The organism is Sphingobacterium sp. UBA3549, assembly GCF_002376635.1.
GTDB lineage: Bacteria > Bacteroidota > Bacteroidia > Sphingobacteriales > Sphingobacteriaceae > Sphingobacterium.
In genome coordinates, this window is the sequence record NZ_DFOE01000034.1 from 176241 (window position 1) to 258586 (window position 82346).

Consider the following 82346-nt stretch of genomic DNA (forward strand, 5'->3'; position numbering starts at 1 on the left):
TTCAGCTGATCGGCTTTATTGAGCAGTGATGTTAATTTATAGCCTTCTGGATTTTCCTTTGGAGTGTCCATGTAACGCTCTCCATACATCACTTCATAAAATTTCCAGTCGATGACTGGACCTCCTGCTACTGCAGCCTTGAAGATCTCGTTGTGGTGCAGCATGAAGGAAGTGGTCATGAATCCACCGAAGCTCCAGCCAAAAATACCCATCCGTTGTTGGTCAACAAAAGATTTTGATTTCAGGAATTCAATTCCTTTCATTTGATCGGCCATTTCATTTTGGCCGAGGTTGCGATGGGTAGCGGTGTAAAAATCCCGACCTCTGTAATTGGTGCCGCGATTGTCCATCGTGAAGACGATATAACCTTGCTGGGCCATATACATGTCGAAGTAGCCTGCTCCGCCTAACCATTTGTTAGACACCAACTGTGAGTGTGATCCGCCATATAAATAGTACATGACCGGGTATTTCTTGGCAGGATCGAAATCGTTGGGGTAAATGATACGTCCTGTCAAAGGGTATTTTCCATCTGCAGAAGTTAATTGTACAAATTCGATTTTAGGATCATTTATTTTCCCCGTAAAAGGGTTTTCGGCATTGACTAAGGTTGTTTCTTTAGCAGATTTGATGTTCTTGATCTGAACTTTATTAGGTGTTTTTAAATTGCTGTATTGATCGTAGATATACTTGCCGTCGTCACTTAAGGCAGCATGGTGCATACCAGATTCATGTGTTAACTGAATCGTCTTACCCGATTTTAGATCAACTTCGAATAATTGGCGATCCAAACCATTATTGGTTACGCCGGTATAACTTACTTTGTTGCCATCGGCCGAGAAGTCGAGCAATGTTTCCATGACGATGTCTTTATAGCCTAACTTTTTAATCAAATTACCGTTGGTATTGTATAGGTAAAGCTGATTGTAACCATCCTTATCAGATTGATAAAGGAATTGATCTGGTTTGTTTGGTAAAAATGTTAACGGGTTTTCAGGCTCAACCCAGGTTGTTGCAGTTTCTTCAAATAATGTTTTGATCAAGGAACCGTTTTCAGCATTGTATTTGTTTACTTTAAGGTCATTTTGTCCGCGGTTAAGGAGTCCGACATAGATGTATTTTCCAGAAGGATCCCAGGTAACCATGGTGAGATACTGCTCTGAATGCTCACCGGTTTGAAGGGTCACTTTTTGTCCAGTGGTGATATTGTAAACCACCAAAGAAACTTCTTCTGATTTTTGCCCTGCCATTGGGTATCTTATCCATTTGATGTCCGCAATTCTGGAGCTCCATTGTGGTAAAGGATAATTGGCTACCATAGTTTCATCTTTACGGTAGTAAAGTAGTTTGTCATTCTGATTATTCCACCACATTCCTTTCTTGATACCAAATTCCTGACGGTGTGTGTAATCGCTTCCATTGACAATCCCTTTATTGCTGTCATCTGTTACAGCAGTAATTTTGCCATTCTTGTCAATAACTTCAATGTTGTTTTCGACTAAGTAAGCGATTTTAGAAAAGTCCGAACTTACTTCACGATTCGCACCTTTGTCGTCATTGCCGATAAAGCTTTCAATAGTTTTTGATTGAATGTTGTAAGTTACGGAGTACGTTTTATCTTTTCCTTCAACCTGAAGTAAGAGCGAATTTCCGTCATGCCATTTATATTCAAAAGGAAACATCCGAAGACTGAATGAGTCGTTTGGGATAGCCGCCTTTAAAGCGGTTTCAAGGTCCGTTTTAGATGCCAGAGTTGTCTCGCTCCAATTGTTTGTCGAGCTTTTCGATAATAGATTCTGGTATGATTTATCGAGATAGGAGATGGTGCTGGATTTAGGGATCCACGACGCACCAACGATCGATGTCGGCGCATAGGTGCGGGGGCCAAAGACTGTTTCTTCTAAATTGAGGTTGCGTTGTGCATAGCTGCCTAAGGAGCTTGCCAACAAGAAGAATAGCGCAATTCTTTTCATTAAGCTGTAATATTTTGTGAAAGTTTATTCTCAACGGCATACGTGAACCCGTTCCAACGGTTATTTTGCGCTTTGCTCTACACACTTCGAACTAAGAGGTCTGCTGCGGGCAAAAGATTAATGCACAAAGAACGTAGTATACTCCGTTTTATTTTAACATTTATAGGGCTAAAATTAGGGAAATAGCCCTATAAAACCTAATACAGAATTGTTGCTTTCGTAACTAAAATTGCTTGCTGCAAACCTCTACTTCTTGCTGGTTTGCTACAATTTACGTAACCATATGTTTCGGAATTGAACCAGATCACCATGATCCTGTAGCATGATCGGGCCTGGACCGTGGCTTACTTGTTTGGGCAGCCCTATATACTCTGTAGTACCCTCGATTTGGGTATTGTTTTGCACTAATACCCCATTATGTAGCACGGTTACAGTTCCTTTACAGATTAATATTCCATCTTTACTGAATTGGGGGGCTTTGTAAATAATATCATACACATGCCATTTGTCTGGCGCAATTACCTGTGCCAGTGGTGGACGCTGCTTGTAAAGACTGCCTGCTCCACCGTTCACATAAGTCGGATTGTTGTTGTTGTCCAGTACCTGAATCTCATATAGCCCTTGTAAAAAAATTCCACTATTGCCTCTTCCTTGACCCTCACCTTTGATAACTTCGGGGCTTTTCCATTCCACATGCAGTTGGAAATCGGTGAAATGTTCGTTTGTTTCAATGGCTCCAGCTCCGGGTTTTACTTCGAGTACATTATTATTCACCGTCCAGTTGGCTTGCCCTTTTTCACCTTTCCATTTACTGAGATCCTTGCCGTTAAAAAGGACAATGGCATCGCTCGGTATGCCATGATCGATTGTTATGGTTGGAGGGACAGGACTGTAATATTCCGTGTCAGTGGGTTTCATATTGGTCTGGGCATGTAGCCCTGTCGCGCCAAATAAGAGTGTTAATGCTATCGCTGAGGATAAAAAAGAGTTCATCTGTTGGGTTTTTGGTAATGGTTAAATATACAAATAATCCCTTTTGTATGGAACAATTTCCTTAGGTTTGTACATGGCAACCATTTTACAGACAGTATCACTAAAAGAAGCACGATTCTATGCACCGATAGGTTATTATGAAGAAGAACAGGTGTTAGGTAACGAATTTTTTGTCTCTATTGACGTATGTTTTCCATTTCTGAATTTGGAGACGGAGAATTTGAAAAATACGCTCAATTACGAGGAACTTTACCAAATTACCGCCAGCGTAATGCGACCTAAACGCAAATTGCTTGAATCTGCTGCGTCAGAAATATTGGATCAGATTCGAAATAGGGTATCCCATGCTGTAACGATCGAAGTCGTCATACGAAAATCAAATCCTCCCTTCGGCGGCGATCTTGCCTGCTCACAAGTCAGTCTTAACTATTTCAAGGATTAAAACCAAACTGGATCAGCCGTATGTCGCCTGAAAGATTTAGTTTTAGCAACCGTTATTTGAATGTCTTAAAAGTATACTATGAATATTTTTGATCTGGTCATTGCTGATAAAGAAAAGATCGCTTTGGAAGCGGTTTTCTTACAGGAAGAAAGTCGTCAGAAGCTTTTGCAGCTCATTAAAGAGCATCGTTATATCAAAGAGCTTGCACAATATGGTCTGCCGGTCAGCAATAAGATTTTACTGCATGGTTATTCTGGCTGTGGAAAAACCACAACGGCCAAAGCCCTGGCAACGGCGCTCGACAAACCCATTTATGTGTTGAATTTAAGCAATCTTATTTCGTCTCGTATTGGGGAGACTTCGCAACACTTGAAACAGGTCTTCGACAAAGCGGGGCGCGAAAAGGCCGTTTTGTTTTTAGACGAATTCGACCAGATTGGCAAGGCACGGATTAGTGAAGAAAAGGATGTGGGTGAAATGCGCCGCCTTGTAACTTCCATTATCCAGCTGATCGATTATTTTCCTGCTGAAGCGGTATTGGTTGCTGCTACGAATCATCCCGAGATTTTGGACACCGCCATCATTCGACGTTTTCAGCTTCGTCTGGCGTTTGAGTTACCGACCAACGGACAGTTAGATGCCTATTATGAAAATCTGTTTATGCCTTTTCCACAGTATGCTGAAGTCGTTCCTCGGCGCTATGGGATTTCTTATGCAGAGGCCAAAGATTATATTTACGATGCCGTCAAATCCTTGTTGATTGCTGCGCTAGAAAATCATGAAATTTAACGTTTTTTTTGAATACCTGTGTCGCTGTGCTTTTCTGTGTGAATGGGGAGCCTAAACCGTCATATCGTGTCTTAATGTAGACAAAATGACATTTATTTTTATTGATAAGTGTCATTTTGTCTCTAAACTAGCTGTGGTACGCAAATTGAATAATTCCTCTCAAATAGTTAGAACAAAAAAGCTTAATAATAAAACAAAAAATTAGGAGGACAAAAAAATGGCATTAATTAAATTCCCATCAAAAAGTTTAAATACTGACGCTGTAAATCCGTTTGTAAACACTGTATTTGATAATTTATTCAATGATAATTTTATTTCAGATCGTTTGGTATCTCGTGTCCCGGCGGTAAATATATCAGAAACCGAGAAATCTTTCAAAGTTGAAATGGCTGCGCCCGGATTGGATAAGTCTGATTTTAAGATCAATGTAGACAAAAATCTGATTACAATTTCGGCAGAGAAAAAGGAGGAAACTGTCAGTGAAGAAAAATTATACAGTAAAAAAGAATTCAATTATTCATCGTTCTCGCGCTCGTTTACTTTGCCGGATACGGTAGACTACAGCAGTATTGAGGCTGCGTATGAAGGAGGGATATTGATTTTGACTGTGGGCAAGAAAGAGGATGCAATTATCGCTAAGCGTTTAATTGAAGTGAAGTAATTGAGAAGAGTTGTACAGCATATCCGCTTTTGAGATGACCGAAAGAACGAGAGAAGAAGAATAAAGGAAAATAGTTTTTAGGTTTAGTTTATGTTTTAATCCCTTGGAACCTGATTTGTGTTCCAAGGGATTTTTTCTTTTGTATCAGTTTGCTGGTATTTTTACTATAGATTATTCTGTTTCCTCATATTTTTCAGCTCGAGGAATTTTGGCGAGAAAGGGCTCTAGTTCTGCTGGTAATTTTGTTAATTTCCGTTTTTGAAGGTCTAACCATGCTCCATCGACATGAACTGTGCAGCAGCGGGTTCCGTCAGAACGAAATACCTGATGCATAAATGAAAACCGGCTATTGTTTTTGTTGTATTTCGTCAATTCCACTCTGACTTGTACATATTCGTCCAGATGGATTTCTTTAAAATATAGGAGTTCTTCTCTGAATAGTATAGGGCCGATATGATATTCGGCAAATTTATCGAGAGAAAATCCCATCTTGTGCAGCATATTACTGCGGGCCTGTGCACAAATATCAGCGTAAGCAGAATGGCGCATATGTCTATTTGCATCGATCTGCGCCCAAATGATCTGACCTTCATAAAATATATTTTCCATAATCTCTAGCGATAAGTCTCTTTTTTAATAACAATTTACATATTTTTAAATAAAGCTGTAACATTTTGCATGTTTGCTATACTTATTACCTAAACTAAATTTAATAAAAAGTCGCTAGGTGAACCCATCGGAAATAGAATTTCTTAGATTAATTGATGAGAATAAAGGTATTCTCGTTAAGGTGAGCCGTATGTATATGGATGATCACGATGGGCGGCAGGACCTGTATCAGGAAATCGTATATCAATTGTGGAAATCCTACGGAACATTTAAGCGGGAGAGTAAATTTTCGACATGGATGTATCGTGTTGCTCTTAATACGGCCATGGTATTCTTAAAAAAGGAAAAGAAGCATCAGATTTACGATGCGTTGGACGAACGGCATGACGCTGCGGATGAAGGTTATGACGCTGATAAAGACGAGCAATTAAAAGTTTTCTATCAGGCAGTACAGGAACTCAATGCAATTGAAAAAGCGCTGATCTTTTTGTTTTTAGAGGGCCAAAGTCATCGGGAAATTGCAGAGAATTTGGGTATATCGGAGGTGAATGCCCGGGTGAAATTGAACCGCACAAAAGAGCGAATTCAACAGATCATTAAAAAATATAACTATGAATTTTGATGAGTTAAAGAAATCTTGGCAGGAACAGCCGACAGATGAAGATTTGCAGAATCCAAATCTCAAGTACTACAAGGAGGTGGGCAATATTATGGGCAAGCTGCGCAAGAACATCAAGCGCGAGTTTATTTCATGGTTGTGTTGTATGTGTTTTCTATTTTTGGTGCCTATATTACCCATTTATAAGATCGAAGGTTATGCAGCATTTGCCTATTATTTTTTTATCGTACAGATATCGTTATCGAGTCTTCTATATTACCGGAGGTTTTTTTACTTGGTAAAAAGTACAAAGCAGATCGAACTGTTAGCCTCTAAAGAACATTTGCTCAAAACGTATTACGATTTAAAGTATGCCGTTGAGACGTATCGTATTGCAGCCTATGTGATGATTCCACAAGCATTGTTTCTTTATCTGATCATGATCGCCCAGAACCGAACGAGTGTATGGTTTGATCGATTATATCACTTCAAGGAGACTTTTGCAGCGGATCCTAATTTTATTGTTTGGATGATCCTCTCGGCAATTGTGTCTATTGTTTTGGTTGTTGGTGTGACGGAAATTATGATTCGTTGCTATTATAGTCGTTACCTCATTCAGATCAAAGAGAAGCTGGATCAATTGGAGACGGAATAAAGACTGTCGGAGCTAAAACAGGTAAGGTTTTTGTTTGGTGTATTGGTAATAGTATTTTAAATCTATATGAAATATCAACGTCGTTTCACAGCTGGCTGTGTTTTTTGGGCATGGATATTTCGTATATTGTTATCGAAATCCAAGGTCCGTTATGTTTAATCCGACAAAGAAGTTACAGCGTAGTTCCCAGATCTTAAGTATATTGGCCAAATATGGTTTTAAAGACGCAATCGCTCGGTTGCCATGGAAAGGGTCTAGAGCGTCGGTAGATCATTCCATTGACGTTGATACAGTCAGTGTATATGCCCGTATACGTATGGCGCTTGAGGAGTTAGGTCCGGCTTTTATCAAGCTTGGACAATCTGCTTCGACTCGGGAGGGGCTGCTGCCGAAAGATTTGGTAGATGAACTTAAACGCCTGGAGGATAATGTTCCGCCTTTTGAAGTGGACATTAAATCTTATCTCGCAGAAGAACTGGCGTTGGATATTGACGCGTATTTTCAGGAGATTGTGGCCGAGCCGTTTGCTGCAGCTTCTATCGCTCAGGTGTACAGAGCAACCTTAATAGATGGTACCCAAACGGTGTTAAAGGTGCGACGCCCGGGTATCGATGAGATGATGCGCAGTGATCTGGCACTCATGCGTGATATTGCCAAAATCCTGACCATGTACAATGATGTACTGGAAAACCTTAATCTATCTTTGATTGTCGAATCTTTCTCCATGACTTTGCAGGAGGAGATGTCTTTGGCGATTGAACGACACAATATTGAGCGGTTCGCTAAAAATTTTAAGGGAAATAAAGATATAAAGGTGCCCAGGGTTTACCCCGAACTATCGTCTGATCGCGTGCTTTGCATGGAGTATCTGGATGGTTTTAAAGTTACGGATGTGGCAGAAATCAAGCGGCGGGGAATGGACGTTCAATCGCTTGTTAAGAATGGGATCAATTTGTATCTCGAACAGGTAATTATCCATGGATTCTTCCATGGCGATCCGCATCCAGGAAATATGATGGTAATGCCAGATGGGCGGATTGCCTTTTTGGATTTTGGAAATATGGGTAAATTATTGGGTATAGACCGTAGGCTGCTGGAAGAGTTTATTCAATCGGCAATATCGGAGGATGCTGTCCGGCTTGCTGACGTGATTGAAGATGTAGCTGTCGTTAGTCATATACCAGACCGCAATCAGTTTGAGCGCTCGCTTTATGAGATTTTCGATATGATCGATAATGTATCACTTGGTGATCTTAGCTTAGATTTATTGTTCAATAAATTATGGAAAATTATTGGCGACAATCGCCTGTATTTTCCGGAGTATATTTATCAGTTGATGCGGGGCATCTCCTTGATGGAGGGGATAGGCCGTCAATTATATCCTGATCTCAACATTATGGAAAGTATTAAGCCTTTTGCGCGACGGATTATGATGGAAAGGCTCTCTCCGCAGGCAATGTTCAAAAAAGGAAAATATAAAGTGGAGTCGTTTGTTCGTGATGTGGAGAAACTACCGGAAGATATGCGTGCGCTAGTACGCTTATTCCGGACAGGAAATTTTACCCTCAACCATCGTTTGATCAGCGCCCGATCTTTCAATACGATCCTAAGAAAAGGGGTCAATCGTATCGTCATTGGCATTATGTTTATGTCGCTCAATTTGCTGGGCGGAATGATCATCGTGGCTCGAGTTGAACCGAAATGGTGGGGAATCCCCGTTTTTGCCTGGATATGCTTAGGTTCGGCTTGGGTTTTTGCAGTCTATTTATTTATTGCCATGATTCGGGCAAAGGACAATGATTAGTCGAATCGAATATAGCGTTTTAGTGAAGAGGACTAGTTAGGCATGTTTCTACAGAATAAGATAGGAAATAACAATATGGAAATTAATCTAAATGGGAAAAAGGCTTTGATTGGAGCGAGTTCAACGGGTATAGGTGCCGGGATTGCTCGAGTGCTTGCCTCTTGTGGCGTATCGGTAACTTTAGCCTCCCGAAATGAGCAAAAGCTACAGCATGCCTGTGAAAGTCTAGACAGGTCTAAAGGGCAGGTACATCAATATTTACTCGTGAATTACAACGATCACGAAGCCTATAAAAAACAGATAGCACATTATTTTGAGTCGAATAACGTCGATATTTTAATCAACAATTCGAATGGGCCCCAAGCAGGAACCATAGCACAAAAGCATCTTGCTGATTATCAGGATGCTTTTGAACTCTTGTTTCAAAATCACTGCTACACGACCGGATGTGCGTTGCCCTATATGCAAGCTAACGGATATGGTCGTATTATTAATGTTTCTTCTTCTACGGTAAAGGAGCCGGTTTCTAACTTGGTATTATCCAATACCATCCGTACGGCATTGGTTAGTTGGAGTAAATCGTTGGCGGAGGATGTTGCCAAAGATGGTGTGACAGTAAACAGCATCTTGACAGGATTATTTGATACTGACCGCATACAGTCGCTAACCAATCTGGATGCACAGCGTTTGGGCATATCCTATGATGACGCGCTGCAAATACGCTTAAAACAGGTTCCGGCACAACGTTTGGGTAAACCGGAGGAATATGGCTATCTTGTCGCTTTCCTTTGCTCAACTTACGCAAGCTATCTTACCGGTGCCAATATTCCGCTGGATGGCGGTCTGCTAAAAGGTCTGTAAAAAATGATGGCTATCTGATATCAAATCGGATAGCCACCAAGTTTGTGTGATTTATTATTTTCCAATTAATTTAACACCAATTCGGTGTTTACAATGATGTCAACATCCGAAGCAACAGCTTCTACACCCGAAGGTAGTTTATCGTTGTATTTTAATCCAAAATCGTGGCGGTTAATTGTTGTTTTGGCCGTGAAGCCTGCACGTGTTTTGCCCCAAGGATCAGTAATGATTCCTCCATTTTGAGTGACCTCGAAAGTTACCTTTTTCGTTACGTCACGGATTGTTAGATCCGCTACCATTACATATTTTCCTTTTACTTTTGCATTTTTAAAACTAACAGACTTCAAGGTCATTTTAGGGAATTTTTCTGCAGCAAAGAAATCGTCAGTTTTCAAGTGGTTGTCTCGGGCAGCGACACGTGTATCGATACTGTTGACATCAATAGAAAAATTGATTTTGGCATTGTTAAAACTTGTACCTGTTGCTGTTTCAACTGTACCTTCTACTTTTGTAAATTCACCATCAACAAAGCTGATACCTAAGTGTTTTACATCAAATCTTGCATTTGTATGCGCTGGGTCTGCAGACCATTTTACTTGTGCTACAGCAACATTAATCATTAATACTGCTCCTGCCAAAACTTGGAAAAATCTATTCATCTTGTTTTCTTTTTATTTAGATAACTGAAATATGTTCAAATTGTTTGTTTGAACAAACTTCTGCAAAGTTGGTATAAACTTGTAAAGAAAAAATTGATGTAGGTCAAGAATTTCGATTCGGCTTTAATAGCTGCCTTTTTAGGCGACTAAGAAACTCTTGTGTGACGCCGAGATAGGAAGCTAATTGCATATTTGAAATCCTAGGGTAGATTTTGGGATACCTCTTGATAAAATCAAGATATCTCTCCTGAGCAGTAAATCCGATACTCGAAATGATACGATGTTGGGATGCGATCTGTGCACGCTGTGCCATTATCCTCGAAAGTTTTTCAAAGATTGGATGATCTTTGTAGAGTTTGTCTTTATCTTTTTTTGACAGGGTAAGCACGACAGCGTTTTCTAGCGCCTGGATGTTTTGTAGTGCCGGCTCCTGATAGTTGAAGCTCGCAATATCACCAATCCACCAATCTTCAATCGCAAATTGTAGGATATGTTCTATCCCGTCGGCAGTGATATAGAATGATTTAAATAGACCGCTCACCACATATGCTTCATGATGGCAAACTTCACCGGCGCGTAGAAAATAGTCTTTTTTCTTTATTTTTTTGACTTGATAACGTGAAACGATGTCATTCAGCTCGTCCTCTGTGACATCAATACGTTGTTTTACAAATTCCCTAAATTGTTCCATTTGGCTGTAAAATACAAAATTTTGTAAAGCTAATTTAACATGCGCTAAGATTCCTGTCAATAGCCAATTCAGATTAGGCGTACGATTACACTGAGATTAGCTTCATGCTCGAATAAAATTTTTGTTAAGATCTACATTTCTGTGTAATATTTATCATGTTAGCCCCTTAATTTAGCTAGTTTCATCATTAATTGGTATATTCTATAGAAATTGAAATATTTTGATTACTAAACTAGCACTGTGTCGCATGAAGTTTGTCGCTCCCAACACGCTCGAAAATGATAATGTCTTATTAAGGATCATGGAACCATCGGATTTCGATGCGCTATATCAAGTTGCCAAGGATCCACTGATCTGGGAACAGCATCCCAATAAAGACCGTTGGAAAGAAGATGTTTTCCGCCAATTTTTTGAGTCTGCTTTAGCAAGCAAATCGGCTTATTTAATCTATGACAAGAAGAATGCTGCATGTATTGGCAGTACACGATACTATGGGCTTGACGAGGTTGGAAGATCAATTTTTGTTGGATTTACGTTTTATGCGCGCGCTTATTGGGGGGTGGGCATTAATCCTTTAGTCAAAGAGATGATGTTTGACTTTGCATTCAATTTTGTAGACAGCATTTTTATGCATGTTGGTGCGGATAATTATCGCTCACAGAAGGCCGTGGAACGCTTGGGGGCACTTAAAGTCGCCGAGCGGATGGTGAGTTTTGTAAATGAACCTGAGAGGAAGAATTTTGAATATGTGCTGGAGAAATCTTCTTGGCTGCGCGCCAAGAGATAAGGTGATTATTATCCCTTGACGCCGCTAAGTATGCTCCCTATAATGACTGCTAATACGATCAATGTAATGATGATATAAAGCTTGTCCTTTTCGATTACAAATCCAAATAGTGAACCAATTACCCGTACAATAGGGGTGCAAATCAGTAAAAGGACTCCAAGCTGTATGACTTGGGGGACATTTCGGCTGAATGCGCCAGTAATGATCCCAGTAATTGTAGTGTTGGCGTTTTCCTCACCGACAAAATCCCTGTAATTTGGTACAGTTTCCTGTCCATGAACAATCAGGTAGAGGATGCCGCCGAGGACGAGAATGGAAGAAGCGATGACAACTCCTGTTCGTAAAATTTGTCCGACGAGTAGCGAGATATCTTTGTCTCCCCAATAATGTTTGGAAAATACGTGTTTCATTTTGATTATTTATTTTCCTTCTTCGTATAGATGAAGGTCCTTACACAATTAATTATGCCATTGTGTAACGTATGTTTTTTAAAATTTATGTTGGAATCCATTGAAAATCATCTCTAAGGCCACGAATGTTATGGCGACAGCGAAAATGATCCGTAAAGTCTTTGGATTCATACGTTTTAGGAGCTTAGATCCTGTAATGGCACCACCTAATACCCCTAAAATTACCGGAAATGCAATACCTGGATCCATATAACCTCTTTGCAGATACACGACAGCAGAAGCTGCTGCGGTAACACCGATCATAAAGTTACTCGTTGTTGTACTGACTTTAAATGGAATTTTCATCATGCTATCCATTGCAAGTACTTTAAGGGATCCGGAACCGATCCCCAATAAACCGGAGATAACACCCGCCACACCCATCAATGAAAAGCCTCCCACAATATTGGTTAGCTTGTAGGGAATTAATTTTCCCTCCACTGGATACGTACTGTTTAGCTTTAGTTTTTCAGCTAAAGGGGAACCTCCAGCGTGTGCGTGCTCATTTTTTTTACGCACAGTCATGGCTGCCGAGAAGATTAGTACAAAACCAAAGATTATGGCGATGGTATTCGTCGGCATATAAATAGCGATAACAGCTCCAATGACCGCCCCAATAGTGGTAGCGATTTCTAAAAACATACCTAGCCGGATATTGGTAATGCCTTCCTTGACATAAGCTGTTGCGGCACCGGAAGAAGTGGCTATGGAAGCAAGCAATGCTGCTCCAATGGCATAACGAATATCAACATGAAAAAAGAGTGTCAATAAAGGTATCACAACGACCCCTCCGCCTAAGCCTGTCAGCGATCCTAATAGCCCTGCTACAAACGCACCTAGGAGAAGGATGATTGTAAACGTGAGAATAGTCATAAATATATTATTTGTTTTGATCCTTACAACACAAATTGTTTTAAGGAAGGTAATTTGTTTCAAAATTAAGGGCTTTTTATCGCTTTTTAAACATAAAAGCCGCAAGAGATACAATTGTTACATCGATACTGCCTCAGCAATTGGCATGTGTTGTGGCCTTGTCGCTTAGTGTAGTATCGATGGCGCTCATTGATCGAAGTAAATTGTATACAAGCTATAGACAACACTATTCGGCTATTGTTTGCTGTATCTTTTCTTTTCTATTGAAGATATCATAGATGATCGGAAAAACCAGCAAGGTCAATATAGTTGCTGAGATTAATCCGCCGATGATCACGATTGCCAGCGGTTTTTGTGATTCCGAACCGATACCGGTAGATAGTGCAGCTGGTAAGAGTCCTATAGAAGCCATCAATGCTGTCATAACCACAGGTCTTGTTCGCGATTTTACACCTTTATAGATCGATTGGTCATTCGGTAGTCCATCTTTCTTATTCTGATGGAATTCTGAAATCAGGATTACTCCATTCTGGATACAAATACCAAATAATGCAATCATTCCTACGCCTGCCGATATCCCAAAATTCATACCTGTAACGTGCAAAGCTATAATTCCACCAATCAGAGCAAAGGGAACGTTGGCTAATACGAGCAAAGAGTCTTTGATATTACCAAACAGAATGAACAGTAAGAAGAAGATAACGACCAGACTGATCGGAACCACCTGAGCTAAACGGTGTGTAGCACGTTGCTGATTTTCAAATTGCCCAGTCCAGCCAATGGAATACCCTTCAGGCAGCTTTATTTTACTGACTTTTTGCTGTGCTTCGGCAATGGTGCTTCCTAAGTCACGGTCACGGATGGAAAATTTGATGCCGATATAGCGTTTGATGTTGTCGCGATAGATAAAAGCAGCACCATTATCTTTTTCAATGGTGGCAATACTTTTAAGTGGAATTAATGTGCCATCACCACAGGGAACCATCAGCTGCGCAATATCTTTTTCTGTTTTCCGGTATTCGGGAGCGTAGCGCAGACGAATATTGAACTTACGTTCGCCATCGTACAAGATGGAGGCTGTTTTTCCTCCGAAGGCCATTTCGAGTACCGCCTGTGCATCGGCGGGCAGAACGTTAAACGCTGCCATACGTGTTCGATCCAATACCACGCTCACTTCGGGCTGGCCAATATTGAGAATAATACCTGGCTCTTTAATTCCTTGTATACCTTTTACTTGTGCATAAACTTCTTTTGCAAGACGGTCTAGAGTCGTTAAGTCGTCGCCAAAAATCTTAATTCCGTTTTCAGCTTTGAAACCAGCAACTGCCTCAGCAACATTATCCGAAATAGGTTGTGAATAGTTGTAGGTAATACCTTGATATTGTTTGAGTTTGTGATCCATCTCATCAATCAGCTGATCCATTGTGATTTTGCGCGTCCATTCTTCTTTGGGTTTTAGCGCTACGGCAAACTGAACAAAACCAAACCCGTTAGGATCTGTACCATCGTTGCTCCGTCCAGTTTGGGAGAGCACACCAGTGACCTCAGGGAAGGTTTCCAACGTACTTTTTAATAGTTTGGTTGTTTTAACCGATTCACGTAAAGAAGTACTCATAGGCATCTCAGCAGTAACCCAAAGGGATCCTTCGTTTAATGTTGGTAAAAATTCTGTTCCTAAAAATTTTGCAGAAAACAAGACTACCGCCAATAAAGTAATTGCGAGGATCATGCTCAGACGTTTGTTTCTAAAGGTGAAACCAAATCCTTTAGCAACGACCCTATTCCAGAATTCCACAAAGGGATTGTGGCGCTCGCGCACATTTTTATTGAGCAGAATATGTGATAAAGCAGGAACGAGCGTTAAGGTAAAAAGCAGCGCTCCCAATAAGGCAAAACCTAGGGTAAAGGCTAGTGGCGCAAACATCTTTCCTTCAACTTTCTGGAAGGAGAATATAGGAATCAATGAGGTAATGATAATCAGTTTGGAAAAAAAGATGGCTTTACCCAATCCCGTTCCTGTCTGTTTGATCCAGCCTGCTTTGGCCATCTTGTTGAATTTTTCCATGCCAAGTTTGTGTGCCTTATGATCCAGCATGACAAATATCCCTTCCACCATAACCACGGCACCGTCGATAATAATACCGAAGTCTACCGCGCCTAAAGAAAGCAGGTTGGCACTCATGCCGGCCAGTTTAAGGCATAGAAAGGCAAAAAGTAAGGCGAGAGGTATGATTATGGAAACGATAACCGTGGTGCGCCAGTCTGCCATAAAGAGCAGTACCATCAAGGTGACAAGCACAATACCTTCGATCAAGTTATGCATAACGGTATGTGTTGTAAAATCCATGAGGTTGTCACGGTCATAGAAAGTTTGCATCTTGACGTCTTTGGGGAGGATTTTGTTGTTAAGCTCATCTATTTTCGCTTTTACAGCAGTCAATACCTCTCTTGGATTTTCACCTTTGCGCATTACGATGGTTCCTGCTACTACATCATCATTCTTACCAAAACCGGCTTGGCCGACGCGAGGCATCGCGCTTTCTTTCACTTCAGCCACATTCTTGACGAATACAGGATTTCCCTTTTGATTTATTACGGTGATGTTTTCGATATCATTGATTGAGTTGACTAGACCAATACCTCGTACAACGTAGGATTGACCGCTTTTTTCGATAACATCTCCACCCACATTCAGGTTACTTTTGCTCACGGCATCAAATACCTGTAAAGGTGTCAGGTTAAATTTGTCGAGCTTTATGGGGTCTGTACTGATTTCGTAAACCAAATCTTGTCCGCCAAAAACATTGATATCGGCTACACCGGGGACACCCCGCAGCGCCCGGTCAATGACCCATGTCTGTAAAGTAAGAAGGTCGCGTGAATTGCGTTGATCGCTGTGTAATGTATAGCGGAAAATTTCTCCAGTAGGACCGTAAGGGGGCTGTACATCCGGATCGACATCGTCTGGTAGGCTCACGGATCGCAGGAGGTTATTGACTTGGTTGCGGGCAAAAGTATCGTCGACACCATCATCAAAGATGATTTTGACAATGGAGAGGCCAAACATGGTCGTGCTACGTATACTCGTTTTCTTTTGTACCGGGCTCATGCCCAATTCAATCGGTGTAGTCACAAAACGTTCGACTTCCTCTGCACTCCGACCATTCCATTGGGTAATGATGGTTATCTGTGTATTGGTAACATCCGGAAATGCCTCAATGGGCATACTTTTAAAACTGATAAAACCAGAAATAGCCAAGATAGCCACCCAAATAAAGGTAAAGGCTTTATTTTTTATGGAAAAGGCAATGATATTCTTAATGAATTTGTTCATTCGTGTAAATGCTAAGGCAGATTAATTATTCAGTGCTCTATAGATCAAAAGTTTATTGTTTACAACAACTTTCTCTCCTTCCTGTAGTCCCGTAGACATATAGGTTGTTTCTTCGTTTTGCTTTATCGGCAGGATTTCACGAATCTTGATGTCATTTGGAGATTTGTAAACCAATACGAAATATTTGTTTTGATCAAAAATGACTGCGTCCGAAGGAACAGCTAGCGCCTGGGTGTTGGATCGATGTGCTACTTTAATGGTGGCCTTACTTTCTGGAATAAGTAGTCCATCTTTATTGTCGAGTACCACACGGGCCTGCATAGCATTGGTCTGTGGGTCGATAATCTTAAAAATTTTGTCGATACTACCTTGAAATTTTTTGTCCGGGTAACTCAGCGTTGACACCACGGCAGGCATGCCCATACTAATCTTTTCAATATCTGTTTCGTTGACATTCAGGATGGCCCATACATCTTTTGTATTGGCCACATCGAAGATGTTGTCGCTTCGGTCACTCCGCAGTTGCATATCCTTGTTGATATTTTTTTGTACGATGTATCCATCGATTGGCGATACCACCGAATATATATTGCCGCGTCGGACATTATAGATCTGACTGACTGCTTCAGAGCGGCGGAGCTGCTCTTTGGCTTTCGTTAACTGTCCTTTTGCTTCCAGCATGTCCTTATCTGTACTCAGTTTACCTGTATACATGTCTTCCGCTACACGGTAGTTTTTTTCGGCAAGCAATACATCTGTTTTGGCATCCGAAAGATCTTTCTGTATGCCCGCAACTTCTGTACTTCTGATTGTGGCCAATACCTGACCTTTGTGTACATAATCGCCCAAGGACGCATTCACGGATACCACATTACCGCCAACGAGAGGGAAGATATCGATGTAATTGTTCTGATCAGCAGATATTTTACCAAAGAAATTGAGTTCTTCGCTCACATTTTCTTTTTTAACCGTTGCAAAACTGGTCGATTTTAGCATCGTCTCACTCATTTCGAAACCTTTGCCAACGGCTGTATTATCCGTTTCTTTATGATTTTTGCAAGAGTAGAGTAGCACTACAGCCACTGTGGCTATGAGAAGTTGTTTATTTGACATGAGTTGAGTTGAATATAGATGTTTGCGCCAGGTAGTTTAATTGTTCGGCATTGAGAATAATTTCCTTTTTCATATCATATAGCTTCAGCATGGATATACGGTAGCTATCCATAAAATCAGTGAATTCCACGAGGGAGATGTTACCTTTTCTGAAATTGTTAAATACGCCATCATAGACCACTGCAATGTCGTGGAGGTCGTCAGGTGTAATGGTAAAATACTGATTGTATTGGTTTTCCCAGGACAGGTAATTGGAACGGATCTGTGATTCGAGCTGCTGCCGTTGGACTTCAATATTTTTCTTTGCTTCTTCTTCGGCGTATTTTGCTTTGATTACATTTCCTTTATTTTGTTTCCATAGCGGGAGTGGAATTGCTGCCGTTAAGTTAATTTCATTGCGAAAAGCACCTGAATTTTGACTATAGGCAAGCCCAAGATTGATGTCAGGCGTATTTAACGATTGTTGCCATGTTGTAAATAACTGTGCGCTTTCCGAGGTTTTTAATGCAAATTGATAATCAGCATTGTTTTCCAACGCCAATTGGAAGATTTTTTCCAAAGGCATTGTTGGTTTTATGGCAAGTTCCTGATCTGCTTCTTGATCGGTTAGGTTCGGTAGTACGTCTTCCTGACTGGAGATGAGTACACGTAATTGTTGTTGTAAGTTAATGCTATTGTTGATCGCAGTTGTTTTTTCATTATTGAGATCGATAGCCATTGTTTGAAGGCGAACTTGATCTTTTAATGAAATGTTTCCTTTCTTACCTTGTTCTTTGTATGCCGTTAGTAGACTATTTAGATAGTCAAGCTGAATGTTGATATCTGCCAATTTATGCTGTTCAAAGTAAAGGGAATAGAAAGTTGTACGGAGTTGTGCGCGAAGACTGGCCAGCAGTTGACTGAATTGTAGTTTGGCAAGTTCGACATTCGATTTGGCGAATTCTACTTGATTTTTCTTTTTTCCACCGAGATAGATCAATTGGGATATACTGGCTTCTTTAGAAGGACCGACGTGGAATACCTTTTTATTCTGTGGATCATAGGCGTTAACATTCATTTCCAGCTGTGGCAGCTCCCATATTTTAGCTTGTATGACGTCTGCCTCGGCCTGACTGATGTCATATTGTTGGGCAAGTAGAGAAAGATTGCTCTGTACAAATGCTGCTTCGCATTCTCGAAGCGTCATTTGTTGTCCGGCGATATCGCCTTGCTTTTTTATAAGTGTACTTTCATCCATACGCACATAATCTGTTCGCGGCGGTCTCTGCTGGGCAAATGCTATACCATTGAAAAGCAATAAAAATAAGAGAGGTGTCTTTGTCATTTGTTTCAAAACTGATGAAACAAAATAACTGGTCGAAAATTAAAGACGCCTTAAGAAATGCTTAAAAAAAGCTTAAAAAGGAAGTTTCTATCGATACTGTTTTTACTCGGGAGCTTGTAATTTAAATAGTAATACGAAGGTATGCTTGCCATGCTTTTTATTGGCTTGGTATTCAATTGTCGCATGATGCGATTGCATGATGCGCTGAACAATGCGCAGCCCCAATCCAGATCCTGTTGTCTCACTAGCATTTTCTCCGCGGCTGAATGCATCAAAAATTCGCTTTTGGTCGCTGGTACTCAAGGCGGGCCCCGTATTACTAACAAGCACTTTTAGTTCTTGTGCTGATTCTATCAATGTGACTTTTACCTCCCTGTTGTCTGAATAGAGCGCAGCATTCTTAAATAAATTTACAAAAGCGATTTCAATCAATTGAGCGGAACAAAAAATGCTGAGTTTGGGGTCTTCAGTTCCGCTAATTGAAAAATCCAGTTGAAGGTCGGGGAATACTTTGGCTACTTTTTCATAGGCCATAAATATAATTTCATCGATTCGCTCTTCTTTATACGTCATTTTTAAACGTTCCGAATCAAATTTTGAAAGAAGCATCAGCGAATCTGTGACTTCTGAGAGGTGCAATGTTTCTTTGGATATGTTGCGTAATACCTGCCTCACCTCTTCACTTAACTGGTTCTGATGGTACAGGTTTTCAAGTTGAAAAGACATTCGTGCAAGTGGTGTTCGTAATTCGTGGGAAGCGCTGGAATTAAATTCTTTCTGCGATTCGAAAGCAGTAGAAAGTCGTAATAACATCGTGTTAAATGCTCGGGTTAGTACAGTGATTTCGTCGGTATTTCCTGTGTACTCAACAGGTTTAGTGAGTCTGCTGGCATTAATCTGCGTAATATTGTCTTTTAATTTATCGAGCGGGACCAACAGCCGTTGGATCAGATTATAGCTGAATACCCACACTAAAGCCGCACTCAGGATAAATAGTATCGTGAGGACAAGCGCTAGATGGTCCATTTTTTCATTTCCGGAATAATCCTGTGCTTTTACGATAATATAGTAGGGGGATCCATTAATGCGATAATATTTGGCAAATGTCTCATATTGGTCTTGGTTGTAGAAGATCTGCTTTTCATGATCGAGCCGATTAACAATTGACGCGCTCCAGGTAACGGTTTGGTCCTTGACAGTGCTAAAGACCAATTGTTTGTTTTTGTCGAGAATGATAACATCTTCGTAGAATAAACCATCTTCATCGTCGTGAAAGTAATTTTTATAGGACTGTCTATTGAAATAGGGGTTGCTGGCGATGTAATGAGATATATTATCCAATTTATCGATCAGCCGCTGGCGGAATTGATCTTTACGAAAGTCGAAACTAGCATAATAGATAATTAACATTGCTACTCCAAAAAGGACGGAAAATGCGATGCTGAAACTAATGGCTATTTTCTTCTTCAAATTCATTTGTCTGCCGATAGAAAATAGCCAAATCCAGGTCGTGTATGGATAAGTTTATTCGGATGATTCTTATCAATTTTCTTGCGTAAAAAGTTGATGTATACTTCTATTGTATTCTGTGTTGTCTGAAATTGATTCTGCCACACTTCTTCGGAAATATGCTGCTTTGATAACGTTCGGCCCTTTGCCTGTGCTAAGATAAGTAACAGCTGAAATTCCTTTTGAGTGAGATTAATCTCTTCATTGGCACGTAGTACGCGAGCTTCATCTGGATAAATAACCAGATCATCTATGATTAAGGTTTTTGTATCACTGCTGTCACTGTGTTGTTGCCTGCGTAACAGGGAATAGATTCGCATTAAAAGTTCATCTAAAACGAATGGTTTGACCAGGTAATCGTCGGCTGCCCGAAGAAACGCTTCTTTCTTGTCGTCTATATCATCATAAGCTGAAAGGATAATAATTGGTGTAAAAGCATCATGGCGTCTTATTTTTTTACAGATTTCCAAGCCATTGATTTTTGGAACGTTAATATCCAATAGAAAAAAACCATATTTCTTTTGGTGCGTTTTGGCCAAAAATTCAATTCCATCAAAGGCTTGATCGCAGGAAAAGCCTTGGTTTAATAAAAACGATCGAATCTCCTTCGAGAGTACCTTGTCGTCTTCGAGTAGCAAAATATCTACCATACGTCCATCTATTGTCTTTCGTAAAAATAAACAAATTTTTGCCATCCTATCAAAAAGATATTTCATGATACCTCCATTTAGTAACATAAGAATTACACGAAGAAATATGAAAGGAAAGGAAATCTAAGTAGATTCAATTCGAAATTATAAATAAGTATTATGGAAAGCAGAAGAGAGTTCCTGAGAAAAACTTTGCTATTTTCGGGAGCAGCAGGTATTGCCAGTTTTATGCCTCGTTCAATCCAAAGAGCCTTTGCGATAGATCCTGAGATGGGAAGTACTTTTTTGGATGCCGAGCATATCGTTATCCTTATGCAGGAAAATCGGTCTTTCGATCATACGCTTGGGACGCTTTCAGGAGTTCGTGGTTTCAATGATCCACGGTCAATCCGCTTACCGAACGGTTTGCCCGTATGGTATCAAACGGATAAGAATGGAAAGATCTATGCACCCTTTCGATTAAATCTAACAGAGAGTAAAGTAACTTGGATGGGTTCTCTTCCGCACAGTAGGGCGAGCCAAGTGGATGCCTTTAACCACGGACGCTACGATCAGTGGCTGTTGTCCAAGCAGTCGGGCAATAAGGAATATGCGACTATGCCGTTAACATTGGGGTATTTTACTCGTGAGGATCTACCTTTTCATTATGCTTTGGCGGATGCATTTACCGTGTGTGATCAGAATTTCTGTTCAGGCATGACAAGCACCACGCCGAACCGTTCCTTTTTTTGGACGGGGAAGATTACAGAAATGAAAGATGGCTTGCAAAAGGCAAATATTAGGAACGACGATTTTGCGTACGGTAAAATGACTTGGGAAACTTTCCCGGAATTGCTTGAGAAGGATGGAATTACCTGGCGTTTTTATCAAAATGAGACAAGTTGTGGCGGAGGATTTGCTGGGAAAGAAAGGGCATGGTTGTCAAATTTCGGATGTAATTTACTAGAGTTCTTTCAGGCTTATCACGTTAAATTTAAGGAAAGCTATATCAGAAATCTGGAAAAACAGGTGCGTGATTTACCCGTGCAGATTTCGAACTTGGAAGAAAAGTCTGCTGGCTCTGAGGAACAAGCCGAAAAAATCCGTGCTGATATCCGTAAAAAAAGCGAGGTATTGGAGCGAGCTGAGAAGGAACTCAAAGCATATAATCCGGACAATTATAAAGCGTTAGGTGATTTTGTTAAATCATTGAATGAAAGAGCTTTTACGGTAAACAAGGGCGACAATAATTACAGGTCGCTTGATACCTTGCATTTTAAGTGGAAAGGAAAAAAGGGTACGCTGGAAGTTCCGAAAGGGGACGTTCTTTATCAATTCAGGAAGGATGTTGATACCGGTAGATTGCCAGCCGTATCCTGGCTGGCTGGTCCGCAAAATTTTTCGGATCATCCGAGTGCTCCCTGGTACGGAGCTTGGTATGTATCCGAAGTTTTGGAAATTTTAACGAAAAAACCTGAAATCTGGAAAAAAACAATTTTTATCATTACTTATGATGAAAACGATGGTTATTATGATCACGTAAAGCCATTTGTTGTTCCTGATTTGACTAAAAAAGACACCGGGGCATGCTCTGCTGGTATTGATACGGAGGTGGAAATGGTACGTTTAGAAAATGAGCTGAAGCAGGGGATTGCTAAAAAGCAAGCGCGTGAAGGAGCTGTGGGCTTAGGTTTTCGTGTGCCCATGTATATTGTTTCGCCCTGGTCGCGGGGAGGTAAGGTGTGTTCTCAGGTATTTGATCATACATCTACTTTGCAGTTTTTGGAATACTTTTTCAATAAAAAGCTGAACAAGAATATGCATTTGGAAAACATCAGTGCATGGCGTCGAACGATCTGTGGTAATTTGACTGCAGCCTTTACACCTTTTACAGAGCAAAAAGAACAGATCACTTTCCTAGACCGCAATCAGCACATTGAAACGATCTATAAGGCACAATTTAAGGATAATCCGCGAGCTTTTGTGGCAGTCAATGATCGTGAACTTGCGAAGAGAAAGGTCTGGATCCCAGAATTTGACCGTATACAGGAGCGTGGGATTCGTAAATCCTTAAATTTGCCTTATGCGCATGAAGCAGTTGGCTATGTGGAAGATGGACAGTTTTGTCTCGTGATGACTGTAGACAACAAGCTGTTTGGAAAAAGAACTGCAGGCACGGCTTTCAATGTGTATAGCCCGCTGGCCTATCGTGATGACCAAGGACAAAGCGAAACCTATCGTAACTGGAATTTTGCGGTGAAGGCCGGTGATCGTTTGGAATACCAATGGGACCTAGCAAAGTTTGAAGGAGATCGTTATGCTTTCGAACTGCATGGACCAAATGGTTTTTATCGTAAATTTTCCGGGGAGAAGGGGACAGCAGCAATACAAGCCGCGGTAGCTCCGGAGCTTAAGGCCCTGACACAGGTAGCTACAGGAAAATTACAGCTGAAACTAAAGAACAATAGTGACCAGCGCGTAACAATAGCTGTTGAAACCCTCAACTATAAAAAATATGCCACAACAAAAGAAATCGCCCCGGCCGAGGAAGTTATATTGATCCTGGATAATGAAAAACAAGGTAATTGGTATGATATTGCTATAAAGCTTAATGGAGACAATAATCCAATTATTCAGCTCGCCGGGCGCTTGGAAACAGGGACAGAAAGTACAACTGATCCCTTATTAGCATAAATTATTCTTTCTTCTGCTGCTTAGCGATGTTGCGGAGAACTGTATGTTTGGGTCTTGACCATTTGGGTCTTTCTCCAAGATCGTGATAAATTGCCATTTCTTTTGCGATGGTTTCGGGCTGATTTTTTTTCTCAAACGGCTGCTGTGTAACCAGACCTAATGCTTTAAATAGGTCGAGGTCTTCGTTGCCGTCGGGATTGGGTGTGGTGAGTAGTTTATCGCCCGAGAAAATCGAATTGGCTCCTGCGAAAAAGCACAAAGCTTGTCCCTCCTTACTCATATAGGTGCGCCCTGCCGATAGGCGGACTTGGGTTTTGGGCAATAAAATGCGCGCCGTAGCAACCATGCGTACCATTTCCCAGATGGATGCGGTTTCCATTGCCTCCATTGGTGTACCCATTACAGGCACTAATGCATTGATCGGCACCGATTCGGGCTGCGGAATGAGTGACGCCAGCGTAATCAACATTTTGGCACGATCTGCAATAGTTTCGCCCATTCCAATGATGCCGCCACTACAGACTGTGATATTTGTTTTGCGGACATTTTCGATCGTTTTTAAGCGATCATCGTAACTTCTGGTCGAGATAATTTCTTGATAGTAATCGGAAGAAGAATCGAGATTGTGGTTGTAGGCATACAATCCAGCTTCAGACAAACGTTGTGCCTGGTTTTCGGTCAACATTCCGAGCGTACAACAGACTTCCATGTCAAGTTTGTTTAGGGTACGAACCATATCAAGTACACGGTCAAACTCATGACCATCCTTCACATTGCGCCAGGCGGCTCCCATGCAGATCCGTGAACTACCACGAGCCTTGGCAGCCAAGGCTTGCTCTTTGACCTGATCAACGCTCATCAAGCTCTCTGCCTTAACATGTGTATGGTAACGTGCGGCTTGGGGACAGTAAGCGCAGTCTTCGGGACATCCACCTGTTTTTATTGAAATCAATGTGGATACCTGCACTTTATTGGGGTCATGATATTTTCTATGTGTTGTTGCAGCTTCATATAGAAGCTCCATCAACGGTTTGTTGTATAGCGCGACAACTTCTTCTTGCGTCCATTTTCGTTTTGATTCCATGTTATCCATAAGTTTTGTTATAAAATCGGGTCTAATTCCTTTAGTCATGTTGCGACATCCTATTTAAAGATGTTTTTTTATCTTGGTTACAAAGATTATAGATTAAATTTTAACTTTGATAGTCCGAAATAAACATAATGAGTAGTCCGGTTGTTATAGCTTTTCATTCTATTATTAAGATTGACCGTCGCAAGGATGACGCTGTCTATCTACAGATCGTGTATCAGTTTATCAATGCAGTTAAACGGAATCTTTTAGAGGATGGAGATTTGTTGCCTGGAAGCCGAAAGATTGCAGATGAATTGAAAGTGCACCGAAAAACTATCGTAGCCGCATTTGCTGAATTGCAGGAGCAGGGCTGGGTGGACATTGTACCCAATCGAGGTACTTTTGTGAAAAATCCCGAACGTATCGACGCTTCGACATCGACCATGGGTGCCTTTAGGCAGCCACCTAGTTTTGCACCTTATTCTTTCCGAAAGGAGCTGATATTGGATATGCCTAAGTTAGAAGCTTCAGAGAAGTATTATTTTACGGATGGCACACCAGATTACAGTATTATTAGTGCTGAGGAACTGGTACGTTTTTACGCATCAATGGTTAAACGCAAAAAGAAAAGTGATGACTTTCCAACCACTACGGAGGGGAATCTGTTTTTTAGGGATCAGTTAAGTTATTATTTGAACTTGACTAGGGGATTTCATCTTTCCCGGAACTTCTTGTTGCCAATTGCCAGCCGTGAGCAAATCTTTTCCATTTTATCCCGATTATTAATTCGGCGTGACGACGTTGTGCTGGTGGAGAATTTAAGTTATTTTCTTCCCAATATGATACTTAGTCAAGCAGGAGCCAAACTGAAAACCGTTCCGGTAGATGCGGATGGTATGATTATAGATAGGATCGGCGATCAATTTAAGCCCGGCGAGATCAGATGTGTTTATCTCAACTCCAGATGTCAGTATCCAACGACGGTTAACCTTTCCGAAAAACGGAAAATTCAATTGTTACAACTGGCCGAGCAGTACGATTTTATCATTATTGAGGATGATGTAGATTTCGAGTCATCCTTTTTTAAAACAAAAGGGGAATCGCTTTTTCGGAAAAATGCAGGCAACCGGGTGATTTATACCGGTGCTTTCGGAAGTTTCTTTGCTCCAGGTTTCCAAATGAATTTTTTGATCGCGCCTCAGGATCTGCTAGATGAAGGTAAAAAATATCTGAATATCTTCGGGAAGCCGAATTTTATGATTGAGAAAACATTGGGTGAAATTATCCATCAGGGTGATATCTTTCGTTATCAGCGTAAATTTCAGAAAGTTATTGCAGAGCGCAAAGAGTTGTTTGGAGTGTTGTTGCGGCGTTATTTTGAAGATGAAGTTACTTTCACAGTTCCAGAGGCTGGACTGGCTTTTTGGGTACAGTTCAAATCTGTTTTTTCGTTGACTGTTTTACAAGAAAAGGCGCGAGGCAGGGGATTATTAATCCCAAGCAATTGTCTATATCAAAATAGGATGGTTACTGCATTGCGATTGGGTTTTGCTCATTTAGACGAGCAGCGTATGTCGGATGCAATTTATTTGTTAAGGTCGGCCTATGGTGACTTGATGGACACTAACTCATGAAATTTACAAAAAATGTGTGCAGCCAATGTTTACTTTTGATGGCCTTTTAGCTGGTATACTCCAGTCTGGATAAGCACGAAATTCGCGTTTGCTTATTCGGCAGTCATTTTGAGGATGTAAAGAAAAAGCCCAGCAAAGAATGTCTGGGCTTTGAGATTATATAAGGGGAATAATACTTGCTTAAAAAGTGAAGACCTAGTCTTCATCGGTGATAATATCATCACCATCCAATTCGAAGCCTTCTCCAAGGAAGGTACGTTCTAGTTCGAATAAATCTGAATCTTTAATCATTTTATTTTATTTTGATATTCAAATTTATCACCCTTATTTAAGCTTATCATCAATATAAAATGAAGTTTTTGTTAAGGTTTATTATATTTTTTTGAGCACGACATCCAATTTTTCTGCCTGGATAATTCTGCTGAAAAACTCTTTTAAATCAAAGTATTCTTCAGGCATAAACAAAGGTTTGTTTAATTGGGTAGCAGATTCGATCACTAAAACATCGGGGGCCGCATTGTTGATTTTGAAGATATATCTTGCCGCGCGTTCTGGAAGAGCCATACTGATGTTTTTTAACTTATCTGCTATGGAGTAGGAATACCCTTTTGGCAGTTTTATTTCCATATAACTTTCTTCTTGGATTAAAGAACCAAAGTCAATTGGGTAATTTCTCTCTGTTAGATTGAAAGGATTTTTAGACATTTTGGTATCAATATAAGGATTGAATAGAAGTTGATCATTTTGCAAGGTTGCAAAATTTTTAATCTCAATTTCAAACTCCTCAGTTAATGGTTTATCAAGTGACTCCCGATTAGATACTTTAAAACTGTTGATTTTGATGCGATTGTTTTCTTCGTCTATTTTTTCATAGAATTCTTCTTCAGAATTGCTTCCTTGAAGACGCTCTCGCATTTTGGACGCACCATAACCATTCCGTGATGTTATCCATTTTCCTTTTAGTTCACCATTTTCAGATAGTTCGCCGTAGAAAAAGTTGCTGTAGGTGGAAGGAAGGTTTGCATCGAGTTTTACCCAGTCGGATTCACCTTCAAGGGGAATCGATCTTCCATGGTAGTTGACACATTTCATCGGAATATTTCCGAACATTTCATAGGGAGAGGTGGCATCCAGCAGGTAGTAATTTTCACCTATTTTTACTTGTGCAATCACATGGTTGAACTCCGATATTGCGGGGGCATAAAGTCCGGCATATCCATTGTCGCGCGTAGATAAGATCACAGGATTGGCCTCTAGTTTCGCGTATCGTAAAGCATTGACAAGTCCGAGGTTGATATCCGCACTATTGCCTGTTCTCTTTTCAATGGCTTCTTTAATGTTTTTTGCATAAATTGAATGTTGATTGTTCCATTTTATTTGTTTTTGAAAATAGGAATACAATCGTGCCGCTTTTTCTAGGTCATCTTGTGCATTTTGTAATATAGGGTCGATAAAATCTTTCAATGCACCTTTTCGCTTTACCTGCCCACCAAAGCTTTCACTTTGTACCAGTTTATCTCTGACATTTTCCCAAGTGAGCGAGAAGTCTTTTGTTGTTCCCATTGGAACACTGTATCGGCCGAGTTCGAAGAAAATAATTGATCTAAAGTTTTTGGAAGAAGTCATATAATCTTCGGCATGGAAAGCTGGAATATTTTCCATGGTATAGATGGTTTTACTTCCTAAGATTTCCCCAACTTCAGAATATAGACCTGTATTGTAATTTTCTACTTTTCTGTTACTGACGGCCAGCCCGCCTTTTAGATTGGCTTTGTAATGACAGATTTCTGGAATGCGAGTAACGTATTGACTATAAAGTTTCGGAAGGTCTTCCTGAAATTCCCAAGAATTTAGGTTAAAGATGAATGGAGACTCCGTACGATAGCGGTATTCAATAATTGTACCTTCTTGAACCTGTGGAATAGCTGCTTTCGTTATTGCATAGTTTTCTGAGGAGTTTTCGTAAAATATATTTGCTTTGGTCATCTCTGTTTCTACAATTTTGTCACCAACAAGATGATAGGATGATCCCTTGATGTCCATAAGAACTTCCCGTTCATTTCCACTTTTGTATAATGGAATGCTGAAGTTTGCATAATTATAGGCTTCCTTGTTTAAGATTTTAATGCGTACATGTTTGAAAAACTCAACAACTAGACCCTTATTCTTGTTGTAGTTGACTTCTGCAGAGCCATATTCACGTAAGACAAAGGCATTTGCGGCCGTGTCTATTTTGTCCATAGTAATGGCAAAATCCTCCTTTTTTATTTTACCGAATGAAAAATCTTGTGCTTGTACGTATAAACAGCTAAGCACGAGCAGGCCAGTTAAAAAACTTTTCATAAAAAATGACTGTATGGTTAATAATTATAGCGCTAAAGTAGGAAATAATTTTAAATCAAAATCACTTTGTTGATTAATTTGGTGTAAAAATTAATGCATTGATCAGTTTAGACTGTTTTTGTGTTTAGGAAATAAGTTCTACGTATTTACATCGTGAATTCGAAGGTTAATGTAACATATCGGTAATCTTCTCCATTCCATTTGGGACCTGAGAGTATAATTTCCTTGGCTTTGGCATCAAGGTACTCGTTTGCACTTTGGAGAATACTGATATTCGTTGGAAATCCACCCTTATCAATATAGAAGCTTATGCGTACGGTGCCTTCATAACGGCTTTTGGCTGTTTTTTTCTTGATATAATTGTTGAATGATCTCCAGCCCCATACGGGTTCAGCACTTTTTGATTTGCGTGAAGACATCGTGGTGACGACAACTTCATCCAGCGAATTGCTGGAGGGCTGCAATCTGATTGTGGTATTTTTACTGCGGCGCATATTCACGGCGACGGTATTGTAACCTAGGGCCACGATGTCGACGAGTGAATCCACCGAGCTTGGTTGGATGGTCGCCTGTCCCTGCGCATCAGTGTTGGTTGCCAATTTACTATTGGGTTGAATGATGGTGACCCCTGAAAGAGGTAAGCCCGTTTCTTTGTCGCGAACGGTGAGTTGAAGGGGTATACCGCCTTGTTGTACTGACGAAATCCCCGCAGCTTTGCCAGCAAGTGTACTGTTTAAACTTGAGTTTCCTCGCATCATCATCGTTTGAGAGGCCTCTTTTTTCTTTGCTATGGGTGTATAGCTAATCACGGTCGCACTGTCTTGAGGTCTTAATCCAAATACAGGGCGATCACTATTAAGACGTCCTTCCATTTCTTCCAGTGATTTTACACGTAGGGAGGGTTCGCGCGATAAAATCGTGACCTCCTCTTGTGGATGTTGTTCACGAAAACGGGGGCTGTTGTTATCTGCCAATTGTGGCGAACGATCTTGCGGTTCGATATTTGACTTGATATCATCTGTGGCCGTGGTAGAATCCTCTCCCATAACCGTTGTTTTTGGCTTATCCTGAGTAACGTTTACGTCAGCAGTACGTTTTGTCTCAGATCTATTTTTTTCCTGCTGCCAGAAAAGTACAAGACATACCCCCAAAACGATTACTGTAGAAGCGGCGATGGCTAGTCTTTTCCAGTCCAATATTTTAATTTTAGCAACCTTATCCCTTTTTGCACGTTGGCTAATCTGCTGATTGATTGCTGCAATTACGGTTTTATTTTGATCCATCTCTATACCCATCAGCATATCCGCCAACATGGGGTCACGCTGTGCCTCACGCTCAAGCGCGTACATCTCCGTAGGAGATAGTTCACCGTTGACGTATTTCTTTAAGTATGCTATGTCGTAATTACTGTTGCTCATTCCAAGCCTCCATGCAATTTTTTAAATTCCGTTTCCCATTTTGGATATAACTCTTTACTTCATTCAAGCTATAACCGGTAGATTCACTGATCTCTTTGTAACATTTTTCCTCTAAAAAGAAAAGTCTGACCGACTGTTGCTGTTTTTCTGGCAATTTGTCCAGACAGCCTTCCATGGCCGTTAACTGCTCTTCTTTTTCATCATATTGTTCATACTGATGCAGGTCTCCCGGAAATTTCACAAATTCATCCAAAGAAACTTGAGATTTGTTTTTTTGAGACCTCAAATACATCAGACAATGGTTTTTGCTTAATACATAGAGCCATCTTTGAAAATCTTTGATTTCCTGCTTGTTGACTTTATATATTAATTCCTCAAAGATATTCATGACCGCATCTTTACTCAATTCGGAATCTTGGAGATACCTTAAGCAAACATAATATACCATTTCGGTATGTCGCTGGTATAGATCGCCCAATACCTGGAGATCCATAGACTCCTGATAGCGCAACAAGAGCTCATGGTCTTGTGGTGTATCTATTTTTGACGACTTGAATGCGGACATTATATAGTCTAAAAGTATTTTTTTTTTCTGGTTTATGGAAATTTAATATTTCGTGCATCCCTTGGCAAAAAAATGAATGCTATGAGAACAATACTTTTTGTGATAGGCTTGTTGCTATCCTTCGGTGGGTACGCCAAGCAGGGATATGAAGTCAGCGGTAAGGTGGTCGATGCATATACAGGAATTGCTCTTGCCGGGGTGCAGGTAAGCAATGCCGTAACCAAAGAGCAGCGTCTGACGGATGATAAAGGAAATTATCGCATCCAGGTCCAGGATGGTAAAAATACCTTGATTTTTAGTTATATCGGATATCTCGAGCAACGGATCGCGGTCAACCATCGGTCAAAGGTTGATGTGGCCTTGGTGCAGCAAAACAATACACTGGATGAAGTTGTGGTGACCGGATATGAGCGCAAAGTGAAGCGCCAGACGGCACCGATGATGCATGTTAATTCAGCTTTGTCGGGACAAGTGTCAAGTTTGTATATCAGAGGGACGGCATACATGCCTAATCAAAACCAGGAATCTTATCGGAAGGTAAAGGAAAATAAGTTTATCAATCCGCTTAAAGAACCTTTATCAACGTTTGCAGCGGATGTTGATGCCGCCTCTTATAGTAATGTACGTCGTTTTATCAATTCGGGAAGTTTGCCTGAAAAAGATGCGGTACGCGTTGAAGAGATGATCAATTATTTTCAGTATGAGGTATCTGGTCCTAATAATGGTGAGCCCGTAAATATTGTCACTGAATTGACGAAGGCACCCTGGAATACTGCGCATCAACTTATGCGTGTAACGTTAAAAGCAAAAGATATGCCTACGGCAAAGCTTAAAGCTTCCAATCTGGTGTTTTTGATTGATGTTTCTGGATCGATGATGGGGCCGGGGCGTCTGCCCTTAGTAAAAGCTTCGTTGAAGATGTTGGTTGATCAGCTTCGTGATATAGACCATGTGGCTATTGTGACTTATGCCGGATCGGCAGGGGTAAAATTGGAAAGTACGCCTGGAGACGAAAAGATGAAAATAAAATCGGCTATTGAAGAGCTCGAAGCAGGCGGAAGTACTGCTGGTGCAGCGGGAATTAAGAAGGCTTACGAAATTGCCAAGCAGCAATTTATCAAAGGTGGAAACAACCGGATTATTTTGGCCAGTGACGGTGATTTTAATGTTGGAGACCACAGTGACGAATCGATGGAAGAATTGATTGCGAAAGAAAGTAAATCAGGCATTTTCCTTACGGTATTTGGTTATGGCATGGGGAATCTTAAGGATAGTAAGATGGAAATCCTTGCGGACAAAGGTCATGGAAATTACGCTTATATCGATAATATTTCGGAAGCACGAAAGGCGATGGTGACCGAATTTGGCGGAACGTTGTTTACTGTTGCTAAAGATGTAAAGATTCAGGTCGAATTCAATCCAAGGTACGTGCAAGCCTATCGCTTGGTAGGGTACGAAAATCGTATGCTGGAGGCCGAGGATTTCAATAATGATCAAAAGATGGGCGGTGATATGGGCGTAGGCCACATGGTGACAGCCTTGTATGAAATTGTACCTGTCGGTGTTGAGTCGGGAATGGTCGGAACGGTAGATCCATTAAAATATCAGCAGCATGCAAGTCCGGCAACTGGAAGGAGAAATGCTGAACTGGCAACAGTTAAATTTCGGTATAAGGAGCCTGAAGGGGAGAAAAGTAAGTTGCAGCAAAAGGTGGTAGGAACTGCGGTAACGGAGTTGAACAATGTGAGTGAAGATTTACGTTTTGCAACTGCGGTAGCGGAACTTGGTTTACTACTTCGTGATTCTGATTTTAAGCAAAAGGCCGATTTTGACCAGCTGATCGTGCGTGCAAAAGCTTCCAAAGGAAAAGATGAGGAAGGTTATCGTGCTGAATTTATCCGTATGGCTGAAAATGCGCGGGACTTGTCGAGATCGAAGGAATAATTAGGATAAGCTTATCCAAAAGTATTTTCAGCAGCGACAACCGAAAGTCTGCTGCTGAAAATTGTTTAGTTTTGAGGATTATAGGCAAAAAAGTGAATAAAATCTATATTTTTAAGCCATAAATAAAAGGAACGTATTTTGCTCCTGCGATTGGTGCTACATGCTATTCTGCTCGGGTGATGAATGGGGTGGATTGTTTTGGTGAATAGAGGTAATTTGTCAAGGAATCGGCCCGGCTGTCGATGGTGAGGCAAATACGAGAATAAAAAATAATAGATAAATGAAAAATTTCTTCTTGTGCTTTCTTTTGGCGATTGGTATTGTAATACCTACAATAGCCCAAAATGCGGGTTTGAATAAACAGCAAACGATGGCCTATATTAACAAGCTGTATAAAGTTGCTTATCATTATAAGGATACAAAAATTGATACGGTGACGGTAGATGGGAAAGTGCTGACAGTCTTTCTTTCCAGTGGCCAGCATTTTCGAAGTGATATTGCGAAATCAGATGTACTTGTCATTGCCAGGGTAAAATCAGGTCATCAAATTCGATTCAAGTCGTCGCCAAGCACGGATGAAATTTTGTGGGCTATCCAAACAGAAGATGATGCCAAGCGTCTGAAAAATGCGCTGGAGCATTTGATTAAAATTGTAAAAACGGAGAAAAAGACAGATCCTTTCAGTAGTTAAGTACTTTAGAAGTGTTCTGGTCTGATGAATACTAGAATGTTCGGCAAGTTATGCGCTTGCCGAACTGAATAGAGAAAGTAGTAGGGCTTGTACATGGATATGTGTTGAGGATTGCTGAGGGGGTAACCAAATGCCTACTAGATATAAAGACGATTGGCTTCATGGCCGAAATTGATGTGGCTGTTGAAACCATTGATTGTAAATTACATCGTTAATACGAACGTAAGGTGTTTACATAAATTCAGTATTAAAATGGTGTTATCTTATTGTAATTAAGTGATATAGTTTATAATGCTTAGATTTCACAATAAAAGCAGACCCGATGAAAGATCTGCTTGAATTGATATGTATTAGAAGTTGGCTGCTACGTTAAATAAGTATTAAGGTCAATAGTGGAATTAGGGCGACCATAGAAAACATCACTGTAGTACGCTTTTGCAGATATAAACTTATAGATAAGATCAATTCGCTGTTTTCGCAGCTTTCTATTTTGCCACCATTACATAGCGAAGAGGGCTTGATTTCTACAACTTTTCCTAGCTCATCTTCAATTTGCCATGCGGTCATCCACCTATTTTTAGGGCTCCATGTGTATTTTTTATTGATCAGGCTAATGGTAGCTTTACTCTTCCAGGAATTGTATTCAATATCACCGATCAGCTCATTGTTTTGATTTCGAATCTCTGTGTATGGATTAAAAAGCCCTTTATTTATGAAGCGATACTTGTCTTTATGGATAGAAACATGCGCATCTAGATTCCAATCAATAGATTCCAGGCTACCGATCACAGCATCATTACAATAGAGGGTAGACTTTGTTCCGAATAAATTATTTTTCCAGTTATAAATTGATTTCTTTTCCATGACTGTGTATGCTTATATGTTGATTTTAATTTATTAGTAGCCGATCAGCTCATTATGTTACAGCGTGTGGAAATATTTTTTGCGGAAGTCTTTTGTGGAAGCATTCATAAGGCTTAGTATAGGAGAAGTACACGAAAAAATCCCTATTTTTACCAAAAAAATCACATCGAATTGACACATCAGGAAAAGTCGAGCCAGATTAGGAGAGAAATAAATCAGTCTTATCAGGAGCTTAAAGGAATATACCCCATATTAAAACGCCAGAACAGCATTGGGCTGCTGATATTTGCTATCGCAATCCTAGCGATTCTGCTTGTATCGATGGGGTGGTACCGCGCAGTTGTACCGACTTGGTTAATGATTGTTAGCAATGCATTTTTTATGGGCGTATTGCACGAGATAGAGCATGATCTAATCCACTGGCTATATTTTAAAAAACAAAGAGGTATTCATCATTTTATGCTTTTTAGTGTTTGGATTTTGAGGCCACTGACTGTCAATCCTTGGATTCGCAGAACTTTGCACCATCATCACCATAAATTTTCAGGTACGTTGCACGATGTTGAAGAGCGTAGTGTGACAAATGGTGAACGTTGGTCAATTAAACGTCTGTTGACAACACCTGATGTTGTATTGGGAGGACTCTTTCGCCTTTATCGGATGTTTAGCGATATGGATGAGGAAGTAAAAAATGGAAATCTAAAATTGGAGACTTCTTCAAAACTAAAAAGAATTATGTTTTTGAGCATTGTTCCCGTAACGATTTTTGCACATGTGGTTTTATATTTCTATTTCGCAGATTTGCTAATGGTCTGGTTGAATACATTGTTCAGGTTAGATTTGAGTTTTCCACAGTATGTTGATAACATGTTAATAAGTTTTCATGGGTTAATTTATGTTATTCTTTTACCAAACTTATTACGTCAATTTTGTTTACATTTTATTACATCAAATATGCATTACTTTGGTGATGTTGAGGCGGGCAATGTCATGGAGCAGACACAGGTACTGACAGTGTGGTGGACGTTTCCGATGCAATTGTTCTGTTTCTTTTTCGGCTGGACCCACAGCATTCATCATTTTGTTGTTAACGAAACCTTTTACGTACGGCATATTGGACGTAATGCAGCTCAGGATATCTTACGTCGGTATGGAGTTCGTTTTAATGATTTGGGGACATTTAGGAGGGCAAACCGTTTTCGTGAACTTTCCAACAAAGAAATTTAGTGCTTTCCTCTAATTCTTTTTACGGTAGGTTTTAAAATTTCCATGTTGTCGGTAAACAAGTGCTCCCTCTTCGCAATAGTTCGATAAGTAAACAGAAAACTTGTTGCTCTCATTCTTATCAACACCCAATTGAATCAATACATCAGAAACACGTCTTTCTGTGTCAAAAAAATCGGAATGATACACGAGATTATCTAATTTTTTGCTCAGAGTGATTCGCTCTCGCGCCTCTGGAGGTAGCGAATATGGCGATTTGAATACAATGTCGTGCTGAAAAAAGAGTGCTGGTTGAATTTCGAGACTGCGGCATAGGGTTAAAAAATTTGTGAACGTTAGGTCTTTACCCTTTTCAATACCATTAAGTGTTCCTGTTGAAATGCCCGTTATATGGGATAGATCGCGCAATGAGTAATATAAATCATTTCGTTTTGCTCTAAAGCGTAACCCAATTGTTTCAAGTAATACTTTGTCTTCGTCCGTCATATAACGAATTGAATGACAATTTGCGCAAAATATCGTTTATTTTTTTGATTAAAAATTTGTATTTGGTTTATTTTAATGTTATGTTTGTTACAATAGCCTTTTATAAGTGGGAAAGAGATTTATTTTAGCGTAATCGAAGAATGTGTAATAGCAGAAATTCTTTAAATTAATAAACGGACCTTACATCACCTTCCCCATATTAACGAGTATGGTACATTGTTACCTTATCGCTAGGGGATAGAAAAACTAATCATATAAAAGAAACTATCGGTTTATCCTCGTCGTCTCCTGCGGGTGCGTTGTGGTGCTTTAAGATAGTTGTCTAGCATTTAATCACGATGGCCAATTGTTGGTCCAGCCAACTGGGTATCTACCGTGTATGAAAAAAACAATTTCCCAGCTTCGGTTTCAAGGAATCCGTCAAATTCTGTCGAAGCTGTGGAAGTTGTATAGTAGTGGAAGTTGTTTATTATTTTCCACTCATAAAATAATATATGATATAAAATACGATCAATAGGCATACCGCGATAATAAGTGTGCGCTTGATGTTTTTGCCGGCTGGTAAATCATCCTTTTCTTCTACGGCCACTTCTGGTAGTTTCTCCTCCTGTTTGTGGTCGCTATTTTCGGGCGTATTATACTTATTTTCCATAATTAAAAATGTTAATTTACATAACTAGAACAGTGCTGAGCGATAAATTGTTGGGGTTGGCTTATAATTTTAATTGGATAATAACTTCTTTATGAGAGGCTATTTTGCATTTGAAACAAATAAAGGCGATAAAACATTGTGTTTTTTCCAGTATTTACATACATTGCAGGTACATTGAACGCAACACCCTAAATAATCTCTGAGCACTGCGTTTACAGATGATTGTGTGTTTAATGTAGTCTATAAAAAAATAATTGAGCACTAAATGAAAAGAAGAACTCTTATCGGAACATTGGTAGCTGGATGTATGATGTTGGCGATTACTCCAACATTTGCGCAACAAAAAGCTGCAAAAAAGGAAATCGGTCTACAGCTATATTCTGTACGTGAAGAAATCGGGAAGAACCCAAATTTCGACCAGATTCTGCAAAAAATCGCTGCATTAGGCTATACAGGAGTGGAAGCTGCGGGATACAAGGATGGCAAATTATATAATTTGAGTCCACAGGAGTTCAAAGCAAAAGTGGAAAAGGCGGGAATGAAGGTAATTTCATCACATGCAACGAAGACTTTGTCAGAAAAGGAGCTATCCTCTGGAGACTTTACGGAATCTTTAAAATGGTGGGATGAGTGTATCGCTACGCACAAAGCTGCGGGAATGAAATACATTGTTACGCCTTGGATGGAGGTTCCTAAAACACTTAAAGATCTGGAAACACAGTGTCGTTATCTGGATGCGGTGGGCGCCAAATGCCGCCAGCAGGGAATCGTATACGGATATCACAACCACTCACATGAATTCAAAAAAGTGGAAGATAAAGTGATGTATGATTATATGATCGAGCACACAAATCCTGAGAATGTTTTTTTCGAAATGGACGTATATTGGGCGGTAATGGGACAGGCTAGTCCTGTGGATTATTTCAATAAATATGCGGGTAGATTTAAAGCATTACATATCAAAGATCACCGTGAAATTGGTCAGAGCGGTATGGTGGGGTTTGATGCGATTTTTAACAATTCAAAAGCGGCGGGATTACAATATATCTTTGTTGAGTTGGAAGAAACTCGTAATGATATTTACACTGGTCTACAGCAAAGTATTGATTATTTGAAAAAAGCCCCTTTTGTTAAAGCAAGCTATTTAAAATAAGGAGTGTCGGGAGAAAAGTGACGCTGTTTCGACAATGATCCGTTTGATAGATTTATTATTTTTCGGTAACTTGAGGATAATAAAAAAGGATTTTTTTTCATTTAAAATTGGATGATATGAAGCGGATTATTGTTGCTACAGATTATGCGGAGGAGGCAGAGCATGCCTTAAAATTTATTATGGAAGTATTTGCTGGAAAAGAGTATGAACTCGTTTTATTTTCCCTTCAAAATCCTTCAATTCATGCGATGAACGCTCGGCTTTCTCCCGATTCTATGTTTAAAATAGTTGAACATCAAAGCAAGATTCTACAACATAAGGCTGATGCTATTACTGCTGAGAGCGGTGTTGTGGCTATTCCATATCTAGCTGCAGGTCTATTTTACGATCAAATGACCAAATGTATCGAAGAGACAGGGGCCGATTTGTTAGTGATGGGTATGGCTAAACGTTCTTTTGATCAGGATATGCTTGGTAATACGACAACTGCAGCTATTAGTAAATTAAAAATACCGATCCTTTCTATTCCGCTTGGCGCAAAATTTACGGGTCTTCAGCATATTCTTTTTGCCTGTGATGTCGTTCGTGGTGTGCAAAAAGAAATTTTAGAAAAAGTGAAGGATTTTGCGAGTGATTTTGGGGCAGTATTGGAGGTACTCAATATTCGTAAGACCGTTGAGCAGCTGAATGAAGAAAAAGGAAGAGAAACACGGGAGGCCATCAACGATGTGATGGGAATTGTAAGTTATTACTACAAAAATGTAACCTCCAATGAGGTTGTAAAAGCCATTCGTGACGAAGTTAAAGAAAGTAATACAGATCTGCTGGTTATGATTCCCTATAAGTATGGTTTTTGGAGTTCATTGACCCATCGAAGTAAGACTCGTATGATGGCATCGGGGTTGGATATTCCATTGCTGACGATTTCGATTTAATCTTTTAACACCATTGGCCCTGCAGAACTAGGTTCAGAGGGCCTAGTTTTAGTTTGGTATATTATAGAGTTGGTAATATTTTGTCCCAAATCTGCTGGTAAAATCTATTATCTCGAATAATTCCCTTATCCAGATCATAATAATTTGGTGATTCAGAACTACCTCCCCTACGACGTTCTATTAGAAATATATTGAGGACTATCTTTGAACCGCCCCCTTTCAACGGGGTTATCAAAAAATTTGTAATTATTTTTTCACCTTCTTTATTGCTAAGCAGCTTCTTGTTTTCAAAGTACGCACTGGTCTGAACGAATCCAGAGGATCGATCCAGTTGTGAAATAAAATGCCCGCCATCTTGAAACGCTTGTATGATTTTGGTATACGCGGAGTCGCTTGCGATTGTGACAGTTTTTGTCCGTTCAGGGTTTTGGGCCAACAGAGAGCTGGAAAGGAAGAATAGTTGAGCGATCGCCAGCAGAGAGATTTGGATTAAGCGTTTCATATGAAATCTTTATTGTTTAAGCTATAATTTAGCCATTTATTTTAAATAATGGCTGTTAATAGTATAACCTTAGTTTATTTAATTCTTATCCCTAGTATCTTTAGGCTTCGCTCTTCCTGATCGAGCGTTGCAATATTGGGTAAATTAGCCCATTCCTCGAATCCCATTTTTTCAAACAACGCGATGCTGGCAAGATTGTGCGCGAAGATAAATCCCAACAGGGTATGTACGCCTAAACCTGGGGCTTTATCCATGCAGTGCTGGAGAATCTGTTTACCTAGACCCCGGCCTCGTTGCTGTTCGTCCAAATAGATACTGATTTCTACTGTGGCATCATAAGCCGGACGACCATAGAACGATTGGAAACTGACCCATCCAAGGAGTTGATTATTTTGATCTTCCACCATCCATAATGGTCTTTTTGAAGCGTTGTGTTCGTCAAACCATTTTTGTCTACTCGCAACAGATACAGGTTCTGTATCTGCTGTGACCATACGAGAGGCAATTGTTGAATTGTATATTTCTACGATGTATGGTAAATCCTGTTGTTCGGCGTTGCGAAATTTTAATTGATGCATGGATTTTACTGTTTAATTGCTATTCACTGTTGTTTTTTGCTCTAATGTCCAAGTTAGAAAGTCTGTCATGACGTCGTTCCAATGCTTTTTTTTGTAATCGGGCCTACCATCATTCTGAACTTCAAAATAATTATGCTCCAGATTGTAATATCGTTTTATTCATGAAGATAAGCTATCTAATATACATGTTGTTGCCAAACTTATATAAATTGCTTTTTAAATCCAATAGCATAATATTCATTTAGGAGTGATTTGCATATAGCTAGAATATTTCGGAAAGGGGGCTGGATAAGAACAGCGTAGGGCTTGGATGATAGGAAGATTTTCCAGCGAGGTTCTTTTTGGTAGTACAATTCTGTTTTCGAAAAGTTTATTCTGTGGAATAAATGGGAATATTCGGGAGATATGGGAGATGGAATTTTGCAGGATAAGTTTTATAAACCGATTATGTAATAAATAAAAAAACCTAACGTCAGTTAGGTTTTTTTATTTGTGGAGCTGGAGAGATTCGAACTCTCGTCCAGTCATGGTACTGTATACGCTTTCTACATGTTTAGCTTCTCTTTAATTGTCGGGCGAGGGAAGGTGAGTCGCTTACCTATACCGTACGCCGTAGTTGCTGTTTCTCACAAGTGCTTAGCAACATCACACCTGCCAGTTCTATTGTTCGATGCCCCGAATGTTAAACCAAAGAACAGGATCTAACGGGACAAATAGCTATGTTAAGTCTAACTTAAGCAGCTAAGGCGTAGTTTTCTTCGCCAGTTATAATTCTGAAAGTTCAGATTAAAGTGCTCTACTAACAACGCACTACATGCTTACATAACCGTCTCCATCCTGTCAATTCCGGTCAACCCCAATTATGTTATACAAAGATACTATTTTTTGCTTAATCAGCAAATTGTGAGGGATTCTTATTTTAGTGCGTTTATTCTAAATGGAAACAAGTGATATTTTAATATTGTTGAGAGCCAAAATATGGTATTGATAAAGCTTAAGGAATTTACCTAAACCAGTGTATTCGGCTAAGCTAAAAAACGCTAGATTATACGTCAATTTATTCAGATACTCATATTTTATCGGTATTTTGGTCGATTAAGGAAATTCTTGGGATAAATTGGTATAACTACGTTTACAGTAAAAAAGCTGGATTTGAAATCCAGCTTTTTTATGATGATAAATTCAATTATCTGGTCAATCCAGCCCTTTTCAACAAGGGGTCTACTGAAGGTTCTTGTCCGCGGAAGCGTTTGTAAAGGACCATCGGATGTTCTGTACCACCTTTTGAAAGTATATTATCCTTGAATTTGGTTGCGATTTCCTTATTGAAGATACCATTCTGTTTGAAGTAATCAAAAGCATCTGCATCCAGTACTTCCGCCCATTTATAGCTGTAATAGCCCGAAGAATAACCACCATTGAAAATGTGGGAGAAGGATGTACTCATGGCATTCTCCTTAACATCTGGATAGAGTTTTGTTGAGGCAAACTGTTCATCTTCAAATGCTTTAAGGTCTGATATTGCCGTCGGGTCTTGTCCGTGCCAACCCATATCCAATAAACCGAAGCTCAATTGGCGCATTGTCGCCATGCCCTCAAGAAATGAAGCGCTTTCTCGGATTTTTTCGACAAGTTCCATTGGGATTACTTCGCCAGTTTCGTAGTGTTTGGCAAATAATTCAAGGGCTTCTTTTTCATAGCACCAATTTTCCATCACTTGACTAGGTAATTCTACAAAGTCCCAATAAACGGAAGTTCCAGATAAAGTGGGATAGGTGCTATCTGCCAGCATACCATGCAGGGCATGGCCAAATTCGTGGAATAAAGTCGTTACTTCCTGAAAAGTTAACAATGACGGTTTTGAAGCTGTAGGACGCGTAAAATTGCAGACAATAGATACATGTGGACGCTCTTGCCTACCATTTTGGATGTATTGTGGTTTAAACGATGTCATCCAGGCACCATTTCGCTTGCCTTTACGCGGGAAGAAATCGGCATAGAAAATAGCAACTAATTCCCCATTGTCTTTACTGACCTCAAATGTTTGCACCTCTTCGTGGTAGGTGTCAATATTATCGACCTCTTTAAAGTTGATGCCAAACAAACGATGAGCCACTTCAAAGGCACCATGCAAGACATTTTCGAGTTTGAAGTAGGGTTTGAGCTTTTCATCGTCCAAATTAAAGCGTTCTTGTTTCAACTTTTCGGCATAATAAGCACCATCCCATTTTTCCAATTGGTCTATGCCATCCAAGTTTTTTGCAAATTGGGATAATTCTTCAAATTCTTGCACTGCCGCTGGTTTTGCTTTTCCGAGTAAGTCATTTAAGAATTCAGTGACTTTGCTTGGGTTCTGTGCCATACGCTCGGCAAGGACGAAGTCTGCGTGGGTTGCGTAGCCTAATAATTTGGCCCTTTCGAAGCGGAGTTTTACAATTTTCAGAACATTATCTACGTTGTTATACTCGTTATCCTGAAATGCTTTGCGGCCTGCCGCGAGGGTAATTTCTTTGCGAAGTTCCCGATTGTCGGCATAAGTAACAAATGGAAGATAACTTGGAAAGTCCAGGGTAAAAAGCCAGCCTTCCTTTTCGTTGGCTTTAGCCAAAGCATGTGCAGCTTCTATGGCACCTTCTGGAAGTCCGGCGAGATCTTTTTCGTCGGTTACCAACAGCTGGTAGGCATTGGTTTCGGCGAGGACATTCTCTCCGAATTTCAATTTTAAAAGCGATAGCTCGGCATCTATTTCGCGGAGCTTTTCCTTTTGTTCATCATTCAAAAGCGCACCATTGCGTACAAAATCCTTATAAGATTTTTCCAATAGGGTCGTTTGTTCTACCGTCAATGTCAGTTGATCTTTTTGATCGTATACAGCCTTAACCCTTTTGAAAAGATCGAAATTTAAGGTGATATCATTACCCAATGCAGATAATTTAGGCGCCACATCCTGCGCTATTTTTTCCATATCAGCATTGGTTTCAGCTGAATGGAGATTGAAAAAAATACTGGACAAACGGTCTAATGTCTGGCCTGAATAAGAGATGGCTGCGATTGTATTATCGAAGGTCGGCAGCTCGGGATTGTTGACGATAGCATCGACCTCATCTTTTGTTTTCTTTATAGCTTCATCAAATGCGGGAATGTAATCTTCGTTTTTTATCTGTGAAAACGGAGCAGTGTCGTGCTGCGTTTTAAATTTATCTGTTAAAATACTCATAGGAGTAAATGTAATAAATATTTATTTCAAGCGATAGTATCTACTTTAAATTATGGAGCTGAGATGATATTTGAACTTGGGAGAGTTGAGGCTGTGTCGTGAAAAATCAGGGAATTTAATCAGCGGAGAATAGATTGGGATGGGATAAAAAAAAGAGCTCAGAGGAGCTCTTTTTTTTATTGGTATAAGAGATTAGGCTAGTTTTTCTAATGCTTCTTTGATTCTTTTTAAAGCTTCGATCAAACTTTCATCTGAAGCTGCATAGGACAAACGGATGTAGTTGTCGTTACCGAAAGAATCTCCACCTACTGTCGCTACGTGGCCAACATTCAATAAGTACAAGGCCAAATCAGATGAGTTCTTGATGACATTGCCATCTTGGTCTTTTTTACCGAAGAACGAAGAGATTTCAGGGAAGAAATAGAATGCACCTTCTGGTAGATTTGTTCTTACACCTGGGATTTCAGTCAATAGATCGTATACCAATTGGCGACGACGAGCGAAAGCTTCTTTCATTTTATTGACAGACTCTAATCCTTGTTCATACGCGACAATACCGGCACGTTGAGAAATTGAACAGGTACCTGAGGTTGTCTGTCCCTGTAATTTATCATTTGCGGCAGCAATGGTTTTGTTGGCAGCGATATAGCCTAAGCGCCATCCAGTCATTGCAAATGCTTTTGAAAAACCATTGATGATGATCACTCTATCTTTGATGCTTTCAAACTGGGCGATGGATTCGTGTTTATCGACAAAGTTGATATGTTCATAGATTTCATCAGATAGAATAAATACCTGAGGATGTTTTTCGAAAACTTGGGCCAATGCAGCTAATTCATCCTTGCTATAAACAGTTCCTGTAGGGTTGTTTGGCGAAGAGAACATAAACAATTTGGTTCTTGGTGTAATTGCCGCCTCCAATTGATCCGGTGTAATCTTAAAGTTGTTGTCGATTTCAGTATTGATAAATACCGATTTACCTTCTGCTAAAACGACCATTTCTGAATACGATACCCAATATGGTGTTGGTATAATCACCTCATCACCTGGATTGATTAAGGTCAGAATCACATTAGACAGGGATTGTTTTGCACCCGTGGAAACAACAATTTGAGAAATATCATAATCTAAATTGTTTTCTGTCTTCAACTTGTTTACAATTGCCTGGCGAAGTTCAGGGTATCCTGGTACAGGCGAATAACGCGTCCAGTTTTCATCTAGGGCTTTTTTCGCTGCATCTTTTACATGCTCAGGTGTATTGAAATCAGGTTCACCTACGCTAAGGCTAATTACATTAACGCCTTTTGCTGCTAATTCGCGGCCCAACTTGGTCATTTTAAGTGTAGCCGATTCGGACAAATTATTTATCCTGTCTGATAAGTATGATGATGTGCTCATGATAAGACAAAGATATTATATACGTTGCAAATAATCTCCTTTAATTTTGAGAATTTACAAACAAAAGCAACTCTTTTATTGAGCATTTTTAATAAAAGGGCTGTTGAAGCGATTTAGCACAGTTATTTATTTTTTTCTTGACTTCACCTGTGTAAAACTAATCGATATGATCTGCCTTTATATCTTTACCTTTGCGCTCACAAAAGATTGGCAGGGCATCATTTTCGTGGTTTGCTCATATAAGTTTTTATTAAGATTACAGCATCATGTCAAGACAAAGAAGATTGGTCTTATTATCGCTTTTCACCGGGATAGGTTTGATGGTCGTGAAGTTTTTCGCCTATTTTTTAACAGATTCCAGTGCAATCTTTACAGATGCGGCGGAAAGTATTGTTAATGTGGTCGCTTCTGGTTTTGCATTTTATAGTATTTATCTTTCAGCTCAGCCTAGGGATGAGAATCATCCTTATGGACACGGTAAAGTGGAGTTCTTTTCGGTATTTTTGGAAGGTGGACTTATTTTTATCGCGGGTGCAATTATCCTAGCGAAAGCCTGTTACAATCTTTTCTTTCCTGCAGCGTTAACACATCTTGAACAAGGGATTTATTTGATTGGTATGACATCTGTGATAAATTTTGTAGTGGGGTTTTATATCATGAGGCGCGGTCGGGCATTGGGATCAATTACTTTGGTGGCGGATGGAAAGCATTTGCAGGTTGATGCGTATAGCACGATCGGATTGATATTGGGGCTATTGTTGATGAAACTGACTGGCTTTCAATGGATCGATGTTGTCATCTCAGTTATGCTGGGACTTTTTATTCTGTTTAATGGTTATAAGTTACTTCGCCAATCGATTGGTGGGTTGATGGATGAATCGGATACAGCGCTCGTGGGGGATGTTGTTAACATTTTGGAAAGCAACAGGAAAGATGAATGGATTGATGTCCATAATCTTCGTGTACAGCGCTATGGAAATGAGCTTCACGTCGATTGTCATCTTACACTCCCCCGTTATCTTGACCTAACCCAGGTACATGATGAAATATCTGCAGTGGATAAGGTCGTTAATGAAGAGATGTCGGTGCGGACCGAATTTTTTGTGCATGCTGACCCTTGTCTCCCACAATGTTGCCAATATTGTCAGGTTGGCAACTGCCCAATTCGTTCAGAGCAATTTGGAGAGCGGATTTCTTGGGACAGAGATAATGTCACGCGAAATCAAAAACATTTTTTATATACTATTGCTGAATAGCGAAGCCCTATTATGGTGCTGATCTTTAAGGACATTACGCCTTATTCGATCTCATCGCCCGGCGCTAACTAAAATAAAGCTAGTTTATATAAATATATATAAAAAAAGGTATCTTTGCCTTTTAGCAAAAGAGTTTAAAAATCCTATATGAAGCACATTCGTAATTTCTGTATTATTGCGCATATTGACCATGGCAAAAGTACTTTGGCAGACCGCCTTTTAGAGTATACCAATACCATTAGTCAGCGTGAGGCACAGGCACAATTACTTGATAATATGGATTTGGAACGTGAACGTGGTATTACAATCAAGAGTCACGCCATCCAAATGAATTATACCAAAGATGGTCAGGAATATATTTTGAATCTGATTGATACCCCAGGGCATGTGGATTTTTCCTATGAGGTTTCGCGTTCAATTGCTGCTTGTGAAGGCGCTTTATTAATCGTGGACGCATCTCAAGGCATTCAAGCACAAACGATTTCAAATTTATACCTCGCGTTGGAACATGATCTGGAAATCATTCCGATCCTCAATAAAATGGACCTTCCAGGTGCTATGCCAGAAGAAGTAAAAGATCAGATTGTGGATTTGATCGGTGGTGACCGAGATGCGATTATTCCTGCGTCGGGAAAAACAGGTCTTGGCGTTGCGGATATTTTAACAGCTATTGTGGAACGTATCCCACATCCGGTGGGCGATCCTGATGGACCTTTGCAAGCGTTGATTTTTGACTCAGTTTTCAACTCATTCCGTGGTATCATGGCTTATTTTAAAGTTGAAAATGGTGAGATCCGAAAGGGCGACCGCGTGAAATTTGTCGCTACTGGGAAAGAATATTTTGCCGATGAAATTGGGACACTGAAGTTAAATCAAGTACCTAAAGAAGTCATTAAGACAGGTGATGTAGGCTATATCATTTCTGGTATTAAGGAAGCACGTGAGGTGAAAGTTGGGGATACCATTACGCATAAGGATAGACCTTGTTCTGAGGCTATCCAAGGGTTTGAAGAGGTGAAGCCGATGGTCTTTGCGGGTATTTATCCTGTCGATACCGAGGATTATGAGGAGTTGCGTGAATCGATGCACCGTTTGCAGTTAAACGATGCTTCTTTGGTGTTTGAACCAGAGTCGTCAGCAGCCTTGGGTTTCGGCTTCCGTTGTGGTTTCTTGGGTATGCTCCACATGGAGATTATTCAGGAACGTCTGGAGCGTGAGTTTGATATGACCGTTATCACGACGGTTCCCAACGTATCCTATAAGGCTTATATGACCAAGGATCAAGAGGAAGTGATCGTACATAACCCATCTGATCTGCCTGATCCAAGTAAATTGGATTCAATTGAAGAACCTTATATCAAAGCTAATATTATTACGAAATCGGATTTCGTAGGACCAATCATGTCACTTTGTATCCAAAAACGTGGAACGATTATGAATCAGCATTATCTAACTTCGGATCGTGTTGAATTGGTTTTTGAGATGCCAATGGGAGAAATTGTATTTGACTTTTATGATAAGTTGAAAACGATATCAAAGGGTTATGCTTCATTCGACTACCACCAGATCGGTTACCGTAAGTCAGATCTGGTAAAATTGGATATCCGCCTGAACGATGAACCAGTAGATGCTTTATCTTCGTTAATTCACAGAAGTAACGCCTATGATTTTGGTAAAAAGATCTGTGAAAAACTAAAAGAACTGTTACCACGTCAACAATTTGAAATTCGTATCCAAGCGTCAATCGGCGCAAAGATCATCGCACGTGAGACGATCTCCGCTTTACGTAAAGATGTTACAGCAAAATGTTATGGTGGTGACATCTCCCGGAAGCGTAAGCTTTTGGAGAAACAAAAGAAAGGTAAGAAACGCATGCGTCAGGTTGGGAACGTAGAGATTCCGCAATCTGCATTTATGGCGGTATTGAAATTAGATTAATCAAAATAACACAATAATAAAGGAGCTCAAGAGCTCCTTTTAAATACAATAAAATCTCCTAAACATGAATCTATTAGATGGTAAACTAGTTTCCGAAAAAATTAAAGAGCAAATTGCGTTGGATGCTGCTGAGTTTACAGCACAGACTGGTCGTAAACCTCATTTGGTTGCTATACTCGTTGGTAATGATGGTGGTAGCGAAACCTATGTGGCTAGTAAAATGCGCAATTGTCAGTTGGTCGGCTTTGAATCAACGAACATTCGCTATGACGAAAGCATTACTCAGGAAGAGTTGATTGCCAAGATCAAAGAAATCAATCAGGATGGGTCTATTGATGGATTGATTGTTCAGTTGCCTTTACCAAAACATATTGATCCGGATAAAGTTACCGAAGCAATTGATTACCGTAAAGATGTAGATGGATTCCACCCCATCAACCTCGGTCGTATGCAGCGTAATCTTCCTTGTTTTATTCCTGCTACACCATATGGTATTATGTTGATGTTGGATTATTATAAAATTGAAACAGCAGGAAAACATGCAGTAGTTGTTGGAAGAAGCAATATTGTGGGATCGCCAATGAGTATATTGTTAGCGCGGAATTCTAATCCAGGTAATTGTACTGTTACCTTAACACATAGTCGCACAAAAGACCTTAGCGCAGAGGTTTTGCGTGGAGATATAGTTGTCGCAGCAATCGGAAAGAAAAATTTTGTTACCGCAGACATGGTTAAAGAAGGTGCTGTCGTTATCGATGTAGGTATCAACAGAGAGGTTTCTACAGAAACGAAATCCGGCTTTAAGCTATATGGTGATGTTGATTTTGAAAATGTTGCTCCTAAGGCATCCTGGATTACACCTGTACCTGGTGGAGTTGGGCTAATGACTATCGTGGGTTTACTGAAAAATACATTAGAAGCCGCGAAAGGAACAATCTATCCAAAGCAATAATTTTTCTATTTGGCATAGAAGTTGTAAATTCATATATGTGCTCTAATGAGCATTTGAAAAACTACACTTATCAATCAATATATAATGAAAAAAATTGCATTTTTAGCAGTCGTGGCAGGAACATTGGTAATGTCTTCTTGCAACAATTCGGAGAAAAAAGATACTGTAACTACCGATTCAGCTCAGACAGTAGGCGAGCACGTAGACGCAGCAATAGCAGATTTAAAAAATGCGGAGGAGAATGCTCGTTTAAAAGCCGAGCAGGCAAAAAAGGATTTGGATGAAGCTATTGCGAAGGGCGATAAAGCAGCTGAAGAAAAAGCTCGTGCAGCTTCAGAGGAAGCAAATACGGCATGGGAAAAAACTAAAGCAGCATTGCGTAATGCTGGAGAGGATGTAAAAGAAGGGTTAAAAGACGCGAAAGATGCAACAGTAGATGCAACGAACACAGCAGTTGATAAAACAAAAGATGCTGCAAAAGATGTCGCTCAAGGCACGAAGAATGTTGCAAATGATGTCGCTACCGGTACGAAAGATGCTGCTAACGATGTAAAAGATGCTTCCAAAAAGGTTGGTGACGATATAAGCCGAAAAGCTAAGAATGTCGGTGAAGCATTAAAGAACTAAATACTATATTGACCCTTCTTGATATAATAAAGGGACACATTATACGGTGTCCCTTTATTATATCGTTTCATTTTTATAGTATAAGCTTGATTTTTATTGATAATAATCCCATAGTAATTTTGAAAGCTTCCGAGTGAGGATTTCAGCTTCATTGGTTTTTCCCCAACTTTTATCAGCATTATTCTTGGTGAATATACTGAAAACATAATCTCCCTTCGGTGCATTGACTAGAATAACCTCATTACGCACATCGTCTAGAGATCCTGTTTTAGATGCGGTTTTTACAGTTGCCGGGATTTGTGAAAGCCCTCGCCCATCATAGAACATATTTCCCAGAAGGCGATACATCTGATCGGAAGATTTTGCAGACACAACTTTTCCTTCTCGGATCAATGTCACCAAATCAGCCATCTCCTTGGGGGTTGTCTGCCCCCAACCATATCTTTCCCAATCCGATTTTCGCCCCTCAGTCTGTGAGTTGACAAGCGTGTGCACTAGTCGAAGGTCGGTCATTAATTTATTGATTGCGACCCCACCCCCTGCGAGTTTCTGATTCCAGATACTGGTTACATTATCGCTATATGACAACATAAGACCAATTAAGGTTTTCAGGTCCACTTCTGTACTGTCCTTAAAAAATTGCATGAGCCCAGAGCCACCATATTTTTGATTACTGCGGTACACCAGTTGCTGATCAAGCTGTAATTCACCTTTTTCAATTTTATCAAATATGCCAACTAAAATAGGTATTTTGACAATACTGGCGGTAGGGAAAATGCTGTCAGGCTGAATATTGACCTCTTTATTTTTTTTGAGATGATGTACATAAATGCCAACATCGCCCCGAAAACCTTGAATCAGCTGTATTATTTTCGATTCAAGTTTTTTATCGGTGGAGGGCCTTTGCCCAAACGATGATAGTGATAAAAAAACTAAAGTGGATAATAGGAATATTTTGCGCATTGTTAACGTATAATACATGTTGAATGTGATGGATAATAGTTACTTTTATTGTTTACAGGGCTTAAGTTATGAAATATTCATGATTCTTATGTATGAACACTGATGAAAATAAACGGGATATTTTAACAGAGATAGTGAAAAACTGATTAGTATATTATGAGATTATTTATGATTTTGATCGGCTGTAAACCGAAAAATAGGCGAACAGAGCAGCATGATATTTTCTTTGGAATTGGTGATGAGCTCAAAGATTTTGTCGATCCAATTAAAGATTTTTGGCCAGAGGCTGATGGTAAAATTCACATTGATGCTTACCGTATTGTGCATAAGGTCGGAGAGTATGAAATCAACGTTGTTGAGAGGAGCGATGAACAAACTAATGATTCCGAATTAAAGTTGTTTTTCGTCAATTTAGGAGGGTACAAGCCAAATGAATTTGATGAGTTTCATTACAAGGAGCTTATCGTCGCTTCTAATTTGGCGAAAGCGACTGAAAAGGCGAAACGCACTGCCTTTTGGAAGCATCATAGTTCGGCGCATATTGATGATAAGTATGGCTTGGATGTTGATGATATTTATGAGATAGAAGATCTATTATCGCAAGTTGATAGATGTAAGTATGGTATTCAAATTAGACCAAATGCCGATCGGGAAGAGGATATTATATCTAACGGATATTTTAAACTAAGCGCGTTGTAGTTTAGATGTATTAGTGATCTTTTTAAACAAAGTAGGCTTCTTTATAAGAAGCCTACTTTGTTTAAACTATATTTTGTTTATCTTGATGTCGTTTTCTGATGACACTATGTTTTTTACCATACACGAAGTAAATCAATAACCCTATAGCAAGCCAGATGGCCAGACGTTCCCAACTTTCTATTGGCAACGAAGCCATCATTAAAATACAAACTAAGATGCCCATGACCGGAACAAAAGGTACTAATGGTGTTTTAAATGGTCGCTCCAAATTAGGATCAGTTTTGCGGAGCACTAAAATGCCGACGCAAACTAATGTGAAGGCAAACAGTGTACCAATACTTACCATATGTCCCAGGTCTGAAACCGGAACGAAACCTGCGAATATACTGACGAATACCATAAAAATAGCATTGGTTTTCCAGGGTGTCTGTCTTTTGGATAGATCGGAAAATATCTTTGGAAGTAGACCATCTTTACTCATTGAATAGAAAACACGGCTCTGGCCGAGTAACATCACGAGAATAACTGAAGTGTACCCCGCAATAATCGTAATAATCAATGCTGTGTTTAGAAAATGATATCCTGTTTTCGCAAAAGCGGTAGCAACAGGTTTTGCGTCGCCTTTAAACATGGTATAGTTTTCAATACCAGTCATTACGTAGGAGAATAAAACATACAAAAGTGTGCAGATTATTAACGAGCCGATGATGCCTATTGGCATACCTTTTTTAGGATTCTTTGCCTCTTGGGCAGCGGTGCTCACCGCATCAAAGCCAATGAATGCAAAAAATACAACGCCTGCTGCACGCAACACTCCACTGATACCAAAGTGACCAAAATCATCACTCTTTAAAAATGACCAAAAGCTTTGTTGTCCACTTTTCACAAGCTCTTCACCTGCATTTGTAGGAATAAATGGATTGTGATTTGCCGGATTAATAAAGCTCCATCCCAAGGCGATAAAAATTAAGACGACCCCAACTTTTAGAATCACCAAGATATTATTAACACGGGATGATTCCTGTGTGCCGCGCATTAATAAGAGAGATAGTAAACAGACAATAACGATGGCAGGCAAATTAACAACTCCGCCTTCCCAAGGACCTTTGAGCAGGGTGTCGGGTAGTTGGATATGAAATATCATTAGAAGCTGATTGAAATACTGAGACCAGCTGACGGCTACAGTAGCTCCTGCCAATGCATATTCAAGCACAAGATCCCATCCGATAATCCAGGCAACAAATTCCCCCATTGTAGCGTAAGAATAGGTATATGCACTCCCCGCAACAGGAATCATAGAAGCAAATTCCGCATAACAAAGACCTGCGAAGCCACAGCCTACTGCTGCGATGATGAAAGATAGGATAACAGCTGGACCTGCATTTTCAGCGGCAGCAATTCCTGTTAAAGAGAAAAGGCCTGCTCCGATGATGGCCCCAACTCCCAGAGCGATTAGACCCGAACTCGACAGTGTCCTTTTTAGCGTGTGTTCACCATTTTCATTGGCCTCAGCAATCAGTTGAGGAATCGATTTTTTAAATAACATAGGATTGATGATTTACGATTATTTAGCTTCTTAATTGTTTAATTAATGTCAAATATAAATGATATCAATGAAAAAAGGGAAGATTGCTCTTCCCTTTTGTAATAAATCTTAATCAAATGCTTGATTGAGTACTAATACGCTGCTGTAAAGCGTTTATTGAGGAATTGTTTATTTTCAATTTCGTCTACTATTGCGACAGCAAGATCCTCAACTGATAATTTGGACCGGCCTTCGTTATCAAATACCGGAGTATCTAGCCCTGTTCGATACTTACCGGTGCGTATTCCGCCAGCATGAGAATTCATTTCTATCGCTGGACTGAACATGGTCCAGGTAAGTTCAGTTTCTTTTTTGATGATATCTAAATAGTCGGCTGCAGCTAAGGCTCCCGGTTTAATTTCTTTTGGAAAATCAGGGGAATCGACCAATCGATTTCCATCTATTAATAAACTTCCTGCACCGCCGATAACAATGAAGCGATTAACACCTGAATCCTTAACAGCCTGTTGGATAGCTAGTGCTCCTTTTGTAAAATCCTCATACAGATTGGGATTCGTCCAGCCGGCATTGAAAGCCGAAATGACAACATCGACATCTTTTAGAGCTGAAACCAATTGATGATTATCATTAATGTCTACTTGTAGTTTATTTACTCTTTCATTCGATGGCGTATTTTCTGGGTGGCGTGCAATAGCAACGACGTCGTAGTTACGGTTCGCCAATTCTTTTACAAGATGAGATCCTACATATCCTGTTGATCCAATTACTGCTACTTTCATGTCTTTTTTATTTAAATGTTTTGCTAAAATCAGCTAGGTATAACTTTCGCAAACGCTGTACAATATCAGTGTCGACTTCCTGATAAAGATCATGCAATCTGGAATTGATATTTTTACCAACCATACAGTCTGGGTTAGGGCTGTTAAACTTTCCTCCGAATTCTGCCTGTTTGGTACTCAGATAAATATCTGCCAAATCAATCGCTGGATTATTCGGATTGATACGAATACCACCGCCTTTACCTTCTTTGCTAATGAGTAAAGATGCTGCTTTGAGAGAGGCAATTTCTTTGCGAACCACACTGGCATTTATCTGGATACTCGACGCAATGTACTCAGAAGAAAGCCATTGATTTGACTCTTCTAGTTGCGCGAGAACCATGATGTGTAATGCCGTTGCAAATCTCAAGTTGTGTAACATCCTCTGCTGATTTTTAAATTACAACACAAAGTAACAGAAAAGGTTTTAAACTGATGTAAAAAATATTACAGTTTAAAACCTTCTGACAATCACGTGATAAAAGTTTTTCTTATTTTTTCTCGTTAAATTTCTTATAGCTATCCATAATATACACCTTCAAAGACTCTTGGCTACTATTTTGGACGAATTTATAGGAAGGTCTAAATCGTTCCTTAAACAAGGCTAGGTCCGACCCACTGAGTGGAGTCAATTCTCTAATCAGATTCTCTGTAAATTTTCTATCAACTGCTCTCTTCTCGAGTTCAGCTACCAGAAGCTTATAATTTGAACGAGCTTGTTTTCCCTCTTTACTAAATATACGACTTGGAGAAATCCGTATGCCCCCGCGGTTCTGAGTTGCGTCCGAATATTTTCCTGCAGTCTTTTCGCGTTGTATTTCAGTAGCAAGTCTACTATCAGTCATCCTTTCGACAACGACTTCATTCAGCTGAATTACATTATTCATTCTGTTCAAATAGATTCTCCGCAGGCTATTATCGTAAATAAAGACCGTGTCTTGTTCATAACCCACCGCTTTAATCAAAAGCAGGTCGTTAATTGCCGCATCAATAGCAAATGAGCCATCTCTATTAGTCTGTACTTCAGCCTTTGTTCTTAGATTTTGAATTTGTGCAGCCTCGATTTTCTCACCGCTGACAAGTTCCATAATAATTCCCTTTGTCTTTTCCTGTGCAATGAGATGTCCACTCATTAGCATAAGAAGTGAGCAGCTTAGAATCGCTTGTAATATTTTCATTCGAATAGTTATAGTTATGTACTTTCAATCTATATATGAACAGTGTATTTACTGTTTTGTTTATCAACCTATATCCATGATCGTTCTTTACTCAAAAATAAAGAATACAATTTGAAATTGGCTAATTTGCTTTCCATGAGTTATTGTCAGGATTCTTATCCGGCATCACCATGTCTGGATCTATTTGTACAGATTGTAATGATTCTGCGGTTGGTATTTTAAACTGCCATATCGTGTTCCTTTCCCATATTTCCACTGGCAGTTTTTTACGTATCTTCTTTCCGGATATGGTTGTTGCTTCAACAGTCACGGGCATCGGCAATTTTTCCAAGTTCTCAATGGTAACAAGGGCACCAAATTTAGGATTGTTGTTGACATAGGAAACAGACTTTATACTTTGGTCCATTTGCCAGTTGTTGACAAACCAGCCGCGCCAGAACCAATTTAGATTTTCTCCAGTACCATTCTCAATGGCTTTGAAGAAATCCTCAGGAGTCGGGTGTTTGTATGCCCAATCTTGGATGTACTTTTTAAAGGCATAATCGAATCGCTCAGAACCAATAATTTCGTTTCGCAATAATTTAAGCCCATAAGCCGGTTTGTAATAGACAAGAGCCCCAATATTACGTTCTTTCATATTTTGAGGTGTACTCATGATTGGTTCTAGATTACGAGCCGTAAATATGTAAGATCTGCTTGCCTGACTGCGGTAATATTCGCCATTATTAAATTCCTTTGTCGCAAGTTCATTTATGAATGTATTAAACCCTTCGTCCATCCATCCATGCTCACGTTCATTGGATGCAACAATCATTGGAAACCAATTATGACCAAATTCGTGGTTGGTGACTCCCCATAAGGATCCCGCTTTGGCCTGATGGCCACAAAATGAAAGAGCCGGATACTCCATTCCTCCAACATTGGAAGCGACATTGACAGCTACTGGATAGGGATATTCAAACCAGCTTTTTGAATAGATCTCAATAGCGGCTTTCGTATATTCTGTAGAGCGTTCCCAGGCATTGTCGCTGTTGCTTTCTTCTGGATAAGCTGACAAAGCTAGAGCCTTTTTTCCACTAGGCAGATTGATTTTCGCACCGTCGAGTATAAATGCTGTAGAAGATGCCCAGGCGATGTCTTGAGCATTATTAAGTTGATACTTCCAGGTTAAGTTTTTCTTAATGGGGCGCGAGTTTTTGTCGTTAACTTCGTCGGCAGATCGGATAATTACAGTCTCGTCGCTGCATTGCGCTTGTTGGTATCTTTTGAGTTGTTCGGGCGTAAATACTTCTTGTGGATTTAACAATTCGCCGCCCAAAACAACCATATGATTAGCTGGGGTGGTGATTTCAACCTGGTAATTTCCAAATTCCCGATAAAATTCACCGGGCCCGGTATAAGGAAGGGTATTCCATCCCCGAATATCATCATAAACGCAAAGTCTTGGGAACCACTGTGCAATAGCATAAATTTTACCGTTTTTCGTATCAAGTATCCCTGTGCGATCGGCACCATACTTTGGCACTGTATATTGGTATTTAATCTTAAATGTTATTTTTCCGCCCTTACTTTTCAAAGATGTAGGAAGTCTAAGTTGCATCCGTGTGTCGTTAATAATATGCTCGATTGCGCTTCCGTTGGCATCGGTAACGGATTGGATCTGATATCCGCCGTCAAATGTCGAGTTGCCATCACCGTAACGACTGCTGGTCAATGGGGAGATCAATTGACCACGCCCATATTGCGAAAACATATTTTGATCTAATTGTAACCAGAGATAATCCATATTGTCTGGACTATTGTTACTATATGTAATCTCAACAGAACCTGTAATTTGATCGTTTTGATCGTTCAGCGAAGCCTGTATTTTGTAGTCTGCTGCATTTTGCCAGTACGCCGGTCCTGGTTTTCCGGAAGCCGAGCGATAGTCATTGCCATTGTTTTTAAAGAATAGAGGAGCAAAGGCTTCGGTATAGCTGTAGTTGGATGTTTTCTCCTGCGAAAAGGCAGGTAAAGCATGGCTCAACGCCAAAAGGCTTAAGGAAGCCAGTGCAATTCTTTTCATCATACTTTTATTTAAATTATATTTATGTCCTCCAATATACAATGAAAAGTAGATTGAGCCAAAAAAACGCAATGTGCGTTTCATGAGTTAACGGATAAAAGGAAAACTGAAGGGCTTATTTTGGATAATTGAAGGCTTTTCTAAGCCTCCGCCCATGAGAGTTGCCTAAAACTATTTTAAATTTGTTACATATTCTGCTTCATTAAATCCCAATATTATTCCTTTGTTATATTCAACAATAGGACGTTTAATCATACTGGTGTTTTCTTGGAGGAGCTTGTTTGCACTTACACTATCAACGACCTGATTTTGCGTTTCTTGTGACAACTTTTTCCATGTTGTTCCCTTTTTGTTTATTAGAGCTTCCCAATCTACATGAGTCTCCCATTCTTTTAATTTATTTTCACTGACACCTTCTTTTTTAAAATCATGGAATTCAAATGGAACATTATTATCTTTCAGCCATGTAAGTGCTTTTTTTACTGTGTTGCAATTTTTGATACCGTATACGTGTAGCATAAGAGATACAATTTAGTGAATCCAAATTTAATCAATCCTCTTTCATTTTTTTAATAATTTGTACTTCAGGATATTTTTGCGGCGCAGAATAACAAATTCAATTCGAGTAGGGATAGTTTGTTGTGATCTAATTATGAAGTAGGGAAGAATGTGAAAGTTTCCTAAAAATCTGATTGTTACATTTCTTTTGAAAAGTCAAGATTTTACATTTTGTGCAAATCATAGTGTATTTAGTACACTGTTAAAATTAGGAAGTAATAATAATTTTTAATAATTTAGTAGCTTCAAGTTTCATGAAAGATTAAAATAAATCAATAACAAAAATATGAGCCTAAAAGATTTTAAAGGTGTATTGACAGGAGATCAAGTACAAGAGTTGTTTGAAGTTGCGAAGAAACATAAGTTCGCTTTGCCTGCGGTAAACATTATCGGGACAAATTCTATCAATGCGGTTATGGAAACTGCAAAAGCAGTAAATTCTCCTGTAATTATTCAATTGTCAAATGGTGGCGCACAATTCTATGCTGGTAAAACCTTGAACAATGATAATTTACAAGCTTGTGTATTGGGAGCGGTGTCTGCAGCTCAGCATGTTCATTTATTAGCGGAGCATTACGGTGTAGCTGTTATTTTGCATACGGATCATGCCGCTAAGAAACTTTTACCTTGGATTGACGGCTTGTTGGATGCTGGTGAAAAATTCTTTGCTCAACATGGTAAACCATTGTTCTCTTCGCATATGTTGGACCTTTCTGAGGAACCTATTGAGGAAAATATTGAAATTTCGGCAAAATACTTGGCTCGAATGAAACCACTAGGGATGACTGTAGAAATTGAGTTAGGTGTTACAGGTGGAGAAGAAGATGGTGTTGACAACTCGGACGTAGACAGTTCAAAATTGTATACTCAGCCAGAGGAAGTTGCTTATGCTTTTGAAGAATTATCGAAAGTATCTGATAAATTTACAGTAGCAGCTGCATTTGGAAATGTTCACGGTGTTTACAAACCAGGTAATGTAAAGTTACAGCCAGTTATTTTGCATAACTCACAAGAGTATATTTGTGAAAAATATAATCTTAGTACTGAAAAGCCAGTAAACTTTGTGTTCCATGGTGGATCTGGTTCTTCGCCTGAAGAAATTGCAGAAGCGATTTCGTACGGTGCAATCAAGATGAATATCGATACAGATATGCAATGGGCGTTCTGGGAAGGTGTTAGAGCATACGAAGCCAAAAATCACGACTATTTGCAAGGACAGATCGGTAATCCAGAAGGAACTGATTCGCCAAATAAAAAATATTACGATCCGCGTGTGTGGTTGCGTAAAGGTGAGGAAGCATTTGTTGCCCGTTTGAAAGAAGCATTCGCTGACTTGAACGCTGTAGATGTAAATAGTAAACTGTAATCCACGAAAAGAATAGCATAGAAAAAACGCCCTCAGAGAGGGCGTTTTTTTATGTCAAAATAGGTTAAATATATCGTTTTTGATAGCAATTGGCTTATTTTTTGACAATCAACAATAAAAAGTCAAATAAATATGAAATTTTTAGGAGTTAGTGTAATACTTTTATTAATGGCCCAAGTTAGCTTTGGTCAGATAAAGCAAAATGTTGGCGATTTTTCTTCAGTATTAGCGACCGACAAGATTCAGGTTGAGCTGATTAAATCAAATGAGTCTTTGGTAACCTTCGAAGGACAAAATCACGAGAATGTTAAGGTCGTGAATACCAACGGATCCTTGGTGTTGAAAATGAACGCGTTGAATATGCTTCAAGGAGGCAATATATCTGTTAAAGTATATTATAAAACTTTGGGCAATGTTGAAGCGAAAAAGGGCGCTAAGGTATTTGCGACCACAGATAATACAATTTCGGCCGATCACTTAAAGGTATATGCTTCGGAGGGCGGGCTGGTAGATCTGTATGCTGACGTAAAAACAGTTGAGATCAAAGTAACTTCGGGTGCCACAATAGCGCTGTATGGAAAGGCAAACAAACAAGAGATTATCTCGAACTTTGGAGGCAAATATGAGGGGAAAGATTTTAAGACTTCCACTACTATGGTTACTGTCAATGGTGGCGGTAAAGCAGATGTCTATGCCGCTGATTCCATTGAAACAAAAACGCGCGGCGGTGGTATCATTGATGTCTATGGAAAACCAGAACAACGTGTAGAGAAGAAAATGGCGGGGGGCACAGTCAATTTTAAATAAGCTAAACTGTCTTGGATTTGTCAATTTTACTTTGTGTTGATTTTATTGAATTTTTATCAATTGAACTGATATCTGATGTAAGAGATCAAATAAAAAGGGTTTAGCCCAATGCTTAAAGTAATTATTGTTTAACCTTTTTATTAAAAAGGTCAGTAGTTTTGTTTTTCTAGTCAGAAACCTTCTTCATTTGTGTCTAAAATAGTTATTTTTGTGAGGGAATAATAATAAAAATAGTATTATGGCGAAGCGTAATTATGTTTCAAATTCAACGGAGTCTACGCGCATGTTCAAAAATGACTTTTTGGAGTCATTGACGAAAGTGCATTGGAGTGTACCTTTGATTTTCTATGTACCTGTGGTGGCTTTCTTTTCGTACAAAGCTTTAGTTTGGGGAGATATTCCCTTCTTAACATACATGGGGTATTTTGTTTTTGGCTTGGCTTTTTGGACTGCTTTTGAATATGCTCTACATCGATGGGTATTTCACTATCATCCCACGACGGAGTGGGGGAAAAGAGTCGCTTTTATTTTCCATGGTGTGCATCATGATTTTCCTAGGGACCGTATGCGCTTGGTGATGCCGCTGTCAGCGAGTATCCCACTTGCCGCCTTGGTGTATCTCGGATTCACATTGTTTTTCTCAGATGAATTTGTTCTGGCTTGCTTTTTTTCAGGTTTTATGGTGGGCTATTTAATCTATGACGAATGTCATTATGCGATGCATCATGCTAATTTTAAAAGCGGTATTTTCAAGCGTATCAAGCAACATCACATGTTGCACCATTATTCTGATCCGGAAAAAGGATTTGGTGTAAGCTCTTCCTTATGGGATGAAATCCTACGTTCGGGCTTTGAAGAAAAAGAGTCTAAAAAAGAAACCTCTTCATTAAAAGAAGAAAAAGCATAAAGTTGGTTTTGTCCCTGATAAGGCCCTTGGATTATCCCCAAGGGCCTTTTATGTTTTTCTAAAAATTCTTCTGTAATTATTTTTTATGGTAGCATTTATTTAATGCTTGCCTTTAAAGCTTTTTATATTAAAGGTTTCTTGTTGGGATTAGCATTTAGATAGTCAAATTTGAACTGGAACATCTGAGCCATTTTCTGTGCACGCCATTTTGCCTCTTGTGCTTTTTCACCAGCAAATAAGTCGTCCACCGTTGCTTCAAATAGTTTGAGCCATTGGGCGAAATGTTTTTCTTCTATGGGTAAATTCATATGCGGAGGAAAAGGGCTGCCAAAATAACTGTGTTGATCCAATAGAAGCGTTTGCCAAAAAGTGTACATTTTCTCGAGGTGTACAGGCCAATTGTTTTGGATACGATCCTGAAAAATAGGTCCTATCGTTGTGTCGCTACGCACTATACGGTAGAACTCATCTACTAATAATTTAATGTCATCGAGAGTTTGGATGTCCTGTTTCATCAACGTACAATCTAGCTTTTGAATAAGATTTAAATGTTGGTAAAAAACTTATTCATCGTGTTTTTTTATACCCTAAATATAGTAACATTTATGGAGAGCGATATCACTCGGATGTAAAGAAGGCTGGCTAAAATTTTGTATTTTCCTTTTATTGTCAGTAAATTGAATCCATACTAAGGGAAAACATATGGGAAAGTACGTCTTTTTAATCCTATTGTCAGTGGGATTTTATACTGCCGAAGCGCAGATTACAACAATTTCGATCAATAAGGAAAATTTTCAGGCCTCTAATTTCCCATTTAAGGGCAAACGGGTATTGCAAGTGGAGCGTATCCAAACGTCTAAGGAAGATAATTACATTGTTTTTTCAAAAGACGAACGTGGCGCAAATCCTGATAATCTTTATGTGCAGCATTTTCAGCAAGTCGACGGCATGTGGAAGGTTGTAACTGCTGAGACAATTTCTGAAGTGGGGGTAATAACATCGGTTTGGGAATCACGAAAGGCTTTTTTTGATGCCGATAAAGATGGAAAATTGGATGCGTTATTTGTCTATTCAAGACATCCACAGGATAATGTCCAGAAGCAGCTCAGTTGTATTGGTTTAGTCCTGTACAAAAATAAGTTTTATCGCCTTCGTGCTGAAGAAGCTGATGGTTATAGTCAGACAACGTATTCTGAAAATTATTCATCTTTACCAGTAGAGGTGAGGGAAAATGTGGAACGTTATTGGGAGAATCTTGATAAAAGATAATTGACACTTATGAATTTAATGTCTTGGATTTGCCGAAAGATCATCATGCCACGATCTTTCGGTAGACCTGTTTTATCTTATAGTTCATTGGGAAACGGAGTCTGCGCACTTATTAATATCAATCGATTAATTTAAGAAGAATTGGTTTGATAGGCTACACTCATGGGGCTGGTTGGCTGAAGTAATTTAAACCTTAATTCTACTAGAGTGCAGCCAATAATTTTCTTTCTTCCTCAATTTGTGTTTTACTTATCACATAACGGGAAATGCGCTGTTTCTTTAATTGATCTATCGTCTGAATAAGGTCTTTTGTACGTGCTTCTTTGCTAGGTTTAATCAATACAATCATATCCTTCGTATTGGGCATGGTACTTATCTTTGCTTTTAGTTGTGCAATAACTGTCGATAATTCTTTCTCGATATTTACCGCTACTTTTGAAGAGCTGATAGGTTTTTTATAATCTCCATGATACCACATAAATTTTCCTTCGCCTAGAATCAGTGTTGCTGTACGATTTTCATCAATCAGAATTGGACTTTCTACTTCTGATTTGGTTTTGTCTGGCATAGCAATATCCATTGCTGACGGTTTGTTTAAAGTTGTGGTCAGCATAAAAAATGTAATGAGGAGAAAGGCGAGGTCTACCATTGCAGTCAGATCCACTTTAGGAGCCATTTTTCTGCTTCTTATTTTTTTCTTTCCCGTTTCTGGTGTTTTTTGGTTTAATTCTGCCATGGTCGTCTTCTTTAGGTTAACACTGTTGTTGTCACTCAGAAGTATGATGTCGGAAGTAGAAAGATTCCATAGATTTTATTGGAAAATGCGGTTTTTTGTGCAAACTTTCCAGGTTTTTGAAGAATCATGTTCCATATCAGGAGTTTGAAAAGGCAATGATATTGTTCTAACTTTTGCTCGCAACTTAAGTTCGAACCGCGTAATACGCAAAAAGCCTTTCATTTCTGAAAGGCTTTTTCTGCGGAGAGTGAGGGATTCGAACCCCCGAACCTGTGACAGTTAACGGTTTTCAAGACCGCCGCATTCGACCACTCTGCCAACTCTCCGCGACAAAAGTAGAAATTCTGAATAGATTTACAAAACTTATTTTGCATTTTTCTTTAGCTAAATGGATGTGGCAATTTTTTGAAAGGTAATCTTATTGAATATTAGCTGTTTATTTTTGAATTTTTTAAGTTGCCAAATAAACTATAAGAGCTATCCAAAGGAGCTTTTGACAGCATATGCTTTGCATCCGAGATTTTTATTCTATTTATTTGAACGAGTCCATCACAAGAGTGATAAGGAAGCTTTTCTAATTACCAAATTGCCTTTCCAATTCCTCTAATTGCGAAATAATTTCATTAATATCTTGATCATTTTTTGCAATCTGCTTTTTGCCGATATAGAAATAAGAAAATAATATCCACCCGTAGGTAGGCAGGTAAGCCAAAAGATAATACGTAGAATTAGCTCCTTGTAGAATTTCCCAAAGATAGATTGAGAGTGCTATACTTAAGAGTATATGGTAAATAGGCAGGTTCCAATGGATTCTTTTCTTTCTAAATATATTGAATTGCCGCCATTGCAGCAGGTGTTCGGTTGGAATAGCCGTTTCGCTGATTTGTTTAATTTTATTTGCCGTTGTAAGCATTAAGCTAGCTTGTGTAAAACAGAGTAAAGATACAATGAAGAGGGAACTATACAAGGTTAGCGTCTTATGTCTAAAGTCAAGAAAATAGACTAACGCAATAATGGCTATGCCAGTGATTAATAATAAAATTGCACCTATTATCTCTTTCCTGATCAGTACCTGACGGAAACTTTTGATTCTACTCAGCTTAATCTGAGGCAGGATGTCATTCTGGTCATCTTGTTTCCAAAGATGCTTTAAATCGTTAAAGTCTTGCATATTTATGGAAAATTTCTGTTAATTCTTTTTTAATTCTATGAATTTTGACACGCAGATTGTTTTCTGTAATCCCAGTAATTTCTGCTATTTCTTCATATGGTTTTTCATCCATTACCAATGTGATTAATACTCTATCTGCCTCTTTTAGCTTACTTATGCATGTGTATAGAAGATCGATTTGTTGCACTTTTTCATCCGATGTTTCGTCAGGAATATCAATGAAGGTTCTGTCAGATATTTTTTCGACATGTTTCTTTTTCCGCAAGTTCATCAGGCAATTGTTGATTGCTATTCTATAAATCCAGGTGCTTAACTTAGCATCATTGCGAAAACTGTCAATCTTCATCCATACGGTGATAAATGTTTCTTGGATTAAGTCTTCAGCGCTATCTCGGTCTCCAGTATAACTGAGACATAGTTTGCGAATAGTCGGCGCATATTCCTTATAGATAATCTCAAAATTCTCTTTGCTGGTCATTGGATTATTTTAAAATTGTATCCAGTTCAGTGATTTTTGCGTAAAGGTTGTACTCCGAATCTTCGGCAAGGTCGCAAGGATTATGACTTTGATCAGATTGAATAAATGACTAAGCAGATTTTCACTCATACGCATAAATATAATGTTCATAAAATTGATTTTAAAATTAGAAATCTTGATTGTCTGGAATATTATGTCTATTAGATGTGCTAGTATTCGAGTTATTACACAAAAAGCAAAATAAAAATAATAGAATCAGGGAAGTGGATTAGTATCGGAAGGTTTTATCTGAGATGAAATTATTTGAGCTATGGGCAACGCCTTTGGTCCGAACCATGTAAAATGCAAAAAGCCTTTCATTTCTGAAAGGCTTTTTCTGCGGAGAGTGAGGGATTCGAACCCCCGAACCTGTGACAGTTAACGGTTTTCAAGACCGCCGCATTCGACCACTCTGCCAACTCTCCGCGACAAAAGTAGAAATTCTGAATAGATTTACAAAACTTATTTCTCGGAGATAGGCTTAGCGTTTGAAAATGAGCTAGATTATTTTTCTAAAAGCTTATGCAGGTATAATTTCATGGCAATGCTTTCGGATATTGGTAGCAATTTTATCGATAGGTAAATCGTCTTGATCTATACCAAATGGTTCTTCAATGGATTCTCCAATCAATTCGAGGGACGCCAAAACATATAGGATAAACGGTACAGCAATTACAACAAAATAACCAATCGAAAAAACATAACCTACGGGCAGGGTCATGGTATAGAAAATAATAAATTTCTTAATAAATGCACTATAGGCCAAAGGTATCGGCGTGTTTTTAATTCGTTCACAGGCACCACAGACATTTGTCATCGCAACTATTTCCTCATTGAGGATAATAAGTTGATCGCCACTTATGGTTCCGGCCTTATAAAGATCGTTTATTTTATGAAAGATCATATTGGACACTTGGTTTGGTCCATGCTTTTTATTATCCAATGCCTTCAATTCGGGATGTTCATTTTCATCTAGCATAAACTTGGTGTAGTCCGATCTTAAAAAATCATAAAGGGTCTCAGCAAATAGCGGTACTGCTTTCCTAAAAAAACTTCGGTTAACCTTATCATCTGTTTCTAGCATTGCATTCAATTTGTAGGACAAGGCTCTACTGACATTCGTTAAAGTTCCCCATTGTTTTCGGGCTTCCCACCAACGGTCATAGGCCGAGTTTGTACGAAAAACAAGTAAGAGCGATATGACAAAACCAAGGAGATTGTGGACGATGGTAATATTCTTTACCCAACTCTTTTCATTTAATTTAAGGAATTCCAATTCTACAAAGGCTATCGCCCAGGAATAAAAAGCAATTAAAACAAGGAATGGCAGTAACTTTTTAAAGGTGTCTGATTTGTGTAATTTGAAAGTTGCTGAAAGCCAGTCTTTGGGGTTGTATACGATCATATACAAAAATATAAATTGTTGCGAAAATTTTGCGAGTTAATTGCTATTGCCGTAACTTCATCGTGCTATGGCGCAACAGCGATCAAAAACAAAAAGAACAGGTACAAAAGGAGGCCCGGGTCGAGAGACTAAGTGGATTTGGATGGTAGCAGGAATGTTTTTATTCTTTCTATGTCTTGTCTTGTGGCATTATCGAGCTGGAATTATCTATTATTTCCGTGTGGCTAGTTCTAAGGATAAGTCGTTAACAAAGGAGGCTAAATACGATATCAGGAATATTGAGATTATGAGTAAGCATGACGATAAAGTGTTTGGCATTGACGTTTCTGCCTATCAGGAAGAAATAGATTGGCAAAATGTAAACACAATCAATGATCACTTTCCGATAGACTTTGTGTTTATCCGGGCCACGATGGGGGAGAGAGGAATCGATGGTAAGTTTAGCCGAAACTGGAGTAAAACTGAAAATAGGGCGGTTTTAAGAGGAGCTTATCATTATTTCAGACCCAACGAGAACTCAGTAAAGCAGGCTAAAAATTTTATTCGTAAGGTTAAACTTCAAGCTGGAGATCTGCCGCCAGTTTTGGATATTGAGGAGCATCCCAAACAACAATCTATGGATAGTTTGAAAGTTGGTCTAAGACGTTGGCTTGATGAAGTAGAAGCCCATTATAAGGTAAAACCAATTCTTTACTCAGGAGATAAGTTTTATAGTGATTTTCTGGAAAAGGAATTTGCAGCTTATACCTTATGGATTGCTAATTACAATTTTTGGGTTGAGAACCCCAAAGAGCATTGGACTTTCTGGCAATTTTCTGAGAAAGGTACCGTACGAGGGATTCAGGGCAATGTTGACCTTAATATATATAATGGTAAAATTGAGGAATTGGAAAAGCTGCTTATTCCTTTTAAATAAAGAATATATGTATAGATTTTTTATCTCACTATTTTGCGTTTGTTTTTTATCAGTGTGTAATCAAAAGCAATTGCAGGCAAAACCAAAATCCCGCCCGGGTATCCAACAACAAATCCCTTCCAATCCGCCTCTATTAACATTGAATAAGTTTAAAAAGCTTTGTAGTGTTGATGATATTCAGGTGCTTGATACCCGATATTGTGATGATTTTTTGCAGGGATTCGTTCCAAATTCGATTAATATTAGTTTTGAAGGCCCCTTTGATCATTTTCTGACGCAAGTTTTCCCCACCAAAGATCAAAAGTTTTTGCTAATCACTGATTCGGAAAATAATGAGGCTGTCATTGATCATTTGATAAAGTTAGGGTATATAAATATTGTTGGAGTTTTGGAAGGGGGGATTGAAACTTGGAAGAGTAAAGAGATGGTAGCGTCTTTAAGTACTATTACAGCGAGGGAATTTAATAAAAAATCAGTTGAGGGTCATATTGTAGATGTAAGAACAGAGAAAGAATTTAAAAGTGGACATATTGACAATGCAATGAATATTCCCTTAACAGATTTAGTTAATTTTGGTTCTGAGCTTAGAAAAGATTATGAGCAGTTGTATATATATTGCCAATCGGGATACAGGAGTACAATAGCTTTATCTATTTTGAGTTCGAAAGGATTTAAAAATATATGCAATATCCAAGGCGGATATAAAGCATTGAAAAAAGAAGAAAAGGAGAATCAATAATGGCTACTTTTGACCAGATTATTCAATCAAATTCGCTGGTTCTGGTGGATTTTTTTGCGACTTGGTGCGGTCCCTGCCAGACTATGGCGCCGATTTTACAGGATCTTAAGGAATTTTATCAAGACGATTTGTCTATCATAAAGATTGATGTGGACAAGAATTCAAAAATTGCTTCGATTTTTAAGGTAAGTGGCGTACCTACTTTCGTTCTGTTTAAGGATGGCCAGCAAGTATGGCGACAGAGCGGAATGATTCCCAAAATGGAGCTACATAAATTGATCGATCAGGTAAAGTAAATAAAAGATAAGGCGTCCAACCAAATTGGACGCCTTATCTTTTAATGATACTCTGGTGTTTTTAATAGGTAGTGATATATTACACTAAAATATTAAAATTCATCTTCATCATCGAAGTCATCCAATCCTCCAATCGGGTCGATTTCAGGTAAATCGAAATCATCATCGAAATCATCATCATCGTCATCAGGACCGTTAAAAGATGCGAATTTTACTTCTTCAAAATCTTCGTTAGCTAAAGTTGCCGTGTTCATAAAATAATACTTTATTGTTTCTTATTTAATGTTGTAAAATTAGAGAAGAAAACTATTTTTCAAAACTTTTTTTCAAAAAAATATTGCACTTTATTTTTCTGTTAATCAATGTGTTGAGTTGTATTTTAAAAATAAAAATTTATTTTATTTTATTTATTCATTTGTTTCGCCGATAGCGTTGTCTTCTGTGACGATATCTTTCATTTGTGGGAGATCTCTGACACCATTGATTCCAAAGTGATCCATGAACTGTGGACTAGTTGCATAAAGTAATGGTTTTCCTATACTATCTGCCTTTCCGGCGATTTTGATCAATTTTTTTTCAAGAAGTCTTTGAATGGAATAATCACAGCTGACACCTCTAATCTGTTCAACTTCCAGTTTTGTGATGGGCTGTCGGTAAGCAATGATCGCGAGTGTTTCCAGAGCCGATTGGCTTAATTTTCGTTTATTGTTGTGGTTTTGAAGTTGCTGAATCGATTCGTGGTACAGCGCTTTTGTCAAAAACTGGTAGGAATTGTTAATGTAGCGTAATTCGAGTACAGCATCTTCATCCTGATACTTGGTTTCAATTTTTTTTATCAAGTCACGCAGTTCGTCTCTGGATACTTCGATGGCTAAAGCTTCTTGTAAAATCTGTTTTATATCGGCAAGATCGATTCCTTCTGTAGAAGCAAATATAATTGCTTCAATATTTCTTATGACGTCTTTCAATGTAGCGTATTAATAGTTAATGACCTGTTCGACCATATGAGCTGGTAATTCGCGGAACTCATACTTTTGTGTTCGTAGTTGGGGAGTGAATCCAGCTTCCAAAATTGCTTCCTGTATAGATTTTGATGTAAATCGATGTGGCGCACCAGCTGCTGAAACAACATTTTCCTCGATCATAATTGAGCCGAAGTCGTTCGCTCCGGCGTGCAGACATAACTGTGCGGTACGTTTTCCGACTGTGAGCCAAGAAGCCTGTATATTTTTGATATTAGGAAGCATAATCCGGCTTAAAGCAATCATACGGATATATTCTTCACTTGTTACGTTATTCGTAATGCCGCGGAGTCTCTTTAGCAAGGTGCCGTCATCTTGAAAGGGCCAAGGAATAAATGCTATAAATCCATGCGATTCTTTTGGCTTTTCATCCTGGACTTCACGAATCCATACCAAGTGTTCAAAACGTTCTTCTATTGTTTCAATGTGACCGAACATCATAGTAGCTGAAGTAGGCAAATTTATTTTATGTGCTGCCCGCATCACGTCCAACCATTCTTTACCTCCACATTTTCCTTTTGAGATTAAACGCCTAACACGGTCATTAAGGATCTCAGCGCCTGCTCCAGGTAGAGAATCCAAACCCGCTTCCTTCAATTGAGTCAATACTTCAATATGGCTCATGTTCTCTAATTTGGAAATATGCGCAATCTCCGGAGGTCCAAGAGAATGCAGTTTTAGGGAAGGATAAAGCGCTTTTAATTGCCGGTAAAGATTCTTGTAAAACTCAATACCTAAATCGGGGTGATGACCACCTTGCAGTAACAATTGGTCGCCACCGAATTTAAAAGTTTCTTCTATTTTCTGTTTATAGCTTTCGATATCGGTGATGTAACTGTCTTCATGTCCGGGACGACGGAAAAAATTGCAGAATTTGCAATTTGCAATACACACATTTGTTGTATTAACATTTCTATCGATTTGCCAGGTCACCTTACCATGGGGTACCTGTATTTTACGCAATTCATTGGCTACGAAAGTCAAATCAGCTGTAGGTGCATTTTGATATAAAAAAATGCCCTCTTCCTTGGATAGGAACTCGAATCGGAGCGCCCGTTCTAATAAATTACTTACATTCATCAATAACAAATATAAGGAGCTTTTAGCTTATTTAAAGTTATTTGTACAATATTTGACGTCTAGATTGAATTTTAACAAACCTACTGACTTACGTAATAGAAGCATATGTTAGTGTAACAATAGTATTGCAATTTAAGATAGTGTATAAAATACAATAACTTGATTTATAGAGTTTTGTGAATTAATTGGTATTTTTCCTTTTTTTTTACATTTATTATTCTTTACATTTATTTAACAGATTTTAACATTTCTATTTAGTAACCAAATTAGAAAAAAAATAAATAACCAGGGGATCTAAATCTGATAGCAAGAACGGACTGTCGCTGTTGTTGTGCTTAAAAAAATAACCGAAAACTAAATATAAACCAATATCAATTTAAATAACTAAAGAATAAACATAAATTTTTTAAACCACCTATTTAGTAAAATTATGATGAAAAAAGCGGACAAAAATTGTTTTGATCTCATATTGCGCCAAAAGTTCAATACGAGGTTTCTGCTTATGAGTTCTCTTCTCGTTGGGGGAGGAATGACCACTCATGGATTTGCCAGTGGATTAACCAACCATGGCAAAGTTGAAGTCGTTTCATTGATGAAAACCAAAAGCGTACAACAGACGCCTATTAAAGGGGTCGTGAAAGATGCTTCGACAGGTCAAGGTATCACTGGTGTTTCTGTGAAAGTGAAAGGGAGCAGCACTGGAACGTCTACCGACGAGAACGGTGCATTTACCATTCAGGGAAAAGTGGGCGATGTGCTTATTGTAAGTTATATCGGGTACAAAAGTACTGAAGTAACTGTTTCGTCGAAAGCTGATCTTGCCATTTCGATAACAGCCTCTCAAGATGCATTAGAAGAAGTCGTCGTGACTGGTTATTCTACGCAACGTAAGAAGGATTTGACGGGATCTGTCGCTGTCGTCAATACGGACCAATTAAAAACTACTCCAGCCGCAAGTGCGGTCGAGTCTTTACAAGGTCGAGCGACAGGGGTTCAAGTTGTGACCGATGGTGCTCCAGGTTCTACTCCGCAGATTAAAATCCGAGGTTATAGTACCATTAATAATAACGAACCGCTTTATGTAATTGACGGGGTTCCATTTGAAGGAAAATTGAGCTGGTTGAATCAGAATGATATTGAAACAATGCAGGTATTGAAAGATGCATCGGCAGCTTCAATTTACGGTTCACGTGCCAACAATGGTGTAGTCATCATTACCACAAAATCTGGCAAATCTGGCAAACCACAGATTAATTTTGATTCGTATTACGGTGTTCAGGTGCCTAATAGCGGCCGTTTCCCAAAAATGTTAAGCCCACAGCAGATTTATAACCTAAATGATAATAAGGATCCGCTACCTGATTATTTGTTGGCTGGTGCTGTCTCGGGCAACAAAGTAACGCCAGCAGATGCCGATATGTCCAAATATAATTATGCGGATAACAAAGAGGAATTTTATCAAATTACCAAAGCGAATAAGGCAGGAACAAACTGGTTCAAAGAATTGAGTCAGAACGCGCCGACACAATCTTATCAGTTAAATACAGTAGGCGGCGGCGAAAATGCCTCTTACGCCGTATCCGGAGGATATTTGGGACAAAAAGGAACAGTTATCCATACGGGATTCGAACGCTTTAATGTACGTTCAAATACGAATTTTTCCGCTTTTAATAAAAAACTGCGTTTTGGTGAAAATATGCAGTATAGCATGACTAAAGGACATGGCGTCGGTGTAAATACAAATACAGCCGGCGATTATATCGGTGAGGGTAGTGCGATCGGATTTGCATACCGTATTAAGAATATTATTCCGGTATATGATGAAGGCGGAAATTTTGCAGGCTCTAGAGGCGGCTGGGGAAATGGTGAGAATCCTGTAGCAATTGCTTACCGCGCGAAAGATAATGTGAACAAAAGCAATTTCTTCTTTGGCAATGCTTTTGGAGAGTATGATATATTAAAAGGATTAACATTTAGAACAAGCTTTGGTGTCAAATATGAGAATTATTACAATTTAAGTTATACCTACCCGAATCTGGAATTTACAGAGGGTAGCGCAAACAGTGCATCGTCAGAGACCTCAGGTTATAATACGGAATGGACCTGGACAAATACTTTGAACTATAAGGCTAACTTTAATGATGCCCATAGCTTAAATGTATTGTTGGGAACTGAGGCTATTGATAATACCTATCGCCAGGTTCAAGGAAATGGAAATGGCTACTTTATTACAAACAGTACGGATTTCTTTTATGTGAGCCAGGCTTCTAAAAATTCGGCAGCAAGTGAAGGTGCTTTGGGATCTTTGTTTTCCATATTTGGAAAGGTCGATTATTCGTATAAAGATCGTTATATCTTAAGTGGAACAGTTAGAAGGGATGGCTCGTCAAACTTCGGATCCAAGAACAAATATGGTACTTTCCCTGGGGTGAGTGGTGCGTGGCGGATATCGCAAGAGGAATTTATGAAAAGTGCAAGCTGGTTAAATGATCTAAAATTAAGAGCAGGTTACGGTATTACAGGAAACCAACGTATTCCATCATATCAATATTTAAAGCGTTATGCAACTTCTATTAATTCGGCTTCTTATCCAATAAATAATGAATTAGTAAGTGGTCTGTGGGTCAGTGACTATCAAAATGAGAATGTAAAATGGGAACAGGTGGCGTCCTTAAATTTAGGATTGGACTTCTCAATTTTGGAAGGGAAGATTGATGGTGCTTTTGATTGGTACAATAAGAAAACTTCAGACATGTTATTTGCATTGCCACTACCAGGGACAGCTGTTGGTCGGGCGGCTTCGCCTTATGTAAATATTGGCGATATGCAAAATAAAGGGGTGGAGTTCTCGTTGAATTATCATCATAAACAAACTGACCCGAACAAGTTCAACTTCGATATTGGAGCAAACATCTCAAGAAACAAAAATACAATTGTCGGTTTGGCACCCGGTATCAACGATGTGGTATACGGTGCTTTCCGAAGCATGGAAACCTCTATTTTAAGAACAGGTCAACCTTTTGGTGCATTCTATGGATTTAAGGTAGCGGGGATTTATCAAAACGAAGCGGAGCTGACCCAATACCCTTCTTACGAGAAAGCGCGTGTTGGAGGGTTTAGATTTGAAGATGTGAATGGTGATGGTATTATTGACGCAAAAGATAATACCGTTATCGGAAGCCCTCACCCGGATTTTACGTATTCGCTTAATTTCAATGCCAATTACAAAAACTTTGATATCATGATGTACTTCTATGGTTCTAAGGGAAATGAGAATTATGAGGCAACACGTTACTTTACGGATTTTGGCGTTTTTGATGGTCAAAAGAGTGTACGCGTATTGGATGCGTGGAGTCCAACCAATACATCAAGTATGATTCCATCGCAAACGAAAGAAGAAGTTTCGGCTAATGAGTATGCCTCTTCTAGCTATTTCGTACAGGATGCAAGCTTCTTTAAGATGAAAAACTTACAGATTGGTTATAATTTCTCTACAGATAAACTCTTTGGTGCAAATACAGGCGTGAAAAGATTAAGAGCTTATGTCGGAGTAACAAATCTATTCACCATCACAAAATACGAAGGTCTTGATCCGGAAGTATCAGCAACACCATCGGATTATCCAGCACTTGGCGTTGATTTTGGGGTTTACCCACAATCTAGGCAATACATGTTGGGCGTAAGTTTAGGTTTTTAACGGAATTATAAAGCAATTAAAATGAAAAAGAGAACTATTCAATTATACAGTTTGTTAGGACTGACGACTTTAGGTATGCTTGGCTGTAGTAAAGGCTTTTTGGAAAAAAATCCTCAAGGGCAATTGATCGAAGAGCAGATTGAGGGAAAGAAAGGGGTAGAAGCAACCTTGATTGGTGCCTATGCAATTATGAACGGTAATATAAATGGCACTTGGGGGAACTATGGTTCGGCGCCAAGCCAATGGATTTTCGGAGAAATTACATCCGATAATGCACACAAGGGATCAGTAATCACCGATCAGCCAAACATGAATATGATCGAGTCTTTTACTACGATTTCCTCTAACGACAACCTAAGCACCATGTGGCAGGTATATTATGAAGGCATACTTCGTGCAAATACTACACTGCGTTTGTTGAGCCAAGATCAAAGCGGTAGCAAAACGATTAAAGCAGAGCGTGCTAAAGAAATTGAGGGTGAGGCGAAATTGTTGCGTGCACACTACTACTTTTTTCTGTGGCGTATCTTTAAAAATATTCCATATGTAGACGAAAATACAAGCATCGAAGAGGCTAAAGTTGTCAAAAATGATAAGGATGTACAACCTATGATCGAAAGTGATCTAAAGACTGCTATTGCGAATTTACCAGATAGCAAGATCAATGGTGAAGGTGGACGAATGGATCAACGTACTGCGAAAGCATATTTGGGTAAACTATACCTTTATCAAAAAAAATATACTGAGGCTCTGACTTTATTTAAGGATGTCATTGGAAGCCGTGACATCACAACAATGCCTTTCCAGGATAATTATGATGTCAATAAGGAAAATGGACCCGAAGCGCTTTTAGTGGCTAAGCATGCCATCAATCCTGATGGCGGTGGGGATAATGCGAATGTGGGTGATATGCTCAGTGGTCTTAATGGCACTAACCCTGTTGGCTGCTGTGGTTTCTACCAGCCTTCAATTGATCTCGTTAATGCATATAAGGTAGATGCAAATGGACTTCCGATGCTAGATGATTCCTATCGTACGAATCCATATACTTCTGATATCTTGTTGACAGATAAAACCGCTATAGCAAATTATAAATTGGATTTGAACTTAAAATTTGATCCACGGCTTGATTATACCGTTGGTCGCCGCGGTGTCAATTTCTTGGATTATGGGGAGTTTCCTGGTGACGCATGGCTAAGGCCGGAGGAAGGAAGTCGTCCGCATGGTGGTCCATTTACGGGTATTAAAACGATGATTCCGAAAAGTCAACATGCTGCTCATACACAGGCCGGTGCTGCTTATGTAACCGATCTTGATGTGAATATTATTCGACTTGCTGACGTAATTTTAATGGCTGCTGAGTGTGAGGTTGAATTGGGTAATCTTCCAAATGCTTTAAAATACGTTAACTCTATTCGGCTTCGTGCGGCACAATTACCATCTAAGACTACCGGGGGCGGAGTCGCCGCTGCGAAATACGAGGTTAAACCCTATCCGGCATTCACAAGTGCCGATCAGGCGCGTAAAGCTGTTCGATTTGAAAGAAGACTAGAACTAGCCATGGAAGGTCATCGTTTCTTCGACTTGGTACGCTGGGGTATAGCGAAAGAGGTTATTGCAAATTACGCAAAATTTGAAGGCAGTATACTCCCTGTATTTAAGAGCAAAGCATATGCGGATAAAAATGCTTATTTCCCGATTCCACAAGAGGAAATAAATAAAAGTAATGGTAGTCTAACACAAAATCAGGGCTACTAGTAGCTGACATAATAAATGCAAAGGGAGGAAATAAATCCTCCCTTTGCTGTTTTATAGGATTTGTATCTGAATTTTGGCAGTAGGAGAAATGGAGTTATTACTCTTTTTTGTATGTTTACACCAATGAAAAATTTCCTGCGTACGCTATTACTGCTTTGGCTTGTCCTATTTTCTACCCTTATTGTTAAGTCCCAGGATTTTGAAGACGTCTACCATATGCTTCAGGAATCCAAAATATTAGATGATCATTTCTACGGATTTTCACTGTATGACTTAAATGCTGATAAGTTTGTCATGGATGTTAATGGCAGCAAGCATTTCATACCTGCTTCCAACACTAAAATGTATACTACTTATGCTGCTTTGGCGCTGTTGGGTGATTCGATACCAGGTTTGGAGTATGTTGAACCCGGAGATTCGCTGTTAATCTGGGGAACAGGAGATCCGACTTTTTTGCATAATCGTTTGGATACAAGGGTGGTTTATGATTTTTTGAAAAGAACAAATAAAACGATTTATTTTGTTGCCGGTACTATGAGAAATAAATTCTACGCACATGGTTGGGCAATGGAGGATTTTGAAGCCTATTATCAGCCTGAAATAAGCACATTTCCCATCTATGGAAACGTGGTTACTTTTCGTCAAAGGGGATACAATCATTTAAATACCTCTCCCAGAATTTTTCAGAAAGACCTGGATTTTTTGCCTGAGCCTAAAAAAGGTGAATTCGAGCTTTCACGCTCTTTTCGAAGCAATAATTTTTGGATGTCTAAACGTCCAGTACCAAATGATTATGTCAATGAAGTCCCTTTTATTTATTCGGATAGTTTGTTTGTGAAATTGTTGTCGGATACACTAGGTAAGCAGGTAAATCGCCTGACCTATACAAAACCAAACGATACAAAAATATTGTATTCATGTGAAACAAAAAATCTCATTCGTGAAATGATGTTGCCCAGTGATAACTTTATTGCTGAACAGTTTTTAATGATGTGCTCGTGGAAGCAGTTTGGCCAATTTGATACCTACTTGGTGCGGGATTGGATGAAGAATAACGTTTATAAATATTTTTCAGCCGAGGTTGCCCTATTTGATGGATCAGGTCTTTCTTCCTATAATAAGGTTACTCCGCAAAATAATGTGGATTTGTTGGTTCTTCTGAAAAATAAATTACCTGATGAGAAGGATCGCTTTCGCCTTTTTCCAGCTGGAGGTATAGATGGTACGCTGAGAAGAACCTATAGCAAAGATCTTGGTGAACCCTTTGTTTTTGCTAAGACCGGAACTATTACCTCTGTCTATAATCAAAGCGGTTATCTCATTACACGGAAAGGAAGAAGAATGGCCTTTTCTTTTATGAACAATAATTATATTGATGATCGGGCAAGTGCAATTCGTAAAGAAATGGCTAAAATTATTACTTATATTCGTCAAACTTATTAAGCCAATTTAAATGGAAGCAATTGTAAAAAACAACAAAAAATTGATTCGTTCTTGGGCCATGTTTGATTGGGCCAATTCTGCTTACAACCTTGTTATTACTTCCACAATATTTCCAGTTTATTATACAGCAATTACTACAACGAAAGAGCATGGAGATGTTGTCAGTTTCTTTGGAATTGAAGTGGTTAATACCGCACTTTCCAATTTTTCTTTAGCTTTTGCGTATTTGCTGATGTCTTTTTCTTTGCCCTTTATTTCTTCGTACGCCGATGCAAATGGAAAGAAGAAGCAGATCATGAAATTCTTTACCTATATGGGCGCGATGGCATGTATGTGCCTATTCTTTTTTAAGCTTGATACGCTGGAAATCGGTATCATATGTTTTGTGCTTGCTGCAATGGGTTATATCGGCGGTGTTTTGTTTAATAACTCCTATTTGCCACTTTTAGCTACTGTTGATCAACAGGATAAAGTGAGCGCGCAAGGTTTTGCTTATGGCTATATTGGCTGCGTTACATTACAGATTCTTTGTTTTATAGTCGTTCTTAAACCAGGATGGTTTGGTATTACAGACGCCTCTTTACCAGCACGCATATCGTTTCTAATGGTTGGATTATGGTGGCTCGGGTTCTCTATGATTCCATTTAAATATTTACCCAAAATTGAGGCTACTGGTAATACTACAGGTAAAAGCTTCATACAGAACGTACGGGATGAATTTGGACACGTGATTCAAAAGATCAAAGGTATTCCTGAAATCAAACAGTTTCTGCCGGCATTTTTCTTCTACGCGATTGGTGTGCAGACCTTAATGATTGTCGCTTCTTCCTTCGGAGAGAAAATTCTGCACTTAGGTGCGGAAAGATTGATTGCCACGATTCTTCTTATTCAGCTTGTAGCCATTTTAGGGGCATTTTTAATGTCTTATTTATCCACACTGTTTGGAAATATTAAAGTATTGATAGTGGTAGTAATGATTTGGATCGGAATCTGCATATCAGCTTTTTATTTATCGACTCCGCTTCAATTTTATATTATTGCCGCACTGGTAGGTCTAGTCATGGGCGGAATTCAGTCGCTTTCACGTTCAACCTATTCGAAACTAATTCCACCTGATATCAAAGACACCACTGCTTTCTTCTCTTTTTATGACGTTACAGAAAAGGTAGCCATTGTCATCGGGTTATTTTCATTTGGGCTTATAGAACAAATAACACACAATATTCGGTACTCAGCATTGGTTCTTTCTTTATTTTTTGTAATTGGATTGTTACTTTTGGTACGGATTTTAGTATCCAATAAATCTTAATTTTATTGATCAAATTTAATATGAAAGTAGAACTTTTTGTTCCTTGTTTTATAGATCAGCTTTATCCTGAGACTGCGTTTAATACTGTTCGTTTACTGGAAAAAGTTGGCTGTGAGGTTGTATATAATCCCGAGCAGACATGCTGTGGCCAACCGGCATACAATGCTGGGTTTTGGGAAGATGCAAAGCAGGTTGGACGGAAATTTCTAAGAGATTTTTCAGGCGAGCATGTTATTATTTCTCCGTCTGCTTCTTGTACTGGGATGGTAAGGCACGGTTACAACGATCTATTCGCTAATTCTGCAGATTCTCATCAATGTCATAAAATACAACAACAGGTTATTGAAATATCTGATTTTTTGGTAAACATTCTGAAAAAGGAATATTTTGGGGCTGAATTGGAGGGAGTTGCCGTATACCACGATTCATGCTCGGCATTACGGGAATGCAAGATTAAAGATGAACCCCGAATATTACTGAGTAAGGTTTTGGGCTTGGAGATGGTAGAGGTAAAAGATAGTGAGACATGCTGTGGATTTGGTGGTAGTTTTGCAGTAAAATTCGAAGGTATATCGGCTGCGATGGCTGAACAGAAAGTGCAGAATGCTTTGGATATGCATGCGGATTACATCATATCGACTGATTCATCTTGCTTACTGCAGTTGCAATCTTATATCGATAAACATAAATTACCTATTCAGACCATGCACCTGGTGGATGTATTGAGCACTGGCTGGGGAAATATTTAAATAACACATAAATCTAAACACATGAATTCAAGAAGAGATTTTCTTAAAAACCTTGCATTAGCATCTGCTGGGATTGCATTGGCTCCTTCGTTGGAGAGCTTTGCAGCAGCGAAGAAAGATTGGTTTGATATTTCCCTGGCGGAATGGTCTTTGCATAAATCTTTATTCAAAGGAGATTTGAATAATTTGGATTTTCCAGCCTTGGCTGCAAAAAAATATGGTATCTATGGTGTAGAATACGTGAACCAATTTTTTAAAGATAAGGCGAATGATAATAATTATCTTACCGAGCTGAATATGCGTGCTAAAGATAATGGTGTACGTAATGTACTCATTATGATTGATGGTGAGGGAAATCTAGGTGATGAAGACGAAACCAAGAGAAAACAAGCTGTGCAAAATCACTATAAATGGATTTCTGCAGCTAATTTTCTGGGATGTCACGCCATACGCGTTAATGCTGCCGGTAAAGGGGCACCTGAGGAAGTGAGTAAACGTGTTGTTGAAAGCCTGACCGCATTGTCAGATATAGGCAAAAAAGCAGGAATCAGTATTATTGTAGAAAATCATGGTGGTATTTCTTCACATGGTGATTGGTTAGCCAATACACTAAAAGCAGTCGGTAGTAAGTATTGTGGAAGTTTACCTGATCTTGGAAACTTCTATGAATATGATCGTTATCAGGGCGTCACAGATTTGATGCCTTATGCGCATGGTGTCAGCGCCAAAACACATGATTTTGATGCCAACGGCAACGAAACGCAAATTGATTATGAGCGTATGTTAAAGATCATCAAGAAAGCAAAATTCAAAGGATACATTGGTATTGAATATGAGGGAAGTAAGTTGAGCGAGGAAGAGGGGATCTTTGCGACTAAAAGGTTGCTGGAACGTTTACGTCCTTTGATTTAATCATGAATAAATCAAGTTCTTTTCAATAGATGGAGAGAACTTGACTGTTATAAGGGACGTTTATTCATCTACCTCTTTGTGTCTTACAGGGCTTAAATTAGACATTGGTTGGTCTGATATCTACTTGATCCTATGAGATTAAGGTTATATAGAGGGTCATCAGTTTTCCATTTGCTGATGATGAAATAATAAATGGAAATTACACTACCACATTTTGAAAAACAACTATTAAAAAACATGAATTTTGAAAAGAATGCTGTTCTAGAAACCCATTTGGAAAAAGTAGGGGCGGAGCATGTATTGGTACAAGGGCACCCCGCCGGATTATTTGTATTATTCTTCACGGAGATGTGGGAGCGTTTTAGCTATTACGGTATGCGGGCGCTTTTAGTGAATTTTTTGGTTTCTACTATTGCACAACATGGTTGGGGATGGACTAATTCAGAGGCGATGAAGCTCTATGGTCTTTATACCGGAATGGTGTTTTTGACTCCGCTATTTGGTGGAATTATTGCTGATCGTCTCACAGGATATAGAAAATCCATTATGGTCGGTGCTATAATTATGACTTTGGGGCATATTGCTATGGCTTTAGAAGGGTTTAATAAAAGCTTTTTTTTAGCAGGTCTGGTGCTTATTGTTCTAGGAAACGGTTTGTTTAAGCCGAATATATCATCCATGGTTGGTAAGTTGTATCCCGATAAAGGGGGCAAAAAGGATGCCGGTTATACCATATTTTATATGGGAATAAATGGAGGAGCCTTCTTAGGAATGATGCTTTGTGGTTACATCGGCGAAAAGGTTGGTTGGCATTATGGATTTGGTTTAGCAGGTGTATTTATGTTTTTGGGTATGTTGCAGTTTTATTTCGCCCAACGGATTTTTGGAAAAATTGGAAATACCCCAGAAAGGAAGGAAGAGCTTACCGATGACGCAGTAAATAAGGTAGAAAATCCGAAACATGTCGTTCGTGATCGTTTGTTGGTGATTGTTATTTTTATGATATCAAGTATTGTATTTCACTTAGCATTTGAGCAGGCGGGTGGGTCAATGACAATATTTGCTAAAAATTATACACAGCGGGTGTTGAGTGGGGATGCAGCGATACTATTTAAATGGTTTGATGCTGCGTTGACCGTGTTGCCTATTGTAGTTATCACTGGTGTCTTGTTCGTGTTGGCTAAAAAAATTATTCGTAAATATCCCTTGATTATACTTTTTTCCAGTATTTCTTTTGTGATCATTTGGTCCTTATGTTTATGGAAGGTCTATCGCGAATATTATGATATGAATTCTGAAGTTACGGTATCATGGTTTCCGATGTTGAACTCTTTCTTTATAATTACACTGGCGACTTCATTTAGTAAGATATGGGAAAAAGTATGGAATCCTTCTGGGCCAATTAAATTCGCAATGGGTTTGACATTGGTCGGCGTCGGCTTTGCTGCTTTATCAATTGGTAGTTCGGAGATTCCCACTGGTGCAAAAGCTGCCTCAGTCAGTATGATTTGGCTGGTCTTAGCTTATTTTTTTCATACAGTAGGCGAATTATGTATAGGTCCGGTTGGATTGTCTTATGTTAGTAAACTGTCGCCAAAGCGATTCCTTGGATTACTGTTCGGTTTTTGGTTTTGCGCCAATGCTATTGCTAATTTTATAGGAGGCTTTATTGGGTCGTATATCGATAAGATTACCGAATCTCATTCCATGTCTTATTTCTTTGCTGTGTTTACAGTGATACCGATGATAGCGGCAGTATTCCTTGTTTTAGGCAATAAAAAAATAAAAAGGATGATGCATGGAATTGACTAATTCATAGAAAATTAGTGTATCTTCAAGCAATTTTTATCAAAATAAAAACAAAACCTGAGTTATAAAACAATTATTGAAATTATATGAATCAAGAAAAAGATCAAATTCTTGTAGCGCATCTGGCCAAGCAGGGTATAGATGACAAGATGGTGAGTGGGCATCCCGCTGGATTATTTGTACTATTTTTCACGGAGATGTGGGAGCGTTTTAGCTACTATGGTATGCGGGCTTTATTGACCTTATTTTTAATCAGTACGATCGCTGACGGTGGATGGGAATGGAGCAATGCGCAGGCGATGAAGTTATATGGGACCTATACTGGTCTTGTTTATCTGACTCCATTGATCGGTGGTATGATTGCGGATAAATTGACTGGTTTTAAGAAGGCTATCTTGATTGGTGCATTGATTATGACATTAGGACACTTGTCTATGGCGTTTGAAGCTGTCCATTCAAATTTCTTCTATTTAGGATTACTCTTAATGATTTTAGGGAATGGTATGTTTAAACCTAATATTTCTTCGATGGTAGGAAATCTATACCCAGACAAAAGTTCAAAGAAGGATGCAGGTTATACAATTTTTTATATGGGTATCAACGCTGGTTCATTTTTGGGAATGCTCCTATGTGGTTATATCGGTGAAAAAATAGGTTGGCATTATGGGTTTGGACTAGCTGGAGTATTTATGTTCTTCGGCATGCTACAATTCTATTTTGGACAGCGCATATTTGGTATTATCGGTAATACGCCTAAAGCGTTACAGGCTCATCATGACGAAAAGGTCAAAAATCATGAAGATATTGATGAGGTTATTCCTGGAAATGTTGTTAGAGACCGCCTTATCGTTGTTACAATATTTATGTTGGCCAGCGTGGTTTTCTTTCTTTCTTTCGAACAGGCTGGCGGTTCGATGTCAATATTTGCGAAGGATTACACGCAGCGTGTCTTGTCAGGAAGTTCAGCGATTACGTTTAAATGGATTGATACAATTTTGACCATTGTACCTATCGTAATTGTAACGATTGTTTTGACAGCATTGGCTAGAAAAATATATAAACAGTATCCGCTTACAATTTTGTTTACAGCAATTTCATTCGGTATTATCTGGGGCTTGGGTTTATGGAAAATATTTCGCGAGATCGGTATAACAGGTTCGGAAGTTGGCGCTTCGTGGTTTCAAATATTGAACGCATTTTTTATTATTTCTCTTGCATCTTCTTTCAGTAAATTCTGGGAAAAGGTATGGAATCCTTCTGGCCCCGTAAAATTTGCACTGGGTCTGATATTAGTCGGTATTGGATTTGCCGCGCTAGCTTATGGCGCCAATGACATTCCACAGGGGGCTAAAACAGCATCAGTCAGTATGGTTTGGCTTGTTATCGCCTATTTTTTCCATTCTGCAGGAGAACTTTGTTTATCACCTGTCGGGCTATCTTACGTAAGTAAACTCTCTCCGAAGAAATTTTTGGGCCTTTTGTTTGGATGTTGGTTTTGTGCTTCCGCAATCGCAAATTTCATTGGCGGGTTTTTAGGTTCTTATATCGATAAAATCACAGAAGAGCACTCTATGTCTTATTTCTTTATGATATTTGCTATAGTTCCAGGTGTTACTGCGCTTTTATTGATTGCGTTCAATCCGATATTGAAAAAAATGATGCATGGTATCAACTAATTTCGTGAGGGAATCCGTCTAAAAAGAAGCGTGGGCTGA

The 82346-nt window shown here is 39.2% G+C and carries 74 protein-coding genes, 2 tRNA genes and 1 other RNA gene (1 of these 77 only partly in view); 35 read left to right on the forward strand and 42 right to left on the reverse strand.

All coding sequences use genetic code 11. The annotated features are described in order from the left end of the window. Together B2W36_RS17210 and B2W36_RS17215 are read right to left on the reverse strand one after the other, a co-directional pair. Nucleotides 1–1973: the 5' portion of a S9 family peptidase gene (locus B2W36_RS17210; RefSeq protein WP_293888917.1), read on the reverse strand. It extends 211 nt beyond the left edge of the window; only the first 1973 of its 2184 coding nucleotides appear in the window; its start codon is at nt 1971–1973; the stop codon falls past the left edge of the window. A 264-nt stretch (nt 1974–2237) separates the two neighbouring features. Then, nucleotides 2238–2966: a 3-keto-disaccharide hydrolase gene (locus B2W36_RS17215; RefSeq protein ID WP_209578955.1), complete on the reverse strand. Its 729-nt coding sequence runs from the start codon at nt 2964–2966 to the stop codon at nt 2238–2240. 73 nt (nt 2967–3039) lie between these two features. Here B2W36_RS17215 and B2W36_RS17220 point away from each other — a divergent pair, with 73 nt between their 5' ends. The 3 genes from B2W36_RS17220 (at nt 3040) to B2W36_RS17230 (ending at nt 4858) form a co-directional block, all read left to right on the forward strand. Further along, nucleotides 3040–3408, forward strand: coding sequence for a dihydroneopterin aldolase (locus B2W36_RS17220; RefSeq protein WP_293882260.1), 369 nt, complete (start codon nt 3040–3042; stop codon nt 3406–3408). 78 nt (nt 3409–3486) lie between these two features. Beyond that, entirely contained in the window at nt 3487–4197 is a 711-nt protein-coding gene (locus tag B2W36_RS17225; RefSeq protein WP_293882262.1) for an AAA family ATPase, read from the forward strand. Between the two features lie 217 nt (nt 4198–4414). Next, complete coding sequence (locus B2W36_RS17230) at nt 4415–4858, forward strand: Hsp20/alpha crystallin family protein (RefSeq protein WP_293882264.1); 444 nt, start codon at nt 4415–4417, stop codon at nt 4856–4858. A gap of 171 nt (nt 4859–5029) precedes the next feature. Here the strand turns inward: B2W36_RS17230 and B2W36_RS17235 are convergent, their stop codons facing one another. After that, complete coding sequence (locus B2W36_RS17235; protein WP_293882266.1) at nt 5030–5467, reverse strand: acyl-CoA thioesterase; 438 nt, start codon at nt 5465–5467, stop codon at nt 5030–5032. A gap of 118 nt (nt 5468–5585) precedes the next feature. Here B2W36_RS17235 and B2W36_RS17240 point away from each other — a divergent pair, with 118 nt between their 5' ends. The 4 genes from B2W36_RS17240 to B2W36_RS17255 all read left to right on the forward strand — a co-directional run bounded on the left by B2W36_RS17240 (nt 5586) and on the right by B2W36_RS17255 (nt 9385). Continuing rightward, entirely contained in the window at nt 5586–6089 is a 504-nt protein-coding gene (locus tag B2W36_RS17240) for an RNA polymerase sigma factor (RefSeq protein WP_293882268.1), read from the forward strand. After that, complete coding sequence (locus tag B2W36_RS17245) at nt 6079–6720, forward strand: hypothetical protein (protein WP_293882270.1); 642 nt, start codon at nt 6079–6081, stop codon at nt 6718–6720. The genes B2W36_RS17240 and B2W36_RS17245 overlap by 11 nt, the downstream gene beginning before the upstream one ends. Before the next feature lie 151 nt (nt 6721–6871). Next, complete coding sequence (locus B2W36_RS17250; protein ID WP_293882272.1) at nt 6872–8524, forward strand: ABC1 kinase family protein; 1653 nt, start codon at nt 6872–6874, stop codon at nt 8522–8524. 75 nt (nt 8525–8599) lie between these two features. Next, nucleotides 8600–9385 carry an SDR family oxidoreductase gene (locus B2W36_RS17255; RefSeq protein ID WP_209578947.1) on the forward strand — a complete coding sequence of 262 codons (786 nt, stop codon included), beginning with the start codon at nt 8600–8602 and terminating at the stop codon, nt 9383–9385. 65 nt (nt 9386–9450) lie between these two features. Here B2W36_RS17255 and B2W36_RS17260 read toward each other — a convergent pair whose 3' ends face one another. Further along, nucleotides 9451–10044, reverse strand: coding sequence for a YceI family protein (locus tag B2W36_RS17260; RefSeq protein WP_293882275.1), 594 nt, complete (start codon nt 10042–10044; stop codon nt 9451–9453). Nucleotides 10045–10147: 103 nt separating this feature from the next. Continuing rightward, nucleotides 10148–10735: a Crp/Fnr family transcriptional regulator gene (locus tag B2W36_RS17265; protein ID WP_209578945.1), complete on the reverse strand. Its 588-nt coding sequence runs from the start codon at nt 10733–10735 to the stop codon at nt 10148–10150. Nucleotides 10736–10955: 220 nt separating this feature from the next. Between B2W36_RS17265 and B2W36_RS17270 the strand changes: the two genes are divergently transcribed. Further along, nucleotides 10956–11522 (forward strand): GNAT family N-acetyltransferase, encoded by a 567-nt coding sequence (locus B2W36_RS17270; RefSeq protein ID WP_293888919.1) that lies wholly within the window; start codon nt 10956–10958, stop codon nt 11520–11522. Nucleotides 11523–11530: 8 nt separating this feature from the next. Here B2W36_RS17270 and B2W36_RS17275 read toward each other — a convergent pair whose 3' ends face one another. The 7 genes from B2W36_RS17275 to B2W36_RS17305 all read right to left on the reverse strand — a co-directional run bounded on the left by B2W36_RS17275 (nt 11531) and on the right by B2W36_RS17305 (nt 20819). Beyond that, entirely contained in the window at nt 11531–11932 is a 402-nt protein-coding gene (locus tag B2W36_RS17275; RefSeq protein ID WP_293888921.1) for a DUF1634 domain-containing protein, read from the reverse strand. A gap of 78 nt (nt 11933–12010) precedes the next feature. Next, the gene (locus B2W36_RS17280; protein WP_209578942.1) at nt 12011–12844 is read right to left on the reverse strand and encodes a sulfite exporter TauE/SafE family protein; all 834 of its coding nucleotides are present in this window, start codon (nt 12842–12844) and stop codon (nt 12011–12013) included. A 226-nt stretch (nt 12845–13070) separates the two neighbouring features. Continuing rightward, entirely contained in the window at nt 13071–16178 is a 3108-nt protein-coding gene (locus tag B2W36_RS17285) for an efflux RND transporter permease subunit (RefSeq protein WP_293888923.1), read from the reverse strand. Between the two features lie 21 nt (nt 16179–16199). Beyond that, on the reverse strand, nt 16200–17291 hold the full coding sequence (locus B2W36_RS17290) for an efflux RND transporter periplasmic adaptor subunit (RefSeq protein WP_293882285.1): 1092 nt from the start codon (nt 17289–17291) through the stop codon (nt 16200–16202). After that, nucleotides 17281–18615, reverse strand: coding sequence for a TolC family protein (locus B2W36_RS17295; RefSeq protein ID WP_293888925.1), 1335 nt, complete (start codon nt 18613–18615; stop codon nt 17281–17283). The genes B2W36_RS17290 and B2W36_RS17295 overlap by 11 nt, the downstream gene beginning before the upstream one ends. 102 nt (nt 18616–18717) lie before the next feature. Next, complete coding sequence (locus tag B2W36_RS17300; protein WP_293888926.1) at nt 18718–20091, reverse strand: HAMP domain-containing sensor histidine kinase; 1374 nt, start codon at nt 20089–20091, stop codon at nt 18718–18720. Further along, nucleotides 20088–20819, reverse strand: a complete 732-nt coding sequence (locus B2W36_RS17305; protein ID WP_293882291.1) for a response regulator transcription factor — start codon at nt 20817–20819, stop codon at nt 20088–20090. The genes B2W36_RS17300 and B2W36_RS17305 overlap by 4 nt, the downstream gene beginning before the upstream one ends. Before the next feature lie 114 nt (nt 20820–20933). Here B2W36_RS17305 and B2W36_RS17310 point away from each other — a divergent pair, with 114 nt between their 5' ends. Further along, nucleotides 20934–23447 carry a phosphocholine-specific phospholipase C gene (locus B2W36_RS17310; RefSeq protein WP_293888928.1) on the forward strand — a complete coding sequence of 838 codons (2514 nt, stop codon included), beginning with the start codon at nt 20934–20936 and terminating at the stop codon, nt 23445–23447. Nucleotide 23448: 1 nt separating this feature from the next. Here B2W36_RS17310 and bioB read toward each other — a convergent pair whose 3' ends face one another. Next, nucleotides 23449–24540, reverse strand: a complete 1092-nt coding sequence (bioB, locus tag B2W36_RS17315) for a biotin synthase BioB (RefSeq protein ID WP_293888982.1) — start codon at nt 24538–24540, stop codon at nt 23449–23451. A 128-nt stretch (nt 24541–24668) separates the two neighbouring features. Between bioB and B2W36_RS17320 the strand changes: the two genes are divergently transcribed. Further along, complete coding sequence (locus tag B2W36_RS17320; RefSeq protein ID WP_293888929.1) at nt 24669–26153, forward strand: PLP-dependent aminotransferase family protein; 1485 nt, start codon at nt 24669–24671, stop codon at nt 26151–26153. Nucleotides 26154–26525: 372 nt separating this feature from the next. Here the strand turns inward: B2W36_RS17320 and B2W36_RS17325 are convergent, their stop codons facing one another. From B2W36_RS17325 to B2W36_RS17335, 3 genes are all read right to left on the reverse strand, one after another. Beyond that, nucleotides 26526–28496 carry a DUF3857 domain-containing protein gene (locus B2W36_RS17325; protein WP_293888931.1) on the reverse strand — a complete coding sequence of 657 codons (1971 nt, stop codon included), beginning with the start codon at nt 28494–28496 and terminating at the stop codon, nt 26526–26528. 146 nt (nt 28497–28642) lie between these two features. Further along, nucleotides 28643–29914 (reverse strand): TonB family protein, encoded by a 1272-nt coding sequence (locus B2W36_RS17330; RefSeq protein WP_293882299.1) that lies wholly within the window; start codon nt 29912–29914, stop codon nt 28643–28645. Next, on the reverse strand, nt 29901–30479 hold the full coding sequence (locus tag B2W36_RS17335; protein ID WP_293882301.1) for an RNA polymerase sigma factor: 579 nt from the start codon (nt 30477–30479) through the stop codon (nt 29901–29903). Before B2W36_RS17335 ends, B2W36_RS17330 begins: the two co-directional genes overlap by 14 nt. A gap of 81 nt (nt 30480–30560) precedes the next feature. Here B2W36_RS17335 and B2W36_RS17340 point away from each other — a divergent pair, with 81 nt between their 5' ends. Continuing rightward, the gene (locus B2W36_RS17340) at nt 30561–32423 is read left to right on the forward strand and encodes a vWA domain-containing protein (RefSeq protein ID WP_293888933.1); all 1863 of its coding nucleotides are present in this window, start codon (nt 30561–30563) and stop codon (nt 32421–32423) included. Nucleotides 32424–32703: 280 nt separating this feature from the next. Beyond that, nucleotides 32704–33114, forward strand: coding sequence for a hypothetical protein (locus tag B2W36_RS17345; RefSeq protein WP_293882305.1), 411 nt, complete (start codon nt 32704–32706; stop codon nt 33112–33114). 369 nt (nt 33115–33483) lie between these two features. Here B2W36_RS17345 and B2W36_RS17350 read toward each other — a convergent pair whose 3' ends face one another. Next, nucleotides 33484–33978: a hypothetical protein gene (locus B2W36_RS17350; RefSeq protein ID WP_293888935.1), complete on the reverse strand. Its 495-nt coding sequence runs from the start codon at nt 33976–33978 to the stop codon at nt 33484–33486. 171 nt (nt 33979–34149) lie between these two features. Here B2W36_RS17350 and B2W36_RS17355 point away from each other — a divergent pair, with 171 nt between their 5' ends. Further along, entirely contained in the window at nt 34150–35205 is a 1056-nt protein-coding gene (locus B2W36_RS17355) for a fatty acid desaturase (RefSeq protein WP_293882309.1), read from the forward strand. 9 nt (nt 35206–35214) lie between these two features. Here the strand turns inward: B2W36_RS17355 and B2W36_RS17360 are convergent, their stop codons facing one another. Next, nucleotides 35215–35688 (reverse strand): helix-turn-helix domain-containing protein, encoded by a 474-nt coding sequence (locus B2W36_RS17360; RefSeq protein WP_293882311.1) that lies wholly within the window; start codon nt 35686–35688, stop codon nt 35215–35217. Nucleotides 35689–36157: 469 nt separating this feature from the next. Further along, a complete protein-coding gene (locus B2W36_RS17365; protein WP_293882313.1) occupies nt 36158–36340 on the reverse strand; it encodes a hypothetical protein in 183 nt (60 codons plus the stop codon). Nucleotides 36341–36605: 265 nt separating this feature from the next. Here B2W36_RS17365 and B2W36_RS17370 point away from each other — a divergent pair, with 265 nt between their 5' ends. Beyond that, entirely contained in the window at nt 36606–37493 is an 888-nt protein-coding gene (locus B2W36_RS17370) for a sugar phosphate isomerase/epimerase family protein (RefSeq protein ID WP_293888937.1), read from the forward strand. A gap of 116 nt (nt 37494–37609) precedes the next feature. Next, a complete protein-coding gene (locus B2W36_RS17375) occupies nt 37610–38428 on the forward strand; it encodes a universal stress protein (RefSeq protein WP_293888939.1) in 819 nt (272 codons plus the stop codon). 61 nt (nt 38429–38489) lie between these two features. On the opposite strand, the gene B2W36_RS17380 is transcribed toward B2W36_RS17375, so the two are convergent. The 5 genes from B2W36_RS17380 to B2W36_RS17400 form a co-directional block, all read right to left on the reverse strand. Next, the gene (locus B2W36_RS17380) at nt 38490–38930 is read right to left on the reverse strand and encodes a hypothetical protein (protein ID WP_293888941.1); all 441 of its coding nucleotides are present in this window, start codon (nt 38928–38930) and stop codon (nt 38490–38492) included. A 74-nt stretch (nt 38931–39004) separates the two neighbouring features. Further along, nucleotides 39005–39508, reverse strand: a complete 504-nt coding sequence (locus B2W36_RS17385; protein WP_293882321.1) for a GNAT family N-acetyltransferase — start codon at nt 39506–39508, stop codon at nt 39005–39007. Nucleotides 39509–39998: 490 nt separating this feature from the next. Next, nucleotides 39999–40366, reverse strand: a transfer-messenger RNA (tmRNA) gene (ssrA, locus tag B2W36_RS17390). 328 nt (nt 40367–40694) lie between these two features. Then, nucleotides 40695–42725: a M3 family metallopeptidase gene (locus B2W36_RS17395; protein ID WP_293888943.1), complete on the reverse strand. Its 2031-nt coding sequence runs from the start codon at nt 42723–42725 to the stop codon at nt 40695–40697. 192 nt (nt 42726–42917) lie between these two features. Beyond that, nucleotides 42918–44123, reverse strand: a complete 1206-nt coding sequence (locus tag B2W36_RS17400; protein ID WP_293888945.1) for a pyridoxal phosphate-dependent aminotransferase — start codon at nt 44121–44123, stop codon at nt 42918–42920. Nucleotides 44124–44389: 266 nt separating this feature from the next. Here B2W36_RS17400 and B2W36_RS17405 point away from each other — a divergent pair, with 266 nt between their 5' ends. From B2W36_RS17405 to B2W36_RS17420, 4 genes are all read left to right on the forward strand, one after another. Beyond that, nucleotides 44390–45379 (forward strand): cation diffusion facilitator family transporter, encoded by a 990-nt coding sequence (locus B2W36_RS17405; RefSeq protein ID WP_293888947.1) that lies wholly within the window; start codon nt 44390–44392, stop codon nt 45377–45379. 147 nt (nt 45380–45526) lie between these two features. After that, nucleotides 45527–47317, forward strand: a complete 1791-nt coding sequence (gene lepA, locus B2W36_RS17410; protein WP_293888949.1) for a translation elongation factor 4 — start codon at nt 45527–45529, stop codon at nt 47315–47317. A 64-nt stretch (nt 47318–47381) separates the two neighbouring features. After that, on the forward strand, nt 47382–48269 hold the full coding sequence (locus B2W36_RS17415; protein WP_293885095.1) for a bifunctional 5,10-methylenetetrahydrofolate dehydrogenase/5,10-methenyltetrahydrofolate cyclohydrolase: 888 nt from the start codon (nt 47382–47384) through the stop codon (nt 48267–48269). A gap of 84 nt (nt 48270–48353) precedes the next feature. Then, a complete protein-coding gene (locus tag B2W36_RS17420; protein WP_293885094.1) occupies nt 48354–48896 on the forward strand; it encodes a hypothetical protein in 543 nt (180 codons plus the stop codon). 93 nt (nt 48897–48989) lie between these two features. Here B2W36_RS17420 and B2W36_RS17425 read toward each other — a convergent pair whose 3' ends face one another. After that, nucleotides 48990–49859, reverse strand: a complete 870-nt coding sequence (locus B2W36_RS17425) for a serine hydrolase (RefSeq protein WP_293888951.1) — start codon at nt 49857–49859, stop codon at nt 48990–48992. 156 nt (nt 49860–50015) lie between these two features. Here B2W36_RS17425 and B2W36_RS17430 point away from each other — a divergent pair, with 156 nt between their 5' ends. Then, nucleotides 50016–50558: a DUF1543 domain-containing protein gene (locus B2W36_RS17430; RefSeq protein WP_293885092.1), complete on the forward strand. Its 543-nt coding sequence runs from the start codon at nt 50016–50018 to the stop codon at nt 50556–50558. A 61-nt stretch (nt 50559–50619) separates the two neighbouring features. Here the strand turns inward: B2W36_RS17430 and B2W36_RS17435 are convergent, their stop codons facing one another. The 6 genes from B2W36_RS17435 to B2W36_RS17460 form a co-directional block, all read right to left on the reverse strand. Then, entirely contained in the window at nt 50620–52104 is a 1485-nt protein-coding gene (locus tag B2W36_RS17435) for an amino acid permease (protein ID WP_293885091.1), read from the reverse strand. A gap of 131 nt (nt 52105–52235) precedes the next feature. Next, nucleotides 52236–52883, reverse strand: a complete 648-nt coding sequence (locus B2W36_RS17440) for an NAD(P)-dependent oxidoreductase (RefSeq protein ID WP_293888953.1) — start codon at nt 52881–52883, stop codon at nt 52236–52238. A 7-nt stretch (nt 52884–52890) separates the two neighbouring features. Beyond that, nucleotides 52891–53304, reverse strand: coding sequence for an Rrf2 family transcriptional regulator (locus B2W36_RS17445; protein ID WP_293885089.1), 414 nt, complete (start codon nt 53302–53304; stop codon nt 52891–52893). Nucleotides 53305–53413: 109 nt separating this feature from the next. Further along, the gene (locus B2W36_RS17450; RefSeq protein WP_293885088.1) at nt 53414–54100 is read right to left on the reverse strand and encodes a carboxypeptidase-like regulatory domain-containing protein; all 687 of its coding nucleotides are present in this window, start codon (nt 54098–54100) and stop codon (nt 53414–53416) included. A 121-nt stretch (nt 54101–54221) separates the two neighbouring features. After that, on the reverse strand, nt 54222–56168 hold the full coding sequence (locus B2W36_RS17455) for a M1 family metallopeptidase (protein WP_293888955.1): 1947 nt from the start codon (nt 56166–56168) through the stop codon (nt 54222–54224). Between the two features lie 168 nt (nt 56169–56336). Further along, a complete protein-coding gene (locus B2W36_RS17460; RefSeq protein ID WP_293885086.1) occupies nt 56337–56684 on the reverse strand; it encodes an arsenate reductase in 348 nt (115 codons plus the stop codon). Nucleotides 56685–57009: 325 nt separating this feature from the next. On the opposite strand from B2W36_RS17460, the gene fbaA reads away from it, so the two are divergent. From fbaA to B2W36_RS17475, 3 genes are all read left to right on the forward strand, one after another. Then, entirely contained in the window at nt 57010–58089 is a 1080-nt protein-coding gene (gene fbaA, locus B2W36_RS17465; protein ID WP_293888957.1) for a class II fructose-bisphosphate aldolase, read from the forward strand. 132 nt (nt 58090–58221) lie between these two features. Next, entirely contained in the window at nt 58222–58896 is a 675-nt protein-coding gene (locus B2W36_RS17470) for a head GIN domain-containing protein (protein ID WP_293888959.1), read from the forward strand. A gap of 238 nt (nt 58897–59134) precedes the next feature. Next, nucleotides 59135–59803 carry a sterol desaturase family protein gene (locus B2W36_RS17475; RefSeq protein WP_293888961.1) on the forward strand — a complete coding sequence of 223 codons (669 nt, stop codon included), beginning with the start codon at nt 59135–59137 and terminating at the stop codon, nt 59801–59803. A 122-nt stretch (nt 59804–59925) separates the two neighbouring features. On the opposite strand, the gene B2W36_RS17480 is transcribed toward B2W36_RS17475, so the two are convergent. Continuing rightward, entirely contained in the window at nt 59926–60318 is a 393-nt protein-coding gene (locus B2W36_RS17480; protein WP_293888963.1) for a group III truncated hemoglobin, read from the reverse strand. Nucleotides 60319–60505: 187 nt separating this feature from the next. On the opposite strand from B2W36_RS17480, the gene B2W36_RS17485 reads away from it, so the two are divergent. Beyond that, nucleotides 60506–61072, forward strand: coding sequence for a hypothetical protein (locus tag B2W36_RS17485; protein WP_293888965.1), 567 nt, complete (start codon nt 60506–60508; stop codon nt 61070–61072). A 202-nt stretch (nt 61073–61274) separates the two neighbouring features. Here B2W36_RS17485 and B2W36_RS17490 read toward each other — a convergent pair whose 3' ends face one another. From B2W36_RS17490 to B2W36_RS17520, 7 genes are all read right to left on the reverse strand, one after another. Beyond that, nucleotides 61275–61808 carry an ExbD/TolR family protein gene (locus B2W36_RS17490; RefSeq protein ID WP_293885080.1) on the reverse strand — a complete coding sequence of 178 codons (534 nt, stop codon included), beginning with the start codon at nt 61806–61808 and terminating at the stop codon, nt 61275–61277. 241 nt (nt 61809–62049) lie between these two features. Next, nucleotides 62050–62134: transfer RNA gene (locus B2W36_RS17495), tRNA-Ser, on the reverse strand. 248 nt (nt 62135–62382) lie between these two features. Further along, nucleotides 62383–62979 carry a hypothetical protein gene (locus tag B2W36_RS17500; RefSeq protein ID WP_293888967.1) on the reverse strand — a complete coding sequence of 199 codons (597 nt, stop codon included), beginning with the start codon at nt 62977–62979 and terminating at the stop codon, nt 62383–62385. Beyond that, nucleotides 62966–63457: an RNA polymerase sigma factor gene (locus B2W36_RS17505; protein ID WP_293885078.1), complete on the reverse strand. Its 492-nt coding sequence runs from the start codon at nt 63455–63457 to the stop codon at nt 62966–62968. Before B2W36_RS17505 ends, B2W36_RS17500 begins: the two co-directional genes overlap by 14 nt. Nucleotides 63458–63466: 9 nt before the next feature. Continuing rightward, a complete protein-coding gene (locus B2W36_RS17510; RefSeq protein WP_209578865.1) occupies nt 63467–63607 on the reverse strand; it encodes a hypothetical protein in 141 nt (46 codons plus the stop codon). A 229-nt stretch (nt 63608–63836) separates the two neighbouring features. Beyond that, nucleotides 63837–63921, reverse strand: a tRNA-Ser gene (locus B2W36_RS17515). 95 nt (nt 63922–64016) lie between these two features. Next, nucleotides 64017–64901, reverse strand: coding sequence for a bestrophin family protein (locus tag B2W36_RS17520; protein WP_293884613.1), 885 nt, complete (start codon nt 64899–64901; stop codon nt 64017–64019). Between the two features lie 67 nt (nt 64902–64968). On the opposite strand from B2W36_RS17520, the gene B2W36_RS17525 reads away from it, so the two are divergent. From B2W36_RS17525 to trxA, 3 genes are read left to right on the forward strand one after another with little or no spacing between them, the layout of a single operon-like run. After that, nucleotides 64969–65817: a glycoside hydrolase family 25 protein gene (locus B2W36_RS17525; protein WP_293888969.1), complete on the forward strand. Its 849-nt coding sequence runs from the start codon at nt 64969–64971 to the stop codon at nt 65815–65817. A gap of 7 nt (nt 65818–65824) precedes the next feature. Then, the gene (locus B2W36_RS17530) at nt 65825–66556 is read left to right on the forward strand and encodes a rhodanese-like domain-containing protein (RefSeq protein WP_293884615.1); all 732 of its coding nucleotides are present in this window, start codon (nt 65825–65827) and stop codon (nt 66554–66556) included. After that, nucleotides 66556–66852: a thioredoxin gene (gene trxA, locus B2W36_RS17535; RefSeq protein WP_209578861.1), complete on the forward strand. Its 297-nt coding sequence runs from the start codon at nt 66556–66558 to the stop codon at nt 66850–66852. The genes B2W36_RS17530 and trxA overlap by 1 nt, the downstream gene beginning before the upstream one ends. A gap of 92 nt (nt 66853–66944) precedes the next feature. Here the strand turns inward: trxA and B2W36_RS17540 are convergent, their stop codons facing one another. The 3 genes from B2W36_RS17540 to mqnC all read right to left on the reverse strand — a co-directional run bounded on the left by B2W36_RS17540 (nt 66945) and on the right by mqnC (nt 68954). Further along, the gene (locus tag B2W36_RS17540; RefSeq protein ID WP_209578860.1) at nt 66945–67106 is read right to left on the reverse strand and encodes a hypothetical protein; all 162 of its coding nucleotides are present in this window, start codon (nt 67104–67106) and stop codon (nt 66945–66947) included. A gap of 153 nt (nt 67107–67259) precedes the next feature. Next, nucleotides 67260–67820 (reverse strand): SMC-Scp complex subunit ScpB, encoded by a 561-nt coding sequence (gene scpB, locus B2W36_RS17545; RefSeq protein ID WP_209578859.1) that lies wholly within the window; start codon nt 67818–67820, stop codon nt 67260–67262. Nucleotides 67821–67829: 9 nt separating this feature from the next. Continuing rightward, nucleotides 67830–68954 (reverse strand): cyclic dehypoxanthinyl futalosine synthase, encoded by a 1125-nt coding sequence (mqnC, locus tag B2W36_RS17550; RefSeq protein ID WP_293888971.1) that lies wholly within the window; start codon nt 68952–68954, stop codon nt 67830–67832. Between the two features lie 430 nt (nt 68955–69384). On the opposite strand from mqnC, the gene B2W36_RS17555 reads away from it, so the two are divergent. The 8 genes from B2W36_RS17555 (at nt 69385) to B2W36_RS17590 (ending at nt 82307) form a co-directional block, all read left to right on the forward strand. Next, a complete protein-coding gene (locus tag B2W36_RS17555) occupies nt 69385–72651 on the forward strand; it encodes a SusC/RagA family TonB-linked outer membrane protein (protein WP_293888972.1) in 3267 nt (1088 codons plus the stop codon). 21 nt (nt 72652–72672) lie between these two features. Further along, the gene (locus tag B2W36_RS17560) at nt 72673–74409 is read left to right on the forward strand and encodes a RagB/SusD family nutrient uptake outer membrane protein (protein WP_293884618.1); all 1737 of its coding nucleotides are present in this window, start codon (nt 72673–72675) and stop codon (nt 74407–74409) included. Nucleotides 74410–74532: 123 nt separating this feature from the next. After that, nucleotides 74533–75852, forward strand: a complete 1320-nt coding sequence (locus tag B2W36_RS17565) for a D-alanyl-D-alanine carboxypeptidase (RefSeq protein WP_293888974.1) — start codon at nt 74533–74535, stop codon at nt 75850–75852. A gap of 10 nt (nt 75853–75862) precedes the next feature. Continuing rightward, nucleotides 75863–77161 carry an MFS transporter gene (locus B2W36_RS17570; RefSeq protein WP_293888975.1) on the forward strand — a complete coding sequence of 433 codons (1299 nt, stop codon included), beginning with the start codon at nt 75863–75865 and terminating at the stop codon, nt 77159–77161. A gap of 20 nt (nt 77162–77181) precedes the next feature. Further along, on the forward strand, nt 77182–77910 hold the full coding sequence (locus B2W36_RS17575) for a (Fe-S)-binding protein (protein ID WP_293884621.1): 729 nt from the start codon (nt 77182–77184) through the stop codon (nt 77908–77910). A 21-nt stretch (nt 77911–77931) separates the two neighbouring features. Then, nucleotides 77932–78822, forward strand: coding sequence for a TIM barrel protein (locus tag B2W36_RS17580; RefSeq protein WP_293884622.1), 891 nt, complete (start codon nt 77932–77934; stop codon nt 78820–78822). 237 nt (nt 78823–79059) lie between these two features. After that, entirely contained in the window at nt 79060–80634 is a 1575-nt protein-coding gene (locus B2W36_RS17585) for a peptide MFS transporter (protein ID WP_293888976.1), read from the forward strand. 83 nt (nt 80635–80717) lie between these two features. Next, nucleotides 80718–82307, forward strand: coding sequence for a peptide MFS transporter (locus B2W36_RS17590; protein WP_293888978.1), 1590 nt, complete (start codon nt 80718–80720; stop codon nt 82305–82307). The last annotated feature ends 39 nt before the right edge of the window (nt 82308–82346 follow it).

Excerpts from the sequence above, each read along its gene's own strand:
- B2W36_RS17215 (WP_209578955.1), bottom strand. The coding sequence starts at position 2,966 with ATGAACTCTTTTTTATCCTCAGCGATAGCATTAACACTCTTATTTGGC.
- B2W36_RS17220 (WP_293882260.1), top strand. The coding sequence starts at position 3,040 with ATGGCAACCATTTTACAGACAGTATCACTAAAAGAAGCACGATTCTAT.
- B2W36_RS17225 (WP_293882262.1), top strand. The coding sequence starts at position 3,487 with ATGAATATTTTTGATCTGGTCATTGCTGATAAAGAAAAGATCGCTTTG.
- B2W36_RS17230 (WP_293882264.1), top strand. The coding sequence starts at position 4,415 with ATGGCATTAATTAAATTCCCATCAAAAAGTTTAAATACTGACGCTGTA.
- B2W36_RS17235 (WP_293882266.1), bottom strand. The coding sequence starts at position 5,467 with ATGGAAAATATATTTTATGAAGGTCAGATCATTTGGGCGCAGATCGAT.
- B2W36_RS17245 (WP_293882270.1), top strand. The coding sequence starts at position 6,079 with ATGAATTTTGATGAGTTAAAGAAATCTTGGCAGGAACAGCCGACAGAT.
- B2W36_RS17250 (WP_293882272.1), top strand. The coding sequence starts at position 6,872 with ATGTTTAATCCGACAAAGAAGTTACAGCGTAGTTCCCAGATCTTAAGT.
- B2W36_RS17255 (WP_209578947.1), top strand. The coding sequence starts at position 8,600 with ATGGAAATTAATCTAAATGGGAAAAAGGCTTTGATTGGAGCGAGTTCA.
- B2W36_RS17260 (WP_293882275.1), bottom strand. The coding sequence starts at position 10,044 with ATGAATAGATTTTTCCAAGTTTTGGCAGGAGCAGTATTAATGATTAAT.
- B2W36_RS17265 (WP_209578945.1), bottom strand. The coding sequence starts at position 10,735 with ATGGAACAATTTAGGGAATTTGTAAAACAACGTATTGATGTCACAGAG.
- B2W36_RS17275 (WP_293888921.1), bottom strand. The coding sequence starts at position 11,932 with ATGAAACACGTATTTTCCAAACATTATTGGGGAGACAAAGATATCTCG.
- B2W36_RS17280 (WP_209578942.1), bottom strand. The coding sequence starts at position 12,844 with ATGACTATTCTCACGTTTACAATCATCCTTCTCCTAGGTGCGTTTGTA.
- B2W36_RS17285 (WP_293888923.1), bottom strand. The coding sequence starts at position 16,178 with ATGAACAAATTCATTAAGAATATCATTGCCTTTTCCATAAAAAATAAA.
- B2W36_RS17290 (WP_293882285.1), bottom strand. The coding sequence starts at position 17,291 with ATGTCAAATAAACAACTTCTCATAGCCACAGTGGCTGTAGTGCTACTC.
- B2W36_RS17295 (WP_293888925.1), bottom strand. The coding sequence starts at position 18,615 with ATGACAAAGACACCTCTCTTATTTTTATTGCTTTTCAATGGTATAGCA.
- B2W36_RS17300 (WP_293888926.1), bottom strand. The coding sequence starts at position 20,091 with ATGAATTTGAAGAAGAAAATAGCCATTAGTTTCAGCATCGCATTTTCC.
- B2W36_RS17305 (WP_293882291.1), bottom strand. The coding sequence starts at position 20,819 with ATGGCAAAAATTTGTTTATTTTTACGAAAGACAATAGATGGACGTATG.
- B2W36_RS17310 (WP_293888928.1), top strand. The coding sequence starts at position 20,934 with ATGGAAAGCAGAAGAGAGTTCCTGAGAAAAACTTTGCTATTTTCGGGA.
- bioB (WP_293888982.1), bottom strand. The coding sequence starts at position 24,540 with ATGGATAACATGGAATCAAAACGAAAATGGACGCAAGAAGAAGTTGTC.
- B2W36_RS17320 (WP_293888929.1), top strand. The coding sequence starts at position 24,669 with ATGAGTAGTCCGGTTGTTATAGCTTTTCATTCTATTATTAAGATTGAC.
- B2W36_RS17325 (WP_293888931.1), bottom strand. The coding sequence starts at position 28,496 with ATGAAAAGTTTTTTAACTGGCCTGCTCGTGCTTAGCTGTTTATACGTA.
- B2W36_RS17330 (WP_293882299.1), bottom strand. The coding sequence starts at position 29,914 with ATGAGCAACAGTAATTACGACATAGCATACTTAAAGAAATACGTCAAC.
- B2W36_RS17335 (WP_293882301.1), bottom strand. The coding sequence starts at position 30,479 with ATGTCCGCATTCAAGTCGTCAAAAATAGATACACCACAAGACCATGAG.
- B2W36_RS17340 (WP_293888933.1), top strand. The coding sequence starts at position 30,561 with ATGAGAACAATACTTTTTGTGATAGGCTTGTTGCTATCCTTCGGTGGG.
- B2W36_RS17345 (WP_293882305.1), top strand. The coding sequence starts at position 32,704 with ATGAAAAATTTCTTCTTGTGCTTTCTTTTGGCGATTGGTATTGTAATA.
- B2W36_RS17350 (WP_293888935.1), bottom strand. The coding sequence starts at position 33,978 with ATGGAAAAGAAATCAATTTATAACTGGAAAAATAATTTATTCGGAACA.
- B2W36_RS17360 (WP_293882311.1), bottom strand. The coding sequence starts at position 35,688 with ATGACGGACGAAGACAAAGTATTACTTGAAACAATTGGGTTACGCTTT.
- B2W36_RS17365 (WP_293882313.1), bottom strand. The coding sequence starts at position 36,340 with ATGGAAAATAAGTATAATACGCCCGAAAATAGCGACCACAAACAGGAG.
- B2W36_RS17370 (WP_293888937.1), top strand. The coding sequence starts at position 36,606 with ATGAAAAGAAGAACTCTTATCGGAACATTGGTAGCTGGATGTATGATG.
- B2W36_RS17375 (WP_293888939.1), top strand. The coding sequence starts at position 37,610 with ATGAAGCGGATTATTGTTGCTACAGATTATGCGGAGGAGGCAGAGCAT.
- B2W36_RS17380 (WP_293888941.1), bottom strand. The coding sequence starts at position 38,930 with ATGAAACGCTTAATCCAAATCTCTCTGCTGGCGATCGCTCAACTATTC.
- B2W36_RS17385 (WP_293882321.1), bottom strand. The coding sequence starts at position 39,508 with ATGCATCAATTAAAATTTCGCAACGCCGAACAACAGGATTTACCATAC.
- B2W36_RS17395 (WP_293888943.1), bottom strand. The coding sequence starts at position 42,725 with ATGAGTATTTTAACAGATAAATTTAAAACGCAGCACGACACTGCTCCG.
- B2W36_RS17400 (WP_293888945.1), bottom strand. The coding sequence starts at position 44,123 with ATGAGCACATCATCATACTTATCAGACAGGATAAATAATTTGTCCGAA.
- B2W36_RS17405 (WP_293888947.1), top strand. The coding sequence starts at position 44,390 with ATGTCAAGACAAAGAAGATTGGTCTTATTATCGCTTTTCACCGGGATA.
- lepA (WP_293888949.1), top strand. The coding sequence starts at position 45,527 with ATGAAGCACATTCGTAATTTCTGTATTATTGCGCATATTGACCATGGC.
- B2W36_RS17415 (WP_293885095.1), top strand. The coding sequence starts at position 47,382 with ATGAATCTATTAGATGGTAAACTAGTTTCCGAAAAAATTAAAGAGCAA.
- B2W36_RS17420 (WP_293885094.1), top strand. The coding sequence starts at position 48,354 with ATGAAAAAAATTGCATTTTTAGCAGTCGTGGCAGGAACATTGGTAATG.
- B2W36_RS17425 (WP_293888951.1), bottom strand. The coding sequence starts at position 49,859 with ATGCGCAAAATATTCCTATTATCCACTTTAGTTTTTTTATCACTATCA.
- B2W36_RS17430 (WP_293885092.1), top strand. The coding sequence starts at position 50,016 with ATGAGATTATTTATGATTTTGATCGGCTGTAAACCGAAAAATAGGCGA.
- B2W36_RS17435 (WP_293885091.1), bottom strand. The coding sequence starts at position 52,104 with ATGTTATTTAAAAAATCGATTCCTCAACTGATTGCTGAGGCCAATGAA.
- B2W36_RS17440 (WP_293888953.1), bottom strand. The coding sequence starts at position 52,883 with ATGAAAGTAGCAGTAATTGGATCAACAGGATATGTAGGATCTCATCTT.
- B2W36_RS17445 (WP_293885089.1), bottom strand. The coding sequence starts at position 53,304 with ATGTTACACAACTTGAGATTTGCAACGGCATTACACATCATGGTTCTC.
- B2W36_RS17450 (WP_293885088.1), bottom strand. The coding sequence starts at position 54,100 with ATGAAAATATTACAAGCGATTCTAAGCTGCTCACTTCTTATGCTAATG.
- B2W36_RS17455 (WP_293888955.1), bottom strand. The coding sequence starts at position 56,168 with ATGATGAAAAGAATTGCACTGGCTTCCTTAAGCCTTTTGGCGTTGAGC.
- B2W36_RS17460 (WP_293885086.1), bottom strand. The coding sequence starts at position 56,684 with ATGCTACACGTATACGGTATCAAAAATTGCAACACAGTAAAAAAAGCA.
- fbaA (WP_293888957.1), top strand. The coding sequence starts at position 57,010 with ATGAGCCTAAAAGATTTTAAAGGTGTATTGACAGGAGATCAAGTACAA.
- B2W36_RS17470 (WP_293888959.1), top strand. The coding sequence starts at position 58,222 with ATGAAATTTTTAGGAGTTAGTGTAATACTTTTATTAATGGCCCAAGTT.
- B2W36_RS17475 (WP_293888961.1), top strand. The coding sequence starts at position 59,135 with ATGGCGAAGCGTAATTATGTTTCAAATTCAACGGAGTCTACGCGCATG.
- B2W36_RS17480 (WP_293888963.1), bottom strand. The coding sequence starts at position 60,318 with ATGAAACAGGACATCCAAACTCTCGATGACATTAAATTATTAGTAGAT.
- B2W36_RS17485 (WP_293888965.1), top strand. The coding sequence starts at position 60,506 with ATGGGAAAGTACGTCTTTTTAATCCTATTGTCAGTGGGATTTTATACT.
- B2W36_RS17490 (WP_293885080.1), bottom strand. The coding sequence starts at position 61,808 with ATGGCAGAATTAAACCAAAAAACACCAGAAACGGGAAAGAAAAAAATA.
- B2W36_RS17500 (WP_293888967.1), bottom strand. The coding sequence starts at position 62,979 with ATGCAAGACTTTAACGATTTAAAGCATCTTTGGAAACAAGATGACCAG.
- B2W36_RS17505 (WP_293885078.1), bottom strand. The coding sequence starts at position 63,457 with ATGACCAGCAAAGAGAATTTTGAGATTATCTATAAGGAATATGCGCCG.
- B2W36_RS17510 (WP_209578865.1), bottom strand. The coding sequence starts at position 63,607 with ATGAACATTATATTTATGCGTATGAGTGAAAATCTGCTTAGTCATTTA.
- B2W36_RS17520 (WP_293884613.1), bottom strand. The coding sequence starts at position 64,901 with ATGATCGTATACAACCCCAAAGACTGGCTTTCAGCAACTTTCAAATTA.
- B2W36_RS17525 (WP_293888969.1), top strand. The coding sequence starts at position 64,969 with ATGGCGCAACAGCGATCAAAAACAAAAAGAACAGGTACAAAAGGAGGC.
- B2W36_RS17530 (WP_293884615.1), top strand. The coding sequence starts at position 65,825 with ATGTATAGATTTTTTATCTCACTATTTTGCGTTTGTTTTTTATCAGTG.
- trxA (WP_209578861.1), top strand. The coding sequence starts at position 66,556 with ATGGCTACTTTTGACCAGATTATTCAATCAAATTCGCTGGTTCTGGTG.
- B2W36_RS17540 (WP_209578860.1), bottom strand. The coding sequence starts at position 67,106 with ATGAACACGGCAACTTTAGCTAACGAAGATTTTGAAGAAGTAAAATTC.
- mqnC (WP_293888971.1), bottom strand. The coding sequence starts at position 68,954 with ATGAATGTAAGTAATTTATTAGAACGGGCGCTCCGATTCGAGTTCCTA.
- B2W36_RS17555 (WP_293888972.1), top strand. The coding sequence starts at position 69,385 with ATGATGAAAAAAGCGGACAAAAATTGTTTTGATCTCATATTGCGCCAA.
- B2W36_RS17560 (WP_293884618.1), top strand. The coding sequence starts at position 72,673 with ATGAAAAAGAGAACTATTCAATTATACAGTTTGTTAGGACTGACGACT.
- B2W36_RS17565 (WP_293888974.1), top strand. The coding sequence starts at position 74,533 with ATGAAAAATTTCCTGCGTACGCTATTACTGCTTTGGCTTGTCCTATTT.
- B2W36_RS17570 (WP_293888975.1), top strand. The coding sequence starts at position 75,863 with ATGGAAGCAATTGTAAAAAACAACAAAAAATTGATTCGTTCTTGGGCC.
- B2W36_RS17575 (WP_293884621.1), top strand. The coding sequence starts at position 77,182 with ATGAAAGTAGAACTTTTTGTTCCTTGTTTTATAGATCAGCTTTATCCT.
- B2W36_RS17580 (WP_293884622.1), top strand. The coding sequence starts at position 77,932 with ATGAATTCAAGAAGAGATTTTCTTAAAAACCTTGCATTAGCATCTGCT.
- B2W36_RS17585 (WP_293888976.1), top strand. The coding sequence starts at position 79,060 with ATGAATTTTGAAAAGAATGCTGTTCTAGAAACCCATTTGGAAAAAGTA.
- B2W36_RS17590 (WP_293888978.1), top strand. The coding sequence starts at position 80,718 with ATGAATCAAGAAAAAGATCAAATTCTTGTAGCGCATCTGGCCAAGCAG.